This is a genomic window from Salinicola socius (genome assembly GCF_001937195.1).
Lineage (GTDB): Bacteria > Pseudomonadota > Gammaproteobacteria > Pseudomonadales > Halomonadaceae > Salinicola > Salinicola socius.
Genome location: NZ_MSDO01000005.1, coordinates 1 through 112,421 on the forward strand (window position 1 = coordinate 1; position 112,421 = coordinate 112,421).

Genomic DNA, 112,421 nt, shown 5'->3' on the forward strand with positions numbered 1-112,421 from the left:
TAATGCCCCGTGAGGCTTGACCATATAACCCCAAGGGGTTTACGAGAGACGGAAAGAAAGATCCCTTCTCCGTTCGGTGATCATCACCGACATTGCCGGATACGCGCTGCCCTCAAGAGCGGGCAGCCAATAGACGTCGCTCAGCAGCATGATCCGAATCAGTGGGAATGAGGGCCGGGTAGGCAGTGAAGGCTCATTATTTCTGCGTCAGTTTTGCCTGACGACCATAGCGAGCGGGAACCACCTGATCCATGCCGAACTCAGTAGTGAAACCGCTTAGCGCCGATGGTAGTGTGGGGTCTCCCCATGTGAGAGTAGGTCATCGTCAGGCACTTATTTAACGAAGCCCCGGCCATTTGGTCGGGGCTTTGTTTTTAGGGGTCTGCCCATGGAGAGTAGCGGAGAGCCGCCCTGGTCATCGTCAGGCACCTATACCGTACCCCAGCTTCGAAAGAAGCTGGGGTATTTTTATGGTGCGACAGAAAACCAACGCAGTCATCGTCAGGCACTCATCCAAAACCCCGGCCAACAGGCTGGGGTTTTTTATGCCCGGCATTTGGGGTAAGCCTTCCCGGTCGGGGGGTCTTTTGCCTGGAGCTTTATGTCCAGAACCTCATGTCCAGAACCTTGCGTTCAGAAGCTCATGCTCAGAACCTCATGCTCATAAGCTGGGGCAGTCGCACTTCAAGGCTCACTGCCGCCGCATGAGCTAGCCTTCTCCCTATCGATAACTATCTATCAATAACCATCTCCAGGTAGAAGAGGCCAGCATGCTGCAAACGTTACCCGATGGATTTACCGCTGTGATTACCGGTGCCGGCGGCGGAATCGGTCAGGCCATGGTGCATCGTCTGCTCGAGAGTGAACGCCCGGGACGCGTCGTCGCGGTCTCTCGCCATATTGCCGAACATGATGATCCGCGCTTCGAGCATCTGGCGGCCGATGTTACGACCCAGCAGGGGCGGCATGCGCTAGGCGAGACGTTGGACGGCGCGCCTGTGCACCTGTTGTTCAATGCCATTGGCCTGCTTCATGACAAGTACCGAGCGATCTCTCCGGAGAAACGGCTCGAGGATCTCGATGCCGAAACACTCGCAACACTTTTTCAGGTCAACGCCATTACGCCGATTTTGCTGATCCAGACGCTGGCAGACTCGATCAAGGGGCGTCACCCCGTCATGATTGCCAGCCTCTCGGCCAGGGTGGGATCGATAGAAGACAACCGCTTGGGTGGATGGTACGGCTATCGGGCCAGCAAGGCAGCTCACAACATGTTTCTGCGTACCGCAGCCATCGAGCTTTTCCGCTACAACCGGCAGGCAATCGTACTCAGTCTGCATCCTGGAACGACCGACACCGGCCTTTCCCGACCTTTTCAGGACCGGGTTCCGGACGGCAAACTATTCACGCCGGCTTTCGTGGCGGAACGGTTGCTGGATGTAATGAACGACCGCCGCCCTGAAGAGAGCGGCAGTTTCTGGGACTGGGCAGGTGAGCCGATACCGTTCTAGTGCCGGAGGCGTTCCGCCACGCTTCTACTGCATGGCTTGCAGCGCTTCGATCAGGCTACTCATCTCGTCATCGGTGCCGATCGAAATACGCAGGAAGTCGCGAAGTCCATCCTTGTCGAAATGCCGTACCAGAATGCCACGCTCGCGCAAGCCGCCGAAAATCGTCGCGCCACTATGCTCTGCATGGCGCACGAACAGGAAATTGGTCTGCGATGGCAGGACGTCGAAGCCCAACGATGCGAGCTGCTGGCGTGTCCACTCCCGCGTCGCGATCACCTGGTCGCAGCAGGCCCGGAAATGGCTCTCGTCTTCCAACGAAGCGATGGCGACTTCACTGGCCAGCATGTCGATCGGGTAGGAATTGAACGAGTTTTTCACTCGCTCAAGGCCTTCGATGAGTTCGCGGGAGCCGATCGCGTAACCCACGCGCAGCCCGGCCAGGCTGCGAGATTTCGACAGGGTCCCGGTGACCAGAAGATTGGGATGATCGGCGACCAGGGGTACGGCACTCTCGCCGCCGAAATCGACGTAGGCCTCGTCGACCAGAACGACGCTCTCGGTGATACGCGCGAGCAACTGCGCAATCGCCTGGCGCGGATGACCATGGCCGGTCGGGGCATTGGGATTGGCGAACACCACGCCACCGTTATCGCTCTCGAATGCCTCGAGAGCGATCTGCCATTGATCGTCCAGTGCCACGGTGCGGTAGGCAATGTCGTACAGCTTGCAATAGACCGGATAGAAACTGTAGCTGATCGCCGGCATCAACAGTGGCTTCGGCTGACAGAAGAAAGCCTGGAAAGCCAGCGCCAACACCTCATCGGAACCATTGCCGACAAAGACCTGTTCCGGTTCCACGCCGTGCGTCTTCGCCAGTGCTTCACGTAGCGCCAACGACTCGGGGTCCGGGTAAAGACGCAGATGATCCACCGCAAACCGCTGCAGCACCTGCTCGACCGCGGGGGAGGGCGGATAAGGGTTCTCGTTGGTGTTGAGCTTGATCAGTTTTTCGCGCGGCTGTTCGCCCGGTACGTAGGGTGTCAGAGCGCGAACGGCGGGACTCCAGAATTGACTCATGATCTCTCGCGGGCACGTGTGTTGCGGGGGCCGAATCGGCGCTTTCGGGCAGCGTTTATAGTGACGTCAGGCCTGAATCGACGCAAGCCGTCTCACGGAATAAGGGCGGAACGGTTGATTAGTGCTCTAACGGCCGCATCTAGCAAGTATCCGATTCACCATCTGCATCACTGTCATTCAAGGAATTTCATGGTTTACGACAAGCTGCTTTCACCCATTACCGTCGGTGACGTCGAACTCTCCAATCGAGTCATGATGGCGCCATTGACCCGAGCCCGTACGCCGGACAGCGTGCCGGGAGTTCTGCAGGCGGAGTATTACGCCCAGCGCGCCAACTCGGGGCTGATCATCAGCGAAGCGACCAATATCTCGCCGACCGCTCGTGGCTATGTCTACACACCGGGGATCTGGACCGACGCTCAGGAAACGGGCTGGCGCCAGGTCGTCGATGCCGTGCACGACGCCGGCGGCAGAATCGCGCTCCAGCTGTGGCACGTCGGGCGTATCTCGCACGAGATGGTACAGCCGGAGGGCCAGGCCCCCGTCGCGCCCAGCGCATTGCTTGCGGAAGGGGCCAACTGCTTCGTCGAATTCGAAGACGGCAGTTCCGGCCAGCACCCCACCAGCACGCCGCGGGCGCTGGAACTCGACGAAATTCCCAGTGTCATCGACGACTACCGCCAGGCGGCCAAGCGCGCCAAGCGGGCGGGTTTCGATCTGGTCGAGGTGCACGCCGCCAACGCCTATCTGCTGCAGCAGTTCCTTGCCACCGGCAGCAACCAGCGCACCGATCGCTATGGCGGCAGCGTGGTCAACCGGGCCCGTCTGCTGCTGGAAGTCGTCGATGCGGTGACCGAAGTCATGGGCGCGGGTCGCGTCGGCGTGCGGTTGTCGCCGTTCATCGAAATCTTCGGGTTATCGGATGACGAGCCCGAAGCGATGATGGACTATCTGGCCGGTGAATTGAGCCGTCGCCAGATCGCCTACCTGCACATCAATGAGCCCGACTGGACCGGCGAGGGCCCGCAGCTGAGCGATGACTTCCGTCGCAATCTGCGCGAGAGCTTCACCGGTACGCTGATCTACTGCGGGCACTACACGGCCGAGCGCGCTGAGGCGCTGATCGAGCACGGTCTGGGTGATGCCGCTGCCTTTGGGCGAGCGTATATCGCCAATCCGGATCTGGTCGAGCGCTTTCGCCGCGACGCGGCCCTCAACGAACCGGATCCGGAGACTTTCTACGGCGGTGGTGCAAAAGGCTATACTGACTATCCGACGCTGGATTGAGCCGTTTCTGCGTGGCGGCCTGAGCCCTGACGGACGAATGGGATGTCACGCGCGAGACTTACCGCTATCCTGTCATGATGTGGCCGCTCAGGCGGCCTGTATGGCCCAGAAGTGCAAGGAGAACCAATATGCAGATCAGGACGTTGCTGGCCAGCGCCGCCACGGTAGCCGTATTGGCCGGTTGTGCCAGCGGTGGCACCCAAACGCAGACCGGCACCGCCGATTCATCTGCGGGTATGTCGTCAAGTGCCGTTACCTATGAAGGCACGTTGCCCTGCCGTAGCTGTGACGGTATCGATTTGACCGTCAATCTGAAGGGCACCGAGTCGTCGCCCGCTGCCGATCGTACCTTCACCCTCGAGGCCGATTATCAGAATCATCCGCAGAATCCGGACCCCGAGCAGTATGAAGGTCAGTGGGAAACGATGACCGGCACCGCGGTCGATCCGCAGGCGACGGTCTACGAACTGACGCCGAATGGCGAAGGTCAGATCTACTACTTCCAGAAGATCGACGACCGCACGCTGGAGCTGATCGATCCTCAGCGTCGTCGTTTCGAGAATGGGGAAACGCTACGTCTGACTCGCCAGTAAGCGTTGCGCTGGTGACTCGAGAGGCGGCCACTGGCCGCCTCTCGTCGTTTATGGATGCTGTTCACGGATGTCGTTGAGGGACGTCGTTGAACAGATGCCGCTCGGGTCGAGTCGTTCTGACAAAGCCATCTATGGCACCATACGCGTTTCGCAACCCCTCCCGGCCTGATGGAGATCCACGCGCGTGGCAAAAGCGAAGAGCGCCTTTGTCTGCACTGAATGCGGTGCGGATTACAGTAAATGGCAGGGCCAGTGCAGCAACTGTCGTGAATGGAACACGTTGAGCGAGGTTCGGCTCGGCGGTGCCCGCCCCGGCGCGTCGACCAGCGGCGGTGGCGCTCGCGGCGGCTATACCGGTGCGCTGTCACGGGAAGTCGTCGATCTCTCCGGCGTCGACCTCACCGAGGTGCCGCGCTTCAGTTCGACGTTCGAGGAGTTCGATCGCGTACTCGGCGGCGGCCTGGTACCCGGCTCGGCGGTATTGCTGGGCGGGCATCCCGGCGCCGGCAAGTCGACCTTGCTGCTGCAGACGGCGTGTCGACTGGCGCAGAGCAAGCGCGTGCTTTACGTCACCGGCGAGGAGTCGCTGTCGCAGGTCGCCATGCGCGCTCATCGTCTGCAGTTGCCGACCCGTGGGCTCAAGATGCTCGCCGAGACCAGCATCGAAATACTGCTGGCCGTGGCCGAGCGGGAGCGCCCGGAGGTGCTGATCATCGACTCCATCCAGACCATGCATCTGGAAGATATCGGCTCGGCGCCCGGCGGCGTTGCCCAGGTCCGGGAATCGGCGGCGGCGCTGACGCGATTCGCCAAACAGAGCAATACCGTGCTGATGCTGGTCGGTCACGTCACCAAGGACGGTTCGCTGGCCGGGCCCAAGGTTCTGGAACACATGATCGACGCCTCGCTACTGCTCGAAGGCGGCAGCGATTCTCGCTTCCGGACCCTGCGCGGTCAGAAGAATCGCTTCGGTGCGATCAACGAGCTCGGGGTATTCGCGATGGTCGAGCTTGGCCTCAAGGAGGTCAAGAACCCCAGCGCGATCTTCCTGTCGCGCAGCGAGGAGCTGGCATCCGGCAGCCTGGTGATGGTGGTGTGGGAAGGCACGCGCCCGATCCTGGTCGAGGTACAGGCCCTGCTCGACGAGTCCGCACTGGGCAACCCGCGGCGGGTCGCGGTAGGGCTCGATCACAATCGTCTGGCGATGCTGCTGGCCGTGCTGCACAAGCACGGCGGCCTGTTCACCGGCGATCAGGACGTCTTTCTCAACGTCGTCGGCGGGGTCAAGGTACTCGAGACCAGCGCCGATCTGGCGGTGTTGCTCGCCGTGGTTTCCAGCCTCCAGAATCGACCGTTGCCGAGAGAGCTGGTGGTATTCGGCGAAGTGGGGCTTTCCGGCGAAATCCGCCCGGTACCGAGTGGCCAGGAGCGCATCATCGAAGCTGCCAAGCATGGCTTCACGCGTGCCATCGTGCCGCGTGGCAACGCGCCCAAGAAAGCGCCGCCCGGCATGCAGGTGGTGGCCGTCGACAAGCTGGCCGAGGCGCTGGAAGCGCTGTGAACGCCCCGCACCGGCTGAGCCCGACGATTGGCGGCCGGGACGACGACATGCGGTGGCGCTGAGACGCGTCGCCGCGTCGGTTAAACTGCAGCCAGCAACGATATCTCCTGCAACGACATCGCCTATAACGGTATCCCCGTAACGATATTTCGAAAAAAGGGACGAGGAGTCAGATCATGAGTGCCATCCGCCTGACGCAATACAGCCATGGGGCCGGCTGCGGCTGCAAGATCGCCCCCGACGTGCTCGACCGCATCCTCGCCAAGGCGGGCCCGGGAGCCAACAGCAAACATCTGATCGTCGGCAACCAGGGGCGGGAAGATGCCGCCGTCTACGATCTGGGCGACGGCCGCGGGCTGATTTCCACGACCGATTTCTTCATGCCGATCGTCGACGATCCGTTCGATTTCGGCCGCATCGCTGCCACCAACGCCATCAGCGACGTCTACGCCATGGGCGGCACGCCGATCATGGCGCTGGGCATTCTCGGCTGGCCACTCGACAAGCTGTCGGCGGAAATCGCCGGCGATGTCATGTCCGGTGCCCAGGCCGTCTGTCGCGAGCTGGGCGTCGCTCTGGCGGGAGGCCACTCCATCGATGCGCCGGAGCCGATCTTCGGGCTCTCGGTCAACGGCCTGGTCGATCTCGACAATCTCAAGCTCAACAGCGGTGCCAGGCCCGGCGATCTGCTCTATCTGACCAAGCCGCTGGGCGTCGGTCTGCTGACGACGGCGGAAAAGCAGGGCCTGCTGCAGGCCGGGCATCACGGACTTGCTCGCGAAACCATGCTGATCGCCAACGATATCGGCAGGGAGCTGGCGAGAGTTGCCGGCGTGCATGCCATGACCGACGTCACTGGCTTCGGGCTGGCCGGACATCTAAGCGAGGTGTGTGCGGCCAGCGGGGTCGAGGCGCGAATCGATTTCGCCAAGTTGCCGCGGCTCGCCGAAGCCGAAGCGTATCGTCGTCAAGGCGCGGTGCCGGGCGGCACCGGACGCAATCGTGAGGCGATCGGGGCCGCGCTGCCGGATATGGACGCTGCCCACTGGCAGTGGCTGTGCGACCCGCAGACCTCCGGTGGCCTGTTGCTCGCCGTGGATCCGGCCTGGGCGGACGATGTCGAACGGATCGGACGCGACCACCAGATCAAGCTCGAAGCCTTCGGAGAGTGCGTCAGCCCGCGTGGCGGCCCTGGCCTGATCGAGGTGCGCGGTTGAAGGGTAATGACAAGGGCACTCGCCAGGGAATGCGTCAGGGCGAGCGCCAGGAAAAGTTTCAGGCCAATGAATTCGTCGATGCGGATCTCGCGCTGCTCGATCGGCCGCTGCTGGACGTGCGGGCGCCGATCGAGTTCGCGGCCGGCGCCTTGCCGGGCGCGATCAACCTGCCACTGATGAACGACGACGAGCGTCGCGAGGTCGGTATTCGCTACAAGCACGCGGGGCAGGCTTCCGCGGTCGAGCTGGGTAATCGCCTGGTTTCCGGGGAGAGTCGCGACGCGCGCCTGAGCGCCTGGGAGCGGGCCATCGAGGCGGCGCCGGATAGCGTGATCTACTGTTTTCGTGGCGGGATGCGCTCGAAGATTTCGCAGCAGTGGCTCGCCGAACGCGGTTATCCGCTGCCCCGCATCCGTGGCGGCTGGAAAGCGATGCGCAGCCGACTGATCGAGACGCTAGAATCCCATAGTCAGGCACCTTTGCTGCTGGTGGCCGGGCTGACCGGCTGCGCCAAGACGGCGCTGATCAATTCGCTGGATTCGGGTGTGGACCTGGAAGGCCACGCGCGCCACAAGGGCTCCGCCTTTGGCCAGCATCCGCTGGCCGGGCCGTCGCAGATCGATTTCGAACATGGGTTGACGCTGGATCTGGTGCGCCTGCCGCATGCGCGGGTGGTCGAGGACGAGTCGCAGCGCATCGGCCGGCTGGCGGTTCCGGCCACTTTCTGGCAGTCGATGAAGATGGCCCCGTGCATTCGTGTCGAGATGCCGCTGGAGTGGCGTCTGGAACAGATACGCAAGGACTACATCGAAGATCTGAGTTCGACCTATCATCGCGATTACGGTCCGCATCTGGGCGAAGTGCTGTTTCGCAAGCAGCTCTCCGGCGCCCTCAAGCGTTTGGGTAAACGTCTGGGCGGTGAACGTCTGGCGCGGCTGATCGAGGCCCAGCAGCGGGCGTTCTCGGCCCAGCGTCACGGCAACGTTCAGGCACACGACGATTGGCTCGCGCCATTGCTGCGGGAGTACTACGACCCCATGTATCGTCATCAGATCGACCATCAGCCCCGGCCGACGCTGCATGTCGGCGACTGGGACAGCTGTCTGGCGGTGGCGCGACAATGGGAGCGAGAGCAGACCGGCTAGCCAGGGCCGTGGCTGAAATCTAGCGGTATTCGAGCCATTGCGTCATGATCCGATCCAGCAGCGCGGCCTGCCGATCGAAGCGCTTGGGGTCGCGAAGCATCTCGTCTCGGGTGTGAATGGTCGGAATATTGGCAGCCGTTGGCAGGTCGTGGTCGCAAAGGGCCGTGGTGTCCTGAGCCGTCAGCTCCAGATGCCACTGCAGCGCGATGACGCGCCCCAGGTCCCAGGCAAAGCCCTGCACCGGTCCGGCTGGCGTGCTGCCCAGCGGCAGGCAACCATCCGGCAGGCCGAAGATATCGCGGTGCCAGAGCAGCGCCTCGAAGGTCTCCGGTAGATCGAAGGGGCTTTCGTCTGCCAGCGTCAGCGGTTGCCAGCCGATTTCCGGCTGCACCGCGGGAGAGACGATGGCGCCAAGCGACTCGGCGATCAGGCCGGCGCCGTAGCCGATGCCCAGCACCGGTTTGCTGCTCTTCATGGCGCGGTCGACCAGCTTGCGTTCCCGCTTGAGCAGGGCCGCCTCGGGCGGTTCGAGCGCGTCGAGCAGCACCAACGCATCGCAGTTGGCCAACGGCGGCGGCAGTTCGCCCTCGTCCAGTCGGCAGTGGTTATGGCTATGGCCCATGCCGGTGAGCCAATCCGCCAGACGGGCGGGGCCGAACAACGGGCTATGCTGGAGGAAATAGATATGCATGATAGGCCCATCATGGGGATGACCAGGCCGCTCCACAAGCGGGTAACGGGGATTTAGCAATGGCCATTCGTGCCCAGATCCTCGAACAGATCTACACCATCGTGGCGCAGATCCCGCCGGGACGCGTCACGACCTATGGCCGGATCGCCCAAATGACGGAAGGGGCGACAGCGCGTCTGGTAGGCACGGCGATGCGCCAACTGCCCACCGGTCACGATCTGCCCTGGTACCGGGTCATTGGCGCCAGTCGGCGAATTGCCGACCATGGTGGCGCCCAACGCCAGCACGAGCAATTGCGCGCCGAGGGTGTCGTGTTCGACGCCAGCGGCCGCGTACCGATGCATTTGATGTGGCCAGAATGACGAGGAATTCATGACCAAGCCCAGCGGTAGCTTCAACGCCAGAGTGCGTCAGCTCGACGCGCGTCAACAGATCGCGTTCATGGCCGCGCTGAGCGAGCGGCTGGTGCCCAACTATGCGCTCTATGCGGGGATGAGCGGTCACGGCAACCCCGGCGTGTTGAACAACGTGCTGGATCTGGTGTGGGAGCGGCTCAAGGTCGCCTCCGCCAGGATCGATTTCGACAAGCAGGCCGAGAAGCTGGCCGAGGTCGAGCCCCCGGAGGCCGACGACAGCTTCGGGGCACGACGGGCGACGGAGAGTGTCATGGCCCTGACCACGTTGCTCGATACCCTGCGCGGAGAGGCACCGGATGCGGCGCTGGAGGTGAGTCGGGTCTCCCGCAACGGTGTACGCGCCTTTATCGAGATGACCGAGGGCAGCGAGGAGGCCGAGCGCCTCGATGCGCTGTTCCGTGAACATGAACTGATGCAGGACGAGCGCGATTTCCAGGATGCGGTACTCGAAGCGCTCGAGGCCGATCCGAAGCTAGCCGATCTTTCGGCGCTGCGCGTATTGGGGCGTAATCACGGCATCAGCAATCTTGGCCTGAGTCTCGACGAATCCGCCTGACCAGCCGGCTGTGGATAAACCGGCTACGCTAGAGGGTGTTGATAACCGTTTGCGGGGTGCCGGATGCTGACACTGAACCGGTGGACGGTGGACGGTGGACGGTGGACGGTGGACGGTGGACGGTGGACGGTGGACGAAGGTCAAGGCGTTGCGGCATCGGGATCATGCCGACTGAGACAGGGAGCGGTCCGCAGGAATCACGTTCAAGGAGGAACATCATGCAGAAAGGTTGGTGGATAGGCGGAATGGTGCTGGTCAGCGTCATGCTGGCGGGTTGCCAGAGTCTGACAGGGTGGGGCGGCGATGCGCTGCGCACCGAACCGGTCGTCAAGCACGTGCACGAGCCCGGCTGTGAAGTCGATGGCTGTGCCAGCGTCAACGCCGCGTACCTGCGCTTCCCCGAGTCGTCACTGCTCTCGGCCGAGCTCGAGCGTCGCCTGTTCGGTCTGGCGAGCGGATTGAGCGACAATCCCGATGGCAATCCCATGGGGCAGGCAACGACCTTCGAGGATTTTTCCAGCCAGCTGTTCGCGGCCGCACAGAGCGCTCGCCAGGATGTGCCGGAACTGCCCGGCTACGAAGCCGATCTCAAGGCCGACGTCGTGGCAGATCGCGATGGTCTGCTGGTGATCGAGCTCGATGGCTACCTCTACAGCGGCGGTGCGCACGGCTTGCCGTTGACTTCCTACATGGTGATCGAGCGCGATAAGCAGCAGGTCCTTGACCTTGACGACATGCTGTTGCCGGGACAGCGTCCGGCCTATGAGGCAGCTCTCGAGCGCGCCCACCGGCGCTGGCTCCAGTCCGATCAGGCATTCGGATTGTCCGAGCTGCAGTGGCCGTTCGCGACATCGGATAACGTAGCACCGCTGAAAGCGGGTCTGGCGATCAAGTATCAGGTCTATGATCTGGCGCCGTATGCAGTGGGCCAGCCGCAGCTGATGATCCCTTACCCCGAACTCGATGGCATTCTCAAACCGCGCTACCTGCCTTGATCTCCGACCCTGCAACGGCACATGCACTGAAACCATGAAAGCGCCATGCCTGAATCAGGCATGGCGCTTCGTCTTGACGCTCGTCGGTGGCTCACCGTCACCGTCTGATGACCTCGACGCCGGGATCCATTCAACGCCGGGATGACCTCAAAACCGAAAAGGCTCCAGGTCGAGATAGCCTCAGAGACGCATCTCGATCCCCTGTTCGGCCATGTAACGCTTGGCGTCGGGAATCGTGTACTCACCGAAGTGGAAGATGCTGGCGGCGAGGACCGCATCGGCACCGCCTTCCTTGACCCCAGCCACCAGGTGATCGAGATTGCCGACGCCGCCGGAAGCGATCACCGGCACCTCGACCGCATCGCTTATCGCGCGGGTCACGCCGAGATCGAAACCCACCTTGGTGCCGTCGCGGTCCATGCTGGTCAGCAGCAGCTCGCCGGCGCCGTACTCGACCATCTTGCGCGCCCAGTCCACAGCATCCAGCCCGGTCGGGCGTCGCCCGCCGTGGGTGAAAATTTCCCAGCGCGACGGCTCGCCGTCGGCGCTGACCTTCTTGGCGTCGATCGCCACCACGATGCACTGGCTGCCGAAGCGCTCGGCTGCCTCGCGGACGAAATCCGGATTGGTGACGGCCGCGGTATTGATCGAGACCTTGTCCGCCCCGGCATTGAGCATGGTACGGATATCTTCGCAGCGACGGATGCCGCCGCCCACGGTCAGCGGAATGAACACCTCGCCGGCGATGCGCTCGACCATCTCGACGGTGGTATCGCGATCTTCGTGGCTGGCGGTAATGTCGAGAAAGGTGATCTCGTCGGCGCCCTGCTGGTTGTAGCGCTTGGCGATCTCGACCGGGTCGCCGGCGTCACGAATCCCCACGAAATTGACGCCCTTGACCACTCGGCCGGCATCGACATCGAGGCAGGGAATGATGCGTTTGGCCAATGTCATGAGCGAACTCCCGCAGCGTCGATCCGGTCGCCCCGAATCGAATCACCCTGAATCGAATCACCCTGAATCGAATCACTTAGCGCCTGCGCCTCGGCCACATCGAGCGATCCTTCGTAGATGGCTCTGCCGGTGATGGCACCGATGATGCCGCTGTCGGCAACCTTGGCCAGCGCGCGGATATCCTCCAGGTCGGTCACGCCGCCCGAGGCGATCACCGGCAGACCCCCGTCCCGGGCGAGCTGCGCGGTGGCCTCGACGTTGACGCCCTGCATCATGCCGTCGCGGGCGATGTCGGTGTAGACGATCGAGGAGACGCCATCGTCGGCAAAGCGCTTGGCCAGATCCACCGCCTTGACCGTCGAGACCTCGGCCCAGCCGTCGGTAGCGACGAAGCCGTCGCGGGCGTCCAGACCGACGATCACGTGACCGGGGAACCGGCGGCACATCTCGCCGACGAAAGCCGGTTCCTTGACTGCCTTGGTGCCGATGATCACGTAGCTGACACCGGCGGCGAGGTAATGCTCGATGGTCTCCGCACTACGGATGCCGCCGCCGATCTGGATCGGCAGATCCGGGAAGGCGCGGGCGATGGCCGTGACGGCTTCGCCATTGACGGGTTGGCCCTCGAAGGCGCCGTTGAGATCGACCAGATGCAGCCGGCGCGCGCCGGCCTCGACCCAGCGTGCGGCCATCGCGACCGGATCGTCCCCGTAAGAGGTGGCGTCGTCCATGCGGCCCTGCTTGAGGCGCACGCACTGGCCGTCCTTGAGATCGATGGCGGGAATTACCAGCATGGTTTCGAGTCCTTTGAGTCAGTCAGGTGCCGTCTGAAAAGCCGGCGCGGCAGCCACTTTTCGGATGGTGCCTAGGGCGCCCAGTTGACGAAATTTTCCAGCAATTGCAGGCCGTCCCTGGCGCTCTTCTCCGGATGGAACTGGACGGCGAAGACGGTACCGCGACCGGTGACCACATGGGCGTCGATGCCGGCGTATTCGGTGGTGCCGAAGATATCGCCATCCCTTTCGGCTTCGACGTAGTAGCTGTGCACGAAGTAGAACCGTGCACCGTCCTCGATACCATTCCAGAGCGGATGTTGGTGATGCTGTGTCACCCGATTCCAGCCCATGTGCGGCACCTTCAGCCGCTCGCCGTCGGGCGTGGTCAGCTTGTGCCCGAATCGACGTACCTTGCCGGGGAGAAAGCTCAGGCAGTCGACACCGCCGTTCTCCTCGCTGCGATCGAACAGCATCTGCTGACCGACACAGATTCCCAGCAGCGGCTTGGCCTGTTCCTCGAGCAGATCCTTGACCAGGCCTTCGAGCTCGGTGCGTTGCAGTTCGCCCATGCAGTCGCGAATCGCGCCCTGACCGGGCAGCACCAGCCGGGAGGCGCCACGAATCGAACGCGGATCGCGGGTCACCATGACGTTTTCATGAGTGACGTGCTCGAGCGCCTTGGCCACGGAGTGCAGATTGCCCATTCCGTAATCGATCACGGCGATCGTCATTGCGGTTCCCTCGCTGATTCGGTGGTATCGATGGACGGTATCACAGGCTGCCTTTGGTCGACGGCATCTGGCCGGCCATGCGCGGGTCTTGTTCGACCGCCGCGCGCAGCGCCCGACCGAACGCCTTGAAGATGGTTTCCGCCTGATGGTGCGCGTTGAAGCCCTTGAGGTTATCGATATGCAGCGTGACCTGGGCATGATTGACGAAGCCCTGGAAGAACTCCCAGAACAGCTGGGTATCCAGTCGACCGATCGTCGCCCGGGTGAATTCGACATCCATGAACAGGCCGGAACGGCCGGAGAAATCGATCACCACGCGGGACAGCGCTTCGTCGAGCGGCACATAGGCATGGCCGTAACGACGGATGCCGCGCTTGTCGCCGATCGCCTTGGCGAATGCCTGGCCGAGCGTGATGCCGAGATCCTCGACGGTGTGGTGCTCGTCGATCTCGAGATCGCCCTTGGCATCGATCGTCAGATCGAGCATGCCGTGGCGAGCCACCTGGTCCAGCATATGGTCGAGGAAGGGGACCCCGGTCTGGCAATCCAGGCGGCCGCTGCCGTCCAGGTTCACCGTGACCGTGATCTGCGTCTCGTTGGTGTTGCGTGACACCGTGGCGATGCGCTCGGACATGCGTGGGGAATCTCCCGGTACGGTTGGCGAGAATCGGCCATTATAGTGAATCGGGCCCTGCATCCGCTACAATGGCAGCGTTTATCGAGCGGCTATCATCGTATCGCCATCGGGTTCGGTCACGATGGTCGCTTCAAGATGCCGGCGATGCACCGTTTGCCGTCCGCAGGTGGCTGTCGATGGCCGCGCACAGGGAGGATTCGAATGAAGGGGCTGTTCAGAGCGTTGCTGGCGGCAGTCGGGGTGCTGGGGATCGTTGTCGTGGTGGCGGTGGTCTACATCACCACGTTTTTCGACCCGAACGATCTCAAGCCGCGTCTGATCGAGGCGGTTCGCAGTCAAAGCGGCCTCGAGCTACGCCTCGATGGCCCGTTATCGTGGTCCTTCTATCCGCGCATCGGCGTCAGCGTCAAGGATGCCGAGGCCTGGCTCCCCGGGCAGCCCGAGGAAGATGCACCCTTCGTCGGTTTCGACAGCGCCGAAGTCAGCGTGGCGTTCACGCCGCTGCTGACCGGAGATGTCTCCGTCGACGGTCTGATCCTGGATGGCATGCGCCTCAACCTGGCCCGCGATGCACAGGGCCAGGGCAACTGGCAGGTGCTGCTGGATCGGCTGGCCGCCACCGACAACGTCGGCCAGTCGCCGCAGAACGCTGGCGGCTCGGCGACCCCCGCGGAGACATCATCGGAGAACCCGGTACCGCCAGAGAATCCGACGCAGCCCGAGAAGAAGGGCCCTGGTCTGAAGCAGGGCGATGACCAGCCGGTGGCGTTCGATATCGCCAGCGTCAAGGTCTCCAATAGTCAGGTGAACTACGTCGATCGGCAGAAGTCGCTGGATATCACACTGGCCAATCTGAGTCTGCAGAGCAGCAACGTCAGCCCCCAGGCGTCGTTTCCGGTCCAGCTCTCCTTCGACGTCGACGGACGCCAACCGGACGTGAACGGCAACCTGAAGCTCAAGAGCCAGATGCGCATGGATCTCGGCGCCGAGCGCTACACCTTCGAGAACGTGACGCTCAACGGCAAGGCCCAGATGCCGACGCTGGCCGAGCAGGCCCAGACGCTCAATCTGAAGGTTGCGACGCTGGTCGCCGATACGCAGGCGAAGCAGTATCGCGCCGACGGCATTCAGCTCGGCGCTTCGCTCTATCACGCCGCCATGCAGGAAGCGCCGCTGTCGCTGGATCTTCAGGCCAATGCCGTGGCCGATCTGCAGGCCCAGACCGCCACGCTCTCCGATCTCGCCTTGAGCGGAGACGATGGGCTGAATCTGAAAGGCAACCTGGACGTCACGCAACTGGACGACGCGCCTCGATACCACGGACGAATGGAACTGGCTCCGCTATCGGTTCGGGACTGGCTGACGCGCTTCGGCGTCGAGGTGAACAGTGCCGACGACAAGGCGCTCACCGCGCTCTCGCTGAGCGGGCCGTTCTCCGGCGATACCCAGCGTATCGATTTCGACGATCTGCAGATGACGCTGGATGACACTCAGCTCCGCGGTTCGCTGGGCGCCGCGTTCGACGGTCAGGCACTGAACTTCGACCTGGCCGGTGACCAGTTGGACCTGGACCGTTATCTGGCGCCGCGAGCGCAGAAGGCGGGCGGCGGCGAGTCGAGCGAGGGTGGTGAAGGTAAACAGACCGCCTGGCTGTCGGCGCTTGGCGTCGCGCCGGCCCTGGCTGCAGCGGAAGGCGCAGAGCTGCTCCCCGTCGATTGGCTGGCCGGACTCGAGCAGGAAGGGCATCTGACGCTGGACTCACTCAAGGCCAAGGGAATCAAGCTGAGCGATGTCGAGCTGTCCACCAGCGGTAGCGGCGGACGCCAGCGTATCGACTCTCTCGCCGCCAGCCTCTACGACGGTTCGCTGCAGGCTTCCAGCGCCCTGGACCTGCGTCAGCCGCCGATCAAGCTCTCCTTCACCGAGCGCATGAGCGGTGTCGATATCGCGCCGTTCTATCAGGACTTCAGCGGCAAGGCATCACCGCTGCGTGGCAAGCTAAACCTGCAGGGCGATTTCGATTCGCAGACCAATACCGCCCAGGGTCTCGAGCAGAATCTCGACGGTCAGGCGGCGCTGCGGATCGACGATGGCGCGATGCTCGACGTCAACGTGTCGCGTCAGCTGTGCACGGCCGTGGCGACCCTGGAAGGCCGTGAATCGACCCGCGAGTGGAGCGAGGACACCGCCTTCGACCGCCTGCAGGCCAGCGTAACGATCGACAACGGCGTGGTACACAACGACGATCTCGACATCGCCATCCCGGGCATCGACGTGACCGGCGAGGGCGACGTCAATCTGGTGACCAATCGCCTCGACTACCGTGCCGCGGCGCGGTTCACCGATACCGCCGACGAGGCGGCCTGCGGTGTCAACCCGCGGCTGGCCAAGGTCGACTTCCCGATCCGCTGCCAGGGCAGTCTGGACGACGCCCCGGGCCAGTGGTGCGGCTTCGACCGCGAGGCGTTCCAGAGTTCGCTGGCGAATCTCGCCAAGAGCGAGGCCAGGCGCAAGGCCGGGGAGCGGGTCGACGAAGAGCTGAACAAGCAGCTCGACGACGAGACCCGCCAGAAGATCGACGACAAGCTGGGAGACGGGGCGGCCGACAAGCTCGGCAACAAGATCCGGGACCTGTTCCAGTAAGTTCGATCCAGGGTTACCCGTTGCGCCGACATCCTGTCGGCGCAACGTCTTCGCTGACAGGGTGTCGGTCTCCCTGCCGCGATCCATGAGTTTCCCCCCCTGAATCCGTAGGTTTCACAATTCTGAAGAGGTGCCGTTTGGCAGAGATAGCCCTATCGGACGAGGCCTTTCGCCAACGCGTGTTCGACTGGTTCGATGCGCACGGCCGCAAGTCTTTGCCGTGGCAGTACGACAAGACGCCGTACCGGATCTGGGTGTCGGAGATCATGCTCCAGCAGACTCAGGTCACCACTGTCATTCCCTATTTCGAACGCTTCATGGCGCGCTTTCCCGATGTTCAGGCGTTGGCCCAAGCGCCTCAGGATGACGTGCTGCACCTTTGGACGGGGCTTGGCTACTACGCCCGCGCGCGCAACCTGCACAAGGCTGCCAAGGTCGTCGTGGCCGAGTACGCCGGAGAGTTCCCGACCCACGATCTCGCGGCGATGACCGCCTTGCCGGGAATCGGCCGCTCGACCGCCGGCGCTATCGTCAGCATCAGTACCGGCCAGCGGGCCGCGATTCTCGATGGCAACGTCAAACGCGTGCTGGCCCGCCTGCATGCGGTGGACGGCTGGCCGGGCAAGGGCGACGTTCTGGCGAGACTATGGACGCTGGCGGAACGCTATACGCCTCACCGGCGACTGCCGGACTACACCCAGGCGATGATGGATCTGGGCGCGATGATCTGCACCCGCGGCAAGCCGAGCTGCCTGCTGTGTCCGTTCGAGGATGTCTGCGTGGCACACGCCCAGGGCGATGAGCGCCGCTACCCCGGTTCCAAACCCAGGCGCGAGTTGCCGACGCGCCAGACACAGATGTTACTGTTGCAGGACGACACGGGCCGAGTCCTGCTCGAGCAGCGTCCGTCCAGCGGCCTGTGGGGCGGTCTATGGGGCTTTCCCCAGTTCGAGGGAGACAGCGAGCTGCATGAGTGGCTGGAACGCCACTGCCGGGGCGTGCATCTCGAATCCGCCTGGCGGCCGTTCACGCACACGTTCACCCATTTTCGGCTGGAGATCACCCCCCGCCCGGCAAGGCTTCCGGGCCAGCACGTCATCCCGGCGGTGGCCGAGTCCAATCGGCAGTGGGTCGATCCCGCCGAGCCCGCCAGCGTCGGTCTGGCTGCGCCGGTGAAAGCGCTGCTGGCGACGCTCGCCCAGACCCACGCACTCAACGCATGACAGGAGGTTTTCATGGCGCAGACCGTATTTTGCCGCAAGTATCAGCAAGAGCTCGACGCTCTGGCATTTCCGCCGCTGCCCGGCCCCAAGGGCCAGGAGATCCAGCAGACGGTTTCCAAACGTGCCTGGGAGGAGTGGCAGGCGTTGCAGACCCGGCTGATCAACGAAAAGCATCTCAACATGCTGGACCCGGAATCGCGGGCATATTTGATGACCCAGATGAACCGCTTCTTCGACAACCAGGAAACCGATCATGCCGAGGGGTACGTACCGACCGGCCAGTGATTTCGGGCGCCGTGAAAGGAACTCATCTTTTTGAAATAAAAAGGCTTGACCCCAAAACGGCTTGCTGGTTAAATGCGTCCCCGTTGGCGAAGGCCAGATAGCTCAGTCGGTAGAGCAGGGGATTGAAAATCCCCGTGTCGGCGGTTCGATTCCGTCTCTGGCCACCATCAATGCTGGGGTATCGCCAAGTGGTAAGGCACCGGTTTTTGGTATCGGCATGCGCAGGTTCGAATCCTGCTACCCCAGCCATCGCTGACGTCTCTATGCTCGCCGACATAGCTCAGTTGGTAGAGCAACTGACTTGTAATCAGTAGGTCCCGGGTTCGACTCCTGGTGTCGGCACCAGAGCTTAGAGATTGTTTTACAAGGCTTTTTTAGCCTTGCAAGAGACCGCCAATTTGGCGGTTTTTTTGTTTTACGTGTGCGTAGATTATAGCTACAAATGGTCGTGAGATTGTTGCCGCTAGGCTTTGACCACCTACAGTTTCAAATCGCGTGGCGCCATGGAAAATATAATTGCTTTTGTCTTCGCCGCTACGCTGCTCACCTTGACCCCAGGGCTCGATACGGCGTTGGTGCTTAGAACGGCTTCGATAGAAGGTCCCGGGCAAGCGGTGAAGGCCGCGCTGGGAATCAATGTCGGTTGTTTTCTATGGGGGGCTGCGGTTGCCTTTGGTCTGGGCGCGATAATTGCCGTCTCGGAATTCGCTTACAGCGTGCTGAAGTATTGCGGTGCTGCTTACCTATGCTGGCTGGGTTTGAACATGCTGCTTTCGCCTCGCTGCGGTATAGGGCCCGCCGGTGCGCACCCGATTAAGCGTGAAAACTGGTTCCTCAAAGGAGTCTTGGGTAACGCGCTGAATCCAAAGGTAGGTGTCTTCTATGCGTCATTTCTTCCACAGTTTATTCCCCAGGGCAGTTCGTTAATCGTTTGGACGTTTGGACTCGTTGCAATTCACGTGGTTATTGGCTCGGCATGGTCCCTGACTCTTATCGGAGCAACTCGGCCGCTTGACCGCTTTCTTCGTAATGAGCGAGTGGTTCAATGGATGAATAGAACTACTGGTCTGGTGTTTCTGCTATTCGCAGCGCGCTTGGCGTACAGTAAGCGCTGATCTCGGTTATGGTATATGGACGACAGCGCAGATGACATAGTGGCACGTCGCTTGTGTTGGCCAGCGAGATGCTCGAGTCCTCCATCTTCCGCGAAGAACGATGTCCGTTAGCTCCCGGATTGTCTTATCGATTGCTTTTCACATTGGCCATGCCACGCCGCTTCATGCTTTGCAGGGCGAACGCTCTTCTTTTGTCATCACTCCTTCCTTTAAAGCTCAGTTCGAAAAAGGGTGCCAGTTACTATCGAACGAGCTCGCCAACTCAGTAACTTTTCATCGCCCTAGTTGTGTAGTTTGAATTCACGTCATTGATTTTTTGTTTTTAATGTCGTTTGAAAGAGGTTGCCAAAGCATCTGAGCGCCTGCTTGCCACGCCATAGAGCCTGGCGACCCCCGCGAGCTTGCTCGCGGGGGCTGGAGTGGCTACACCTTGTACGAGCTGTCGAGCATGGCGAGCATTCGCCATGACTGATCGTTGTGACCGCTCGAGTGCCAGAGAGAATGACAGCGGCTGGCTGAATCAATACACAGGGGAGTGGCTTATGACATCGACACCGGGTATGGCTATCGAGACGCCCGATAGCGCGCATTTGAAAGATTGGCTACGTGAGTACCAGCGGGTTCGTGACGCCTCCGAGTCGCTTTGTGCGCCACTGGAAAAAGAAGATTACATCGTCCAGAGCATGAATGACGTGAGTCCGCCGAAGTGGCATCTGGCGCATGTCAGCTGGTTTTTCGAGGCGTTCCTGCTGACGCCGTTCCTGAAAGATTACCGAACACTCGATCCCGCCTACGACTTCCTGTTCAATTCCTATTATGAAACCTATGGCACCCCGTTCCCGCGGGCCAATCGCGGTTTGATCTCTCGTCCCACCGTGGACGACGTTTACCGTTACCGGGCGCATGTCGACGATGCCATGAGCGAGTTGCTCACGGGGCCGCCGGCCGAACATGTCGAGGAAATCGAGCGTCGACTCACGCTGGGCCTACACCATGAGCAACAGCATCAGGAGCTGTTGCTGATGGATATCAAGCACATTCTCGCTCAGAACCCGTTGTTCCCCATCTATCGCAACGACCTGGCGCCAGCCCCCGAATGTGCATTCCGCGAGCTCGGGTGGCGTGTCTATCCCGGCGGGGTACGCCAGATCGGCCATGACGAGGCTGGCCAAGGGTTTGCCTACGATCACGAGATGCCTCGGCATCGCCAGTTCGTCGAGGCTTTCGAGATCGCCGATCGGCCCATCACCAATGGCGAGTTTCTGGAATTCATGCGGGCAGGCGGTTATGAAAAGCCGGATTACTGGCTGTCCGAAGGTTGGCAAAGAGTCAAGCAGGAGGGCTGGACGTGTCCGCTCTACTGGCTCGAGCGGGAAGGCATCTGGCATTACTTTACGCTGGGCGGCCTAATGCCCGTGAATCTCGAGGCGCCTGTGTGTCATGTGAGCTATTTCGAAGCCGACGCTTATGCGCATTGGGCCGGAGCCCGGCTGCCGACGGAGGCCGAGTGGGAAGTGGTTGCAGAAGGCCTGGCGCCCCGGCAGGGCAATTTCGTCGAGCAGGATCACTTGCAGCCAACCGTGGCTGGCGCGTCGGCTGAATCGGGGCAGATGTTCGGCGACGTTTGGGAATGGACGGGCAGCGCCTATCGACCGTACCCGGGATTCAAGAAGCTGGCGGGCAGTCTGGGGGAATACAACGGCAAGTTCATGTCCGGCCAGATGGTGCTGCGTGGCGGTTGCTGCGCCACACCGCAGGATCATATTCGCACCACCTACCGTAACTTCTTTCCTCCGAGCGCTCGTTGGGCATTTTCCGGTTTCCGTCTGGCACGGGAGGCGTGAATGGGGGCGTGTCGCCGAACCGGGTGACGGCGTGAGTCTGCAGGTTCGCCTATTGGTCGGACGATCCGACCGATGGCTATCCGTGCCTCGAGATTTTGCGTGATTTCCTGTCGCACCCAATGGATGCCGTCGTCATATCACCGCTTGGCGGCGGTCACCGCTTCCAAGCCCATCAGGTCGTGCCGATATCTGGATCATCACAAATTGATTGGCCCGGCGCCGCCCTCGGCGCCACTCTTGTCCCAATGTCTCAGCAGCGTTTCGACGAAGCGTTCCGCGGCCGGGGAGAGCGCGCTGTCCCGACGTCGCACCATGCCCAGGGTCCGTTTCACCAGCGGCTCGACCAGGGGGCGCTGGACCAGCAGCGGGTGCTCCTGATCGGGCATCGATAACCTGGGGACCGCCGCGACGCCCAGTCCGGCCTCGACCATGCCGAGCGAGGTCGACAGGTGCTGGACTTCGTAGAACCAGGTCGGTCGCTGGGTCAGCGACGAGAGTTCATGGTCCAGCAGCATCCGATTGCCGCTCATCTTTCCGACACCGATCAGTTTGTGCGTGCTGAGCTCGCTCCAGGTGATGCTGTCATGCGCCGCCAGCGGGTGGTCGTGCCGGCACACCAGCACGAAGGGTTCCACCACCAACGGCGTGAAGAGGATATCGGGATGGTGCCCGCTGAGCATGTTGATGCCGAATTCCGCCTCGCCGCTGAGCACGGCACCGAGCCCGTCGTTCGCGCTCAGGTCGAGAAGGCGAATGCGGATATTGGGATAGCGGGCGTTGTACTCCCGGATGACCGCCGGCAGGAAATAGAACGCGGCGGTGGGAATGCAGGCCAGCGTGATCTGGCCGATCCGGTTCTCGGCCAGGGCGCGAATGTTGAACAGCGCATGGTCGAACTCATCCACCAGGCGTTTGGCCTGGGGGAAGAAGTCCCGCCCCACGGTGGTGAGCGACACGCTGCGAGTCGTGCGTGCCAATAGCGGCGTTCCCAGAATGGATTCCAGCTTCTTGATGCGCCGGCTCAGGGCCGGCTGGGAGAGATTGAGCGACTGCGCCGCCGCCTGGAAGCTCTCCAGTTCCGCGACCTTGAGGAACGCCTGGATCTGCTGCAGCTCATAGTTCATGGCTCAAAACTTATAGTTCATTGGTCTAATGCCACCTTGATCGGCGCCTCGGGAAAGCTCATCGCCTGACTCCGTTTTTTCATGACTATCAATGGCTTGACTCTCCTGAGCCTATTGATGTGTTTGATGCATTAATCGTCACGATAATTGCATTGGATCGCTCGATACAAGCATGCGAGTTTGCCCTCCACCAGTGGCCGCGGGTCGGCCGAAACGTGGAAGGAACGATCTATGCAAGCCATTCCCTGCGTGCTGATGCGCGGTGGTACATCGAAGGGCCCGGTATTTCTGGGTAGCGATCTGCCCCGGGATCCTGCCCGGCGCGACGAGATGCTGCTGGCGCTGATGGGGTCGGGCAACGAGCTGGAGGTGGACGGCATCGGCGGCGGTTATCCGCAGACCAGCAAGGTCGCCATCGTGTCGCCCTCGTCGGAGCCCGGCATCGACGTGGATTACCTGTTCGTCCAGGTCATGGTCGAACAGCGACGCGTGGATACCTCTCCCAACTGCGGCAACATGCTGAGCGCTGTCGGCCCCTTCGCCATAGAACAGGGACTGGTGGCGGCCCAGGGCAACGTCACGCGGGTCACGATCCGCAACGTCAACACCCAGAGCGTCATCGACGCCGATATCCAGACGCCGGACGGACGGGTCACTTACGTCGGCGAGACGCATATCGATGGTGTCCCCGGCACGGCCGCGCCGGTGTTGCTGGAGTTTCGCAACGCCGTGGGAGCGAAGACCGGCGAGCTCTATCCCACCGGCCATCCACGAGACGTCATCGACGGCGTCGAGGTGACCTGCATCGACGCCGCCATGCCCATGGTTCTGATGCGGGCGGCGGACTTCGGCAAGCGGGGTGACGAGTCGCCGGCCGAACTCGACGGGGATCGCGAGCTGATGGCGAGGCTGGAGTCGATCCGGCGACAGGCCGGGATCGCCATGGGTCTGGGCGATGTCGCCAACAAGGTGATTCCCAAACCTGTCCTGATCAGTGCACCGCAAGCGGGCGGTGTTCTGCAGGTTCGGTATTTCATGCCGCATCGTTGTCATCGCGCGCTCGCCATCACCGGTGGCGTGGGTCTCGCCGTGGCATGCGTCGACGGTCGCGGGATCACCGACGGTCTCGCCAGCGTGTCGGACGACAGCGGACTGATGGAGCTCGAGCATCCGAGCGGCCGGTTGGGCGTCGTCAGCCATTGGCCCGCGGGGCAGCAGTGGCCGCGCTGCTCGCTGGTGCGTACCGCTCGCCGGCTGTTCAGCGGCTCGGTATTCGTCCCGGAAACGCTGGAGCTGGATGCCGCCGGCTGAGGACGTCGGACACACCATTCAATACAACACCAAGAGAAGGAGAGGATATGCACGCCAAGCCGAAACTCTCGCGAATGCCTTGCCGGCGCTGGTGGATCGCCTGTGCGCTGGCGCTGTTACCGCTATTCGCCGAAGCCGACGATGCCCAGCCCACGCCCGACACGCTGACCTGGACGGTGCCGTTCGGGGTCGGCGGGGGCACCGATGTCTGGGCGCGCTTCATGTCGCACTGGATGGCGCAGTCGCTGCCCCAGCATCCTGCCATCGTTATCGACAACGTACCCGGGGGCGGTTCGATCACCGGTACCAATCTCTTCTATACCCGCGCTCAGCCCAATGGCGAGGCGATGCTGGTCACTTCGGCCTCCACCCAGTTCCCGGCCATGCTCAAGGATCCGCGGGTCCGCTTCGATTACGCCAAGTGGACCCCGATCATTGCCGCGCCCACCGGTGGCGTGGTCTACGTCCAGCCGCGTTTCGGCCAGGAGACCGGCGAGATCCTCGACAATCTGCGCGAGGAGCCGACGAAGTTCGCGATGCAGACGCCGACCGGGCTCGAGATGCCGGTGATGCTGGCATTCGACATGCTGGGCCTGGCGGTCGAGCCGGTCTTCGGCATGCGCAGTCGTGGCGAGGGGCGCCTGGCGTTCGAGCGCGGGGAAGCCGGGGTCGATTTCCAGACCACCTCGGCCTACTTCAGCAGCGTCACGCCGCTGGTCGAATCCGGACAGGCCGTGCCGCTCTTTTCGCTGGGCGTGATGAACGAAGAGGGCGTGATCGTGCGTGACCCCGCCTTCCCCGATCTGCCCACGTTCTCGGAACTCTATCTGGCCCAGCCCGGCGCCAGCCGAGACGACGTCGCCTACGAGGTCTTCCACAAGTTCTTCGCCTCCGGCTACGCCCTGCAGAAGCTGCTGCTGGTACCCAAGCAGGTCGACGCCAAGCTGTTGGCGGGCTATCGCGCCGGTGCCAAGGCCCTTACGACGAACGAGGACTTTCTGGCCGCCGCGCGTCGGCAGGTCGGGCCATACGAGCCGGTCGTGGGAGAGGTCGCCGCCAGGCAGCTGGCGTCCGCGATGGAACTCAGCGATGCCCGTCGGCAATGGGTCGTCGACTGGCTCAAGGATCGTTATGGCGTGCGGGTCGTGACGCGTTAACGGGATCGTCGTCGAGACGGTATGAGGAGACAACACAATGATGGAAGCCTTGGTCGCAAGTCTGGGCGAGGTATTCAGCGCCTCGCATCTGGTCTACATGGGCCTGGGGGTGATGATCGGTCTGCTGGTCGGCATCATCCCCGGGTTGGGGGGTATCGCCGGCATGGCGCTGCTGCTGCCGTTTCTCTACGGCATGGAGCCGGGGTTGGCGCTGGGCATGCTGATGGGCATGGTCGCGGTGATCCCCACGGGAGACACGTTCACCTCGGTGCTGATGGGAATTCCGGGTTCGAGCGCCTCCCAGGCCACCGTGATGGATGGCTTTCCGCTGGCCAAGAAGGGGCAGGCGGCGCGGGCGCTGGCCAGTGCCTTCCTGTCATCGCTGTGCGGCGGCGTCATCGGCGCCATCGTGCTGACCGGGTTCATCCTGGTCGCGCGGCCGCTGGTGCTGGCGTTCTCGTCGGCGGAGCTGTTCGTGCTGACGCTGCTGGGGCTGGCCATGGTCGCGGTGCTCTCCGGCGACAGCCTGTTCAAGGGCATGGCCGCCTGCGGTCTGGGGTTGCTGGCCGGGGCGATCGGGACGGCGCCGGCGACCGGCGAGTTTCGCCTTAACCTGGGCGTCGAGTATCTGTTCGACGGCATCCCGCTGATCGTCGTGGGGCTGGCGATCTTCGCGTTGCCGGAGATCGTCGATCTGCTCATCCGGCGCGGCAGCATCGCCCGGGAGCAGACCTCGCTGGGGCACGGATGGCGCCAGGGCATTCGGGACGTCGTCGACAATCGCGGCCTGGTCGCCAAGTGCGCCGGCATGGGGAGCCTCATCGGCACCATTCCCGGGCTTGCCGGCTCGGTCGTCGACTGGCTCACCTATGCGTTCGCATCGAAGACGGCCAAGGGCGAGAAGCATTTTGGCCAGGGCGACATTCGCGGCGTCATCGCGCCGGAATCGGCCAACAATGCCTGTGCCTGCGGAGCCATGGTGCCGACGCTGCTGTTCGGCGTGCCGGGGTCGGGCACGGCGGCGATTTTTCTGGGCGGGCTGCTGCTGCTGGGACTCGAGCCCGGGGTGAGCATGATCACCACTCATCTGGATCTGACTTACACCATCATCTGGTCGCTGGCACTGGCCAATATCCTCGGTGCCGCGCTGTGCCTGATGCTGGCGCGTCCGGTCGCCCAGCTCACGCGCATCCCCTTCGTGCTGCTGGCGCCGGTGATCACCACGCTGATTCTGTTCGCCGCCTTTCAGGCCACCCGTTCGCTGGGAGACTGGTACACGCTGATTGCCGTCGGCGCGATCGGACTGCTGTTCAAGCAGGCCGGCTGGTCTCGTCCCGCTTTCCTGATCGGCTTCGTCCTCGCACCGGGTGCCGAGACCTACTTCTACCAGAGCGTTCAGTTCCACGGCATGGCGGCGTTTCTTCGCCCCGGTGTCATCATCATCCTGACATTGATCGCGCTGGCGTTTGCCTTCCCGCTGATCAAGCGGTTGCTCCAGCGCCGGCAGCAGCCGCTGGCGGTGGGTGCCGATGTCAACCGTCAGACAGCCGATATACCGGTCCCGACCTTCGGCAAGATCGATCTGGTACTGGTCGTGGGGTTGCTCGCACTGGCGGCTGGTGCCTGGTACGACGTCAGCGGTATGTCGATGATCGGCGGCATCTTCCCGATGCTGGCCATCGCGATCATGGGCACCGGCGCGTTGCTGGCCGGTGCCCAGGCGTGGAAGGGGCAGGCGAGCTGGGTCAGCCAGCCCATCGGCCAGCCGTTGGTCTGGCTCGGCGGACTGCTTGCCCTGGTCGTCGTCGCCTCGCTACTCGGTTTCATCAGCACCGCGTTCCTCATGACACTGGGCTTCATCCGGTTCGTCGCCAGGGCACGCTGGTCGACGGCGGCGCTGATCGCCATCGGTATCGGCGCCTTCCTGCTGGGTATGCAGGCGCTACTGAACCTGCACTATCCCACGGGTTGGCTGGACGCGACGTTGTTCTAGCTTTCCGCGCGTCTGGACCTCACATGCCTCAGGAAAAGAATGCTGGAACCCGGACGGCACCGGCGACACCGGTGCCGTTTTTTGGCCTCGAGAGCGACCGTGCCCCCGAAGGTATGACCGCAGGCGCCAAACCGGCCTTGGTGTTTAAAATCGATATAACGTTATAACTGTTCAGGCGTTACTCTAGGGGGATGCTTTCCCAAGGAGCCGTCATGAATACCTTCGCTCTCTCCCGAGGTGGTGCGCACAGAGATCGACCCGATGTCGCCGGTTTTTTCGATCCCCGCACCTTCAGCATCCAGTACGTGGTGTCTGATCCTGCCACTCGCCGCTGCGTGATCATCGACCCGGTGCTCGATTTTGACGAGAAGGCCGGCGCCACCGCCACGCTGCAGGCCGACGCGCTGCTGGAATATATCGAGCGCGAAGGGCTCGTGGTCGACTGGATTCTGGATACTCATCCCCACGCGGATCACTTCTCCGCTGCGCGCTATCTGCATGACAGGACCGGCGCCCCCACCGCCATTGGCCGGCCGGTCACGCAGGTGCAGGCGCTATGGAAGGCCATCTACAACTGGCCGAAGCTGCAGGACGATGGCAGCCAGTGGGACCATCTGTTCGGCGAGGGGGACACCTTCAAGCTGGGCGAGATCGATTGCCGCGTGATGCACTCCCCGGGCCATACGCTGGCTTCGATCACCTACGTGATCGGCGATGCGGCCTTCGTTCACGACACCCTGTTCCAGCCCGATTTCGGCACCGCCCGCGCCGACTTTCCCGGCGGGAGCGCGCACCAGCTATGGCACTCGATCCAGGCGATCCTGGCGCTGCCCGATAATACGCGCCTGTTCACCGGTCACGACTACATGCCGGGCGATCGCGAACCACAGTGGGAAAGCACCGTGCGCGAGCAGCGCGAGACTAATCCGCATCGCCTGGGCGAGGGCAGCGAGGCCGAGTTTGTCGCGCTGCGCCACAAGCGTGATCGCGAACTGCCGATGCCGAAGCTGATCCTGCATGCGCTGCAGGTCAATATCCTCGGCGGACGACTGCCCGAGCCGGAGAGCAACGGCAGGCGATATCTGAAGATTCCGCTGGATGCCCTTGATGGGGCGGCGTGGGAGTGAAAAGGCGCCGTTCTGCGCATCAATCGGGCAGCGTGGCGTACCGGGACGGCCAGTGGCGCGGCCGGCGCGTTCGGTGCTAAGGTCTTGCCGTGGGAGATGGCATTCCTCCCGAGCGGCTTTCCCGATCGCTCGAACCACCGTCTATCGGTTAATGATGCCTGCGAGGCGCTTCGGTCGAGGCGTGTCAGCAGGTGTCCGTCTTTCCTTCCTGGCTGGCTCGTCTCCTCGAGCGGATCATTTCACGAAATGGATTTATCGAGGACGTTGGTATGTGGTTGTCCGTACTGTCGATCGGGGCCGGTGCCGCGATCGGCGCGAACCTGCGCTGGCTGTTGGGCGTGTGGCTCAACGCCCTGTTTCCGGCGATTCCCCCCGGTACCCTGGTGGCGAACCTGCTGGGAGCTTGGCTGATAGGCATCGGCATCGCGTTTTTCGCGCAACTGCCCTCTTTGTCGCCGGAGCTCCGGCTGTTCGTGATCACCGGTTTCCTGGGTGCGCTGACCACCTTTTCCACCTTCTCCGCCGAGATGTTCGGCAACATTCAGGCGGAACGTTACGGGATGGCGCTGCTGGGCATCGGCATTCATGTGGTGGGCTCGCTCGTCATGACGGGCCTGGGCTTTTTGACCTACGGCGTCATCCAGAACCTGCTGGGAGGATCGCAACAATGAATCGGCTCAAGAGCGGTTACGAGGTGATATTCATCGTGCCCGAATCACGCCGCCACGACGGCAAGCGTGTCTACGACTGGATCGTCGAGACGGCAAAGAGCCTGGGCATCGGCCGGATGACCCAGCGCGGCGACGTCGAGGGGACCGGGGCGGATGGCAAGCTCCATTCCGCTCATTTCTTCGACCTGGCCGACCAGCCCATCGAGCTGATGTACGCGATGGACGAGGAGACGGCGGAGCGCTTCGTGACGGCCGTCGAGGCAACGGGGGCGCCGGTCTTCTGTATCTGCCGGCCCGTTCACTTCGGTCAGTTGAACGACAATAGCGGCTGAGATCGGTGCAACCGGGGGCTCCTGAGGGAGCCAATTCCGTTGGATCTCCCTCCAATGACATTGCCAGGGTTTGATATGTCTTATATTCTGGACATATGGACATATATGCCGTTACCCAAAGCTTTGCCGCCCTGTCCCAGGAGACGCGGCTCGAGGCCTACCGGCTGCTCGTGCGCCACGAGCCCGAGGGGCTGCCCGCCGGCGAGGTGGCGCGTCAGCTCGGCGTGCCGCACAACACCATGTCGGCCCATCTCTCGGTGCTGGCGCGGGCGGGGTGGGTCGTCTCCCGGCGGCAGAGCCGGTCGATCATCTATCGCGCCGATCTTTCCCACATGAGAGAGACGATCCAGTTCCTGGTGCGTGACTGCTGCGCCGGGCATCCGGAGGTCTGTGAACCGTTCCTGTCTGCGCTGGGTGGCTGCGCCGCTGAAGACGAGCAGGGCGGCGAACGGAACCTCGAAGACAAACCGTGAGGGCGTCATGAAACCGTTGATCTATCACAACCCCGCCTGTGGCACGTCGCGCAACACGCTGGCGATGATCGAGGCCTCCGGCGAGACGCCGGACGTGATCGAATACCTGAACACGCCGCCCACCCGTGAGCGCCTGGTCGAGCTGATCTCGATGATGGGCATCACGCCGCGAGCGCTGCTGCGCCGCAAGGGCACGCCGTTCGAGGAACTCGGCCTGGACGATCCGGCCCTGAGCGATGACCGGTTGATCGACGCGATGATGGCGCATCCGATCCTGATCAACCGGCCGATCGTGGTCACCGACAAGGGGGCCCGGCTGTGCCGACCTTCGGAGCGCGTGCTGGCGCTGCTGGCCAACCCGGTGGCGACGTTCACCAAGGAAGACGGCGAGGTCGTGCGGGCCGATGAGGCCGGGCATGAGTGATAAAGACCTGAGTGCGATGAGCGATTCGGCCGATGCCGACGATCTGCCCAATATCGATCCGGAGAAACTGCAGCCGATCGATATCGAGGCGCTGGTGGGAACCGACGCGCCGCGTCATCCGCCGAAGATCCTGGTGCTCTACGGCTCCCTGCGGGAGCGCTCCTTCTCGCGGCTCGTCTCCGAGGAAGCGGGCCGACTGCTGCGCTGGTACGGCTGCGAGGTGCGCACTTTCGACCCTTCGGGCCTGCCGCTGCCGGACGACGCCGAGGCGGAACACCCCAAGGTGCAGGAGCTGCGCGACCTGGCCGAATGGTCCGACGGCATGCTATGGGTCAGCCCGGAGCGTCACGGCGCCATGACCGGGGTCATGAAGGCGCAGATCGACTGGATCCCGCTGTCGCTGGGCGGCGTTCGCCCTACCCAGGGCAAGACGCTGGCGGTGATGGAAGTCTCCGGCGGCAGCCAGAGCTTCAACGCGGTCAATCAGTTGCGGATTCTGGGGCGCTGGATGCGGATGATCACCATCCCCAACCAGTCCTCCGTACCCAGGGCATTCACCGAGTTCGACGACGCCGGACGCATGAAGCCGTCGCCGCTCTACATGCGCATCGTCGATGTCTGCGAGGAACTGGTGAAGTTCACCTGGCTGACGCGAGGACGTTCGGCCTATCTTACCGATCGCTATTCCGAGCGGGTCGAGAGCGCGGAAGCACTCTCGCGTCGCGTCAATCAAGGCACTCACTAGGCTCTGTACGAAAACTGCCTGCACTCGGCAATACGGCGTTAAAAACCGGCTCAAGATGCCCATTTACACCCCGTAAACTCCGCGCTTTCGCCGATTTTTGCCTTGTCTTGCCTTCGCTCGCCGACTTTTCGTACAAACCCTAGAACGTACTGGCTAAACGTACTCACTAAAAAGTACTCACTGAACGCAGGGGCATTCGATGCTGGCACTGGCTATTTTCGTCGTCACCCTGGTCCTGGTGATCTGGCAGCCCAAGGGCCTGGGGATCGGCTGGAGCGCGCTCGGCGGGGCGCTGGTGGCACTGCTGGCGGGCGTGGTGCAGTTGTCCGACGTCGGCGTGGTGTGGGATATCGTGTGGGATGCGACGTTCACCTTCGTGGCCTTGATCGTCATCTCGCTGATTCTCGACGAGGCGGGGTTCTTCGCCTGGGCGGCACTGCACGTCGCTCGCTGGGGCAACGGTCGCGGGCATCTACTGTTTCCGCTGATCGTGGTGCTGGGGGCGGTGATCGCGGCGTTCTTCGCCAACGACGGCGCGGCGCTGCTGCTGACGCCGATCGTGATCGCGATCCTGCTGCGGCTGGACTTCTCTCCGCCGGCGGCGCTGGCCTTTATCATCGCCACCGGATTCGTTGCCGACACCACCAGCCTGCCGTTGATCATCTCCAACCTGGTCAATATCGTCAGCGCCAACTATTTCAATATCGGCTTCGATCGCTATGCGGCGGTCATGGTGCCGGTCAACCTGGTCTCGCTGGTGGCGACGCTGGCCGTGCTGTGGATCGCCTTCGGCCGTCGGATTCCCAGACGCTACTCGGTCGAGGAACTCGATGCCCCGCGCTCGGCGATTGTCGACCCGCTGGTCTTCCGCGCCGCTTTCCCGCTGCTGGCGGTGCTGCTCGTCGCCTATTTCGTCACCGCGCCGCTGGGCATTCCCATCGCTTTCGTGACCGGGGCCGCGGCGATCCTGCTGATGGCGATCGCCGGTCGCTGGTGGCGGGGCGGCAAGGGCGCCGCCGTGTCGGTCACCGCGGCGCTCAAGGGCGCGCCGTGGCAGATCGTGCTGTTCTCCATCGGCATGTACCTGGTGGTCTACGGGCTGGGTAACGCCGGCCTGACCGACTACGGCGCCCGGGCACTGCAGTGGCTGGCAGGGCAGGGCGACTTCGTTGCCACCATCGGCACCGGATTTCTTTCCGCCATCGTTGCCTCGGTGATGAACAACCTGCCCTCGACGCTGGTCGGCGCGCTGGCCATCGACCGGGCCCAGGTGCCGGCGGTGACTCAGGAGCTGATGGTCTACGCCAACGTGATCGGCAACGATCTGGGGCCGAAATTCACCCCCATCGGCAGCCTCGCAACGCTGCTGTGGCTGCACGTACTGGCCGGCAAGGGCTACAGGATTGGCTGGGGGCAGTACATGAAGATCGGACTTTTGATCACGCCGCCGGTGCTGCTGGCGACGCTCGTCGCGCTGGCGGTGTGGCTGCCAATGCTAGCTGCAGGTTGAAGAATATCGTTTCCCGACCTGGCTTTACATAAAGAAACATATTCGTCGCGCTCGCTTAACCCACATGAACTTCATCGATGACGTTAAGGCGTACGGTGAACGTGCAGCGTCAGGAAGACGTTATGCCAAGGATGGAAATCGCAGGACGCGATGTTCACAGGGATGCATGGCAGGATGCCATGGCGAGTTAGCAAGGAACCGCTACGATCTAACCCCGGCCCCCAGCGGTCGGGGTTTTTTGTGCGATGTCGTTGGGTTCGTTCGCTGACCTCGGGTTGCTCGCCCCGAGAGACGCGAAGCGACGCGAGGGGAATCGAGATGAACGAGATGAACGAGATAGTAAGGCAACGCATCGGCGCGACGCTGCTGGCGGCGATTCTGCTGGGTATTGGCGTGATGGCAGCGCTCGACGAGATCGTCTTTCACCAGCTACTGGCCTGGCACCATTTCGTCGAGATCGACAACTCGGCATTGGCGCTGGCCTCGGATGGGGTGCTGCACACGCTGGAACTGGTGATGCTGGTCGTCGGTGGCGCGCTGATGCTGCGTCTTCATGAAACCGGGCAGCACGCGGGCGGCTTTCGAGGCGCGGGCTTTCTGCTGGGAATGGGCGGCTTTCAGCTGTTCGACGGCATCGTCGACCACAAGATTCTGGGGCTGCACCAGGTTCGATACGTCGACAATCTGTTGATCTACGACCTCGGCTGGAACGCGGCCGGCCTGCTGCTGCTGGCCATCGGTTACTGGCTGCTGCGCCGGGCCCGGCGGGGCGCGGCGTCGAGCCAGCGGTGAACGGATTCACGCTGGTTTTCGCCACGCTGGCCATCGCTTACGGCTGGGGTTGGTGGCGATTGAAGCGGGGTAGTCGAGAGTGGCCGCTGTGGCGTCTGGTGGTCTTCTGGCTGAGTGCATTGGCGATCATTGCGGTGATGTCGCCACCATCGATGCATTGGGCGCACAGGGATTTTCGCGGCCATATGGTGGTGCATCTCGTCGCGGGGATGATCGCGCCGCTGGGGCTGGTGATGGCGGCACCGGTGAGTCTGGCGCTGAAGAACGTGCCCGTGCATTGGGGCAGGCGCTGGGTCGGGTTTGTCTCCCTGCCTCCCATCCGCGTGCTGAGCCACCCGGTCACGGCGGCGTTGCTCAATATCGGCGGCATGATGGTGCTGTACCTGACCGACCTCTACGCGACGATGCTTCACTCGCCCGGATTCGCGCTGTGGTTGCACTGGCATTTCATTATCGCCGGCTGTCTTTTCAGCTGGGCCATCGCCGGGCCGGACCCGGCGCCGAAACGCCCCGCCCTGGAATGGCGCTTCGGCGTGCTGGTGGCATCGATGGCCGTGCATGCGATGTTGTCCAAGTGGATGTATCGTTTCCACTTTCCCGCATCGATGCCGATCGATCAGGTCCGGCAGGGCGCGGAGCTGATGTTCTACGCCGGAGAGCTGCCGGAAGCGTTGCTGGTCTATCTGTTGGCGCGCCAGTGGATGCGATCCCGCTATCGGGAAACACCGGCATCGATGGCTTCCTGACACGCTCGATGGCTTTTAACTAACACGCTCGATGGCTTTTTAACTAACACGCGCGATGGCTCTTCATCGCTCCCGGTCGCTCTGGTCCAGAGGAAGTTCGATCTTGCCGCCCGACCAGACCCACTGGGTAATCTCCGGGATATCGTCGAGATGCTCACGAATATAGCGGTGATGTTTCTGCAGTAACGCCTGCAGATCCTCGATGAGTTCGGCGGCGTTCTCCCACTGCTCCGGCAGATAGCGCAGGGCATCCAGCGCCAGATGCATGCGGCTCATGTGATTGAGTACCGTCATGTCGAACGGCGTGGTGGTGGTTCCCTCTTCCTGGTAGCCGCGGACGTGGAAACGTTCGGTATCGGGGCGATTGTGAATCAGTTGATGGACCACGCCACGGAAGCCGTGGAAGGCGAAGACCACCGGGCGCTCGGCCGTGAACAGCTCGACGAAATGTTCCTGGCTGATCCCGTGCGGATGGTCCAGGCGTAGCGTCATGATATCGACCACATTGACCACGCGGACTTTCAGCGCCGGCAGATAGGAGAGCAGGATATCCACCGCCGCCAGGGTTTCCTGGGTGGCGGTATCGCCGGCACATGCCATCACGATATCCGGCTCCGCTTCGCCGCTATTGCTGGCCCACTCCCAGATGCCGAGACCTACGCGACAGTGCTCGCGGGCCTCGTCCATCGTCAAATACTGCAGTTGAGGGTGCTTGTCGATCACGATCGCGTTGAGGTGATCGACGCTGCCGAAGCAGTGCCGGGCGGTCGCCAGCAGCGTGTTGGCATCCGGCGGCAGGTAGATCCGTACCACCTGCGGCTGTTTGCTCAGCAAGGTGTCGATGAAGCCCGGCCCCTGGTGGCTGAAGCCGTTGTGATCGTTGCGCCAGCAGGTCGAGGTGAGCAGGTAGTTCATCGAGGGTATCGAGGCGCGCCAGGAGACCTCGCAGGCATGCTCCAGCCACTTGGCATGCTGGATCGCCATGGAATCGATGATCGAGACGAAGGCTTCGTAGCTGGCGAACAGACCGTGACGGCCGGTCAGCACGTAGCCCTCGAGCCAGCCGTTGCAGTTATGCTCGCTCAGCACCTCGAGCATGCGGCCATCCATGGACAGCTTCTCGTCGTTGTCGTCGAATGGCCCCATGAAGCAGCGATCGGTGACTTCCAGCACTGCACCGAGTCGATTGGAGTTGACCTCGTCGGGGCAGAACAGCCGGAAGTTGTGCGGATTGTCGACGTAGATATCACGCATGAACTGGCCAAGGCGTTCGGTGGAGCCGTGAAGCTCGCGACCCCGCTGCGCCTCGTCGAACTCGACGGCGTAGGTCTCGAGTGGCCGATATTGGAGCGGCTGGCGCAGCTTGCCGCCGTTGGCATGCGGGTTGGACCCCATGCGCCGTTCACCGACGGGGCAGAGGGCGAGGATGGATTCCCGCGGCGCACCCTGCCCGTCGAAGAGTTCCTCTGGCTGATAGGACTGCATCCAGCTTTCGAGCTGTTGCAGACGCTCGGGATGCGCCCTCAGGCCGCTCATTGGCACCTGATGCGCACGAAACGTGCCTTCCACGGCCACACCGTCGACGAACTTCGGCCCGGTCCAGCCCTTGGGCGTGCGCAGCACGATCATCGGCCACACCGGACGAGTTTCGATGCCTTCGTGGCGCGCCCGCCGCTGAATCTCGCGAATCTGATCGAGCACCCTGGAGAGCGCCGCCGCGAAGTCGCGGTGAACGGCATCCGGGTGGTCGCCAGCGACGAACACCGGGGCATAGCCGTGGCCGCGGAAATAGTGATCCAGCTCATGATCGCTCTTGCGCGCCAGCACCGTTGCCGAGCCGATCTTGTAGCCGTTGAGGTGCAGGATCGGCAGAACCGCGCCGTCCCGGGTCGGATTGAGATAGTTGACGCCTTTCCACGACCCTTCCAGCGGGCCGGTTTCCGCTTCGCCATCTCCCACGACCGCGGCCGCGATCAGATCGGGGTTGTCGAACACGGCACCGAAGGCGTGAGTCAACACGTAACCCAGCTCGCCGCCTTCGTGGATCGAGCCCGGCGTCGGCACGCTGACATGGCTGGGCACGCCGCCGGGCGTCGAGAACTGGCGGAACAGGCGCTGCATCCCTTGGGCGTCGCGCGTTACGTGGCTGAAGTGCTCGCTGTAACTGTTCTCCAGCCATAGATTGGCGAGCAGTGCCGGACCGCCATGACCGGGACCGGCCAGATAGATTACGTCGATATCGCGGCGCTGGATCTGGGCGTTGAGGTGGGCGTAGATCAGATTGAGCCCGGGGACCGTGCCCCAGTGTCCGAGCAGGCGCGGCTTGATGTGTTCGAGCGTCAGCGGCGTCTCGAGCAGCGCGTTATCGGTGAGATAGATCTGGCCGACGGCGAGGTAGTTGGCTGCCCGCCACCAGTGGTCGATTCGCTTCAGAAGCTCCTCGTCCTTGTCGACCGGCAGGCGGGGCAGGGTCGTGGATTGGCTCACGGTGGGAGGCATGGAGCAGACTCCTGGGAAAGGGGTGGCGTGAATGGCTTTCGTAACAAGCCGAGGCTGGCGGCGTCTCCTGTTTCGACGCCACGAGTGTCTTGAGTGCCCTGAACGGCGCGGTACGCTCACCGCCCCCGGGTCCGCGTTCGAGCTTCAGTTCTGGTCAGAGGCAGAGTCCGGGACATGGGCGCCGTCACCGGCGTTCGACCGAGAAAGCTGCCAGGTGTGACGGGCGATCATGACCTCCTCGTCGGTGGGGATGACGTGAACGGCGACCGCACTGTCCCGGGTCGAGATGCACCCCGGCTCCGCGGAGCGGTTCGCGGCGTCCTCCAGCGCCACCGACCACAGCGGTGCCAGGCGCTCGATGATCGCTTGACGGACTGGCGCGGCGTGCTCGCCGATACCGGCGGTGAAGACAATGCCGTCGACGCCGCCCAGGCTGACAGCCATGCGCCCCATCTCCTGGGCGACGCGATAGACGAAGAAGTCCACCGCCAGCTGCGCGCGGGGGGAGTCGCTCTCCAGCAGCGTCTGCATGTCGCTGTCGAGGCCGGAAAGACCGAGCAGTCCCGAATCGTGATAGAGCAGCGACTGCAGCTGCTCGCTCGAATAACCGAGCTCATGTTCGAGATAGAGCATCAGCCCCGGATCGAGGGCGCCCGAGCGAGTGCCCATCGGCAGCCCGTCCAGCGCGGTGAAGCTCATCGTGGTATCGATGCTGCTGCCGGCTTTTAGTGCGCAGAGGCTGGCGCCGTTGCCCAGATGGGCGACGATGGTCCGACCCTCGGCCAACCGTTCATCGACCTCGTGCAGTCGCCCGGCGATGTATTCGTAGGATAGCCCATGAAAGCCGAAGCGGCGGATGCCCTGCGCGAAGAAGGCGTAGGGAAGGCCGGTCAACTGGGCCACGATCGGCATCTCGAGATGAAAGCTGGTATCGAAACAGGCGACCTGCAGCGTGTCGGGCGCGAACCGGCTGACGGCGTCGATGCCTTCCAGATGATGCGGTTGATGCAAGGGGGCCATCGGGGTCAGGGCCGCGATACCTTCGCGGGTCGCCTCGTCGATGACGACCGGCTCGGCAAAACGATCGCCACCGTGAACGATGCGATGGCCGACGGCTGCCAGGGCCAGTTCGCCGAATTGTTGCTCGAGGGCCTCATGGAGCCGGGCGAAGGCGCTGTCGTGGTCCGCAAGTTCATGATTTCCCGGTGTCTCATCGAGGAATCCGGTTCCATCGGCGAGCTCGCCGGAGAGATGCGGCGAGTCACCGATTTTCTCGACCTTCGCCTTGGCGACGAATTCAGGTGGCGCCATGTCGCCGAGGCGATAGAGCGAGAGCTTGATGCTGGAGGAACCGGCATTGAGCGCAATGATATGAGGATGCGGCGCTGCCATGAGCTCGCCCTTATTCCTTGCTGATAATCAGCAACTGGAAATCAGCCGATGCCTTAAGCTCTGTCTGAAAAATCGGCGAGCGCAGGCCTTTGTCAGACAGAGCGTAGCGTCGGTCGCGGTTGTTCAAAGCGTGGTTCATCTTGACCAACCCTTCAAATGACGAACGGGTCTCGAAATCTCGAGACCCGTCGTGATTTTCCGCCAGCGCCGGGTTACAGCTGCTCTTTCTGGGCACCGGAGCCTTCACGAGCCTTGCCCAATGACGGTTCCTGGCCCTCGGGTTCCGGCTTCTGACGCGTCGAGTATTCGCCTCTTCCGTCCAGCGACGGCCCCTGATTCCAGCGGCCCATCGGCGCTTTTTTGTCGGTCAGGGTGTTGAGGTAATAGTAGGAATGCTCCATCGCCTCGTGCGCTTCCGGCGTCGAATTGGGGATCGGCAGGTTCTTCTCGAATCCGCCCAGCTCCTCGATCACCGCGAGCCACTGCTGCTGATGATAGGTATCGCGCGCGATCAGGAACGACAGGAAATCTTTCATGCCCTTGTCGCTGGTCCAGTTGTACAGCCGCGAGGCCAGCACGCGGCCGCCGGACTCCGCGGCGACATTGGCCATCATGTCCGCGGCGATGTTGCCGGTGGCATAGACGTGGCTCATGTCGAACGGTACGCCATTGGCATTGACCGGCATCGCGGAGAGGCCGGAAGAGAGCAGGTGGCGTGGGTTGGCCCCGCCCAGAATCGCGTTGATGATCGGATCCTTGGCGGATTCCTCCTGATAGGAGACCGGCGCGCCCTCCAGGTTCAGGGCGACGGCATGGCCAAGCATCTCGATATGAGACAGCTCTTCGGTGGCCGTGGACATCAGCAGATCCCGGATGCGGTCGTCGCCGCGGGCGCCCATGGCCTGAAAGAAGTACTGCATGGCAACACGGATTTCGCCCTCGACACCGCCGATGGCCTGCTGCAGCAGCATGGCGAACTGCGGATCGGGCTTGTCGACCTTGACCGGGTATTGAAGTTTCGATGAATGCTGGAACATGGTGTTCTCCGATGGCAAAGCAGCGTAGGAATCCGGCGTAATCATCTTGGATTCAGGGTGGTTATCCCGAATCCGATTATCCTGAATCCAAGGGAATGATCTGGCTTGCACGACCCGATAATCATTTGCGTCATTCAAAGGATCGCGGATGCTCCTAGAAGCTAGTTCGCTCTGAAAAATGCGCTACTGATCCAGGTTAATGGGGGGCCTTTAAACGTCTTTTATTGACATCCATTAACAAGCATTAATTTCCGATCATGTTTCGAGTGGCAGTAAGCCCATGAGCCGTATTGGACGTGCTAAATCCTCTCGCCTATCCCACCTGCGTTAATGACCTGGCGCGCCAGGTGGCGTTGACTAAGCTGAAGTGTCCACTGGCCGGATGATCGCTGACATTTTTCCGGCATCGTGAGGGAGCAATGGATGGCTGACCTCGAGACCTATCGTCAAAAACGTGATTTTTCGCGTTCGCCGGAGCCGCGCGGCAAGCGGGGCAGGAAGCGTTCGCAGTCCAGCTTCGTGATCCACAAGCACGATGCCAGCCAGCTGCATTATGACCTGCGGCTGGAAGAGGGCGGTGTGCTGCGCAGTTGGGCGTTGCCCAAGGGCCCCAGCCTCGAACCGGGGGAGAAGCACCTGGCGGTTCAGGTCGAGGATCATCCGCTCGACTATGGCGATTTCGAAGGCGTGATTCCCGAGGGTTACGGCGCCGGCACCGTGATGATATGGGATCGCGGCGTGTGGCGAATCACCGGCAAGCATGATGACGACCAGATCGATTTCGCGCTCGACGGCGACAAGCTCAAGGGGGCGTGGACGCTCAAGCGGATGGGTGCGCGTGGCGGTAACGGAAAGCCGCGGGACGGCAAGCAGTGGCTGATGATCAAGCGTCACGACGATGCCGGCGCCCAGGTGCCCGACAGTCTCGACGACATCAGCGTCGTTTCGGATCGAGACATGGCGGCGATCGCCGAGGCGAAACCCGCAACGTCTTCGGCATCTTCATCGTCGAAAAAGGACGCCGCCTCGGGAACCTCTTGCGCGAAAAAAGCCTCGTCCGTCAAGGTGCGAGGCACGCGTTCGAGCGGTGGCCGCAAAGCGAAGTCGGGTCCACTTATCGAAGCCGACAAGATCGATGGCGCGCGCAAGGCGAGCTTGCCCGCCCACCCCTCGGCCCAGCTGGCGACCCTGGTCGAAAAGGCGCCGCGGGATGACGACTGGTTTCACGAGATCAAGTTCGATGGCTACCGGATCCTGGCTCGTCTCGATCACGGCAAGGTGAGCCTGCTGACCCGTAACGGCCACGACTGGCGGGATCGCTTCCCGGAAATTGCCGAGGCGATCGAAGGGCTGCCGCTGGAAAAGGCGCTGTTCGACGGCGAGATCGTGGCGCTGCGTCGTGATGGCGTCAGCGATTTCCGGCGCCTCCAGCAAGCGCTTGGCGAAGAGAAGAGTGCCGGACTGACCTACCAGATCTTCGATCTTCGCTATCTTGAGGAGCCGGGGTTGGACGGTGTCGTTCTCGACGATGTGAAACTGCGCGATCGCAAGGCGCTATTGGCGCAGCTCTGCGAAGCCGTGAGGATCGGCAACCGTGGCATGCTGCGCTATACCGACCATATCGAGGGGCAGGGCGAGGCGTTCTACGAGCAGGCGAGTCGGCAGGGTCTGGAAGGGATCGTCTCCAAGCGCGCCGACGCGCTGTATCGCGGACGGCGCAATCGGGACTGGCTGAAGACCAAGACCGAGCATCAGGCCGAGTTCGTGGTCGGCGGATACACCGATCCCCAGGGGAGCCGCAGCGGCTTCGGTTCGTTGCTTATCGGCGCCTACGACGATGACGGCAAGCTGCGCTACTGCGGTCGGGTCGGGGCAGGATTCTCCCATGATCAGCTGACGACATGGCAATGGGAGCTGTCCCGCTCGCCGCGCAAGACCTCGCCCTTCGTCGAGCGCGATATTCCCGATCTGGCCAACAGCCACTGGGTCACGCCAAAGCGCGTGATCGACGTCACGTTCGGCGAATGGACCCGCGATGGACGCCTGCGCCATCCGCGCTTTCGCGGCGTGCGCGAGGATCGCGATCCTGCGGACATCCGGCTGAGTCAGCAGCAAACGGCGGAGAGGCCCATGAACGATGGTTCAAGCGAGACGGCCGGCGGGAAGCGTCGATCCCCCGCGGTAGCCGATAACGGTGAGATCGAGATCGAAGGCGTTCGGCTGACGCATCCCGACCGGGTGCTGTTCGAGGACGCAGGCATCACCAAGCGCGCGCTTGCCGAATTCTACGCCGAACATGCCGAGTGGATACTACCCGGTCTCGCCGAGCGACCATTGACGCTGTTGCGGTGCCCCGGTGGCGTCGGCAAGGAGTGCTTCGTCCAGAAGCACCCCGGCGAGACCATGCCGGACGACCTTCCGAGCGTGGCCATTGCCGAGAAGTCCGGCACGCATGACTATCTCTACGCGCGCAGTGCCGCCGACCTGGTGGCGCTGGTGCAGATGGGCACCCTCGAGTTTCATCTCTGGAACAGCCGTATCGATGACCTCGAGCGCCCCGATCAGCTGGTATTCGATCTCGACCCGGCACCGGACTGCGAATGGCAGGCAGTGATCGACGTCGCCCGCGAGCTGCGTCAGGCGCTGGCCGAGCTCGAGCTCACGGCGTTCCTGCGCACCACCGGCGGCAAGGGGCTGCACCTGGTGGTCCCGCTCAAGCCTCACGCCGACTGGGAGACGGCCAAGGCCTTTGCCGAAGCCGTCTGCGAGCGGTGCGCCGAGCGGCATCCCGATCAGCTGACGCTCAACATGTCCAAGCAGGCCCGTCACGGCAAGGTGCTTCTCGATTACCTGCGCAACGGGCGCGGCGCCACGGCGGTGGCTTCCTACTCGGTTCGTGCCAGACCGGGTGCGCCGGTGGCAACGCCGATTCGCTGGGCCGATTTGGGGCCGAAGCTGAGCGCCGATCGATATACGCTGGCCAATCTGCCGCGCCGGCTTGCCTCACTCAAGCGCGATCCCTGGGCCGGGTTCGACGACGCTCGCCAGCGACTGACCAAGAAACGCTGTCGCGACGTCGGCATGGAAATCTGAATGGCCGACGGGTGGCAACCGATTGTCCGACAGGAGAGAAGAACGATGAGTGCTCGCGCGGTCTGGAAAGGGGTCATCGGGTTCGGCTCGGAGCGAGTCCCGGTCAAACTCTACACGGCGGTCACCGACCGCAACGTGCACTTTCGTCTGCTCGATCGGCGCCGGCATCGTCCCGTTCATCAAATGATGATCGAACCGCAGAGCGGCAAGACGGTATCGAGCGACGATCGGCACAAGGCCGTCGTCGGCAAGCGGGATCGGATTCTGTTCGACGACGAGGAGCTGGACGCGCTGACGCCGGCGCCCTCGCGCGACATCGAGGTGATGCACTTTCTGCCCCCGGGAACGATCGATCACCAATGGTATCAGCGACCCTATTTTCTCGGTCCCGACGGCGATGTCGAGACGTTCGATGCCTTTGCGGCCGCGCTCGCCGGCAGCGGGCGGGAAGGTCTGGTCCACTGGGTGATGCGCCACAAGGCCTACGTCGGCGCGCTGCGCGATCACGACGGTCACCCGCTGCTGATCACCTTGCGCCATCTCGACGAAGTCGTCGACGCCGACGCTCTGGAGCCGCCCGGCGGTGATGAACTCAGTGACAGCGAAGTGAGGATGGCGACCGATCTGATCGAGATGTATGCCGCCGACTTCGAGCCGGAACGCTATCAGGACGAGTATCGCCAGCGGCTGGAAGCCCTGGTGGAGACCAAACGCAGTGGCAAGCGGGTCAAGGTCAAGCCTCGTCGACGTCAGCAGCCTGACGACGATATCGCCTCGTCACTCAAGGCCAGCCTTGCCCGGGAGCGAAAACGTGCCTAAGTCGAACAGGACCCGGCCGAAGGCGCCCAGGCCGGAGAAGAACCGGCACCCGGATCGCGGCTTTCACGGACCACGGCCGTTCTGGTCCGGCACCATCGCCTTCGGGCTGGTCAATCTGCCGGTGGGGCTGTACGCCGCCTATCATTCGCGGGATGTCACGCTGAAAGAGGTCGATGACCAGGGCCGGCCACTCTCCCGGCGCTTCTTCAGCGAAACCGGGCGCCAACCGCTCAAGTCGAACGAGCTGGCACGAGGCATCGAGGTCAGCGAGGATCACTACGCGATCGTCGAGGATCAGGAGATCGAGGATGCCACGCTCGAGCACCGGCGCGAGATCGAATTGAGTCGATTCGTCTCGCTGGACGAGCTCGATCCGCTCTACTTCCGACGCGCCTACTTCCTGGTACCGGACTCTCGTTCAGCTGGCCGCGGGGGAGCATTGAAGCCCTACCGGCTGCTCGCGGCGGCGATGGCAAGCGCCGGCCGGGCAGGCATCGCCACGCTGGTGATGCGGGGTCGGGAAGTGCTGGTGGCGATTCTTGCCGAAGACGGCATTCTGCGCGCTGAAGCGCTGCGTTTTCATGACGAGTTGCGTTCCCCCCGGAGCATCGGCCTGGCGGCGCCGGGTGAGCCGGATGCAAAACGCGAGCGCCAGATTCATCGGGCGATGGACCGGCTCAACGCGAAGCAGTTCGATCCCGACGAGTTGATCGATCCGCACATCGAGGCGCTCAAGAAGCGGGTGCGCCAGAAACGCCGGCGCCATCAGGATATCGCGCCGATCGAACCCGTCCGATCCGGCACCGAGGATGACAGCAGCGAAAACGAGGAAGGCGCCGAGGTCATCGACCTGATGCAGGTGCTCAAGCGCAGCCTCAAGCGGGGTCGGATCGAACCGACGGGGAAGAAGGCCGACGAGGGGAAAGACGGTAAAGCCGCTGCCACTCCTGCCGGAGCTCAAACGTCCGGGCTCGGAACGACCGCCAAGTCCAAAACGACCGCTAGGTCCAGGAAGGGGACGAAGTCCTCCAAGGCCGACCCATCCGATCTTTCCCGGCTTTCCCGCGAGATGCTTTATGAGATGGCGCAGCAGCGCAGGATTCGCGGGCGCAGCGACATGAACAAGATGCAGCTGATCGAAGCGCTACGGCGCGGTGACTGAACCAATCGAGAAAGCCGCGCGCGCTCGGTGAACTCGGGCAAACGGCGCCGATGCCAACGCCGGTTGGCAGTCGCCCGCTCCCCTCTACCTGGCTTTCTTGCCTTCCTTCTTCCCTTCCTTCTTCCCTTCCTTCTTTTCCGCTTGCGCCTTGTCATCTCCGCCAGCCCGTTCGTCCTGTCCGGCCGCCGTGGATGAGGGGTGCTTTTCACCAAAAGTTGTACAAGAAATAATGTTGTGACAGAAATGTAATAAAAAATTCATGCAGGCCTCACTCCGGGAACTGCCATTTTCGAAGATGTCTCTACGAAGAACTAACAATTTGAATTCACTCAATTTGCTGATAGCAAAGAAATTTTAGGTATATCGCGCAGCGGTGGGCGCCGCTGGTTCACGTCGTCGGGAAGGGTGGGGAAAGGCTACAGAACCTTAAATAAAATTAAGTTTATCTATACATCGGCCGATAGAGCGTCTCGCGGCATGAAGTGAATTCCCCCTGAGAGAATTTTCGCCTGCCGAGACCAGTTCCACTCGCCCTGAGGCTCAAGCCAAGGGCACCTATCGGGGCTTTGCCATGCTGCTACTCAATCGAAGCGTGAAATTCCGCCTGGCTGCGAGCCTGGGCGCCTGTATCGCCATGCTGTTCATCGTCGGGGTCGTCGGGCTGTACTGTCTGAGTCATATCAACGATGCGCTCGAGCGGACCTATGAAGGGAACGTGCTGACCCTGAAGGATCTCAGTCGCGTCGACCGGGCTCTGCTCAGCAATCGGGTCAAGATCACCGCCGAACAGCGTGACCGAAATCCGGCGTCCGCACGGACGACACAGCAGGAGATCGCCGACAACGATGCGATCATCGATGCCGCCTGGAGCGACTACTATCCGCAACGCATCAGCGGCCCGCGGGAGCGCGAGATGGCGGATGCCTTCATCACGGCGCTGGCCGGCTTGCGGGTCACCATTGCCGAGCTCAACACGGCGATGATCGGCAATGATTTCGAACGAGCTCGGGTCATCGCGACGACCACGTTGCGCGACCAGTATCCCGAGGCGCTCGACGCCATTCAAACGCTGATCGAGCGCAACAGCGCGCAGGCCGCCGAGGCGTTCGAAGGCGCAGCCACCGAATACCGATGGGCGCGCACACTCGTCATCGCCATCATGATCGGTTCACTGATCCTGGGCATAGGGGTGGCGCTGTGGCTGATCCGCGGGATCATGACGCCGCTGGGCAAGGCGCAGGTACTTGCCAATGCCATGGCGGAAGGGAAGCTCGACAACACGATCGATATCACCTGCAAGGACGAGTTCGGCGTGATGCTACGCTCGCTCAAGGCCATGGAGAGCCAGTTCTCCCGAGTCGTCATGAGCGTGCGGGATAACGCCGAATCGGTCAGCACGGCGGCGGATGAGATTGCCCAGGGGACCGACGATCTCAGCCGGCGCACCCAGGCGCAGGCGGCCAGTCTGGAGCAGACGGCAGCATCGATGGATGAGATCACTTCCACCGTGCGCCAGAACGCGGAAAACGCCGCCGAAGCCGACAAGCTCGTCCATGACGTCAGTCAGCGCGCCAACGCGGGAGGCGAGGTTGCCGGGCAGGCGGTCAAGGCGATGGAAGGCATCAACGCGTCGAGCCGCAAGATTGCCGGCATCGTCGGCTTGATCGATCAGATCGCCTTCCAGACCAACCTGCTGGCGCTGAACGCCTCGGTGGAAGCGGCCCGCGCCGGCGAGCAGGGCCGCGGATTTGCCGTGGTGGCCAATGAAGTGCGCAATCTCGCCGGGCGAAGCGCCGATGCCGCCAAGGAGATCAAGAAACTGGTGGAGGAGAGCATCGGTCAGGTGGATACCGGTACCGTGCTGGTCAATCGTGCAGGCCACGCGCTGGAAGAGATCGTCGACGGTGTCGCCCGCGTGACCACGCTGGTGGGGGAAATCGCGGTCGCCAGCCGCGAGCAGTCCCAGGGAATCGACCAGGTCAACACCGCGGTGTCGCAGATGGACGGGGTGACCCAGCAGAATGCGAGCCTGGTGGAAGAGTCCAGCGCCGCCGGTCGGTCGCTGCAGGGCCAGGCTGCCAACCTGCTGAAAGAGGTCTCGTTCTTCCAGGGGGCTGCGCGCGGCACGACGCAGGCGTTGCCGTCAGGCTCGGCCACGGCGTCATCGAATGCCTCGGCCATGACGCCGGTGCGGCCTCAGACGCTGGCGCGCCCGCGGACCAGTACCGCACCGCAGAAAGCCGAAACCGGAGAGTGGACCTCTTTCTGAAATCCACATTCTGAGCGCGATATCCTTGCCAAGCGCCCCCGTCGGGGCGCTTCGGGGTTCGCGGATCGTTCGTTCAGCCCATCGGCGTCATCGCTTCATTCCCGTTCCCGCCTCCCTGTCCGCTCACGCCTCTCCGTTCGTTTGTATCCCTCTCCATTCACGCCTTGGGCGCCAGCTCATAGATCCATACGCTGAAGCCGCTCAGCGTGTTGGGGCCGAAGGTATGAGTCAGCGGAACATCGGTGGCATCGCGGCCCTGGGCGATCAGCACGCGGCCGATGCAGGGCGCGTTGTTGCGGGGATCGAAGGTCCACCAGCGCCCGCCGAGGTAGACCTCCATCCAGGCCGCGAAATCCATGTCGGCATAGGGCGGCGGCTTGCCGATGTCGCTGATGTAGCCGGTGCAGTAGCGCGCAGGCAGATTCATGCAGCGGCAGAGCGTGATCGCCAGATGGGTATAGTCGCGGCACACGCCTACCCCTTCGTGATAGGCCTCGGCAGCCGTGCGTGTCGGTCGCGAGTGCTCGTAGCCGAAGGTGATGTGCTGATTGACGAAATCGCAGATGGCCTGAATGCGGGCCCAGCCGGGCGGCGTGCCCTGAAACCGCTTCCAGGCGATCTCGCTGAGCAGGTCGGTCTCGCAGTAACGGCTGCCCAGCAGGTACTGCAGCACCTCCGAGGGAAGCTCTTCCACCGGATGCTGGCGGGCATCGAGACCGATGGGATCGTAGCCGCCGTCGTCATGCAGGATCGCATTGGTACCGAGCGTGAAAGTGCCGGCCGGCGCGACCATGCGGTTGCACCAGTTGCCGAAGCTGTCGCGGTAGCTCGACAGGTTGACCCTCGGCGAGGTGATCAGATGATCCGGGCCTTCCAGGCTGGAGAAGCGGGAATGGTGCACGTTGAGCATGGCGATCATCGGTGTGGGCGCGGCGAACTGATAGATCATTTCGCAACCGAGTTGAATTCTCATGAGCGGAATCTCCAAAGCGTTACGGATGACGGAGAGGGCAAGGGCGCGAGAGACATGCCGAGGACGTGTCTCTCGCGGTATCGAGATCGACCCGTCGTCATGGGCAGTCGCCGACGGGATCAGGCTGTGGCGTTCGTGGTGACGAGGTGCGAGACGCAGGATCGGGCGATGCCGGATCGGATGACATCGGATCGGATCCGCGCTCGGCAAGACGAAGGATCAACCGATGGGGTTTGCCATCCAGCGTCAGCCGCGCCTCGGTGGCGCTGTCGGCCAGCGGTTCGTCATCCAGCGTGGCACCGGCGGGGTGGCCCGCCGTGGGCCGTTCGACGCGAATCATGCAGGCGCTTCCCTCGAGATTGACGGTGGCGGAGAATCCCGGCCAGGCATCGGGGATGCAGGGCGATACGATCAACTGAAGTCCTTCCCGGCGAATGCCGAGAATACCGCCCGCACCGGCCTGATACATCCAGCCGGCGGAGCCGGTGTACCAGGTCCAGCCGCCGCGTCCGACGTGAGGCGCCTCGGAATAGACGTCGGCGGCGATCACGTAGGGCTCGACGCGATAACGCGCCACCGCTTCCGGCGTCAGCGCATGGTTGATCGGATTGAGCAGCGAGAACAGGCGATGGGCCCGCTCGGCCTGGCCCAGTTTGACGAAGGCGAGGATCGACCACATCGCGGCGTGGGTGTACTGCCCGCCGTTCTCTCGCAGCCCCGGCGGATATCCCTTGATGTAACCGGGCTCCAGCGCGGTGTCGTCGAACGCCGGCGTAAACAGCAGCGCCAGTCGTTGCTCCGGGTGAATCAGATGGCGTTCCACCGAGGCCATGGCCTGGGCGGCGCGCTCGGGATCGGCGCCTTCCGAGAGCACGGCCCAGGATTGGGCGATGGCGTCGATGCGGCAGGCGTCGTTGTCGCGGGTTCCCAACCACTGGCCGTCGTCGAAGGTGGCGCGACGATACCACTCGCCATCCCAGGCCTCGCTTTCCAATGCCTGGCGCAGCGTCTCGGCGCGTTCCCGCCAGCGGCCGGCGCAGGCCCGATCTTGCGGTGCGTCGCGGGCCTCGGCCAGCGGCGCGAACAGCGCAAGCGTGCGCAGCAGCAGCCAGCCCAGCCACACGCTCTCGCCGCGACCGGCCTCGCCGATACGATTGAAGCCGTCGTTCCAGTCACCGGTGCCGATCAATGGCAGACCGTGCTCGCCGAACTGCTCGAGGGCCTGATTCAGGGCGCGGGCACAGTGCTCGAACAGCGACGCCGCCTCGTCGGCCACCAGCGGCTGCGCGAAGTCGTCGTGAGCCTCGGGGGCGAGCGGGGCGCCCTCCAGGAAGCCGACGCGTTCGTCCAGCACGGTGGTATCGTCCGTCGCCCGAATGTAAGTCGCGGCGGCAAACGCGAGCCACACCCGGTCATCGGAGATCCGGGTACGAACGCCCTGGCCGGAATGCGGCAGCCACCAGTGCTGGACATCGCCTTCGACGAACTGGCGGCCGGCGGCACGTAGCAGATGGTGGCGGGCCAGCGCCGGCATGGCGAAGGTGAGCGCCATGCCATCCTGCAGCTGATCGCGAAAACCGTAGGCGCCGCTGGCCTGATAGAACGCCGAGCGGGCCACGACCCGACAGGCCAACGTCTGGTACATCAACCAGCCATTGAGCATCAGGTCCATGGCCGGGTCCGGCGTATTGACCTGCAGCGAACTCTGCAGCGTTTGCCAGTAAGCCTCGACCTCGCCCAGCTTGGCATCGAGATCGGTGCCTCGGTAGCGCTCGATCAGCTCCCGCGCGGCTTCGTCGCTGCCGGTCTGCCCCATGAACGTGACGATCTCGACCGCTTCACCGGGGGCGAGGGTCAACGTGCGCTGCTGCACCGTGCAGGGGTCGTACCCGGCGCCGACGCTGGCCGACAGCGGGCGCTGCTCGGTCAATGCGTCGGGCGCTGCCAGCGAACCCTCACCCAGGAACTCGCGGCGATCGGCGGTCCAGCCACTCTGGTGCCCATCCAGGTCGACGAATCCGACCCTCCCGGGGAACGCCTGATTCCAGGGGTTGCGCATCAACAGGGCGCCGGTGGCCGTATCGTGTTCCGATACCAGGAAGGGCGCGGTTGTGGCCCGCGAGGTCCCCATGACCCAGGCGGTATAAGCGGTCACGACCAGTCGCCGCGGCCTGGCGGTACGGTTTTCCAGCGTCAGCCGCGAGATCTTGATCGGATCGTTCAGCGGGACATACTGCAACAACGCCATGGAGAGCTCGGCGGTATCGTGCTCGAAGCGGGTATAGCCGAAACCGTGGCGAGCGACATGACGAATCGGATGATCGGTTGCGCGACGATGGGAACCCGTGCGGCCGGGACTGGCGGTGACGGTGGTCAGCTCGCCGCTGTCGGCATCCTGCACATAGATCACTTCGCCGGGCAGATCGCTGACCGGATCGTTGGACCATGGCGTCAACTGGTTCTCGCGGCTGTTGTCGGCCCAGGTGTAGCCACCGCCCTCCGCCGAGACCTGAAACCCGAATCCGGCGTTGGCGATCACGTTGATCCACGGCTGTGGCGTGGTAGCGCCATCGTCCAGCACGCAGACATACTCGCGGCCGCCACGGTCGAAACCGCCAGTGCCATTGAAGAACATCAGGTCCCCCAGTGGCGGGCGCGAAGAGGGAGCCACCGCCGGGCGGTGGTGAGGCGCCTGCGTATCGGTCTTGCCATTGTGGCTGACGCGATCCTGTGGGGTGGACCCCGATCGAGTCCCGGGACCGACACTGGCATCGTGGCGGATTGTCGGTGCCGCCAGCAGCGCATCGAGCTGGGCGGGAAGCGCTCCCTTGCGGGCCGTCAACACGACCCGGGCCACGGCCAGCAGCAGCTCGTGGCTGGCCAGGCTCAACTGGTTGGCGCGCAAGGTATAGACCGAGCCCAGCGCCAGATGGCCATCGACGTGCGTCGGCGGGCGGTTGGAGCGAACGGCCGTTTCGATCGCATCCTGCAGCTCCTGCAGATAGGAGTGGGCGCGGTCGTTGATGATCACCAGATCGACCCCCAGCCCTTTGGCGCGCCAGTATTCGTGGGCGCGCAGCAGCGTCTTGAGCCACGCGATCTCCTCGAGATCGCCGAGGCGCAGCAGCACGATCGGCAGATCCCCGGAAATGCCCATCGGCCACAGGTTGGACTGTACCGACAGCCCGCGCTTCAGGGCCTGGGAAGATGGGCGGAAGCGGGCATCGCTGTACAGGATCGGCGCTGCCAGACGCTGAAAATCGGCGGCCTCTTCCAGATCGATGTCGAGATGACGCAGCTGCACCTGGGCCTGAGTCCAGGCCAGGGTGCGGGCGCGTTCGAAGGCGCTGATGTCGTGGTGCTTGTCGATCAGGGCCAGCAGCGTGTCGCGGCTCTCGGCGACCACGGTCCAGAAATCGATATGGCCGACGTGTCCCGGTGCGATACGAAGGGTGTAGCGCAGCGAGAATATCGGATCCAGCACCACGCCAGTCGTATTCGACAGCGGCTGGTGATCGAGCGCCCTGGCATTGCCGAGTTGACGCCCCCGGCCCAGAAAGCGGGCCCGATCCGTCTCGTACTGCGGCTCACCCTCGCATTCGCCCTTGGTCACCGCGAAATGTGCCGCCCAGATCGGCGTTTCCTGGGCAGCGCGTCGACGCCGCGTCGCAGTCAGTGCGGTGTATTCGGGAACGAAATCCGTCTCGACGAACAGTTTGGCGAATGCCGGGTGGGCGTCATCGGTGGGCGGCTGGGTGAGCACCATCTCGGCGTAGGAGGTCACGTCGATCGTGACCTCATGGCGACCGCCGTTGGTCACCGAGAGACGGCGCACTTCGCCGTCGTCCTCGCCGGAGACCAGCACCTCGAGCATGGTGGTGAGATCGCCGTCGCGCCGGGTGAAGCGTGCATGGTCCTCGGCGAATACCACCTCCCGGTGATCGGCCGGGCCCTTGATCGGATGCGCGCCGGCGGACCAGCGGGCATCGCTGTCATGATCGCGCAGCAGGATGAAGCTTCCCCATTCATCGCAGGTGGCGTCTTCCCGCCAGCGCGTGATCGCCTGCTGCTGCCAGCGGCTGTAACCGGCACCGGCGGCGGTCAGCATCACGCTGTAGCGGCCGTTGGAAAGCAGATGCGTGACCGGCGGCGTGGCCGGTTCCCCTTCGAGTCGTCGCACCGCCGCTGCCGGCGCGATGGTGCTCGAAGGCGCGGCATGGTCGGCATCGTTGGGCGAGGGCAGCGTAGCCACTTCTCGCGGCAGGCGTTCCTGCAGCAGGAGCTCGCTGGCCTGGATCATCGGTTCACTGTGGAAGTGGCTGCGCAGGCGTCCTTCCAGCAGAGCATTGGCGATGGCCGCGATCGTCATCCCCTGATGGTGCGCCATGACGTTGCGCACGATGACGAAGGTCTGATCGACGGGGAGGCGCGTGGGGGTGAAATCGATCGCCTCGAAGAAGCCGAAGTGGCTCTCGGCCTCCATCGCTCTGAGGCGAGCGAAGTTCTCCAGCGCCGCCTGGGGCGCGACCATCGTGGCCAGCGCGGTGGCGTAGGGCGCGATGACGAGATTGTCGCCCAGGCCACGCTTGAGGCCCAGTTCCGGCACGCCGAAGTTGGAATACTGATAGGTGAAGTCGATATCCCGAGCGTTGTAGGCGGATTCCGAAATCCCCCAGGGAATGTCCTGGCGCTTGGCGTAGTGGCGCTGGCTGGCCACGACCAGACGGTTGGTCTGTTCGAGCAGGCTGCCGAGCGGGGCCCGCATGATCAGGGAGGGCATCAGATATTCGAACATCGAGCCCGACCAGGAGATCAGCGCGACGCCGTCTTTCAACGGTGTCACCGCCCGGCCCAGCCGGAACCAGTGGCGGGTGGGCAGATCACCCTTGGCGATCGCCAGCAGACTCGCCAGGCGCGCCTCGGAGGCGAGCAGGTCATAGCAGCCTTCGTCGACGCGATCCTCCCGCGGGGCGTAGCCGATCGACATCAGCTTGCGCTCCGGCACCAGCAGGAAGTGGAAATCCATCTCCAGCGCCAGCCGGCGCGCTTCGCCGGCCAGGGCGCCGAGCCGCTGGGTCAGGGTGTCCTGGTGAGCGTCGGGAGCGCGCGTCGCCGTGTGGATTTCCGACACACTGGTGTCCGACCGGCGAGAACCGCCGTTGTGGCGCTCCGGTGACAGCGGGGCGGTATCCTCGGCGTCGCGGCGATGCTCGTCGAGACACTGCTGAAGTATCAGCAGCCAGCGCTGCGGCGAGACTTCCCCGGTCGCGGCATCGACATCCAGCGTACCGACATTCGCCGTGGCGGGGGTCGGCGTCGCGAGCAGGCGCTGGCAGGCGTCGATCGACTGACGCAGGAAATCGCAATATTCGATGCCGTAGGCGGTCGCTTCGAGGTGAGTCGAAAGCGTGTCCAGTTCGCCCAGCAGTGCCTTTCGCGTCTCCTCGCTCACCCATTCGGTGGCGGCGATATCCTCGCGACACAGCAATAGCGTATCGCTGAGCCCCTCGCGGGGATCGAGAACGTGAGGGTGAGTGGCCCAGGCGTCGCAGGCGCTGGCCAGGGTAATCAGGTGTCCGGCCAGGTTGCCGCTGTCGACCGTGGAAACGTAGAGCGGCTCCAGCGGGGCGAGAGTCCGGGTGTCGTACCAGTTGTAGAAATGGCCCTTGCAGCGCTCCATCTCGCGCAGGGTGGCCAGTGTCTCTTCCAGACGTTCGACCGCTCGATGGGTGCCGATCCAGGCGAAATCCCGTGCCGCAATGCACGCCAGCAGATACAGGCCGATATTGGTGGGCGAGGTGCGCTGGGCGATGACCGGTTTGGGATCCAGCTGGAAATTGTCCGGTGGCAGCGCGTGGGAGTCCGGGGTGACGAAGGTATCGAAAAACTGCCAGGTGCGCCGGGCGATGCGCCGCAGCGCCTGAGCCTGCGGTGGCGACAGACGCAGGTTGTCGGTGGTGTCGGCGGGTGCGCGACTGGTCCAGAGCGCGATCAACGGCGCCAACAGCCAGAGCAGCAGCAATGGCAGCGCGAGCGGCCAGGCCGGCGGTTCGACGACCGCCAGAACCAGCGCCAGCGACAGGCTCAGCAGGGTGCCGCCGGCCATCTCGCGTCCGAACCCCGCGACGCCCAGACGTTCGCCTCCGGCCAACTGGGAGGCCGTGGTCCACTCCAGCAGATGACGGTGGGAGACGTAGACGCGATAGAGCGTGCGCACGATGGCATCGCTCATCTGCCAGGCCTGATCCGCCAGCAGTGTCAGGCTCAGCAGGCAGCGTCCCGTCTCGGTGCGCAGGTCCCGCCCAATCGTTCGCCAGTGGTGACGCCAGTTGCCATCACGACGATGCGGTTTCAGCGCAAAAAACACCGGGATCAGCGCGGGAATCAGCATGCATGCCAGGGTCAGGGCCATGGCGGTCAGCGCCGCCGGTATCGGCAGCCACGCGCTGAACATGAGGGCAGCGAACAGGGTCGGCGCCAGCAGCGAGCGGCGCAGGTTGTCGGCGATTTTCCAGCAGCCGACCGCGGTCAGCGCCTGGCGATCGGCGCGCTGGCCCCAGAACCAGGGCAGCAACTGCCAGTCCCCGCGCGTCCAGCGGTGCTGGCGTCGGGCCGCGACGTCGTAGCGTTCCGGATAGGCCTCGACGACTTCGACATCGGAAGCCAGCCCGGCGCGGGCGAAGATGCCCTCAAGCAGGTCGTGACTGAGCAGGCTGTTTTCGGGAATTCGACCGGTCAGCGAGTGCTCGTAGGCGTCCACGGCATAAATGCCCTTGCCCGCGAACGACCCCTCGCCGAACAGATCCTGATAGAGATCGGAAACCGCGGCGGTGTAGACATCCATGCCGCCGGGCGCCGAGAACAGCCGCTGGTAGCGCGAACCCTGGCGACCGATAGGCAACGAAGGCGTCACGCGAGGTTGAAGAATGGCATGGCCGCGCACCACCCGGTCGTTGCCACCGAATACCGGCTGGTTGAGCGGATGCGCCATCTTGCCGACCAGCCGGGCGATCGTGTCGCGCGGCAGCCGCGTGTCGCTGTCCAGCGTGACCACATAGCGAACGTCGGACGGCACCCAGGGCGTATGGCCATCGACGGCCACGAACGAGGTGTCGTCGGCACCGCGCAGCAGGCGATTGAGCTCGGTCAGCTTGCCCCGCTTGCGTTCCCACCCCATCCAGCAGCCTTCGCTGGCGTTGAAGATGCGATGGCGATAGAGCAGCAGAAAGCGCGGCCCGGCAGGGCCGGAGCCATGGCGCAGGTTGAGGCGCGCCATGGCATCGATGGCGATGGCCAGCAGGATGTCGTCACTGGGTATCTCGGCGGTATCGGCGTCACGGCCATCCAGCAGCAGGGCGAATGTCAGATCGCCGCCGCTGCCGGAGAGGTAGTGTACTTCCAGGCGCTCGATCAGTTCGCGCAGGGCGGCCGCCTCGGTCAGCATGGCGGGGACCGCGACCAGCGTTCTCAGCCCGGTGGGGACGCCGTCCTCCAGCGCCAGCCCGGGCAGCGCTTCGCCGCCGACGCCCATGCCCATTGCGCGATTGACCAGTGCCGTCGCGACCTCGTACGCCGGCAGAAAGATCAGCAACAGCCAGGGCAGTTGCCACAACCACGCCAGGCCGGTGGCGCTCAACGCCCAGATCGCCAGTCCCAGCAGCGCTATCGTGATCAGGCTCGTGGCACAGGCATAGCCGGCCAGCCCCGCCGCCAGCACGATACGCCGGACGCGAAGCCCCAATGGCGGGTGGAAACCGAGCGTTCGCTCCAGCTCACGGCGACCGTCGGCGACCAGGTAATACCCTGGATCGGAGCGTCGCTGCACTTCGGCTGGCGGGCAATCCGTCGGCGGCGCTTTCCGCGCGGCTTCGAGGGCCGCTTCGGTGACCGATAGTTCATCGCGTTGCGAACCGCGAGCCAGTTGTTCGATGGCGTTGCGGTAACGATCCCGGGTGACGAAATCCATCTCGGCGAAACGGCTACCTGCGCGCAGTCGCTGATCGACCAGACTGACCTGCTCGACCTGGGTCGCCCAGTCGAAGTCGGCGATCAGGCGCAAGCTGGTGATGGTGTTGCGAACGCTGACGTTGGAGGCGCCCTGACGTTGGTGGGCGTTCTGCACCACGGCGGTGGTCGTGGTGTCGAGGCGAATGAACTCCTGTTCCAGCCAGGCCAGCGCCGGCGTCTTGCCGGGATCCTGATCGCGCAACCGCTTGGCCAGCTGGGCCAGGAACTGGGAGGCAAAAGGATCGGCGATATCGAGATTGGCATAGGCCTGCAGCGGTTCGCTGCCGGCGCCCGGGCGAAGCAGGTGTTCGCACAGCGCGTCGGCCTCGGCACGGGCTTCCAGGCCACGCACGATCTGGGCGGAAAGACGGCGCAGATTTTCTACCAGCACCAGCCGCAGACTGATCGCCACCGCCCACAGCTCGCCGATGGTCAGCGGTTCGACGCGCTGATAGGCATTGATGAAACGACTCAACGTCAATGGATCGAAGTGGCTGTCGGTATGAGCGACGTAGCCCCAGGTCAGACCGAAAACGCGGGGATAGCCGGCAAAGGGGCCATCGGCGAGTTTCGGCAGCTGGCGGTAATAACCGGGGGGGAGATCCTCGACGATATCGCTGACGTGCTTTTCGACATGATGATAGTGATCGAGCAGCCACTCCGCCGCCGGCACGATGCTACGGCGGTGGCTCACTTCATTGGTGATGGCCCGATAGGCGACTTCCAGCGCCACGGTGTTGTCTCGCAGTCGGCGGTACAAGGGCAATACATCGGGTGGATCCGAGGTGATGGGCTGTGCCACTGCGAGGCTCTGGGCGTGTTGCTCGAGCCGTTCGGGGCCAAACAGCTCTTCGCGCACCGGCGCCTTGGCGTCCCATGGAGACGAGAGTTCGGTGATGGCACTACCCCGTCGCCACCAGGCGTTCATTGTCCACCTCCGCAGGAAGGGGGGCGGGATCGAACGAGGGATAACCTGTCGCGTGGATGCATTGGTGATCTCCTGCCTTCGACCGAGCGGGATCAGGGCTCGCGTCGAGACGATAACTCCATGCCATGGTGCAAAACGAATCACGCCCGCTGGCGTTAGGCGGTGTCACTCGAAGGTTCGTCGAGTGTCGAGGTGGAGTGAGCCATGAACGACCGTCACGGCGTTCTACGAGGTGGGGGGAGTCGCAGGAAGTGATAACCGACCTTTGATGATCGGCACGCGTCTAGCGAGAATCCGAGCAGATCGTGATCTTGAGTATGGGCGCTGGTTGGCGAATTAGCGAATACTCACTTTTCGGATGTCCCGAGATTTTCCTGCCGACAAAGGAGAAATCGCGCTTACCGTGGCGAGGTCACCGGCGCTGTCTCGATCCGATAGAATCGAATGGATGATCGGGAATCGAATTCTGCCGATAAAAGTATTGGTCGGCGCCGATAAAAAGAACTAGTTTCCTGATTCCGAGTCCGCCTGCAAGGTCTCGGCTTCCCCGTTAGTGTCGTTTTCTCTCGCTTGAACACAGGAGCTCATGTCTCCAAGGAAGTCCTCGGTGAAGATCACGTCTCACGAGCAGCGGCTGCTCGTCCCTAGAAGAACGAATGTTCCCGTGGCAGGAAGCCTTAACGCCAAGGCGATAATAAATAACGTCCCCCTCGGCACGCTAAAGACAAGAATCAGGAAACTGATCGACAGTGGCATCGAGCGCGAGCGGGCAATCGAGATCGCGTTGAACCGGCCCATTGGCCCTCAGGGCAGACCACGCAAGCAGGACTAAAAACCCGGCTAGCCGTATCAAAGCGCTACTGATATCGAATTGAGTGCGAAATGACGCGCTTGTCGGCGTTTTATTAAGCAGCGCTTAAGCTAAGCTGCGCTCGGTTTCGATTCCCGCGAAACACATTTGGCCCCGACTCGGTTCGGGGCTTTTTTTATCAACCGAGCCGACGGCAGACGCGTCGGTTCAGGCTCTGAGCCAGGCGTAAAGCAGCTTGTAGAAGGTTTCCTCATTCAGAGGCACGTACTTGGACAGGTCACGCTTCTGGCCGAACTGCAGGTCGGTGAAGTAATACTCCCCCTCGGACTCGATGATCTCCTTGATGTCGTCTTCGTCCGATGAGGCAAACAGCAGTACGCGATTGCCGTGAAGGTACTGTTCTTCCGGTTCGACGTGCAGCTTGCAGCTACCCAGCGAGATGGTCAGTTCGCGCAGGGTCAGCTCGAAGGTCTCGTCGAATTTCTCGAGCGTGTGAGAAGTATCTTCGTAGCGAACGTCGATGCCCTCCATTTCCAGCGCCGCGATCCACCCCTCGATGTTGCTCTGCAAGACGCGCAACTGCTCCTTGCAGGTATTCAGTTCCTGTTTGAAATCCGTCAGCTGCTGCTGGCAGTTGAGAATCTCGTCCTTGATATAGCTTTGGAGTTGCGCGATATCGACCATGATGATCCCCTTGCATCGATCCCTTGCGGGCCCGATGTCTATAGTAGTCTGCTGACGACAAAAAACCGCCTGTCGCAGGCGGTTTCGAAGCTGTGGCTTTGACGACGACGGTTCGAAAGACGTCGATGTCGATCAGGCGGCCGCCGGATGATGGCCGAGGCGGGAGCGCTGTATTGCGCTCAGCGCTTTCTCCAGATCCAGCGTCTTGCACTTGAAGGCGCTGCAGTTGGCACAGCGGACATTGGCGCCTTCGCTGGCGTTCACCGGCAGATAAAACTGCTGGTGCGAACAGACCGAACAGCTAAGTTCCAATGTCACCCGGATCATGCCGTGGCCCTCAGGGTGGGGTAGTGATCGTTCAGGGGACGATTTTCTCGTGCCATTTTCAGTGTCAGACTGCGGCACTGATTGAGAATCTGCATCGAGTAGTTGGGAGCGTGCGAGTCCGTCCAGTGACCCACGGTGTCGAGAAAATCTCCGCATTCGGAACAACTGATTTCGTCCCAGTCCTCCAGTGCTTCGACTGAAACCGATTGAGCGTTACCGCAGCGGGTGCATGAGATAGTGTCTTTCATGATCAGCCCTCCCTGGCTTGGGTTGGTCGATCGACCAACCAGAATGGTGGCAATCCTTGCCGCTTGATGCTGGGCGTCCTTGCCCGGTGCTGCCCGGCTTTCCGTGCCGGCTGACGATTTCATGCTGGCACACCCCGCTAGTGCTGTACAAGCCTTGTACGAGACGCCGTGTCAGGCTAAGTTATCCTGCGTTAAATTTTGTTCACTAAGCCGCTGAATCCATTGGGACGGCAGCACTCGCGAATTTTGAAAACTTTTGTAATTCCGCCATGTCGTGTCCGCGGTGTCGTCAGTTCTTCAATGAAATCCGAGGACTACGACGAATGGATGGGGTGGGGCGTCACCGTTCTGTCATCGAGATCAGTCACGTTGGGACGGCAAGAGCCAGGAAGGCGACGATATCATCGGCAGGGAGGCAGAGAGCAGGAAGCTCGTTCGAGTGGACAAGGAAAGGTTTCAGGACCAGCGCTCAGCCGTGAGGCTTGGCGCTTTCCTGTCCATGTCCCCCTACTGTCCGTGTGATCGTTCCCGTGCCCTTGTTTTCGAGCCTCGCTAACGCTGACTTTTACCGGATTCGTCACCAATACGTGGGGGAATGCGGTTACCTGCATTCTTCACTAAACGTTTGCACGCTGTGACCGCTATGCTTGGTGAACAAGTCCCTTCGATTCGGAATCCTCATGAGTTCTCTGAGCCAGCACAAAGCGTTCATCCTATTGCTGACGCTAGTGTCCATCGCCTTCGTCTGGTTGTTGTTGCCGTATTACGGTGCCGTGCTGTGGGCCGTGATTCTGGCAATCCTGTTTCAGCCCATGCATCGTCGACTGGAAGCTCGCCTCGAAGGCCGACATAACATCGCGGCGCTCATCAGCGTGCTGGCCTGTCTGTTCATCGTCATCATTCCGATGTCACTGATCTTCGGTGCCCTGGTGCGGGAAGGCGCCAGCGTCTACCAGCGCGTGGGCAGCGGGGACATCGACTTCAACGCCTATATTCAGCAGTTCCAGAGTTCGCTGCCGACATCGGCGCAGACCTGGCTCGGTGACGCCGGCTTCGGGAGCCTGTCCGATATCAGCAATCGCCTGGCATCCGCACTCGAACAGGGCAGTCGACTGATCGCCACACACATGTTGAGCATCGGCCAGAACACGCTTCAGTTCCTGGTCAGCTCCGGCATCATGCTCTATCTGCTGTTCTTCATGTTCCGGGACGGCCGCTCGCTCGGTCAGCATATTCGTATCACGATCCCGCTGAGCGACGAGTACACCTACAAGCTGATCGACAAGTTCACCGCCGTGGTGCGCTCCACCGTCAAGGGCAATGTCATCATCGCCATCGTGCAGGGCGCGATCGGCGGCGTGGCGTTCTGGGCATTGGGCATCGAAGCCGCGCTGCTGTGGGGCGTGATGATGGCGTTCCTCTCGCTGCTGCCGGCGATCGGCTCGGCCATCGTATGGGTGCCGGTGGCCACCTATCTGTTGATCACCGGCGCCTACGTCAAGGGCGCGATCCTGATCTTCGTCGGCGTGGTGGTCATCGGCCTCGTCGACAACTTCCTGCGTCCGCCGCTGGTCGGCAAGGAGACCAAGCTGCCGGACTACGTGGTGCTGATCTCGACGGTCGGCGGGATGACCCTGATGGGCATCAACGGCTTCGTACTCGGCCCGTTGATCGCGGCGCTGTTCATCGTTGCCTGGTCGCTCTATCGCCAGGAGCAGGAGGAAGCCGCCAAACTGCCACCGGGCGAGACGGCATCCGCGGACTCGTCTGCTGAAGCCGGGACAGAGAACGGCTCCAGGACCACGCCGGAAATCCGGGAGTATTGATGCGATAGCTGTCTGGGTGGATTGATTGTTAATATGCTAACTAAATCGCTGCGCCTGGCTGCGCTCTCTTCGGGCCACATCCCAGGCAGCATCATTACCAGACAGCTTTATTACCCAATAGCATCAGTACCAGGAAACGGATGTCCGACTCGATTCGACTCATGTGTGGCACCGCCCGGTGGATTGGCGGCGCCACGATCGCGGTAACCACACTTGCAGGTTGCGCCAACTACGCCGGTATCGAACCGCAACAGACGCTGACCCCCATCAGCCGCCTCAGTGCACAGCAGATCCTCGGCCATGCGCCGGTATCGCCGGCGGCGTGGCCCGAGGCCGATTGGTGGAAGCAGCTCGGCGACTCCGAACTCGACGACCTGATTCAGGAAGCGCTGGGCGACTCACCGGATATTGCAATCGCCCAGGCGCGGCTGCGTTCGGCCAACGCCGCCATCGCCTCGGCGAAAGCCAGCCGGCTGCCGAGCCTGGATGCTTCCGCCGACATCTCGCGATCTCGGGTGTCGAAAGTCGAGGATCCGCAAGGGCAGGGCAACTTCTACTCCACGTCTCGCTCGCTGTTGGTGTCGTTCGACTATGACCTGGATCTCTGGGGTGGCACCCGTGCCGCGTGGGAAGCCGCGCTCGGCGAAGCGCGAGCGCAGGAGATCGAGTTTCGCGCCGCCGGGCTGACGCTATCGGTCAACGTGGCGCGAGCCTACGTCAGTCTGGCCGATGCCTACGCCACCCGAGACGTGGCCCAGCGCCAGCTGGATCGGGCGCAGCGGATCAACGACATCAACGACGAACTGCTTCAGGCCGGCTTGAACAACCAGTCGCAAAGCCTGCAGTCCAGAGTGACCGCCGCCAGTGCGCGCCAGGCCGTGGAATCCGCCGAACAGTCGATCCGCAGCGAACGCATTTCGCTGGCGATTCTGCTGGGCAAGGGGCCCGATCGCGGGGAGGCGATCCCCCGGCCCACCGCGCTCTCGCCCGCCATCGCCGCGCTGCCCAGCGTGATTCCCGCCGAGCTGATCGGCCATCGGCCGGATGTCGTCGCCGCGCGCTGGCGGGTCGAAGCCGCTTCCAAGAGCATCGAGGCAGCCAAGGCCCGGTTCTATCCCAACATCAATCTGTCGGCGATGGCCGGGTTTCGCTCGGTGCTGGGCGACTACTTCTTCAGCGAAGCGGCGAAGTCCGGCAGCGTCACGCCGGCGATCTCGCTGCCGATCTTCGACGGCGGCCAACTGCGCGCCAATCTGGAAAGCACCGACGCCGACTACGATTTGGCGGTGGCGCGATACAACCAGACCATCGTCTCCGCGCTGGGGGAAGTCGCGGACGATATCACCACGCTGCAGTCGCTCGACCGCCAACGGGCGAGCCAGCAGAACGCGCTGGAGAGTGCCCGTTCCGCCTACAGTCTGGCCGAAGAGCGCTACCGCGCCGGCATGGCCGATTATCTCGACGTGCTCAGCAGCGAGCAGCAGCTGCTCTCCGCCGAGCAGAAGCTGAGCCAGCTCGACACCCAGCGCCTCGACCGCTCGGTTCAGCTCGTCCAGGCATTGGGCGGCGGCCTGTCGCTGGATACCGGCGCAGCGCAAGGTGACGGCGGAATCGCCCCCGCGCCCGGCCCCGACGCAACCCCCTTGGATTGACTGCGGGTGACACCCAAAGCCTCAACGCCAACCGTCTGTTTCACGACGATTTGCGGATGACGTTTCCAGTTGTCCGTCATGGCGTTGATGATTATCATAGGCGCCGCCTGGCCGGTATAGCTCAGCTGGCAGAGCAACGCATTCGTAATGCGTAGGTCGGTGGTTCGAGTCCACTTACCGGCACCAGGTATATCAAGGGTTTGCGCCCGATCCTGCCTTGCACCACTTCCTTTTTATCCAGTATTTGGCACACTTGCGGTACATCTCCGCAGGTAACGCTATGGCTACGTTCCAAAAACGCTCCGGCTCTTGGCGAGCGATCATTCGCAAGAAAGGCTATCCGCAACTCAGCGCGACGTTCGACACGAAGGCGCATGCCGAGCGTTGGGCGAAGCAGATCGAAACCGAGATGAGCCAGTCCCGGTTCGTCGACACTCGCGAGGCCGACGCGCTGACAATCGCGGCAGCGCTCGAGCGTTACGAGCGGGAGATATCGGTCCATAAGAAGAGCTATCGGAACGAGCGATCGCGGCTCGCGATCCTCGCACGAGATCTCGGACGATTCACACTCTCGACCCTCCGGTCATCCGACGTCGCACTGTATCGCGATCAACGGCTCGAGATCGCGTCGGGTTCGACGGTTCGCCGCGACCTGGCGTTGCTGTCGCACCTTTACACCATCGCGATCAAAGAATGGGGGATGCCAGTCGACAATCCGTGCGCGAAGATTCGAAAGCCGAAGCTGAACAAGGATCGAGAGCGCCGCGTAACGGATGATGAGCTTGCCGGGCTGATGGAGGCAGCAGGCGCGCTTCACGTTGAGATGCCGCGATTGATCACGCTGGCCGTCGAGAGCGGCATGCGGCGGGGCGAGTTGATAGGGCTGAAACGGTCGGATGTGAGGGGGAGTGTGGCCTACCTGGCCGAGACGAAGAATGGCACCAGTCGAGCGGTGCCTCTTTCGCGAGCGGCCCGCGCGGCGGTTGAGGAGCTACCGGCGAGGCTGGATGGTCAGCTCTTCTCGCTGCGGCCCGATACGGTCACGCACTATTTCGAGAAGAGCTGTAAAGCGGCGGAGGTTGAGGGGCTGCGGTTTCACGATCTGCGCCACGAGGCGACGTCGCGATTTTTCGAGAAAGGGCTCAACATCATGGAGGTCGCCGCGATCACTGGTCACAAGGATTTGCGGATGCTGCGGCGATATACCCACCTCAACCCCTCAGCGCTTGCGGAGAAGCTGGGGTAGAGCGTGGTCGCCCCGGTCGGCGGCGCGGTTCTTGCTGCGCTGTCGCCTCTTCGGCATCCAAGTTCTCGAGCCATTCCATCACTCGCGTCCGCTTCCATGCCCAAAGGCGACCGACCTTAAACCTGCCTGGCGGCAGTGCGTCGCTCTCCCGCTTGATGAGGTTGGTCACCGCCTGCTGCGACTTGCCCATCAGCTGTGCCACGTCCGATGCGTAGAGAATCTCTGCCTGGTGATGTCTCATCATGAGGAGGCTCCTTGTTCTTTGGGGCGGCGAGCTCGCCATCGGTTGAATCGGTTTTGAATCAGTCGGAACGTGGCCGCCGCTTGCTGGTTAGTGTCGATCTCCGCTCGGCTCGTCACTCGGCAAGCCTTCCGGATCCACTCGCTGGCGTCCTGATCGGTGTGTGTGCCGTCCGGCACATCCGCGCCGAATTTGGCCCGGGCGCGGCGATCGAGGTAGAGCCGGAACACGGGGTCGCGGCAGAGGATGCCCGCCGCGCGGGCGTGGTGGTTGCCAGCCATCGTCCGGCCTCTCAGTACTGATACCGGCCCGGCATCGCCGGGCGCGGATCGTTGATGGTCATGTCCGCCGTCTCGGCGCGATCGGTCGCACGGATCTCGATCACCTCGATACGTGGCATTACGCGGGACGCCAGCGCGATTTCGGCCTGAAGAGCAATGCCGATTGCGAGCGCGAAGATAAGCAGGGCTGCGGTATTCGACAGCCGCTTGATACGTTCACCGGACATGACGGCCCCTTGCTTCTCGGATCGACTGGCAGTCGATGCAGGTAGTTGCCCAGGGCGCGGCCTGACGGCGGGCCTCGGGGATCTCGGTGCCGCATTCCTCGCAGTCGATATCCATCGCGCTGGCGAAGGTCACCGGCAGTTGGTGCTGGGCGAGTGCGTTGGAAAGATGGCGCTCGATGACGACACCGGCGTTGTCTGCTGCATCAGCCATGGGGGCGCTCCTTCATTCGCTTTTGCACGCTCGGCAACTCGCTGTAGCAGCCTTTACAGGTGCTTCTCAGGCCATCCGGCTGGCGACGGTCGCCGTAGAAGAACTCACGGTCTGCGGGGAAGTCCTCTCCACAGCTCACGCAGATCTTGGTTTTTTCCGCGACTGGGGTGCTCTCGATATCAGCCATGTCAGTCATTCCAGTGGGTGAGTTCGTCGTCGGCTGCCGTTTCCGGTTCCGGCTGCCCGCCGGCTGGGTGAGCGCGACGTTCGTTCTCGGCGTCATTCCAGGCTGCATCGGCCGCCTGGCTGGCGATGTCGTTGGTAACTCCGGTCTGGCGGTGGATGCGCAGGGCGAACCGACGGCACCATTCGTCGTGGCCCAGCAGGCGCTGGCGTTCGGCGTCACGGGCGCCGCGGTCGATCATTCGTTGGGTCTGCATTGTTCGATCTCCTGTCAGATTCCCTCGGGGAAATACTCGGGGACGCCCTGCCTCTCCGGCGGGGCGGGTTTCGGGTGCCGCCGGACGGCGGCCTGGATCATTCGGTGCTCGAGATCGACGTCGTCCATCTCTTGGCGGACGTGTTCGCTGGCGCGCCACTCTCGATAGCGTTGGAGTTGGGCCTCCAACTCCTCCGGGGTGAGTTCTTTCGGCGTCAGCAGGCTCCGAGGGATGAGGCTTTGGCCGGCCCCCGTGCCGGGATCCGTACAGTTAGTGACACAAGTCCAAGGGTCGGCGGCTTCGCCGCCTCCCGAAAAACTCCCGCCCGCGGCGTTGCGCTTGGGCCGGACGCTCCAGCGATACAAACGGGTGAGGTACTCCGCCGTGCGGCCCTTGTGATCCTTCACGACTAGGCCCTTGGGCACTTTGATCTCGTCGCCGTAACGGCCGCGCTCGACGAACCCACTTTTCACCTCGCCGGTGCCGTGGCTGAAATCGTCCTCTTCCTCACCAGTGCGGAAAGCGGGAATGCTCCAAGGCTTGATCGGTTGATCCTTGCGAGGCGTGTTCGGACCGCCCATCAGGCGGAGAAACTGATCCCAGTGGCCGCCAAGGGCAGCTTCACGAATCTGATGCAGCACGCGGGCAATGGAGGCTCGGGGCTTGGTGGCTTCCTCCCACGCCTTCAGCTCGTCCTGCTGCTTCTCGGTGAGGCGGCGCACCTCGCGCCAGACCGTGACGCTCGGCAGGCCGACGAACTGAAACTGTCGGATGCCCCAACAAGCGGCCCATGACTCAATTCGAGGCGCCACATCGGCGAGATCGTGGCCGTAGTTGTCGAGATGGTCGCCATCGACGCCATCGCGGGCGAACTGCTCGCCGTTGATGTTTTTCGAGATGTATTTGGCGACGTAGCCGGCGGCGGTGCCTTTCTCCCGATCCATGATCTCCAGCTTGAATCGAGCTGTGTTTTTCTGACCGAAGCGGTCCGACAGCTCTTCCGGCGACTCTGCCTCGGCGTAACTGCGCAGCGTCTCCGTCACGGCCTCAACATGATCTGGCTTCGCCCAGACAAGCAGATGCCAGTGCGGGGTACCGTCGTGGTGCGGTTCGACCACGCGGATGCCGTAGATCGACAGTCCATCGCGAGCCAGAGAGGCGCGGGCCTGGGCCCACAGCTTTTGCAGATGCTGCTGTGCCTCGCGAGGTGTGCTGCCGTCGTACTTAGGATTGCGCCGCGAGCTGTGTTCCTGAACTGGGTGAAACCGCGACGGCGTGGTGATGGTGTAGAACAGCCCAACATGCCCAAGGCGATTGGCCTCGGCCTCGGTATCGCTGATTCTCAGCATCAGCTCGGCACGTCGATGATCCGGGTTCGCCAGGCCTAGCTCTGCCAGCTCGGCGAGGGTGTAGGTCTGGCCGTCCTGATTGGTCGCCTCGAACATCTCCAACAGAGAGCGGGTGCGGATCTTCTGAGAGCGACGGCGTGCAATGGTCAGGTTGCTGCAGTAGATACCGGCGCGTTTATGCACGCGGCGAGCCTCACGCATTACCTGCTCGATTCGGCGACCGGCAAGTCGGCGCAGTTGCCGACGCCACCAGTTCGGGCAGGCCAGACGGGAGATCTGCGCACCGCGCTTCATCTTCGGGCTGGGCGGTGTGATGCCATGCAGGCGAGCACGTTCACGCGCCTGCTTCAGCGCCATCTCATCGGCAACCGCGATGCTCATGATCGGCGCACGTTCCCATCGGAAAACGGCCAGCAGGGGAATGCTGGGCGGTGGTGGGGTTAGTGCATTGCGAGATTGGGCGATCATGTCCGCCACGTAGCGCACGCGTGCCGAGGTCGTTTCACCCTCAATACGAGACAGTCGGCGGGGCGGTGTCAGCAGGCCCAGACGCAGCCGGCGATTATGGCTGGCGATGTTGCCGATGAACTTGTTGCGCGCATCCTCGACGCCCATGGCCTGCGCCTTCGCGTAGTCGCATAGCGCGTCGTCGTCATGCGTCGCGTTGAGCGTGTTGATCACCAGACATTTCTCGACATCGGCCAGCCAGTCGCACGCGGCCAGCAGGCCACTTGTGCGGGAGCCTTGGCGGCGGATCTCGGCAAACGTCCGACGCAGGTCCATGGCGAGCGTCTCGAAACGGTCGAACACGCGGTCCGGATCGATGAAGCGAGATTTATGGCGGCGCAACCACGTGTTACCGGCGGCGTTACCGTGTTTTTGGGCTATCTCTACGAACGTCTCTGCAAGGCTCTCCGCGAGCGACGGCAGACGGTCAAAGATGGCCTTACGCCATTTGTGGCAATCGGTTGTTCCGAACAGAAGGGACTGTTCAACGGCACTCATCGGCGCTCACCTACTTGTGGGGAAAGCGCAGCGAGAATGCGACCCTCCATCTGGTGGATGAAAGACGCCAAGCGGCGTTGCTCGTCTCTCAGGACGTCGGCTGCTGCTGAATCGCCGTCTTCATCGACCTGCTTCGCGAGCTGAATGATTTGCAAGCGAGCGTCGGTCAGCGAGTAAGCGACATCGCGATACGTGAGGTTGCTCACTGCGCCCCCTGCTCAATCAGATTGAGCCAGTGAAGCGCGGCCTGACGGTCATCCTCGAGCAGTGCCTGGCGCGCATTGCGTGCCATCTGGCATGACGGCTGGGCCGAGGTTTCCAGCTGCTGGCGTAGGCGCTGGGCGTAGCGGCTCATGCGGCCAATCGCAGCGCGGATAGCGTCGCGATCGTGCTTGCCCAGGCTCTCGATGCTGCGCAGTGCATCCTTCGCTTCCATACCGGCGCTTCCGGCAACTGCCTTACGCTCGGCCAGTTTCAGATCGGCCCACAGCTCGGCCAGATCCTTGTCCTCGGTGCGGGCGTGCAGCTCGGCGCGCAGGGCGCCAAAGCCCGCGCGGCCGTCCGGCTGGACGACCGACAGGTGACGTTGTTTCTCGGCGGTTACGGCGTGGGTCGCGGCTGCCATGGTGAGACCTCGCGTTCGGCGTGTGGGCGGTGCGTTACTGCTGGGGGCGCGGGCGAACGATGCGCAGCGCGCCCCGGTCCCGGGCCTGTTCACGGGTGGCGAGTAGATCGCCAACGGTGAACGAGATCGGCGTGCCGCCGGCGGTGCGCAGCACGACGACATGCTCGGTGCTGGATTCGAGATCGATCCACGCGACTTGATTGAGTGACTCGAGTTCAGCGCTGGCGTGAATCGCGGAAAGCTCGGCTTTCGCTTCCGGCATGGCGAGCTCGCTCATCAAAAAGAGCGTGCAGTTCTCGAGCGCTGCGCGACGGTCCAGCCCCCGGCAGTAGCGCAGGAGATAGCCCGTCGCGGCGTTTTTCGGGTCGAGTTTTGGGAGCCGCCGAGCCTGACGGCCGGCGGGGAGCGTTGCGATAGTCATGGTGTCTTTCCTGAGATGTGCCCGGCGGGGCGTTGTGTTGACGGTCAGCCGTTGAGCGCGGCGAGCTGGTCCAGCGTTTGGCGGCGCACTGCCAGCGGCATGGGAATCGAGACGCCCGCGTCCGGCGCGCGGCTCAACTGGAATGTCTTCGCGAACTCGATATAGAGCTTGCCGCCCCAGCCGCACGCCTCGTTGGCGCACTGGGCGTAAACCTCGTACAGCACGGGCGACGGGCGCCGGCTGGTGCGAGTCATCAATCGTTCGCCGCAGTGGGGGCAACAGATCCTCAATGTCGTTCTCCTGTTACTTGGTAGAGGGCTCGCCCCCGGCCGGTGAGTCTGGCGTTGCTCTCGCGAATGCTGGTGCGCAGCAGGAACTCGGCCGCTTGTTGTCTGGATTCCAAGCCTTCGCGCTCGCGCACGGCATCCAGTACCGCCGCGGTCTGCTCATCGAATTCGATGGTCTGTTCCGGCATGGAAGCTCCGTTTTGCACGGTGGAAAGACGGTTGATGTACGGCTTCTTTCAACCGGCGCTCACTGGCACCGTGGTATTCAGCGACGCCGGGTCGATACCGAGTGCCGTGCGGGCCTGCTGCAACATGAGCTGGCGCATCATTTCGGCCCGAGAAATGCCGTTGTAGTTGGCGTGGGCCTGGATGATCGCGGCCTCGTACTCGTCGAGGTAAACGGTGCACTTGTTGCTGCGAACGCGCTTTGGGTCCTGGTACATGGCGACGATTCCTTGTGCGAATCAGGAGACGGCTTCGGAACGGCTTTTCTGGTACTGCTCCAAACCGCGCAGTGTCATCAGTCGCACGGTCGCGGATAGTGAACGGCTTTCACCCGCTGCCACCTTTTTGAGCTGATCACGCTCCTCTGGGGTGATTTGAGTCATGACCTGGCAACTGCAGCCGTTTGGTGATCGCGTTACCGGGGAATGCACGTTCATGTGTTAGTCTCCCTTGTGGAGTTGTGTGTACCCGTTGGAGCACGCCCTAAGGGTGCATTTCCGTTCTTTTGTGCACGTTTGTGCATTGGTGAGAAAACTAAAGCCCAAACGAGCATTTGTCAAAGGGAAGTTGAACAATGGTGCACATCCATGAGCGCCTCAAGCACGAAAGGCTGCGCATTTCGCTTTCTCAGGATGAGTTTGCGCGCGCTTGTGGAGTGTCCAAACGTGCACAGGCGAGCTATGAAAGTGGCGAGAGAAGCCCGCGAGCCGAGTATTTGGAAGCTGCTTCAATAGCGGGAGTCGATGTCCAATATGTGTTGACGGGAGTGCGTGGAGAAAGCCGAAACGATTCGTCTCTTCTCGAAGTAGAGCGAACACCCCCTGGCACGGCTGTCCCACTTTATGATGTTGAGGGCGCTGCTGGTGCCGGCCGCTCGCTCGATACCGAGAACGTCGTAGGCACGTTCACAATCGACGCCGAGACGCTGTCGCAACTCGATCTTGTCGGTGCTCGTCTGGCTGGCGTGCGGGTGCGGGGCGACTCGATGGAGCCAACGCTATTCGATGGCGACTGGACGTTCGTCAATCTGGACGACACGAACTTTGCCCAAGCCGGTGTGTTTCTGGTGTGGGTCAGCGGGGAACTGCGCATCAAGCGGGTGCAGCGGTTGGCCGGTGGCGCGATGTACCTGATCAGCGATAACACGCACTACCAACCAGAAATGATCGCGCGCGATCGGATGCAAGAGGTTGCGGTGCTTGGTCGCGTGAGAACGCGGCTGGGTGAGATCAGTTGAAAAGTGGGGGCTAAATTCGTATGAGCAAATTTTCTCAGCGGGTATTAGGAATTAACGCTGAATGTCCTGTCCAAGTTGACGATATGGATATGGCGCTCAGGAACTCATTGTGGAATGCTTTTGATCAGGGCTTCTTATCGTACCTACGCGCCGGTCATGCCATCGAAGAATCTTACTATCTACGACGCTTTTATCTCGCCTTATACGAGTCGCACCTGAAACTTCCCACGCATTATATTGACTTATTTCACGACAGCGAGGCTAAAAAATTATTTAGGACATTTTCGGAATCACCTTGGTATGAAGTCTACGACATTCTTGAGTTTGTGGTTAATTGGGTCGAATCAAACATTGGGAATGGAAGAAGGTCGCTGACAATTGGTGAGTTTAAGAGCAAAAATATCGAGAAGTATGCTGTAGCCTTAAAAGATATTTTTAACAATAAGCTCGAGCGCGAAAATTCAGGTTTTCGGTTCGTAGGCACTGTATTGGTTCAGGTCACTTCTGATACTGAAATTAAAGCGATTGAACAGGGCGTCGCTCAAACAGACAGGTTCTCTCCAGTTGGTCAGCACCTTGCGTCTGCCTTGCATTACTTGACGAGTAAGACTGATCGCGACTATCGCAACTCTGTGAAAGAGTCCGTTCTCTCATTGGAGAGCCTTTGTAAGATTGTCACCGGAGATAAAGCTGGCACGCTGGGCCAATTGTTGAAAGAGCTCGAGAAACAGAAAACGATCCCACCAACGATGAGTGCGGCTTACAGCAAGATATATGGATTTTCGTCTCAGCCTAATGGCATTCGCCACGGCATGCTCGACGAGGATGAGATCGGTTACGATGAAGCTCTGTACATGCTCGTGGTGTGTAGTGCTTTTGTTAACTACGTGACTAAGGTTGTCGGCCAATAATATATAGCTGGCAGCGGACAAAGAGCCGCGCCACTACGCAAGGGGATACTATGCGTCTATTGAAATTCGCGGGACTAATCTGCGCATTTTTCGCGCTTTCACTCGGCCAAACAGTCTATGTAGAGCCCGCCGCAGCTGAATCGCAGTTCGCCCAAGTTGACAGCTTCCGCGCTGGCGTCCAACGGATTTTTTCGCCCTCGATTCTCGAAGACGTGGATTTCAAGAATGGACATGGTGAGATCGTTTTTCATGCACCAAAGGTGCTCCCCGACTACTTCGAGGCGGGAGACAAGGTCAACAAGATTTTCGCTCTTGAGTCCGCACGACTTTTCCGCGACATGCCCACGCTCAAGAGCCTTGATATGGCGATCCTGGTTGAGGGAGAAGCCCGGGCGATTTCGCTCGAGCGCGGCGCGGTCGAGGACTACTACAGCGTCGACTTTACGCAGCTCAGCGACAAACGCCGTTGGCAATCGTTTGTCGCTGACAATGATAGCAACGAAATGCGTCAGGCTTTCGTCGATAACTTCCGCTGAAAAGAGCCCACCTACGAATCATGAAAGTGACTTATCTCGGGCCGGTGGCGGAGTGTGCCGACCACCCAGCGATTCAGGAAATGCCGGTGAGCGATCTACCGGCCTCGAGCTTTCTGGTGGAAGTCGCGCCGGATGCGGGTGTCGATGGCGAGCTGATCGAGGGCGATGTGCTGGTCGGTGACGAGAACCGCATCGCTGAATATGGCGACGTGGTTCTCGCCTGCGATGAGTGCGACGAGATGCGCGCTTACCACTCACACCGGATCGGCGGATATCTGCGGCTCGTACCTATGGGCGGCGGGCAGGCGGTGCCGGCGACTTCGCTTGATTGCGTGGGCGTCGTGGTGCGGCGGGCGCGCAATCCGGCAAACGACATCCAACAAGAGACACCAACGATGGCTATCACACTGGCTGAAGCGTTCGAACCTTGGTATCGCATGAGTACTTGGCACACTCGTGGCCCTAACAATGACAAAACGTTTTACCGATGCTGCTATGAGTTCTTTCAGGTTCATGGTGGTCGAGCGGGTGCAGAAGAGTTCCGAGAGCATCTACGGGATGTGATACCGCGCCGGGGCGATGGTAATTGGTTAGAGCTACATGAAGAAAAGCTGGGAGAGTATGCGAGTGATTTCGAGGTGATCTTCTTGTATCTGTCGGACACAGGGCAGATATCTAGCCGCAATTCATAATTTCAACAGAGAGAGTTGGTTATGCCACTTTTCTGCTTAACGTACGACCTAGTGAAAAGGCGTGATTACCAGAAGCTATATGATGAACTAGATAACTTTGGTGCCATCGAGACGACCGAGTCTCAGTGGTTTTTTAAAGCCACTGGAACAAATGCGAAGAAGTTGAGGGAGCACTTCCAGCATTTTATCGATAACGACGATAGGCTAATGGTTTTGCGCGTTGCGAATGTCGCTGATGAGCCTGCGTGGTCTGGTATTAGGTTGTTGGCTAGTCCTAATGACCTGTAAATACCAAGTAACTTTAAAGCACTGATTCACACCAGCCTGCTCGATGGCCGCCCTGATAGGGGCGGCCCAATCCCGCCGCGACTAACTCGGTCGCCAGATCCTCGCCGGCGATCATGACTCGCGCGGCGATCCGGAAGTATTTGCCCCGCTCCAACTCTTCCAGCTCGATATGATCCGCGCCGCGTAGTGCCGCCACGGTGAACTGTTTTGCCTGGCGCGCGAGACGCTTCTCGCTATCGCAGTGAGCGCGGATTTCTGGCGCATCGACGCCCTTCACGCGGATCGGTACCCGCTCGCCAATGATCGCCGGCCAACCGGCAATGTCTGCGCGGAAAGTATCGCCGTCGTAGATGCTAGTGACTTGGCTGACCGTGGCGCTGCCGTAATCGGCGACGGCGGCCGGGGCGTGGAGTAGCGCCGCCAGTAGAGCTGCGATGATGCGTGTTGTCATTCGATCCTCAGTCAGAGCCCGGCGCCATGCGCCATAGCCGTACTGTGACGCCATTGGGGAATGCGTTTCCAATCAGGTAGCGGTGTGTTCCCGGAATGCCGGCATCCGACCACAAATGATGGCTCAGCATGCAACGACCCGACCAAATCTCACCATTCCACACGACGTGGTATTCGATCCAGTCATGCGTCGGGGGAGAGTGCCCTGGCCAATCCATCCAGCCACGCTCCAGCAGGCGTTCGCGCCAGCGCGCGATGTGTTCGGATATTTCCGACATTATGTGATACCGGATGCTGGTTAAAAATACAGTATCCGGTAGATCGTATCAGGCTTGCAACAGACTCAGATAGACGGCTTCGTCTCTAACTGGAGGCTGTTGGTGTAGCCGCCATCGTTGATCTCGTGCCTCACCTCAACGAGTAGCCACTCGGTTTCCTCGATCTCTCGCTTCCAGCCGACGCAGCGCGCCGGCGTTTCCGGATAGATGTCGGCGCGACCTTCGGCCAGGTTGAGCGTGAATTCGGCTGTGCCCCGTTTAAGGCGCTGCCACTCCGACTTTGCGGCGGCGAGGGCGTCTTCTGAACTGGCGTAGATGGGACGGAGGCGCTTGGGGTTATCGTCGGACCCGGCGATGACATCGCGCCTCTCGGCGCCTTCGGTATCGTACCAGCTGGCGATGACGCCCGAGTAGCTGTCTCGATCGCTCACGCTGTAGCGGTGCTGGTCGCCATCTTGCCGGCGAATGATGATCGGTGGGATCTCAAGGCCCGTTGCGGTGGTGGACTGGCCGGCGGGAATGAACAGCAGGTTTCCCGCCTTCACCGTTGTCATGGCGTCGTAACGTTCGGCCAGGCGGGTCAGGAAGTTGATATCGCTCTCGTCGGTCTGATCGATATGCGCGATGCCGACGATGCGCAGCGCCTGGCCGATGCTGGGATTCAGATCGTGGCGCTTGGAGATGGTGGTGACGATGTCGCCGAGCGTGGTGCGATGCCAGCTCTGCGTTCGCTTCACCGGGAACTGGCCGCGCAGGTTCGCGCTCGAGGCGCGGATCGAGAGCATGTCAGGCGCGCCCGAGTGTTCGACTTCATCGACGATGAAGGTGCCACGCTGGGTCAGCGGCTCGCCGCTCCAGCCGATGGCGACGTGAATCTCGACGCCGCGGCGGGGCAGGGCGAGCTGTCCATCATCGTCGGTAAGCACCAAATCCAGCTGGTCAGCCTCGAGGCCGCGGCGATCCGTCAGCGTGAGACGCTGGAGCCGGCCGCGAACGCGCGGGGTGATCTGCTGGCCGTTGATCGCAAGGCGGTAATCCGGCGAGCGAGCCGGTCTGCCGACGCTGCTCATGCCAGTGCCTGCGTGACGGCGCGGAATGTGGTCTCGCTGATGGTTCCGAGCAGTTCGCGGCGATCATCGTCGATGCGGGAGAGCGATAGCGAAAACGTGATGTGCTGCGCGGCACCGTCGCGGAAGTGGCGGTCGCTGCCTTCGTCCATCGAGTCGATGATGTAGAGCCCATACATGCGGCCGGTTCCCTCGATCAGCGGCCACGCCGCGCCCTGGTCGCCCATCGCGCGCAGTTGGTCGAGATTCGACTGACCACCAGTGAACTCGGGGTAGAGCTCGCCGGTCAGCGTGATGGTGTCGCTGCCCGGGCCGAGGAACTGCATCGCTGGCCGCTTGCCGATTCGCGAGAGGCTGGACTGGCGCCATTGGGTTTGGCGCTTGAAGTCTTGGTAGGCAGCGGTCGATAAGGAGAAAACGAACATTCCATAAACCATCATCATGGAGTTTTACCTTGAAAAAAACGGAAGTTGTGGCGAAAGAGTTGAATGATAACTTCACCTTTTTCTTGACGATAATTATTGCTTTAGTGGTTGCTGCTGGAGCTATGAAGTGGCTGGATGCTATTGATTCCGTGGACTCTTTTCTTGAGAGTCTCCGCGAATTCGACATCAGCGGAATTCTAATGTTATTAGCTGCGGCTTTGGCATCCACCTTTCGAAGTTCTGCTGGCCGGCTGAGCTTTATATGGACGTTGTCGGGGGCCGCAGTCTTTATTTTCAGTAAACTTCTCCTGGGTGGCCTGCCGAACTTGAATGGCGACTTTGGTCTTCGCCTTTCCTATGCCGTGTTGGGCTGCGCCTTCTATCTTGGGTTTGTCATATCCATGGTGAGCGCAGTAGTAGGGATTCTTGATAGCCGTAAGCCCTCTCCCTCTCAGTCGTTGTCATAGAGATTGCGGCGGGTGCGCGCGGCGGCGTCGCGTTGCGCAGCGGCCAACGCGCGCTGCACCTCGGCGGCGACGTAGCGGGCAAGCGCCTGCTCGTCCATGCCTGGCGCGGGGTGCACGTTGATGTCGCCGATGGTGATCTGAACGCCACCGCTCGCCGGTGCGGCGATGGGCGGGCGAGTATCCAGCGCGACATCGTGATTCGCGTTGAAGCCGGGCATGGCCGCAACCGGGAGTGACGCGGCGCCGATGGCGATGCCGGCGCCTGCCTGGGTCATGCGCTTGGCGATCTCGGCAACGCGGCGCACCGGCTCTTCGCGCTTCTGATCGAGCCCCTGATTGAATCCCTCCACGGTGTAACCGCCGATCTCCCGAAACGCTCGCGAGGGCGAGTTGATCCGGAGCAGCTCGCGCGCTTTCTTGATCGCGCCATCGGCCATGTCGCCAGCGCGATCCGCGACGGCTGACGCGCCGCTCTTGATCCCTTCGCCGAGGCCGACCGCAACGTCTTTGCCGGCGCTCCACATGCGCGAGGGGAGCGACTTGAGGTAGGCGATGGCCTCGTCCCACTTCTGCTCAAGCTGGCCCATCAGATCCCAGTCGCTGACGAGGCTCACCACGTAGTCGATGGCTTTGCCCGGGGCATCCTTGAACCAGTCCCAGAGGCTGGTTATGCCTTCCCACGCCGCGCCGAGGCCGTTGACGATGGCGTCGCCCAGGGTGGCGATGCTTTCCGGCACTTCTACGCCCATCTTGCGCAAGATGCCGATCACGCCCTTGTAGACGAGACCGAGCGGATTCCAGTTGATCAGTAGGCGCATGACGCCACCTACGCCGTCATCGAACGCGGCTTTGACGTCGCGCCAGCGATCGGCGAAGAACGCGGCGATGCCGTCCCAATTTCGATAGATCAGGTACGCGGCGCCGGCGATGGCTGTGACGGCGAGACCGATCGGGTTGAGCAGGAAGGCGCGGCCGACCACGGCGACGATACGGCCGAGCCATTTGAACGCGCCGCCGAGCAGCTTGATGCCGCCCTTGGCGAGTTTGCCTAACAGCGAATCGGCACCCTTGGCGCGCAGGCCGACCATCTCAAGCAGCCAGCGTGTGGCGGCGAACGGACCCAGCAGTGAGGCGAGCGCCAGCGTCAGCGCGCCGGATACGGCAACCACAGCAGCGATGGCGGCGGTGATCTTGATCAGCCACGAGACCAACTCGGGATTGGCCTTGATCCACGTCACCACGGCGTCACTGACGGCGATGATGTCGTCGCGGACATCGCGCAGCACGCGCATCAGCTCACCGGATAGCGCGCGTTGGACGCGCTTCAACGCCGACATTGCGTTATCGCCGAGCGTCTTCGCCATCTCGTCGATCGTGCCGGTGACATCGCCCAGCCCCTCGCCGGCGCCAGTGAGTCCCTCGAGGAACTTGGGAATCTGGTCGACGGAGAGATCTTCGATGGGCGTGCCGAATAGCGCGATGGCGGTGTTGGCGCGCTTAGCGGGATCCTCGATGGCGAAAATCGCCTTGGCGGTTTGCTGCAGGGCTTCCCGCGCGGTCGGCCCGCCGCTGGCGATGGCGTCCGACATGGCCTGGGCGTTCAGGCCCACCGATTCATAGGCCGAGACGCTGGCCTTGCTCATGTCGGAGCCACGAATCGTGAACTCCTTGAGCGCGTCACCGGTCTTGTCGAGCGCGAACTTGCCCTGACCGGCGGCGTCGACGAGCAGACCCATTGCCTGCTTACCGTCGAAGCCGAGCGAGCGGAAGTTGGTCGAGTACTCGTGCAGGATCTCTGGCAGCTCGTCGCGCATCTCGACGGAGACACGCTGGAAGCCGGCGCCGATCAGATCCATGGCGGCATTGGCATCTTTCGCTAGCCCGTTCTTCACCATGATCTGGGCGGTCTGCACCGATTCGGCGACGTCGGTACCGAACACGTCGGAGAGCGTCAACGCGCGCTTGGTGAGATCGGTCAGGTTTTCCTGGCTGATGTCATCCAGCGAGCCGAAGGCAGCACCGACGGCGGCGACCGCGTCGGTGATCTGTTGCATGTCGGCACCGCGTCCGGTGCCGTAGACGTCGGCGATGACGTCCTGATAGACCACGCCCCGATCCGTGTCTTCGCCAAATTGCGAGGCCAGTCGGGCGCCGGACATCTCGGCGGAAAACGCTTGGTTAGTCAGCGCGAAGACGCCACCACCACCGGCGGCGACGCCGGTCATGCCCGCGCCGGTCATGTTGTTGGCGCGGCCGATGGTGCGGTGATACTTCTTCGCCGCATCGGCGGCCGCCTTCTGCCGGCGCGCGACTTCGCGCAGCCCGTGCTGCTGCTTCTCGATTTCTTCGTTGGTGCTGCGAATCCGCCGCTGTAGCTCACGCTGCTGGTCGGCGTAGCTGCCGGTCACACCTTCAACGCGGGTCATGCTCGAGCGCAGGTCACGCAGCTTGCGCTGCTCGTCTTCGTATCGTTCGGAGAGCTTGCGTGCCTGCTGGATCGCGGCCTTGCGTTCGCGGCCGAGCGCGGCGGTATCCGCGCCGGCTTCGTTCATGCGACGCGATAGGTCTCGGATCTCGTCCTGTTGCTGCTGCAGCGCGCGGGCGCTCTCGCGGGATTGCTCCTTGAGCTGACGGAATCCGCGCATGTCTTTCTGCGCGCGCTCCAGCGTCTTCAGCTGCTCACGGCTGGCCTTCAGTGCCTCGGCAGTTTCGCCGCTGCCCTGGGTAATCTTCTTGAGTGGGCCGGTCGCCTTGTCGATGGCGCGGAGGAGGACGTCGAGCTTCAGGTTTCCGGCCATCGGGGCGTCCTATCGGGTCGGGGCTTTCTTCGGGGGGTCGTGACGGAGGCGGGCGCGCTCTCGCCACTCGGTCAGTTCTTCGAGCGACATGGCGTCCATGTCGCTCGGGGTCCAGTGGAACACCATGGCGAGATCGGCCATGGCATCCTCGACGTGATTGGGTAGCGTCAGTCGTTCGTTTCGCGGAACTTCCGAGGCAGCAAAAAACCGGTGACGGCACCGCCCAACTGGAAGAGGTCAGCGGGATCTATATCGCGCAGTTCTGCTTCGGAAAGCGATGGTTCGGTGATGCGCGGCAGCACCTTGGTCAGCGCCGTCACTTCCATCTGCAGCACTTCGGTCAGCGAGACACCACGCAGGGCGCCGGACTTCGGCTTGCGCACGGTGATCTCGCTGACACTCTTGCTGCCGCGCTTGATTGGGTAGTCCAGCGTGATGACGGTTTCGCTGTCGGACTTTGTCGAGTTGACGGCGGTGGCTTCAGTGCTTTCAACGGCTGCGGTTTGTTCGGTCATGGTCTTCTCTCTACTGGCGATGTCGTACCACCCCGGCGGGGGTGGCGGTATTCGATCCGGATGGACGTAGTGCATGAATTACAGGCCGAGCGCCTTTCGCCGCTTCTCGAGACGATCCTCGCCGCGCACCTTGAAGATGAAGCCAGGCACGTCGCGCTCGATGATGTCTTCCCCGTCGACGGTCAGCTTGTAGTAACTGATGGTCGTGGTGATCGACATGGTGTTGTTATCGCCTTTGCTGCCTTCGCCCATGCCGATGGTCTTGTGGCGGCCGCGCACGATGACTTCGACCGGGACGACTTGGCCGGTTTCATCGCTTTCGTAGCTCCCGTTCATGCGCAGCATGGCGGCGTCGTGAACCGGGGAGCCGAAAGAGTCGAACAGGCCATCGACGATCAGGCCGCCGGCGGTCCACTCCATCGTCATGAGCTGCATGCCCTGATCGACTTCGATGGGGCCATCCATGCCGCCGCCTTCGTACTCGACCATGCGGCGGGCGAGTTCGGGCAGCGTCAGCGAGGGAATCTTGCCCTGCCAGTTGTTGCCGTCGCCGAACAGGTTGAAGTCCTTGAGGATGTTGGGGAGTGACATGTTTTCGGGCTCCTACTCTCTAGTCAGTTCAGGCGGCGACGCGCGCGGCGAAGTCGACCAGGTACTGGTCGCTGATTCGCTGCTGCAGCATGAGGTTTTCGAGCGGCGGAACTGGCGTGTAGTCGTAGTCGATGTACAACTTGCCGCTCTTGAGGACGTCGGTGGTGTTGATCTCGCTGTCGAACCAGGCGCTACCGCCGAGCAGATAGCCTTGACGAGTCAGCTCGCGCATCTTGGCGTTGATGCCTTCGATGATGTCGCGCGCCAGAGTCGGGTGCATGGGCTTGTCGATCGCCCAGAGGTGGGCCTCGGCCATGGTGTCCGCGAGTACCTGAGCGGTGCGGGTGTAGTTCTCGAACGCGAACAGCGGATCGTCTGAGCAGGTACGCGAGCCCCAGAAACGGAAACCGTCGCGGTTGATCAGCGTGGTGACATCGGCGGCGTTCAGCACGCCGGCATCGGTCGCCGGATCCTGCAGATCCCAGTAGATGTCGTGCGACAGCCCGGTGACGCCGTTGACGGCGACGTTGCTCAACGTCTTGTGCCACCCGGTTTGTTCGTCGATCTTGGCGCGCAGGCCCATTGCCCGGGCGACGGCGGAGAGGTTGCGAGTTTGGGCAGCGTTGACATCGAAGCCGGTGAAGTCCGGCCAGATCACCATCGCCTCGCGAGCGCCGTAGGTCTGGCGGTACATCGTCGCTTCTTCGACTGAGGTGCAGCCGTAGGCGGAGAGATAGGCGAAGGCGCGCAGCTTCTGGGCGAGACTGATCAGCGCGGCGCCGACATCCTCGTCGTCGAGTTCCGGCACGCCCAGGATGCGCGGCTTGATGCCGAACTTCGCCTGCGCTGCCAGCAGCGCCTGGATGCCGGTCTTCTGGCCGGTGCCCTCGACGTTGCCGATGATGTTGGCTTTGGTCTCGTCGGCTGTCTCGCCCTCGGCGACGCGAACTATGACGGATACCGGTTTAGCTTGATCGACGATGGCATCCAGCGAGCGAGCCAGAGTGCCGGTGTCGCCAGCCTTGCCCATGGCGGTATAGGGATCGGTGACGAGCACCGGGGTATTCAGCGGGAATTGATCGGGATCGGCGTCGTCCGCTGTGGCGACCATGCCGATCACCGCCGTGGAAACGGTGCGTATCGGGCGGGTGCCTTCGTTGATCTCGACGACGCGAACGCCGTGATGGTAATCGGTCGCCATGGGCGAGCTCCTGCGCAGGTGGTGGTTCGATGCATGCGTGCGGCCATGCTTGCGCGGCCGGCGACGGAGCTCTAGCGGTGGGCGTTGTAGATCGGTGATCTACAACGCGGGGTAGGTGGCGGCAACTTTTTACGATTGGTGTGAATTTGCTCCCAAAATGGGCGGCAAGCGTCGCAGCGGGGCGCGGCGGCGGGGGTACGGTGGTGGGGCAACCCCACTACCGAGGAACATCCGATGAAAAATTTGCAACGAATCCGTACTCGTCTCGTCCGCATTGTCCCGCCGATTGAACGTTGGCCGACGTGGTTGGTGTCCGTGATGGGCCTGATGACGTGGCTCGTTTATGAGCATCAACAGCTGATGCAGGCCGCATTATTGGGACTACTGGTGCCCGCAACGCTGGCTGCCGGCTTTACTACAGAGGCCATGCCGCTATGGGCATTCGTTTCGGTGGTCGCGGTGTTCATCGCTCAGATGAGGAGATTGCTGGCCGATTGCTATCGTGTCCTGGCTGCTCGCGGCTACTGAGAAAAAAGCCCGCACGCGGCGGGCTTATCTGGATGACTTGGGCTCAGATGGACTATGTCAGAAAGACATCGACTCCGATCTGTATGGCGTAGAGCAGCAGCAGGCAAACGAGCGCGGGAGTCATCCAGTCGAGCATCGAATCACGCGTCCAGCTCCGTGCCATTCCCTCCCACCACCGGACGGGCAGCTTCTTTCCCCAACGCCAGCCACGCGCGACGCCGAGCCGGTACTCGTGAGAGGTGCACTCGCGGGCGAGAAACCAGACAACGGGAATCGCGAAGGCTATCAGCGCGGCGCCGGGGATATCGAATAGGGCGAGGATCGCCCAGGCGACCAGCATCATGACTGCGCCGATCAGTGCGTGCTGCCAGTTGGTTCGGTTCATGCGAGTTCCTCGATGGTGGTGTCGGTGTTCCAGGTGATCGCTTCGAGAGCGGTGCGATCACCTGCCGCCTCGGCTGCGGTGACCGCGTCCTTGAGCTGCCAGCTCTTTGCCAGCAGCGCTTGCTTGAACTCTTTCGCAGCGTCGGTGAGTGCGATCATCTGCTCCGGCGTGAGCGCGTAGACGGTGTTCGATTTCGCGCGCAGCGACATCACCGCGCCGGTCTCACCGGCGGTGCGCAGATCCCGCGCTTCGATTGCCAGGCCGAGCAGGTTCGCTTCGTCCTGATCGGGGCGGGTCTGGATCACGTCATCCGTGTCGCCAGGCAGGGGGTAGGGCATGCCCGCGGCGAGTGCGGCTGAAAGTGCGGCTTCGATCTCGGATCGCTTACGCCTTGCCATAACCGCGAGCGGTATTACTCGCGGTGGGATCTCCTGACCCGAGGCAATGATCGCGGCATGGATCTGCTGACCGAGTGCTTCGGCGTCTTCTGCCGAGGCTGTAAACGGTATCCAGCCGTGCGAAGGGTGCTCGATCTCGCAGTCGATAGTGCTATCGACATTGCGCACCGGGTTGCGCCATGCCGGTGTAGTTACGACTGGCACGACCGCGTCGATAACTGCGTCGCTCATTAGGAGATCCTCAGAAACAGGGAAATCGAGTTGTTGCCGTCATTATCGGCGTCGTGGATATACCCCATTAAACGCCACGTACCGCTAGGGCGTTGATTTGTAGCCGCATCAGCGCCGGCGTAACGCAGATTACTACCGGAAAATGTGTCCCCCGGTGATACCGAACCATCGCCGGGCGAGCCGTCGGCCATGAAAAAAGCGTATGTGCCAACTCCGCCAAGCGATTGATTTAGCAAGCCGGCGTCGATACCACCATCAGCGCGATCAATACGGCCGTCCGGCCGGATACGGAACCGATAGTCGCTGCCGTCGTGATAATCGACGTTGCCACTACTCGAGACGGAAAGTCGCGCTCCACCATTGGTTATTTTTGTAGCGTCGTAGTCCCTCTCTTTGAGTAGACGATCGCCGCCGGCTTCGACCCAGCCAGGGCCGAGCAGTACGCGCGGCGTGTCCTTGCCGGGTTCCTGGTCGGCGTAGAACGCCAGTGTGTTGGCACCCTCGTCGTAAACGATGCCGTCCCAGTTAGTACTACCGCCGGAGCCAAGACGCAGTCGGCCGCTGGCAACGACCAGCTCGGGATAAATCACCGCTAGATCTGATGTGAAATAAGCCTGGCGATCATTGTTTGCCCATATCTCTATTTGGCCGTCACCGCTTCCTCGAATGCCTGAGTCGGTGTCGCCCAGCGCGATTCCCGTGCCATTCCAAAACGACTTACTGGTGTCGACGCCAGTGCCAACTGCCAAGCCATCGACGATACGAACGTGATTAGGCGCAAACTCCATCACGATGTGACTGTTTTTACTGTCTCTAACCCATGCTGAACCGCCGCTTTCTGAAAACTCCCAGTTGGGCAGCATGAATCCCTCGCCGAAGCCATCGTCGTTGATGACGATCTTATTGACGCCCGTTATATCGTGGTTTGTCATTTCCAGGCCGCTAACCAATCTCACCCCACCGGCGGCATCTGCTGTTAATACATTTGAAACAGCTAACTGATTATCGATCCGTATAGTCGACTTCGTCGCGACCAATTGTCGCTCGTTGTTTGCCCAAATCTCGACTTGGCCGTCACCGACACCACGGATGCCAGAATCGTTGTCGACTAGTGCGATAGCGCCGCCGTTCTCGAAATCATTACCAGGAATTGCGCCCCCGACACCCAATGATTTAAAGGCGCGGCAATACGTTTCTTTGAATTCGAACGCGGTTACGCATCCGCTGACATCGTCGGCATTTCCGCCATCGGCGTCGATTTTAATGGCCATGCCGCCGCCGTTGTAGAACAGCGCGCCCATGCCGGAGTTCGTCGATTTATCGAATAGCAACAGCGACGGTTCGAACGCCATCACCCTGATGCCGTAATCGTTGCCGTCATCGAAGTGGCCGCCGGTGCTGACCGTCAGCGGACCACCTAGGGACTGCATAGCGTCGACGTTATTGCGAACCAGTGCCGACAGCGGCTGGCCACCGACCTTGGAGGCGTCGCCAGCGCTTCCCGAGACGTTGATGTCGTAGCTGCCTGAAAGCCTCGCTTTTGGCACGGTGCCAGCATTGAGATTGCTGGCGCTCCGAAAATAGGCTTCATCCTTGAGCGCGGCCGAGCCCAGCGCCGCAAACGCGGCCTGCACGGTCTTCGGGTCGCCGAGCGTGGCGAGCGCACCGAGCGAGATCCGGTCCGCCGCGTGCGCGCCGGTTTCCGTTCGGTGGGCATCGAGCGCGACTTTGTTGCCTGCAGGCGTGACGGCTCGAGTGTTGTCAGCGCCGTCCCTGGTTTCGGCGGAGGTGGCCAGCTCGACCATGCCCTGATTGTTAGTGTTGGCCGCCGGATGATCGCGGCTGGCTGCATGGTCGGTGAGCTGTTTCACCGTGGCGTAGGCGGCCAACACTTTATCGATGAACACTTTCAAAGTGCGTGGGACGATGGCGCGATGGCGGTCAGTACCGGCGTCCACTTCATCCTGGGTGGCTATCTCGATCACGCCTTGAACGGTTTCGGACGCGGGTGGGTTGAGGAAGGCAGCGTCGCCGAACGTGAGCGACGAGACGTCGATATCCGCAATCTCGATATCCGTGGCGAGCAGCAGCGTCGCGGGTGCGGCCTTCTCGATGATCCAGTCGTCGGGCTGGCTGAAATAGGCGAAGAACACGCCGTTATCGAGGAATAGGCCGATCTCGCCGACGCTGTAGGTGTCGCTGGTCTCATCCTGCAGGGTGACGTGAATGATATCGGGCGCGACGGTTTCACCGGCGATGGTGTCGACGCGCTTGATCGGATCGACGAGGTCGGTGCGGGTTCGGTCGCTGGCTTGATACTGGCCGCGACCGAGGCCGATCTCGGCGATCTGGCGCGCGCCGGTGCCGGTGTTGTCGTCGTTGGTCAGCGCCGCGCGGCCGGCGTCGGTGACGATGAATCGAATCGCCATGGGCTCTCCGTCAGTCTGCTGTGGCCGTCAGGCGGCGGTAGATGTAGGGGCGGGCGACGGCGACGATGCCGACGCCGGCGGTGGCATTCAGCCCGGCGGTGAAGGTGAAGTGGCTGCGGACCGGCTTCGTCCGGCTTATTTCGTCGACGATGTCCTGCTGGTATTCGGCTGTGTTCGGGACGTCGGCACCGAGCGAGAGGGTGACGTCGAAGGTGTGCGGTTCGCCGGGCGTGGCGCGCTGCCACCATTCGCGGATCGTCAGGCTCGAGCCAAACGAGCGGACGACGTCCCGGACGCTCTTGGCCGTCCCCTTCCGGCGCTGGATCTCGATCGCATCGCGGATCCGTTGACGCTTGATGCGTTCCGGCCAGTACGGTTGCCAGGAATCCAGCGACATTGCCCAGGCGAGCCAAGGCAGCAGATCGGCGGGGCAGGTATCCGGGTTCCAGAGCGAGCGCAGCGGCACCGGCAGATCAGCCGCCGTTGCCGTGGTCGCTTCGAGGGCGCGCTCGGCGGTGGTGGCGTTGGGTGGCAGCAGGCTGACAGCGCGGCCTCGGGCGTCTGAATCACTCATCGAGGCCCCCATCGGTCAGGTCTATGGCCGTGCAGTAGGTCGCCTGGGTGCGGTCGACGACGATACTGGCCGCCGGCTCGGCGAGCTCAACGCTTTGGACGCCGGGCTGATGGAGCGCGGCGTAGAGGCCGGACAGCGTGACGTCGAGCCCTAGGCGGTGCTGTTGCTCGGCGTACGTTGCGGCCTGTTCCTGGGCCTGGCGCATGACGACTTCGCGATCCGGCCCGGCGTAGAAATAGAGCGTTGCATCGATGGCGTATTCGATGATCTCGGCCGACTGGACGGTGACGTGGTCGGTGAGCGGGCGGACGTCCTCGGCGGATAGTGTCGCGTCGACGACATCGAGCAGTGACGCTGGCGCGTTGCCGTTGTCGTTGCGGGAAAGCACGGTGACGACCACCTCGCCGGGCGATGGGCTTGTCGCGCTGGCATCGAGCACCGCACCATCGGCCGACAGCGCGTGAAACACGTAGGCGCCCTCGGGGCCTGCCGTACTGAACCCTTCGAGCGAGAGCTGAATACGGCGGCGAAAGTCGGCGTCGGTCTCGAACGTCGGTTCGACCGGCGGTATGGCATTGGGATTGCCTTCGCTCAGTGTCTGACGCTCGACACCGTAGAGCGCGCCAAGTTGGTCGAGATCCGCGCCGATGGCGTAGGCGAGCATGACACCCTTGGCCGCTTCGTTGATGCGCTGGCGAAGCAGCATTTCCCGGTAGGCCGCGACCTGCAGGACTTTGTAAGCGGGGTCGGATTCGACGGTAACGTCAAAGCTCGGATCGCGTTCGCGCAGGTCGGCGAGCATGGCGTCGAATATAGTCTCGAACTCGATTGCCTCGACGACATCCGGTGCCGGCAGGCGAGAGAGATCGACCGCTGTAAAACCGCCACTCATGAGGCGCGCTCCGATAGGGGAATACTCAGGGCGACGACGTTGTCATCGTCGGTGACGCCGTCGATCTCGAAGGTAACTCGGCCCGGCTCGGTGGTGCTGACGCTCTTGCGAATCGCGGTGACGCGGACGCGCGGCTCCCAGCGCAGAATCGCCATCACCGAGGCGCTGTAGGCTTGCAGTAGCGTGGCGTCATTCAGTGGCTGGTCGATCATGCTGGGCAGGAGCGAGCCGTAGTCACGGCGCATGACGCGGGAGCCGATGGGCGTCGTCAGGATGTCGGCGATGGACTGACGGATGTGATCGATGCCATTCAGGGCGGTACCGTTGCCGCGACTCATGCCGCCCATCAGCTGACACCCTCGGTTTTGTCGCCGCCGCGCTGTACGCCGTCATGCGTGTGGCTCGAGCTGATGTCTTTGCCGTTGCTGGTCACGGCTCCCTTGAACGCGACATCGCCGGCCATCGTGGCCGTTTTGCCGCTGGGCTGGCTGAAGTTGCCGTTCAGCGTGAGGTTGCCATTGATGACGGTATTGGCATTGATCGTTGCGCCGGCACTGGCCGTGGCGGTTAGAGCGGCGGCGGTGTTCACGGTGACGTCGGCCTTGGCGTCGATCGAGGCGGATCCGGGAAGCGTGGCACGCAGGTGGCTTGCTTTGTGGTCGTACTCGAGCACGGCGCCATCCGGACACACTCGGCGCCAGAGATTGGCGGCATCGGCCGGTGCGGGGTGAGCGGTGCTGAATAGGCCGGTGAGTACGACGCCCGAGGCAGGATCCCCACCGGGAGAAAACAGGATGACCTGCTCGCCGACGGTCGGCGGATCCCAGTCGAGGGTGGTACCGGCGCGCAGCGTCAGCCACTGCAGCCATGTGGTCAGCATGTCGCCCGACCGGACTCTGACACGCGCAGCCGCGTGATCGACCTCGGCGATGGTACCGAGGCGGATCAGGTTGTGAATCAGGCGGAGTAGTTCGGCGGCGTTGTTCATGCCGCGATGGTTGCGCGCTGTTGGGATCGGCGGAAGCGAGCGGCGTTGTAGATCCCGAATCTACAACGGCCTAGCCATACATATCGGATCCGAGGTGTCGTACCAGCATGTCGTGGATCATCTCGATGTCGTCCGGTGTGGCGCCGAGTAGCTTGCGCTCGGGGTAGTCGTACTCAAGGTGGGCGTTCACCGGTGCCCGCTTGCCCTCCTGATGGATGCGGGCGATATGAGCGATTCGGCCCTCGTAGCCTAGCGAGACTTGATCCGCTGACGCCTTCATCTTGAGATAGCGCGCGTTGCGCAGCTTCTCGAACATCGCTTCGTTCGAGCTGCCGCGTTTCTTGCGTGGATCGGCGACGGGGGTTAGATCGATCTCGATCACGCGCACGACGCGGCGTTTCTTGAATGTGCGCAGGGCGCCGGCGTGGCGCTGGTCGAACCCAAAATACGTCTCGGGCGTGGAAAACCAGTTCACGATCTCGCGCTCTTCCGCCTCGTGTCCGGGTTTCTCGTAGATGAAGCGCAGACGCTTACGCGCGCGCCGGCGTTTCTTCTTGCCGACACGTGCGGGGTAGGGGGTGCCGTCGGGGTTCTTCTGTTTGCGGATGCGCTGTTGCTGGCGCTTGCGCAGGGCGGTCCCGATCTCGCGGGCGAGCTTCTTTCGCTCGGCCGGCTCGAGCTTGTCGAGCAGGGGCTCGACCCATTCGTCGAGCTGGGTCACCGCGTCATCGCTCATGCGCTGCCCCACTCGGCGGCGAGCCGGTAGTCCGCCGCCGGATCCTCACGAACAAACAGTTGCCAGCGCTCGGCGGGGCAGTCATCCGCTGCATACTCGGGCATTCGGTGCTCGCTGCGGATCGCGCCGGCGGCGCAGTCGACCTGGGCAACGACGCGCTCGGTCAGCTCGACGCTGAAAATGGCGTCGATGTCGGTATTCGAGTGTATCTCGAGCGTGAATCGTAGCGCCTGCTCGGGATCGGTATCCGGCTGATAGCGGGCGAGCCACTGGAGAAGTGGCAGCACGACGGGATCGAGGTCGCCGCCGATACCAATGACGATCACCTCGGCGGTGACGCGGTATTCATGAGAGAGGTTCGCCCCGCGGTGGAATTTGATGTTGCCGTCGGGAACGTAGGTGCGCAGCCGATCCGGGTCGTGGGCGAGTCCCGGCACGCTGGTCAGCAGATGTTGGCGAAGGCTAGTCAGTTTGCGCATCGAGGGCGTCCACCAGACCGTTATGACGCGTGGCGCAGTCGTGGTACTGCCACGCCCAGGCGTTCATCGTGAGTGTGATTTCCCCGCCGGTGCCGTCATTCAGCGGCGGCAGTGTCGGCGGGCATTTGCGCTTGAGGTTCTGTTGTGTCGGGGGCTCTGCCGGCTGCGGCGTCGTTGAGCAAGCGCACAGCGTTATCGCCAAGGCACACGTTGCGGTAAATCGGCTGCTGAATTTCACGGATGATCCCTCTGTCGATGATGCGCTCGTTCGCGTCGAGTTCTGCCAGGCGGTCCTCGACCACGCCGGCGATATCCGCTTCGCGTGCCATCGCGGCATCGACGACCAGACGCGCGGCGCGCTCTTCGGTCAGTCGCTGGGCGTCGGCGAACCAGCCCCGAGAGATCCACCCGCCACCGGCGGCGATGGCGAGCGCGATAGCGACAATCACGATGCGGAGTTTCATTCGAGACCCGCGAGGCAGAGCTCGCGCTCGGCGGCTCGACGTTTGACGAGTCCGGCGAGCTTCTTGCCCTGGGCGTAGACCCATCGGGAGAGCTGATCGCAAGCCGCCCTAGGCTGGCCGGCATTGAGCAGCTCGAGCAGGGTCGAGCGACGAAACGCGCCTTCGCCGACGTTGAAGATGAAGCTGGCTATCCCCGCGCGCCGCGTTGGCGGCATGGTGGCATTGACCGCCGGCGTCACGTTTCGATTGATGGCATCGAAGGCGGTACCGAGATCACCGGCGAGCAGCGCTTCGCACTCTTCGGGTGTCTTGGTCTGGTGGAGCTTGACCGTCGGCCCGGTGTGGCCGGTGCAGATCGTCGGAATCCCGACCGGGTCCGGGTAGCTCTCCAGCTCGGTGCCTTCGTAATGTTTGACTACGCTAACCGAGAGGGACAGCGCGAGTGTTGCGCCGCCTGCCGCGCCGCCGAGCCAACGAGTCCAGTTCTTCATGACTTCTCCCTATCCAGCCAGCCGCGCAGCTTCTCGATGTACTTGGGCACGATCAGCCCGATCTGCAGGGCGAGATACGCGAGCGTGAGCACGGTGATCCAATCGCTGGGCGTCATGCCCCCGGCATGCAGGAGCGTGACGATCGCGGGTGGCGTCGACTTGATGGCTTCGGTGGTGATGTTTAATTGCTGGGCCATGGCCGTTCCTGCGTGAGCTATCAGAAGAGTGATCAGCACGACTACCGGGTCGGGCTGTTTGCGTGGTTGGCGTAGTCTCGCGGTCATGGCATCAGTCCCAGAGCTGAACGACGGTCGAGCGCTGAGGCTGTTGGACGACATCCGGCAGCGTGATCGCGGTGCCCTGGGGAAGCATCGGCCCCAGGTCAGCCAGGCCCGGATTCTGCTCGAGCAGCTGCTCGGTTACGCCCGCCGTGCGGCCGTATACGCGCTGACAGATTGCGTCGACGGTGTCGTACTGATGGGCGTAGACGATGCGGGGCATCAGATCAGTTCCACCGTGGTGTGTGGCTCGCCGATGATCTCGGAGACCGCCCAGCGGGCGTCCCGCCGGTAATCCTCCGCCGCTTCGTCTTTGATCTCGCCGCGCTCGTCGCCTTCGCGCGTCGCGCTGTAGTTCCGGTAGCTTTCGAGAATCCGTGCATGTGCTTCGGAAAACACCGCCTGCTGGTAGAGCTCGGTCGTGTGACCGGGGATCTGCCATGGTTCGGCCGGTACCGCGTTGGCGGCGAGGATGCCCGCGTCACGTTGCCGGGCCTGGAAGTCGGCGAGCTGCCGGTTGATATCGCGCATGGAAGTGCCGAGCGCATGCTCCACGCGGCCGTTGGTTATGGTGGTGTCGATACGGTGCCGGTCGCGAAAGATGCCGGGCTCGATGTCGGGCCAGAATCCGTTGTTCGTGATCGGCGGCGATGTGGCGGGCTGGGTATTGCTGCCGCCGTGGGCGACTAGAGACATGGCGCGTTCCGTTCAAAAAAGGGAGGTGGATCGGGGATCGACGATATGGGGCACATGGCCCGGATCTCCCCCCGATGCCTCCCGGCCGTCGGCGTGCGACTCGGTTGCAGCGTCAGACGCTCGGCTGACCGCTCGCGTTCTTCTTGATCTGGCGCTCGAGGTTCTCGATGTCTCGCTTCACGCCTACACGGTCGTTCAACTCCAGCGCGCGTTTCAGCTGCTCGACGGCGGCACCAGGGCAACCGGCGTCGCGCAGTGCGTAGCCATACGCCTTGTGAAACTTGGCCGTGATCTGGTCGTGCATGTCGACGCCATCGATGAGATCGCGGGCGTCGGACATGATCGCCGCGAGGCGCGTACCGAGCTGCTGGCGTGTCTCGTCGTTGACGCTCTCGATCTGGCTCAAGACCTCTTCGGCGAGCTGCTCGGTGATTAAGCTCGGCGTGTCGCGCTCGAACCGATCCGGCGTGTCGAGATCGTGCTCGATGGCGTAGCGGGCAATCGCCAGCGCGCCTTCAAGGTCGCCGACGTCGAGTCGCCAGATCATGACGGTGGTTACGATTTCGTCGCGCGCGCCGTTGCCGGCTTCGAGAACGCCCGCGATGTAGGCTTCGAACTGCGGCAGCAGCTCGCGCTTCATCGCGACCTTGGCCTCGGTGGACTTCACCTTTTTCAGCGACAGGCGGGCGTCGTAGAGCGCGGCCATCATCAGTTCGTACTGATCGCCGCTCTGCTGTTGTCCGGCCTCCGCGCCACCGGCCGACTGAGCGGCGGTGACACGTTGGAAGTGCCGGCGGGCTGGGCTGGTCATGGCTTCCCCTTACGCCTTGGTGGTGTCGATGTTCTCGATCACGCAACCGAAGCCGTAGTCTTCGACGACGTAGGCATCGTTCGAGCTTTCGTAGTTCTCGACTCGCTTGCGCTCCGGCTTGTCGCGCAGGTAGCGGCGACGGCTCCCGTTCTGCCAGTAGAGCGACAGATTGCTCAGCGCGGTGATGAAGATCGTCCCATCGGGCACGAACGGGGCGCGCACGGCTTGCAGGCCACCCACGCGCTCCTGGCTGATGATCAGGTCCAGCGCGCGCTGTTCGCTCGGCGGCTGACTCTTGTTGACCAGCGGGAAGTACTTATCGGCGAGCAGCTTGCGGCCCATGATCACCACCAGGTCGGTGGATTCACGGAACCACGGATCGATCATCTCGTTGACTGCGTCCATGACGAGGGCGTCGAGGTTGGCGTAGTCGCCAACGATCCCGGTCACTTTGCCTTCGGCGTCTTTCGTCTCGGTGGGATCGATGACGATTTGACCTGGCGTCGCCTCGCCGGTGGTCATGACGCGCTGCGGGGCGTGATCGCGGTACTGCTGCAGCCAGCCCTTATTGACGTCCTGTAGCAGCGGGTTGGCAGTGCGATCGGTCTCGACGGCGGCTTTCGTGCCGTTGAATCCGATCATGATGCGGTCCAGCGCTTGCTGCCGCAGGATCACGTTACGAACGCGAGTCTGGAAATCCTGGAAGCGCGACCAGGCGTCGAGCTTGCCCCAGGGAATGGCCGTGTCGAACTCGGTGGACACACACTCATACGTGTTCGCGTTCAGTGCGGTGACGTCGCGCGGCGAGCGGTCCTTGGCCGAAACATCGGTACGACCGGCAATCGGGCCGGTGACGCCGAGGCCGAGCTTTTCGCCCTTGAGCTCGTCGACGCCGATCACGTTGATCAGGCTGAGGAATTCGCTCGATTCCTGGATTCGGGTTTCCAGCGTCTGCTGGACGCTGGGCTCGACCGCGAAGGATTCCGTCGCGGAGTTGACGCCGGACAGCTGGGCCAGATGGGCGGTCAGGCGGTTGAAGGCGACGCGAGTATCGTTGCGCATGGTGTGGCGGTCCTTAGCAGTCAGTCAGTTCGGTACCGCCGTTGCCGCCGAGAGCGAGCGAGCGGAGCGGTTGGTCGGGAGTGTTGTCGAGCGTGTTGAACAGCCCGTCGAGCTTAGTGCGCGTCTCTTCGTGCGCGGTTTGCAGCTCCGAAAAGGCTTCGGCCGTGGGGCGCTGGGCGATATCTGCCTCGAGTGCCGCGTGGCGCTGAACGAAGAGCCCCAGCGTCTGCTCGAGATCGGTGCGGAATGCGGAGAAGCCTTGGTTCGTCTTGGCGTCATGCTTTTTGAACAGCGCCGAGACGCGCTCCATCAGTGATGGGCCTGTGTCTGCCGGCGGCTCGACGTAGCCGTCGAGGTCGGTTTCCACGGCCGCGGAGAAGAGGTTCTCTCGGCGCGCCTTGCGGCTGGCAATCGGCGATGCATCGCCGGCGCTGGCGCTGAACTGAAGCATCTGCGTTCCCAGCGATGCCGGGTTATCGGTGACGGCCAAGCCAACCAGGTAGGGCTCGCCAGTGCCGGCAAAATCCGGATCGACTTCCATCGACGAATAGACTTTCTGGCGCAGCTTGTTCAGCGCCTTGAGTTCCTCGGTCGGGTCGATTTCGGCATGAAGTTGAATCTTGCCAGCGTCGTTTTTCTCGGCCTTGAGCGCTGTCACGTCGCCGTACGCCTTGAACGGGCTATCGGGAAGCACGCCTTTGATGTGTTCGAGATTGACGCGGCATCCGTAGGTCTTCGGGTCGAAGTTCGCGGCCATCTTCTCGAGCCAATCGGCCGGAATCTGACGGCCGTCGGTGGTGGCGCCTTCAGTTGCGATAACGTGCCAGGGCATGGGGTTTCCTCAGCGGTGAGCTTGGCGAAGTCGGTTTCGGTGCAAAGTGCGGTCAGGTTCCGCGCCGACTCTCATTCGCTCAACCAAGCCGCGTTGTAGATTCGCGATCTACAACGCGCGCGCCGATGGCGACGTCTAGCGCGCGGGTACGCTGGCCGCATGACGACGACAGCCCCCGACACTCTCGATTCCCCACGACTCACGGCCCGCCACTTGTACTGGCAGGGCTGGCGCGTCGCGCGTATTGCCGAATACATCGACGTGAAAGCGGCCACCGTTCACAGCTGGAAAGACCGCGATGGCTGGGAAGAGGCGAGCCCGACCCAGCGCGTCGAAGGCGCGCTCGAGTCGCGGCTTGTCCAACTGATCGGGAAGGAGAAGAAGTCGCCCGGCGACTTCAAGGAGATCGATCTACTCGGCCGGCAAATCGAGCGCCTGGCGCGGGTGCACCGGTATCAGGAAACGGGGAAGGAGGGCGATCTCAATCCGAATATCGCCGCGCGCAATGCCGGCGAGAAGCGCAAGCCGAAGCGAAACGCGCTGACCGAGGAACAGTTCGAAGCGCTGGAAATGGCGTTCCTCGAGTCGCTTTTCGAGTACCAGCGCCAATGGCTACGTGCCGGCGAAAAGCACCGGATCCGCAACATCCTGAAGAGCCGTCAGATCGGCGCAACGTTCTACTTCGCCCGCGAGGCCATCGTCGATGCGTTCAAAACGGGGAAGAACAAGATATTCCTCAGCGCCTCGAAGGCTCAGGCCCATATCTTCAAGCAGTACATCATTCAGTTCGTCAAAGAGACGTGCGACGTCGAGCTGAAAGGCGATCCGATCGTTCTCGACAATGGCGCGCAGTTGCACTTCCTCGGCACGAATTCGAAGACCGCCCAGGGCTATCACGGCGACGTCTATCTCGATGAATACTTCTGGATCCACGGGTTCGAGCAGTTCCGGAAAGTCGCCTCGGCGATGGCGACGCACAAGCAGTGGCGGCAGACCTATTTTTCGACGCCGTCATCGATCGCGCACGAGGCGTACACGTTCTGGACGGGCGAGCGGATCAACAAGCGGCGCAAGAAAGCCGACCGGGTCGACATCGACGTGAGCCATGCCGCGCTCGCCGACGGTGCGCTGTGCGGTGACCGGCAGTGGAAGCAGATTGTCACCGTCCATGATGCCGAAGCCGGCGGATGCAACCTGTTCGATGTCGAGGATCTGCAGTTCGAGTACAGCGCCGACGAGTTCGCGAACCTGTTCGAGTGCGAGTTCGTCGATGACAGCCAATCCGCGTTCCCGCTGGGCGTCATGCACGGCTGCATGGTCGATGCCTGGGAAGAGTGGGAGAGCGTCTATCGACCCTATGCACCGAGGCCGGTCGGTGACCGTGGTGTCTGGATCGGTTACGACCCGACCGGGCGCAACGAAGATGGCGACGGGGCGGGTTTGGTCGTGGTGTTGCCCGCGCAAGCGGCAGGGGAGAAGCATCGGATTCTCGAGCGGCACCGGCTCAAGGGGCAGGACTACGAAGAGCAGGCGGCGTTCATCCGCAAGTTCGCCGACAAGTACGACATCGACCACATCGGTATCGACACCACCGGGATCGGCGCGGCGGTGGCCGAGCATGTCGAGAAGTGGTTCCCGCTCGTCACGCGGTATCACTACACCGTCGAGCTCAAGACTCAGATGGTGCTGCAGGCCCAGCAGATCATCCGCAAGGACCGTCTCGAATTCGACGCCGGTTGGGTGGATCTCGCCCAGTCGTTCATGGCGATCAAGAAACAGCTTACGGCCAGCGGCCGTCAGTTCACCTACGTATCCGGGCGCAACGCACAGACCGGCCACGCGGATCTCGCGTGGGCGACGATGCACGCCCTGCACTTCGAACCGATCGACGGCCCGGCCGGCGAAACCAGCGAATCAATGATGGAGTTCTTCGAATGAGCGAGCCAGTCGCCGCCAAGCCACGCGTCCGCGTGCCCGCGATCATGGGGCAGTCTAGCGAGCCAGCCCGGGCCGAAGCATTCAGCTTTGGCGATCCGGAGCCTGTCACCACCATGCGCGATGTGTTCTATGAGGGCGTCTGGCTCTCGCCGAACGAGTGGTACGAGCCGCCGGTACCGTTCGACGTCCTCTCGAAGAGCTACCGCGCCACCGCTCACCATGGATCCGCGCTGCAGGTGAAACGGAACATCCTGCTTCGAACCTTCAAACCGCACCCGCTGCTGAATCGCCAGACGTTCAGCGCGCTGGCCCTCGATCATCTGGTGTTCGGCAACTGCTACCTCGAAGAGATTCGCGGCCGGCTCGGGCGGCTGCTCGAGCTGCAACGTCGTCCGGCGAAGTACATGCGTCGCGGCAACCAGAATCGCTATTTCTGGGTACCGGACTGGGTGAACAAAGCCGAACTGCCCGAGGGTCGGACGATTCATCTGATGGAGCCTGACATTGACCAGCAGGTCTACGGTCTGCCCGACTACCTGGGCTCGCTGCAGTCGGCATGGCTCAACGAGAGCGCGACACTGTTCCGGCGCCGGTACTACCTCAACGGCTCGCATGCCGGGTTCATCATGTACGTGAACGACGAGGCGCACGACAAAAAGGATATCGACGCGATGCGCACTGCGCTCAAGGAGTCGAAGGGCGTCGGCAACTTCAAGAACCTGTTCATGTACGCGCCGAAGGGCAAGAAGGACGGCGTCCAGATCATCCCGGTATCGGAGGTGGCCGCGAAGGACGAGTTCTGGCACATCAAGAACATCACCCGCGACGATCAGTTGGCCGGTCATCGGATCCCGCCGCAGCTGATGGGCATCATCCCGAGCAACACGGGCGGGTTCGGTGACGTCGAGAAGGCCGCCCGGGTATTCGTGGCCAACGAGCTCGAGCCACTGCAGCAAACCATGCTCGAGATCAACGAGCGGGTAGGGGAAGAGGTGGTGAGGTTCCGGCCGTACTCACTCGAAGAGGCCCAGGCCGACGACCCGCCGATCCGGTAGCACCAGCGTCAACACCGACCAAGACAGCCGCCCATCCGGGCGGTTATCGATTGAGCCTTGGCATTATGAACCTTGATTCATTTTTCTAGCAATCTTGTCAAGATGAAGCTTTATACTCAAATGCTCTTTCTCGATTTGCTCGAACTCTTCGTGGTCGGTTTTTTTGAGCTCATTAGCACGTTTCTTACACCACCGCTCAGCTAGCCAAACAAAATTGTTGAAAAACTTGGGGTTTTTCTTTCGTCTTTCATTTATATAAGGATGAAAATCTCTGTAAATGAAATATACAGTTGAGCCGTGGCAGTTGTATAAAAAATCTTCATCGTAAACATTCTTTTTTATTGCGTTTGCGCACCGCTCCCACTCATTACAAATTACGTTTAGTGCTTTAGCGGTCTCTTCGCCAGAACATTCATCTTTGCCTAGTCTTTTAAGTTCTTCTAGGTTGCCGCGAACTTCTCTTATCTTATGCCAGCTATCACTGACCTCTTGGTTATGCTTGTAAGTAGCCTGGAAGTCCAGCGAGTTTTTTTCCCTTGACAGCTCCCGCTGTTTCGCAATTGTTCTAGTGGTGAATATAGCTGCTAGTAAGCCCGTCAATATCGTCGAATAAAATGTAGGGTGCTCAATCGCGAGATTGTACATGATCGATTTTAAAGCTTCGTAGAAATCACCCATCAGATCCACTCACATACGTGTTGCTTATATTTAGGCATAAAAAAAGGGGCTCGAAAGCCCCTCGAACTGGATTTAGAGAATTAGGACACGCCCCAATCCTCATCGGATACGCCCCAATCTTCATCGAATGCGATCATGTAAGACATAGTCTTTTCTCCAGTTTTGAGGGCATTTCTACGACCAAAAAATCCTAGTCGTTGCGGATAGCTTAGCCGCCTACCCAGTATAGTATTTCCCGGCAAATGTAGGAACCACTGCATCGGGTCCCTAATGACGGGTCCGTCACTATAGTGCCTTTTCTTGGGGTGGATCAAGTGCCACATCGCCCGGGAACCGGGTATTCGTTGGTCGATTTTGCATAACCTATTGAATTTTTGGGTTTCGTAGACGAGGTCAACTTTCTGACGTAACCCAGTACTCGAGGCCCAGCCTCGCGACATAGTCAGCGCCGCGCCCGCGCTAGCTGTGCTCTCAATTCAGGGATTCATGGCGCGGTCGGCCCAACGACATGCTCCCGCTACTTCTGATTCAGGCCCTACCCGCTTTACGCATTGCCTATTGTGCCTCTCGAAGGCTATGCATGCACACCGATCGCCACCGTACCCCAAGGCGCGCGATCAGCACCCCGCCCCGCCCGCGCGCTAAAGGGGGCGAAAATTATGCGCTCATGCAGAAGGGTGGAAGCCGCGCCAGCACTGGGCGCGGTGGGGGTTATAAGGAGGCGATCTTTTATGCGGATTTATGCAAAATGGTGGCTTATCCACACCCGGTAAGCCATCTTGCTCCTGAGAAAACGAGGCCTAGCGCAGATCGACGTGCGACGCGGCCACTTCATTGATCTACTCATGGTGCATTGTTGGTACAGTCGGTGTGCCAAAAAGCGACCACCGGCGACTTGTCAGGTTAGCGGTCAAGGACCATGAATACTGATCCCGTCAGCTGTAGCCCGCATTTCTCGGCATAGTGCACTTGCATTCGTAATGCGTAGGTCGGTGGTTCGAGTCCACTTACCGGCACCAGGTTTTCCCTCGTTGTTAATCACTTACGTACATCCCCAATACCGCTTTCAGCGGTTTTTTCGTGTCTGGCCTCTATTTCGTCAACAAAGTGTTGGTATCGGATTTGGCCTCCTGCCAGCCTGCTCTCCTTGACCTTGCTTGCGCTCTACTTGGCACCTCGGCTTTCCAGCATTAGACCCAATGCGATGTGTAGCGGATGTCGGTGCTCTCGATATGGTACCCGGCGAACATCCGCCGGATGTCGGGGTGGTCGTTGAGGCTGATGATCGCCTTGCCCTTGAGCTTATCGATCACCTCTGCCGTCTGCTCGTACTCTTCGATGCCAAATGGAATGCCATATCCCTCGGTCTGCCAGTAGGGCGATAAACCGTAGCAGCGAGAATCAGGCTGCAGCGTCGCACGCTAAATCCATCGCCAAACGCCATTTGGTGAGATCGTCACCCGGTGGCAAGATAGCGCTCCTTTTTTACCGGCTTTGGCACCACGATGGTCAAACGATATCTCGGCAAGATGAAGGGCTCGCCACCGAGCCGACCGGCACCGGACTGGCGCGATGCGATCTGGTCCTGGCTGGGGGCGTTTCTGGGTATGGCCGGCGTGGGTTGGCTGAGCTCGCAGTCGCTCCAGGCGCACGCATTGTTGATGGTCGGCTCCTTCGGCGCGACCTCGGTGCTGCTCTACGCGGCGCCGGAAAGCCCGCTGGCCCAGCCGCGCAACGTGCTGTTCGGCAATGTGCTGTCGGCGCTGTGCGGTGTGCTGGTGTGGAAACTGCTGGGCGATAGCTGGATCGCGGCGGCGGTGGCGGTCTCCACCTCCATCCTGCTCATGCAGATGACCCATACGCTCCATCCGCCGGGCGGCGCGACGGCGTTGATCGCGGTGATCGGCTCTCAGGAGCTGCACACGCTGGGCTGGTCCTACGCGTTCTTTCCGGTGGCGACCGGCTGTGTGCTGATGGTGCTGATCGCGGTGCTGATCAACAATCTGGCGCGGCATCGGCGCTACCCGCTGCACTGGTGGTAAACCCGCTCTCTTCACGGGGGCTCACGCTTCTCGCATTCCCGGTATGACACCTTTCAGGCGGCGGCGGGGCGTGGCTCTCTCTACACTCGGGGTTTTCGTCACGATTTCCGTTCGAGCGGCGGGTCGACACTGGCGGATCGACAAGGCGGGGATGCCATGAAAACCCTCGGATACTGCATGACCGTTGTCTGCGTGATGAACGCAAGCCTGATGGGAAGCGTTGCCTGGGGCAGTGGGGCGGACGCGCAAGCGCCGATGAACTGCGCCAATTTCCGCTGCCACTTCGGGGATGTGCCCAAGGCCGCCCCGCCTCTGATCGCCGCGCCCTTCGTCTCGTTCTATCGGGACGAGGTGGTCAAGCCGATGCGGCCTTATCACGACTGGGAGCCCACGGCACGCAAGTTGCCGAATGCTCGCGCTGGCAGGCGAAACGTTGCCGGGCAAGCGGATAAAGCGCGCGGTAATGAAGAGACGTCGTTATCGAAACATTGAGGGGCACGCGAGTTGCCCGACGCTGACACTTTGCGCCACTGATGCTTTTGCAGCGCCGACGCTCAGGCGGCGTTGGCGCGATCCTGCCGCAACCGTTCCTTTCTGGAAGGGTGCCTTTCATCCCGGCTGTTGCTATCTCGACTACTGCTATCCCTGCTGTTTCTATCCCGATTCAGGGCGATCATGGTGTTTTCCAGGTCGGCCGAATAGCACTTGAACGCGGTGCAGTTGGCGCAGCGAATCTGCTGTATCTCCTCGGCGCGCACCGGGAGGAAGAACTGGTCGTGATCGCAGATCGAACAGGTGAGATCGAGCGTGACGCGAATCATGGCGCATCCCCTGAAGGTTGAGGAAGAAACGGCGAGGGCGGGAGAAGCGCATGGCCGCCGCCTGGCGGCCGTAGTGTGGCGTCGCCGTATGACCCGATGATGAAAGCGCCATTCGGGATCGGGTCGGCATGAGATTGGGTCTGACGACAATTCGGCATTAATTGATTTACGTTATCGTGGCCGTGATCGGTGACTGTCACCGTGAACACCCTCTGGAAAGGCGCCGGCGATTCAGACTGTCGGAGTATTGAAATTCCCGAACGCTTTTCTAGGATGAGTATCCCTTTGGAAGATAACTGAGGATCCTTTGACCCTTTCCTAAGCAAGTTTAGTGCGACGCACTATCGCAAAGCACTATCCCTTTAGTGCATCGCACGTAGGACTGGATCTGAACCCTGATCACAAACTTGGAGGTGATTGGATGTCAGTACAGACCGCATCCCCCAAAACTCGAGACGCCACGTGGACGAAGCAGGATCGCTATCCGACACGTTTACGCCAGCCGCAGGAAGCGCTCTGGCAGCCGCGTCAAGAGGAGGTCGTCAAGGGCCGCCATCTCGATGGCCCGTTGAGCGACGCTCAGTTGAACCGTTTCGAACGCGACGGTTTCCTTTTCGAGCCCAATTTTCTGGGCGAGTCCGAACTCGACGAGTTGCGGAAAGAGCTCGCGATCATGCTCGACCGGGACGACTTCCGTGATCGCGACTTCTCGATCACCGAGCCGCAGAGCCACGAGATCCGCTCGCTGTTCGCGATCCACCATCTGTCCCGGCGCTACGATGAACTGGCGAAAGACGAGCGCCTGATGGGCCGTGCGCGACAGATCGTCGGCGGCGACGTCTACGTGCACCAGTCGCGCATCAACTACAAGCCCGGCTTTCACGGCAAGGGCTTCAACTGGCACTCGGACTTCGAGACCTGGCACGCCGAAGACGGCATGCCGGAGATGCATGCCGTCAGCGCCTCCATCGTGTTGACGGATAACCATCATTTCAACGGCCCGCTGATGCTGATTCCCGGTTCGCACAAGGTGTTCGTGCACTGCCTGGGCGAGACGCCGGACGACAACCACAAGCAGTCGCTGAAGCAGCAGGAGCTCGGCGTGCCGAGCAACGATGCGCTGCGCGAGTTGATCAAGCAACGCGGCATCGAAGCGCCGACCGGCGCCGCCGGCGGGCTGCTGCTGTTCGATTGCAACGCGCTGCATGGTTCCAATGCCAACATGTCGCCGGACCCGCGCAGCAATGCGTTCTTCGTCTACAACCGTCGCGACAATGCCTGCGTGCAGCCTTTCGGCGCCAGAAAGCAGCGTCCGTCGTTCCTGGCGCATCAGCCGGACGAGGTGTGGACACCGCAGCAGGACACGCACTGAGCTGGCGCCTGGCGGTGGTGCCGAGAGTCATTGAACGTCAGTGACTCCCGGCTGGCCGGGCAGATGCCACAAGCCGCCGTTGGAGGTAGACTCGATGAGTTGCCGCCAGCGGCGGCTTTTTTGCGTCAAGCGGTTCGATTGTCTTGGAAGCTGGGTTTCCATTTAGAGATTCTCAACGGTCATCGCCATTGCTCTGGAGTTCGACATGCCTTTCACCACCCGATTCATCGACGGTCTCGAGACCGGTCTGCCGCTGGGCAAGATCCTCTGCGTGGGGCGCAACTACGCCGAACACGCCAAGGAGCTCAACAACCCGGTTCCTCAGTCGCCTATCCTGTTCATCAAGCCATCGACCAGCGCCGTCGAGCTGGAAGACCCGATCGAGCGCCAGTTCGCGCATGGTGAGGTTCATTTCGAGACGGAACTGGCACTGCTGATCGGCGAGCGCATGAGCGAAGTGAGCGCAGACGAGGCGATGAGCGGCGTGATCGGGGCGGGGCTGGCGCTGGATCTGACGCTGCGCGACGTGCAATCCCAGCTCAAGGAGAAAGGGCATCCGTGGGAACGGGCCAAGGCCTTCGACGGTGCCTGCCCGATCTCGCGCTTCGTACCGGTGGAGGGCGATGTCGACTGGAACGCGGTCACCTTCCATCTCGATATCAATGGCAAGCGCCAGCAGAGCGGCCAGACCAGCGATATGCTCTTCGCCATTCCGGCGCTGCTCGAGGAGATGACCCGCACCTTCACGCTCGAGCCGGGCGACGTGATCCTGACCGGCACGCCGGCGGGTGTCGGCCAGCTGCCACGCGACGCCGTGCTGGGGCTGTCGCTATCGCTGGGGCTGGATGTCGGTACGCGCACGCGCTAGGTTCGGCGAAGAGCAAAAAAACCGCGACGATGTCGCGGTTTTTTCGTTTCGGGGCAAGCCGATGATGTCGCGGCCCATCACTCCAGGTAGGTATAGCCGCTGAGGCCCTCCGACAGTTCGTTCACGAACAGCTCGCGCTCCTCGACGGACAGGGAGCTGGCGATCAGTTGCTCGGTAAGTTTCTGCTTGAGCGCTTCGGCATCGAAGTTGACGTAGCCGAGCACATCGGCGACGGCATCACCCTGCTGGACGTGAGAAAGGCGCCATTCGCCGTTCTCGTCGAGGGCCACGTCGACCGAGTCGGTGTCGCCGAACAGGTTGTGCAGGTCGCCGAGAATCTCCTGATACGCGCCGACCAGAAACAGCCCGATGAGCTTGTCGTCGTCGTCGTCCCACTCCGGCAGCGGCAGCGTGCTCTCGAGCCCCTGGCCGTCGACGTAGAGATCGATCCGGCCGTCGGAATCGCAGGTGATGTCCTGAATCACGCCACGCCGGGTCGGTTCGCGATCCAGGCCGGTCAGCGGCAGCACCGGGAAGACCTGATCGATCCCCCAGACGTCCGGCAGCGACTGGAACAGCGAGAAGTTGGCGAACAGCTTGTCGGCGAGCTTTTCGGCCAGTTCGTCGGCGATTTCCCGATGCGCGCGATTACGGTTGTCGAGACGCTTGTGCAGGCGCTGGCAGGCGGCGAAATAGACCGACTCGCCCTCGGCGCGGGCATGCATGTTGGCCAGCCCCAGCACGAAACGATCCTGCAGTTCGCCGACCGCCTGGACCACATCGTGGTAGGCCTCGACCAGATCGCGCGGTTCGCGCATGCCTTCGAGCCGGTCGTAGACGCGCCACAGCTCGGCGACGTGGGCATCGCCCTCGACCCGACGCTCCGGCTCGATATGGCCCAGGCGCTCCTCGCCGATCACGTTGGTGACCAGCACCGCGTGATGCGCGGTCAGCGCGCGGCCGGATTCCGAGATCAACTGTGGGTGCGGCAGGTTGTGGGTCTCGCAGATCTGGCGGAAGGCCCACACCACGTTGGTGGCGTACTCCTGCATCGAATAGTTGATCGAGCAGAAGCTTTGCGAGCGGGTGCCTTCGTAATCCACGCCGAGGCCACCGCCGACATCCACCGTATCGATCGGCGCGCCGAGTTCGCGCAGGCTGTGATAGAAGCGGGCGCATTCGCGCAGCCCCCGCTGGATATCGCGAATATTGGCGATTTGCGAGCCGAGGTGGAAGTGCACCAGCTGCAGGCAATCCAGCGCGTCTGCCTTGCGCAGGCGTTCGGTGATCGCCAGCAGCTGGCTGGCGGTGAGGCCGAACTTGGACTTTTCGCCGCCGGTATCCTGCCACTTGCCCTTGCCCACGGAAGAGAGCCGCGCACGCAGACCGATGCGCGGTTTGACCTTGAGGTTTTCGGCCTCTTCCAGAATCAGGCTCAGCTCCGAGTACTTCTCGACCACCAGATAGACCTTGTGGCCCAGCTTCTCGCCCATCAATGCGAGACGAATGTACTCGCGATCCTTGTAGCCGTTGCAGACGATCAGCGACGAGCCTTCGTCGCCGGAAAGGGCGAGAACCGCCATCAGTTCCGGCTTGCTGCCCGCTTCCAGCCCGACACGACCGCGACCGCGCTCCTGGGTGGCGAGAATCTCCTCGACCACGCGGCGCTGCTGGTTGACCTTGATCGGATAGACCGCCGTGTAGCTGCTCTGGTAATCCTCCTCCTTCATCGCGTGATCGAAGGCCATGCAGAGCTGTTCGACGCGATCGTGAAGAATGTCGATGAAGCGCACCAGCACCGGCAGGCGCAGCCCGGCGTCGCGCAGGCGATCGACCAGGGTGTCGAGTACCAGTGTCGGGCCGGGAACTTCACTGCCCAGCGGGCGGACCAGCGTGCGGCCCTCGTCATCGACATCGAAATAGCCGCTGCCCCACTGATCGATATTGTAGGTACGGCGAGCCCGTGCAGCGGGTGAAGGATTCGTCATGACGCTCTCCGGTCGGCCGGCAACAAAACAGAAAACAGATAGCCCCCGGCGTGAATGGTGACGAAAAGGCCGGGAACGCGAATGGCGCGCATTATGACGGCGCGGGAACGCTACGACCACTGAATGTCAGGGAAAAGCTAGTCGAAAGTCGCCATCGGTAAAGCCTTTGAGGTGAAAACCACGATCATTCGCCGGCGAGGGGCAGCGCCGGCACGCGGCCGTCGAGCCGTCTGCCCAGCAACATGCGAAAGCGCGCCGGGTCGTGGGGCGTGATGTCGTGGGCCGGCGGATCGACATGGATCACCAGCAGCCGCGACAGCCAGTAGCGCAGCGCCGTCAGCCGCAGCATGTTCGGCCACAGCTTTCGTTCCTGCTCGGTCAGCGGGCGATGCGCGAGATAGGCGCCGAGGATGGCGGCGTAGCGCGCCTCGTCGATGTCGCCGTCGGCATCGCTGGTCCAGTCGTTGATCACGATCGCCAGATCGAACAGCAGATCGCCGGTGCAGCCATTGTAGAAGTCGATGATGCCGCCGAGCCGGTCGCCGTCATAGAGCGTGTTATCCCGGAACAGGTCGCCGTGGATCGCACCCTGCGGCAACGCGATATCGGCGAACGCCTGGGCATGGCCGGCAATCTCGCGGCTCATCAGCGCTTGGTCGTCGTCCGACAGAAACGGCAGCACTTCGCGATGACGCCGCGTGAGCCAGTCGAGATCCCGCGGATTGGCACGTTCGCCGGTGAAGTGCTGCGAGGCCTGATGCATCCGACCCAGGGTATCGCCGAGTGCGGCACACTGAACCAGGTTCGGGGCGCTGGGGTGGCTGCCCGGCATGCGCGGAAACAGCAGGGCGGGGCGGCCGGCCAGGCGCTGCAGCGCGACGCCGTCGCGATCGTGAACCGGACCCGGCACCGGCAGCTGTCGCTCGGCCAGGTAATCCAGCAGTTCGACGAAGAACGGCAGATCCTCGAATCCCCCCTGTTCGAACAGCGTCAGTACCCAGTCGTTCTGGTCGGTGGTGACGAAGAAGGTGCTGTTCTCGGTGCCCTGCGGCACGCCCTTGAGCGTCTGCAGGCGGCCGACGGTGTAGCGTTCGAGAAACTCGGCGACCTGATCGTCGCTCAACGGGGTGAATACGGCCATGGGATCTCGGAGTCTGGGGCGGACATTAGTGATAAAAAACCGCTGATGAAAAACCGCAGGATGAAAAAGCAGCGCGCATTGTAGCGGCTAGCGGAGCGCGCTCCCACCGGCTATTGGCTACCGGGCAGACGCCGCGTTCGATGTCCAGGCGCCCCGCGCTCGTCGTCAATCGTTCTGAACCCAGTCGGGGACCGGCACGCTGGGCGCGTCGACGCGCTTGAAGTCGCCGTCGCCATTGTCGTCGTAGAGAAAATAGATGGCGCCCTTGTCGTTGCCACCGCCGGGGACGATACGAATCGCATAGAGCTTGCCGTTGACGCGGTACTCGTCGATCGTGCGCTGACCGTCGTGGTGGGAGGTAATGCTGGGCCGCACCGCGGACTGGGCCAGGGCAGGCAACGAGACGCCGCCGACCAGCAGCGCCGTCAGCAGGACGGGCAGCCACAGCTTCATTCGTGGCCATGAGGTCATTGGCGACCACGAGTTCGTTCGCGACCACATTCTCATCGCAGACTCCTTCGCTCGCTGTGGGTTGGGGATCCACCGGGATCTGACCGGAACCTGAATCGTCCCATTGTATCGCGTTCCCCCGGCCGGACGCATGATCCGGTTGATGGCCCGATGCCCGACCGACGCATCGACCGATGCCCTGACGCCGAGCCGTGGCTTGCGTATCATGTGGGCATCGAAAGCCAGCCACGGATCACGCAGCTCATGGCAGATGCCCCCATCGTCCTCGTCGACGGATCGTCCTATCTCTACCGCGCCTTTCACGCGCTGCCGCCGCTCTCCACCTCCGACGGGCAGCCGACCGGCGCTGTGCGCGGGGTGCTCTCGATGCTCAAGAGCCTGATCAAGCAGTACCCGCAGAGCCCCATGGCGGTGGTGTTCGACGCCAAGGGCAAGACCTTCCGCGACGAGATCTACGCCGAGTACAAGGCCCACCGCCCGCCGATGCCGGACGACCTTCGCCCGCAGGTCGAGCCGCTGCACGACTGCGTCCGCGCGCTCGGCCTGCCGCTTTTGTGCATCGAAGGCGTCGAGGCGGATGACGTGATCGGCACGCTGGCACGACTGGCCACCGAATCCGGCCGCGACGCGGTGATCTCCACCGGCGACAAGGACATGGCCCAGCTGGTCAATCAGCACATCACCCTGGTCAACACCATGAAGGGCGAGACGCTCGACGTTGCCGGCGTCGAGGCCAAGTTCGGCATTCCGCCCTCGTTGATCATCGATTATCTGGCGCTGATGGGTGACAAGGTCGACAACATTCCCGGCGTCCCCGGCGTCGGTGGCAAGACGGCGCTGGGGCTGCTGCAGGGCATCGGTGGGGGGCTGGATGCGATCTATGCCGACCTGGAAAAAGTCACGACGTTGAGTTTTCGTGGCGCCAAGACGATGCCGAAAAAGCTGGAGGAGAACCGCGAGCAGGCCTTCCTTTCCTACCAGCTGGCGACGATCAAGACCGACTGCGAGCTGCCGGTGGGGCTCGACGACCTGCATCTGGCCGAACCCGATCGCGAGGTACTGAAGTCGCTCTATCAGCGGCTCGAGTTCAAGAACTGGCTGACCGAACTGCTAGAGGGCCGGGACGAAGGCGTTGATGATGTGGGGGCCGAGAACGCCGGCACATCGGAAATCGACGAAGACGTGACGCTGGCCAAGCCGGCACGTCACGACCAGACGCTGCTGACCCAGGCGGAATTCGACGCCTGGCTCGAACGGCTGACAGCCAGCGACGCGTTCTGTTTCGATCTCGAGACCACCAGTCTCAACTACATGGAAGCCGATATCGTCGGTATCGGCCTGTCGCTGGTACCCGGCGAGGCGGCCTACATCCCGGTCGGCCACGACTATCTCGACGCGCCGGCGCAGCTCGACCGAACGGCGGTACTGGCGGCGCTCAAGCCGCTGCTGGAAGATCCGGCGATCGCCAAGATCGGCCAGAATCTCAAGTACGATATCTCGGTGCTGGCGCGCTATCAGATTCGGGTCGCCGGCGCGTTGAACGACACCATGCTCGAATCCTACGTGCTGAACTCTACCGCCACCCGGCATGACATGGATTCGCTGGCGCTCAAGTATCTCGGCGAGAAGACCATCAGCTTCGTGGATATCGCCGGCAAGGGCGTCAAGCAGCTGACCTTCAACCAGATCGCGCTCGAAGAAGCCGTGCCCTACGCCTGCGAGGACGTCGATATCACCCTGCGCCTGCACCAGGCGTTGCGGCCCAAGGTGGAGGAAGCCGGACGTCTGGCCGAGGTGCTCGATACCCTCGAGCGGCCGCTGATTCCGGTGCTCTCGCATATCGAGCGCAATGGCGTGGCGCTGGACGCCACGCGCCTGCACACCCAGAGCCAGGAGCTCGAAGGACGCATTCGCGAGCTGGAGCGTGAGGCGTTCGAGCTCGCCGGCAAGGAGTTCAACCTCGGTTCGCCCAAGCAGCTGGCGGAGATTCTGTTCGAGGAGCAGAAGATCCCGGTGATCAAGAAGACCCCCAAGGGGGCGCCGAGCACGGCGGAAGCGGTGCTCGAGGAGCTGGCGCTGGACTTCCCGCTGCCCAAGCTGATCATGTCGCATCGCGGCATGACCAAGCTCAAGTCGACCTATACCGACAAATTGCCGCGGCTGGTCAATCCGATGACCGGCCGGCTGCACACCAGCTACCACCAGGCGGTGACGGCGACCGGGCGGCTGTCGTCGTCCGACCCGAACCTGCAGAACATCCCGATCCGAACGGAAGAGGGCCGCAAGATCCGTCAGGCGTTCGTGGCCCGCGACGGCTACCGGATCGTCGCGGCGGACTACTCGCAGATCGAGCTGCGAATCATGGCGCATCTTTCCGACGACAAGGGACTGCTGGACGCCTTCGCCAACGATCGCGACATTCACGTCGCTACCGCCGCCGAGGTCTTCGGCGTCGCGCTGGACAAGGTCACCACCGATCAGCGCCGCAGCGCCAAGGCGATCAACTTCGGCCTGATCTACGGCATGAGCGCCTGGGGTCTCTCCAGGCAGCTGCATATCGAGGCCAAGCAGGCCAAGGTCTATATCGATCGCTACTTCGACCGTTATCCGGGCGTCGCCAGGTTCATGGACAACATCCGCGCCCAGGCCGGCGAAGACGGCTTCGTCGAGACCGTGTTCGGTCGGCGCCTCTATCTGCCGGAGATCAAGGCCCAGAACCACGCCCGGCGTCAGGCCGCCGAGCGCACCGCGATCAACGCGCCGATGCAGGGCACCGCCGCGGATATCATCAAGCTGGCGATGATCGACGTGCATCATTGGCTCAACCCGGCCCAGGGGCAGGCGGCGTTCGACGCCTGGATGGTGATGCAGGTTCACGATGAACTGGTGTTCGAGGTCAAGGAGAGCCAGACGCAGGACTTCCTCGGCGCCATCAGTGGGCGGATGCAGAACGCCGCCCAGCTCAACGTGCCGCTGATCGTGGAGGCCAACAGTGGGGCGAACTGGGACGAAGCGCACTGAAACCTGCGCCCGGCTGCCTTACACTGGTTCGACCTGTACGGATTCGACTTACATTGACGTATCGTTTATCGCCGCGTGACGGCTTTATTTTCGCAAGGAGCACAAGGTAATGGCCAAACAGCAAATCGGTGTCGTCGGCATGGCCGTCATGGGACGCAATCTGGCGCTCAACATCGAGAGCCGCGACTACACGGTGTCGATCTTCAACCGCTCGCGGGAGAAGACCGATGAAGTGATGCAGGAAAATCCCGACAGCAAGCTGGTGCCGTTCTACAGCGTCGAGGAGTTCGTCGCGTCGCTGGAAACGCCGCGCCGCATCCTGCTGATGGTCAAGGCGGGCGATGCCACCGACAAGACGATCGCGTCGCTGACGCCGCATCTGGACCAGGGCGATATCCTCATCGACGGCGGCAACACCCCGTTCGAGGACACCATCCGGCGCAACAAGGAGCTCTCGGAAGCGGGCTTCAACTTCATCGGCACCGGTGTCTCTGGTGGCGAGGAGGGCGCGCTGAAAGGCCCGTCGATCATGCCGGGCGGTCAGAAGGAAGCCTACGACATGGTGGCGCCGATCCTCGAGGAGATCGCGGCGCGCGCCGACGACGGCGAGCCCTGCGTGGCCTATGTCGGCCCGGATGGCGCCGGCCACTACGTCAAGATGGTCCACAACGGCATCGAATACGGCGACATGCAGCTGATCAGTGAAGCCTACGCGATCCTCAAGGGCTCGCTGGGGCTGTCGAACGCCGAGCTGGCCGATATCTTCAGCGACTGGAACGAAGGCGAACTCGACAGCTACCTGATCGATATCACCGCCAGGATCTTCACCAAGAAGGATGACCAGAGCGACCAGGACGTGGTCGACATCATCCTCGACTCCGCGGGCCAGAAGGGCACCGGCAAGTGGACCAGCAAGAGCGCGCTGGATCTCGGCGTGCCGCTGCCGCTGATCACCGAGTCGGTCTTCGCGCGCTTCATCTCGGCGCTGAAGGACGAGCGTGTCGAAGCCGCCAAGGTGCTGAAAGGGCCGGCGGAGACGCCGCTCCAGGGCGACAAGGCCGAGTTCATCGAGAAGGTGCGCAAGGCGCTGTTCTTCAGCAAGATCGCCTCCTACGCCCAGGGCTTCGCCCAGATGCGCGCGGCGTCCGAGCAGTACGACTGGAATCTCGACTACGGCGAGGTCGCCAAGCTGTTCCGCGCCGGCTGCATCATCCGCGCCCGCTTCCTGCAGAAGATCACCGACGCCTACCAGGAGAACCCCGAGCTCAAGAACCTGCTGATGGCGCCGTACTTCGGCGAGATCGCCGGCAACTATCAATCGGCGCTTCGGGACGTGATCTCTCATGCGGTCCAGAACGGCATCCCGGTACCCACGTTCTCCTCCGCGATCGCCTACTACGATAGCTATCGCAGCGAGAAACTGCCAGCCAACCTGATCCAGGCCCAGCGCGACTTCTTTGGCGCCCACACCTACAAGCGTGTCGATCGGGAAGGGACGTTCCACACCCAGTGGCTGCAGGACTGACGGAGACGAAGCGATGGCGGAGCTGGAACGGGATCGGGTTCGCGAGCACTTGGCGGGTAACACGCCGCCGACGCTCGACGATAGTGCCCGAGCGCACTATCGGGCGCGTATCGCGGCGCAGTTGAAGGCGCGTAATGCGGTACTGGTGGCGCACTACTACACCGATCCCGAGATCCAGGCGCTGGCGGAAGCCACCGGCGGCTGCGTGGCGGATTCACTCGAAATGGCGCGCTTCGGCAAGGATCACCCGGCGACGACGCTGATCGTCGCCGGCGTGCGTTTCATGGGCGAGACCGCCAAGATCCTGAGCCCGGAAAAACGGGTGCTGATGCCGACGCTGGAAGCGACCTGCTCGCTCGATATCGGCTGTCCGGCCGATGCCTTTTCCGACTTCTGCGACCAGCAGCCGGATCGCACCGTGGTGGTCTACGCCAATACGTCTGCGGCGGTGAAGGCGCGCGCCGACTGGGTCGTGACGTCTTCCATCGCGGTCGAGCTGATCGACCATCTCGACCGGCAGGGCGAAAAGATCCTGTGGGCGCCGGACCGCCATTTGGGCAACTACGTCCGCGAGCGCACCGGTGCCGACGTACTCTGCTGGGACGGCGAGTGCATCGTCCACGACGAGTTCAAGGCGCAGGGCATTCTCGATCTCAAGGCGCTGCATCCGGAGGCCGCGGTGCTCGTGCATCCGGAATCACCGGCGTCGGTGGTGGAAATCGCCGACGTAGTAGGTTCCACCTCACAATTGATTGTCGCCGCGCAGAAGCTCGACAACCCCAGTTTCATCGTCGCCACCGACCGCGGCATCTTCTACAAGATGCAGCAACTGATGCCCGGCAAGACCTTCATGGCCGCGCCCACGGCGGGCAACGGTGCGACGTGTCGCAGTTGCGCCAACTGTCCGTGGATGGCGATGAACGGGCTCGAGAACACGCTGGCGGTGCTGGAAGACGCCAACGGCTGCGGTCAGGAAATCCACGTCGATGCCGCCATCGCCGCGCGAGCCCTCGTGCCGCTCGATCGCATGCTCGAGTTCGGGGCCGAACTCAAACGCCGTTAGGCTTTTTACGCTGGAAAACGACAGCGCCCGCTCCGGCTGACACCGGGGCGGGCGCTTTTATGTCTCTACGATTTAGAAGTGGTAGTTGATGAATGCTCCCGCCCGCCACTGGGTCGAATCGCCGAGATCATCGACGATTGGGCTGTCAGCGGCGTCGCCGGTCAGGCGTGAGACGCCGACCAGACCCGTGATCGACCACTGCCGGGTGAGGTAATAGCTGAGCGAGGCGTCGCCACCGATGGCGAAATAGCCGTCATCCGGATCATAGGCATCGATACCGGAGCGCGCGCTCTCGCCGCGCGAGACGCCGAACAGGTCGTCCGTCCAGGCGGCGCTGGTGTACTCGAAGCGCGGTCCGATGGTAAAGGCCGCACGCTCACCGAGTTTGGTGACGTGAGTCGCCTTGAACTTGACGCGGTAGCCGTCGACATCGCCGGTGAACGGCGTTTCCGCAGCTGCGCTGTAGCGCCACGCGTCATCGAGATAGCTCACGCGCAGCCCGGCGGTGGCGCCGCCGTCGACCTTGTCGAGGTCATCGATGTCGCCGGTGTCGTCACGCCCGAAGGTGTAGCCGATGAACGGTGCGACCTTCCAGTTGTCCTGCTTGATCACGTTCCAGCCGATACCGTCGGTGACGCTGACGAAGAAGGTATCGCCGTAAGTGGCATCCAGTGTCGGCCAGGGGTTCCATTCGTAATCGTCGCTGCCCAGATAGTCCGGGCTGTAGATCGCCCCGGCGCCGACAGTGCCTTCCCACTCGGGCTGTGCGGCGAGGACCGCCGAGCTGATAGCGACACTGCCTGCGGCAAGCGCGAGCTGCCAGGCCAATTTCCGTGAATCGATCATGTCTTTCATCCTTGCGGCGGACTCGGGAGATGGCGAAAACATACGGCAGTGTAGGTAAAAAGGCTAGTCGTGGAAAACGCCGTTCTTCATGCCCATTTCTCCGCAATCGCGGTGGGATACTCCTGAATCCGCCGGCGGGCTTTGCACCGCCTGGTTTCCTCCCCTACGGTGAAAAAGTCTCCGTCGCCTGACACGACGGCGTCTACCGACTTCCCGGCCAGCGAATTCTCGCTGCCTTCGTCGCCTCGCGCTGCGAGGCGCACCCGATCCGAACGATACCGATAGCCATAACGAAAACGACCGGGCAGAAACTGATGAGGACGATTCCATGGACGATAACCAGCGTTCGAGTTCGAGCGTAGCCATCTACGATCCCGACGATCACGCGGCGCAACCGAGTTCGCCCGCCCGCCGTCGCTTCTTGCAGACGGCCGGTATCTCCGGCTTGGCAGTGGCGGCGGCACCGGCGCTCTCCCAGGTGAGCTACGCCGGCTCGCCGGACCAGCCGGCAACGCAGACCGATGCGCCACCTGCCGAGGGGAAAAAGCGCATCACGCTCACCGTCAACGGCCAGCGCCAGCAACTAGACGTGACGCCCAACGTGATTCTGCTCGATGCGCTGCGTCACGGGCTCGAGCTGACCGGCACCAAGAAGGGCTGCGACCACGGCCAATGCGGTGCCTGCACGATCCTGGTCAACGGCTCTGCGATCAATTCGTGTCTGAGTCTGGCGGTCACCCATGACGGTGACGAGATCACCACCGTCGAAGGGCTGGAGAAGAACGGCCAGTCGCATCCCATTCAGCAGGCGTTTCTCGAGCACGATGCCTACCAGTGTGGCTACTGCACGGCGGGTCAGATGATGAGCGCGGTGGCGATCCTCCAGGATGATGACATCGGCAAGAGTGACGCTGACGTGCGCGAGGCGATGAGCGGCAATATCTGCCGCTGCGGCGCCTACAAGAACATCGTGGCGGCGATCCAGTCAGCTCGAGGCGCCGTGAAGGGAGGCAACGCATGAGACATTTCGAATACGCCCGCGCCGACAGCGCGCAGCAGGCGGTGGCGGCTCACGGCAGCGACCGCGAGATCTCCTTTCTCGCCGGCGGTACGACGCTGCTGGATCTGGTCAAGCTCGACGTCATGCAGCCCGACAAGATCGTCGACATCAACGGTGTCGCCCTCGACGAGATCGAGCGACTCGACGATGGCCGCCTGCGTATCGGCGCGATGGTGACCAACACCGCCCTGGCGCGGGACAAGCGCGTGGTCGATGACTACGCCGTGCTGTCCCAGGCGCTACTGGCGGGTGCGTCGACGCAGCTGCGCAACAAGGCCACCACCGGCGGCAACGTCATGCAGCGGGTGCGCTGTCCCTATTTCCGCGATGGGGTTTCCGACTGCAACAAGCGCGAGCCCGGCAGCGGCTGCGCGGCGATCGGCGGCGTCAACCGCACCGTTCACGCCGTGCTGGGCACCAGCGACGCCTGCATCGCCACGCATCCCTCGGACATGTGCGTGGCGATGGCCGCGATCGGCGCCACCGTCGAGGTTCAGGGGCCGGAAGGCGCGCGCGAGATCGACTTCGCCGACTTTCATCTGCTGCCCGGCAAGACGCCGGCGCGAGAGCACGCGCTGGAACCGGGTGAGCTGATCACCCACGTCGTTCTCGACGCGCCGCTCGAGGGCAGCCGCTCGGCCTATCTCAAGCTGCGCGACCGCCAGTCCTATCAGTTCGCCCTCGCCTCCAGCGCGGTGATCGTGCGGATGGATGGCGACACCATTGCGGATGCCCGCGTGGCCATGGGCGGCGTGGGTACCAAGCCGTGGCGCGCGCCGGAGGTGGAAGCGGCGCTGAAGGGCAGGGCCGCGAGCGAGCAGCTCTTTGCCGATGCCGCCAAGCTCGCTTTCGAGA

At 62.5% G+C, this 112,421-nt stretch carries 110 protein-coding genes, 4 tRNA genes, 1 rRNA gene and 1 riboswitch (1 of these 116 running past the window's edge); of the genes, 55 read left to right on the forward strand and 60 right to left on the reverse strand.

The window, feature by feature from the left end:
- The first annotated feature begins 216 nt into the window (after positions 1-216).
- Positions 217-331: ribosomal RNA gene (gene rrf, locus BTW07_RS05285) — 5S ribosomal RNA — on the forward strand.
- 439 nt (positions 332-770) lie between these two features.
- Positions 771-1,511, forward strand: a complete 741-nt coding sequence (locus BTW07_RS05290) for an SDR family NAD(P)-dependent oxidoreductase (RefSeq protein ID WP_075569133.1) — start codon at positions 771-773, stop codon at positions 1,509-1,511.
- A 24-nt stretch (positions 1,512-1,535) separates the two neighbouring features.
- Here BTW07_RS05290 and hisC read toward each other — a convergent pair whose 3' ends face one another.
- Complete coding sequence (hisC, locus tag BTW07_RS05295) at positions 1,536-2,588, reverse strand: histidinol-phosphate transaminase (RefSeq protein ID WP_075569134.1); 1,053 nt, start codon at positions 2,586-2,588, stop codon at positions 1,536-1,538.
- A gap of 189 nt (positions 2,589-2,777) precedes the next feature.
- Here hisC and BTW07_RS05300 point away from each other — a divergent pair, with 189 nt between their 5' ends.
- From BTW07_RS05300 to mnmH, 5 genes are all read left to right on the forward strand, one after another.
- Positions 2,778-3,875 carry an alkene reductase gene (locus BTW07_RS05300; RefSeq protein ID WP_075569135.1) on the forward strand — a complete coding sequence of 366 codons (1,098 nt, stop codon included), beginning with the start codon at positions 2,778-2,780 and terminating at the stop codon, positions 3,873-3,875.
- A 128-nt stretch (positions 3,876-4,003) separates the two neighbouring features.
- Positions 4,004-4,468 carry a copper resistance protein NlpE N-terminal domain-containing protein gene (locus BTW07_RS05305; RefSeq protein ID WP_075569136.1) on the forward strand — a complete coding sequence of 155 codons (465 nt, stop codon included), beginning with the start codon at positions 4,004-4,006 and terminating at the stop codon, positions 4,466-4,468.
- A 184-nt stretch (positions 4,469-4,652) separates the two neighbouring features.
- Positions 4,653-6,029, forward strand: coding sequence for a DNA repair protein RadA (gene radA / locus BTW07_RS05310; RefSeq protein WP_075569137.1), 1,377 nt, complete (start codon positions 4,653-4,655; stop codon positions 6,027-6,029).
- Positions 6,030-6,202: 173 nt separating this feature from the next.
- The gene (gene selD, locus BTW07_RS05315) at positions 6,203-7,246 is read left to right on the forward strand and encodes a selenide, water dikinase SelD (protein WP_425272022.1); all 1,044 of its coding nucleotides are present in this window, start codon (positions 6,203-6,205) and stop codon (positions 7,244-7,246) included.
- A gap of 29 nt (positions 7,247-7,275) precedes the next feature.
- Positions 7,276-8,391 carry a tRNA 2-selenouridine(34) synthase MnmH gene (gene mnmH / locus BTW07_RS05320; RefSeq protein WP_075569295.1) on the forward strand — a complete coding sequence of 372 codons (1,116 nt, stop codon included), beginning with the start codon at positions 7,276-7,278 and terminating at the stop codon, positions 8,389-8,391.
- Positions 8,392-8,410: 19 nt separating this feature from the next.
- Here mnmH and BTW07_RS05325 read toward each other — a convergent pair whose 3' ends face one another.
- The gene (locus tag BTW07_RS05325) at positions 8,411-9,082 is read right to left on the reverse strand and encodes a type 1 glutamine amidotransferase (protein WP_075569139.1); all 672 of its coding nucleotides are present in this window, start codon (positions 9,080-9,082) and stop codon (positions 8,411-8,413) included.
- Positions 9,083-9,141: 59 nt separating this feature from the next.
- On the opposite strand from BTW07_RS05325, the gene BTW07_RS05330 reads away from it, so the two are divergent.
- The 3 genes from BTW07_RS05330 (at position 9,142) to BTW07_RS05340 (ending at position 11,049) form a co-directional block, all read left to right on the forward strand.
- A complete protein-coding gene (locus BTW07_RS05330; RefSeq protein ID WP_075569140.1) occupies positions 9,142-9,444 on the forward strand; it encodes an MGMT family protein in 303 nt (100 codons plus the stop codon).
- A 10-nt stretch (positions 9,445-9,454) separates the two neighbouring features.
- Complete coding sequence (locus BTW07_RS05335) at positions 9,455-10,054, forward strand: YjaG family protein (protein WP_075569141.1); 600 nt, start codon at positions 9,455-9,457, stop codon at positions 10,052-10,054.
- Positions 10,055-10,272: 218 nt separating this feature from the next.
- Positions 10,273-11,049 (forward strand): DUF3298 and DUF4163 domain-containing protein, encoded by a 777-nt coding sequence (locus tag BTW07_RS05340; RefSeq protein WP_075569142.1) that lies wholly within the window; start codon positions 10,273-10,275, stop codon positions 11,047-11,049.
- A gap of 180 nt (positions 11,050-11,229) precedes the next feature.
- Here the strand turns inward: BTW07_RS05340 and hisF are convergent, their stop codons facing one another.
- The 4 genes from hisF to hisB form a co-directional block, all read right to left on the reverse strand.
- Entirely contained in the window at positions 11,230-12,003 is a 774-nt protein-coding gene (gene hisF / locus BTW07_RS05345) for an imidazole glycerol phosphate synthase subunit HisF (protein WP_075569143.1), read from the reverse strand.
- Complete coding sequence (gene hisA, locus BTW07_RS05350) at positions 12,000-12,797, reverse strand: 1-(5-phosphoribosyl)-5-[(5-phosphoribosylamino)methylideneamino]imidazole-4-carboxamide isomerase (protein WP_075569144.1); 798 nt, start codon at positions 12,795-12,797, stop codon at positions 12,000-12,002. The genes hisF and hisA overlap by 4 nt, the downstream gene beginning before the upstream one ends.
- A gap of 71 nt (positions 12,798-12,868) precedes the next feature.
- Positions 12,869-13,510, reverse strand: a complete 642-nt coding sequence (gene hisH / locus BTW07_RS05355; protein ID WP_075569145.1) for an imidazole glycerol phosphate synthase subunit HisH — start codon at positions 13,508-13,510, stop codon at positions 12,869-12,871.
- A gap of 40 nt (positions 13,511-13,550) precedes the next feature.
- A complete protein-coding gene (gene hisB, locus BTW07_RS05360; protein WP_075569146.1) occupies positions 13,551-14,144 on the reverse strand; it encodes an imidazoleglycerol-phosphate dehydratase HisB in 594 nt (197 codons plus the stop codon).
- Between the two features lie 204 nt (positions 14,145-14,348).
- Between hisB and BTW07_RS05365 the strand changes: the two genes are divergently transcribed.
- From BTW07_RS05365 to egtB, 8 genes are all read left to right on the forward strand, one after another.
- Entirely contained in the window at positions 14,349-16,790 is a 2,442-nt protein-coding gene (locus tag BTW07_RS05365) for an AsmA family protein (protein ID WP_075569147.1), read from the forward strand.
- Positions 16,791-16,927: 137 nt separating this feature from the next.
- A complete protein-coding gene (gene mutY, locus BTW07_RS05370; RefSeq protein WP_075569148.1) occupies positions 16,928-18,013 on the forward strand; it encodes an A/G-specific adenine glycosylase in 1,086 nt (361 codons plus the stop codon).
- 12 nt (positions 18,014-18,025) lie between these two features.
- Positions 18,026-18,298, forward strand: a complete 273-nt coding sequence (locus BTW07_RS05375) for an oxidative damage protection protein (protein WP_075569149.1) — start codon at positions 18,026-18,028, stop codon at positions 18,296-18,298.
- Between the two features lie 91 nt (positions 18,299-18,389).
- Positions 18,390-18,465 (forward strand) — tRNA-Phe (locus tag BTW07_RS05380).
- A 7-nt stretch (positions 18,466-18,472) separates the two neighbouring features.
- Positions 18,473-18,547 (forward strand) — tRNA-Gln (locus tag BTW07_RS05385).
- A 20-nt stretch (positions 18,548-18,567) separates the two neighbouring features.
- Positions 18,568-18,643 (forward strand) — tRNA-Thr (locus tag BTW07_RS05390).
- Between the two features lie 158 nt (positions 18,644-18,801).
- The gene (locus BTW07_RS05395) at positions 18,802-19,413 is read left to right on the forward strand and encodes a LysE family translocator (RefSeq protein WP_075569150.1); all 612 of its coding nucleotides are present in this window, start codon (positions 18,802-18,804) and stop codon (positions 19,411-19,413) included.
- Between the two features lie 542 nt (positions 19,414-19,955).
- Complete coding sequence (gene egtB / locus BTW07_RS05400; RefSeq protein ID WP_083941551.1) at positions 19,956-21,257, forward strand: ergothioneine biosynthesis protein EgtB; 1,302 nt, start codon at positions 19,956-19,958, stop codon at positions 21,255-21,257.
- A gap of 197 nt (positions 21,258-21,454) precedes the next feature.
- On the opposite strand, the gene BTW07_RS05405 is transcribed toward egtB, so the two are convergent.
- Positions 21,455-22,381, reverse strand: a complete 927-nt coding sequence (locus BTW07_RS05405; protein WP_075569152.1) for a LysR family transcriptional regulator — start codon at positions 22,379-22,381, stop codon at positions 21,455-21,457.
- A 231-nt stretch (positions 22,382-22,612) separates the two neighbouring features.
- On the opposite strand from BTW07_RS05405, the gene BTW07_RS05410 reads away from it, so the two are divergent.
- From BTW07_RS05410 to BTW07_RS05465, 12 genes are all read left to right on the forward strand, one after another.
- The gene (locus BTW07_RS05410; RefSeq protein ID WP_075569153.1) at positions 22,613-23,692 is read left to right on the forward strand and encodes a 4-oxalomesaconate tautomerase; all 1,080 of its coding nucleotides are present in this window, start codon (positions 22,613-22,615) and stop codon (positions 23,690-23,692) included.
- A gap of 47 nt (positions 23,693-23,739) precedes the next feature.
- Positions 23,740-24,849 carry a Bug family tripartite tricarboxylate transporter substrate binding protein gene (locus BTW07_RS05415; protein WP_110661406.1) on the forward strand — a complete coding sequence of 370 codons (1,110 nt, stop codon included), beginning with the start codon at positions 23,740-23,742 and terminating at the stop codon, positions 24,847-24,849.
- 37 nt (positions 24,850-24,886) lie between these two features.
- A complete protein-coding gene (locus BTW07_RS05420; RefSeq protein ID WP_075569154.1) occupies positions 24,887-26,842 on the forward strand; it encodes a tripartite tricarboxylate transporter permease in 1,956 nt (651 codons plus the stop codon).
- Between the two features lie 212 nt (positions 26,843-27,054).
- A complete protein-coding gene (locus BTW07_RS05425; RefSeq protein WP_075569155.1) occupies positions 27,055-27,969 on the forward strand; it encodes an MBL fold metallo-hydrolase in 915 nt (304 codons plus the stop codon).
- Between the two features lie 83 nt (positions 27,970-28,052).
- Positions 28,053-28,137: riboswitch (Fluoride riboswitch) on the forward strand.
- Positions 28,138-28,238: 101 nt separating this feature from the next.
- Complete coding sequence (crcB, locus tag BTW07_RS05430; RefSeq protein ID WP_075569156.1) at positions 28,239-28,640, forward strand: fluoride efflux transporter CrcB; 402 nt, start codon at positions 28,239-28,241, stop codon at positions 28,638-28,640.
- Positions 28,637-28,972 (forward strand): DUF190 domain-containing protein, encoded by a 336-nt coding sequence (locus BTW07_RS05435; protein ID WP_075569157.1) that lies wholly within the window; start codon positions 28,637-28,639, stop codon positions 28,970-28,972. Before crcB ends, BTW07_RS05435 begins: the two co-directional genes overlap by 4 nt.
- Before the next feature lie 95 nt (positions 28,973-29,067).
- A complete protein-coding gene (locus tag BTW07_RS05440) occupies positions 29,068-29,445 on the forward strand; it encodes an ArsR/SmtB family transcription factor (protein WP_075569158.1) in 378 nt (125 codons plus the stop codon).
- A 7-nt stretch (positions 29,446-29,452) separates the two neighbouring features.
- A complete protein-coding gene (arsC, locus tag BTW07_RS05445; RefSeq protein ID WP_075569159.1) occupies positions 29,453-29,869 on the forward strand; it encodes an arsenate reductase (glutaredoxin) in 417 nt (138 codons plus the stop codon).
- Complete coding sequence (arsH, locus tag BTW07_RS05450; protein ID WP_075569160.1) at positions 29,862-30,614, forward strand: arsenical resistance protein ArsH; 753 nt, start codon at positions 29,862-29,864, stop codon at positions 30,612-30,614. The genes arsC and arsH overlap by 8 nt, the downstream gene beginning before the upstream one ends.
- Before the next feature lie 199 nt (positions 30,615-30,813).
- Positions 30,814-32,124 (forward strand): arsenic transporter, encoded by a 1,311-nt coding sequence (locus BTW07_RS05455; RefSeq protein WP_075569161.1) that lies wholly within the window; start codon positions 30,814-30,816, stop codon positions 32,122-32,124.
- A gap of 318 nt (positions 32,125-32,442) precedes the next feature.
- Positions 32,443-32,916: a DUF2243 domain-containing protein gene (locus BTW07_RS05460; protein ID WP_208605371.1), complete on the forward strand. Its 474-nt coding sequence runs from the start codon at positions 32,443-32,445 to the stop codon at positions 32,914-32,916.
- Positions 32,913-33,662 (forward strand): cytochrome c oxidase assembly protein, encoded by a 750-nt coding sequence (locus BTW07_RS05465; RefSeq protein WP_075569162.1) that lies wholly within the window; start codon positions 32,913-32,915, stop codon positions 33,660-33,662. Before BTW07_RS05460 ends, BTW07_RS05465 begins: the two co-directional genes overlap by 4 nt.
- A gap of 63 nt (positions 33,663-33,725) precedes the next feature.
- Here BTW07_RS05465 and BTW07_RS05470 read toward each other — a convergent pair whose 3' ends face one another.
- The 3 genes from BTW07_RS05470 to BTW07_RS05480 form a co-directional block, all read right to left on the reverse strand.
- The gene (locus BTW07_RS05470; protein WP_075569163.1) at positions 33,726-36,161 is read right to left on the reverse strand and encodes a phosphoketolase family protein; all 2,436 of its coding nucleotides are present in this window, start codon (positions 36,159-36,161) and stop codon (positions 33,726-33,728) included.
- A 144-nt stretch (positions 36,162-36,305) separates the two neighbouring features.
- On the reverse strand, positions 36,306-37,553 hold the full coding sequence (locus tag BTW07_RS05475) for an acetate/propionate family kinase (protein WP_075569164.1): 1,248 nt from the start codon (positions 37,551-37,553) through the stop codon (positions 36,306-36,308).
- 212 nt (positions 37,554-37,765) lie between these two features.
- The gene (locus tag BTW07_RS05480) at positions 37,766-38,590 is read right to left on the reverse strand and encodes a manganese catalase family protein (RefSeq protein WP_075569298.1); all 825 of its coding nucleotides are present in this window, start codon (positions 38,588-38,590) and stop codon (positions 37,766-37,768) included.
- 423 nt (positions 38,591-39,013) lie between these two features.
- On the opposite strand from BTW07_RS05480, the gene ligD reads away from it, so the two are divergent.
- From ligD to ku (BTW07_RS05495), 3 genes are read left to right on the forward strand one after another with little or no spacing between them, the layout of a single operon-like run.
- A complete protein-coding gene (gene ligD, locus BTW07_RS05485; RefSeq protein WP_075569165.1) occupies positions 39,014-41,683 on the forward strand; it encodes a DNA ligase D in 2,670 nt (889 codons plus the stop codon).
- Positions 41,684-41,728: 45 nt separating this feature from the next.
- Positions 41,729-42,502 carry a non-homologous end joining protein Ku gene (gene ku / locus BTW07_RS05490; RefSeq protein ID WP_075569166.1) on the forward strand — a complete coding sequence of 258 codons (774 nt, stop codon included), beginning with the start codon at positions 41,729-41,731 and terminating at the stop codon, positions 42,500-42,502.
- Positions 42,495-43,664 (forward strand): non-homologous end joining protein Ku, encoded by a 1,170-nt coding sequence (gene ku / locus BTW07_RS05495; protein ID WP_075569167.1) that lies wholly within the window; start codon positions 42,495-42,497, stop codon positions 43,662-43,664. Before ku (BTW07_RS05490) ends, ku (BTW07_RS05495) begins: the two co-directional genes overlap by 8 nt.
- An 84-nt stretch (positions 43,665-43,748) precedes the next feature.
- On the opposite strand, the gene BTW07_RS19805 is transcribed toward ku (BTW07_RS05495), so the two are convergent.
- Positions 43,749-43,925, reverse strand: a complete 177-nt coding sequence (locus tag BTW07_RS19805) for a hypothetical protein (protein ID WP_158025860.1) — start codon at positions 43,923-43,925, stop codon at positions 43,749-43,751.
- A 310-nt stretch (positions 43,926-44,235) separates the two neighbouring features.
- Between BTW07_RS19805 and BTW07_RS05500 the strand changes: the two genes are divergently transcribed.
- The gene (locus BTW07_RS05500) at positions 44,236-45,933 is read left to right on the forward strand and encodes a methyl-accepting chemotaxis protein (protein WP_075569168.1); all 1,698 of its coding nucleotides are present in this window, start codon (positions 44,236-44,238) and stop codon (positions 45,931-45,933) included.
- A gap of 157 nt (positions 45,934-46,090) precedes the next feature.
- Here BTW07_RS05500 and BTW07_RS05505 read toward each other — a convergent pair whose 3' ends face one another.
- The 5 genes from BTW07_RS05505 to BTW07_RS19575 all read right to left on the reverse strand — a co-directional run bounded on the left by BTW07_RS05505 (position 46,091) and on the right by BTW07_RS19575 (position 58,034).
- Positions 46,091-46,906 (reverse strand): transglutaminase-like domain-containing protein, encoded by an 816-nt coding sequence (locus BTW07_RS05505; RefSeq protein WP_075569169.1) that lies wholly within the window; start codon positions 46,904-46,906, stop codon positions 46,091-46,093.
- Positions 46,907-47,003: 97 nt separating this feature from the next.
- The gene (locus tag BTW07_RS05510) at positions 47,004-55,841 is read right to left on the reverse strand and encodes a glycoside hydrolase family 94 protein (RefSeq protein ID WP_075569170.1); all 8,838 of its coding nucleotides are present in this window, start codon (positions 55,839-55,841) and stop codon (positions 47,004-47,006) included.
- Positions 55,842-56,859: 1,018 nt separating this feature from the next.
- A complete protein-coding gene (locus BTW07_RS05520; RefSeq protein ID WP_075569172.1) occupies positions 56,860-57,336 on the reverse strand; it encodes a hypothetical protein in 477 nt (158 codons plus the stop codon).
- Positions 57,337-57,468: 132 nt separating this feature from the next.
- Positions 57,469-57,654 (reverse strand): hypothetical protein, encoded by a 186-nt coding sequence (locus BTW07_RS05525; RefSeq protein ID WP_144076834.1) that lies wholly within the window; start codon positions 57,652-57,654, stop codon positions 57,469-57,471.
- 5 nt (positions 57,655-57,659) lie between these two features.
- The gene (locus BTW07_RS19575; RefSeq protein ID WP_144076836.1) at positions 57,660-58,034 is read right to left on the reverse strand and encodes a hypothetical protein; all 375 of its coding nucleotides are present in this window, start codon (positions 58,032-58,034) and stop codon (positions 57,660-57,662) included.
- A 557-nt stretch (positions 58,035-58,591) separates the two neighbouring features.
- On the opposite strand from BTW07_RS19575, the gene BTW07_RS05530 reads away from it, so the two are divergent.
- The 4 genes from BTW07_RS05530 (at position 58,592) to BTW07_RS05545 (ending at position 62,635) form a co-directional block, all read left to right on the forward strand.
- Positions 58,592-59,737 (forward strand): AI-2E family transporter, encoded by a 1,146-nt coding sequence (locus BTW07_RS05530; RefSeq protein WP_075569174.1) that lies wholly within the window; start codon positions 58,592-58,594, stop codon positions 59,735-59,737.
- A 140-nt stretch (positions 59,738-59,877) separates the two neighbouring features.
- Complete coding sequence (locus BTW07_RS05535; protein WP_208605372.1) at positions 59,878-61,389, forward strand: efflux transporter outer membrane subunit; 1,512 nt, start codon at positions 59,878-59,880, stop codon at positions 61,387-61,389.
- A 110-nt stretch (positions 61,390-61,499) separates the two neighbouring features.
- Positions 61,500-61,575 (forward strand) — tRNA-Thr (locus BTW07_RS05540).
- Between the two features lie 94 nt (positions 61,576-61,669).
- Positions 61,670-62,635: a tyrosine-type recombinase/integrase gene (locus tag BTW07_RS05545; RefSeq protein WP_075569300.1), complete on the forward strand. Its 966-nt coding sequence runs from the start codon at positions 61,670-61,672 to the stop codon at positions 62,633-62,635.
- Positions 62,636-63,168: 533 nt separating this feature from the next.
- On the opposite strand, the gene BTW07_RS05560 is transcribed toward BTW07_RS05545, so the two are convergent.
- The 12 genes from BTW07_RS05560 to BTW07_RS19580 are packed head-to-tail and all read right to left on the reverse strand — an operon-like array spanning position 63,169 to position 68,384.
- Complete coding sequence (locus BTW07_RS05560; RefSeq protein ID WP_075569177.1) at positions 63,169-63,384, reverse strand: hypothetical protein; 216 nt, start codon at positions 63,382-63,384, stop codon at positions 63,169-63,171.
- On the reverse strand, positions 63,374-63,595 hold the full coding sequence (locus tag BTW07_RS05565) for a TraR/DksA C4-type zinc finger protein (RefSeq protein WP_075569178.1): 222 nt from the start codon (positions 63,593-63,595) through the stop codon (positions 63,374-63,376). The genes BTW07_RS05560 and BTW07_RS05565 overlap by 11 nt, the downstream gene beginning before the upstream one ends.
- Positions 63,588-63,782: a hypothetical protein gene (locus tag BTW07_RS05570; protein ID WP_075569179.1), complete on the reverse strand. Its 195-nt coding sequence runs from the start codon at positions 63,780-63,782 to the stop codon at positions 63,588-63,590. The genes BTW07_RS05565 and BTW07_RS05570 overlap by 8 nt, the downstream gene beginning before the upstream one ends.
- Before the next feature lies 1 nt (position 63,783).
- Positions 63,784-64,035 carry a hypothetical protein gene (locus BTW07_RS05575; RefSeq protein ID WP_075569180.1) on the reverse strand — a complete coding sequence of 84 codons (252 nt, stop codon included), beginning with the start codon at positions 64,033-64,035 and terminating at the stop codon, positions 63,784-63,786.
- Positions 64,036-64,049: 14 nt separating this feature from the next.
- Positions 64,050-66,389 (reverse strand): replication endonuclease, encoded by a 2,340-nt coding sequence (locus BTW07_RS05580; protein WP_083941557.1) that lies wholly within the window; start codon positions 66,387-66,389, stop codon positions 64,050-64,052.
- On the reverse strand, positions 66,386-66,595 hold the full coding sequence (locus BTW07_RS05585; protein ID WP_075569182.1) for a hypothetical protein: 210 nt from the start codon (positions 66,593-66,595) through the stop codon (positions 66,386-66,388). Before BTW07_RS05585 ends, BTW07_RS05580 begins: the two co-directional genes overlap by 4 nt.
- Positions 66,592-67,014: a hypothetical protein gene (locus BTW07_RS05590; RefSeq protein WP_075569183.1), complete on the reverse strand. Its 423-nt coding sequence runs from the start codon at positions 67,012-67,014 to the stop codon at positions 66,592-66,594. The genes BTW07_RS05585 and BTW07_RS05590 overlap by 4 nt, the downstream gene beginning before the upstream one ends.
- 34 nt (positions 67,015-67,048) lie before the next feature.
- The gene (locus tag BTW07_RS05595) at positions 67,049-67,435 is read right to left on the reverse strand and encodes a hypothetical protein (RefSeq protein WP_075569184.1); all 387 of its coding nucleotides are present in this window, start codon (positions 67,433-67,435) and stop codon (positions 67,049-67,051) included.
- 44 nt (positions 67,436-67,479) lie between these two features.
- Positions 67,480-67,725, reverse strand: coding sequence for an ogr/Delta-like zinc finger family protein (locus BTW07_RS05600; RefSeq protein WP_158025861.1), 246 nt, complete (start codon positions 67,723-67,725; stop codon positions 67,480-67,482).
- Positions 67,722-67,910, reverse strand: a complete 189-nt coding sequence (locus BTW07_RS05605; RefSeq protein WP_075569186.1) for a hypothetical protein — start codon at positions 67,908-67,910, stop codon at positions 67,722-67,724. The genes BTW07_RS05600 and BTW07_RS05605 overlap by 4 nt, the downstream gene beginning before the upstream one ends.
- A 48-nt stretch (positions 67,911-67,958) precedes the next feature.
- A complete protein-coding gene (locus tag BTW07_RS05610; protein WP_075569187.1) occupies positions 67,959-68,165 on the reverse strand; it encodes a ribbon-helix-helix protein, CopG family in 207 nt (68 codons plus the stop codon).
- Positions 68,166-68,186: 21 nt separating this feature from the next.
- Entirely contained in the window at positions 68,187-68,384 is a 198-nt protein-coding gene (locus tag BTW07_RS19580) for a hypothetical protein (protein WP_144076838.1), read from the reverse strand.
- A gap of 137 nt (positions 68,385-68,521) precedes the next feature.
- Here BTW07_RS19580 and BTW07_RS05615 point away from each other — a divergent pair, with 137 nt between their 5' ends.
- From BTW07_RS05615 to BTW07_RS05630, 4 genes are read left to right on the forward strand one after another with little or no spacing between them, the layout of a single operon-like run.
- Positions 68,522-69,184, forward strand: coding sequence for an XRE family transcriptional regulator (locus tag BTW07_RS05615; protein WP_075569188.1), 663 nt, complete (start codon positions 68,522-68,524; stop codon positions 69,182-69,184).
- Between the two features lie 20 nt (positions 69,185-69,204).
- Entirely contained in the window at positions 69,205-70,095 is an 891-nt protein-coding gene (locus BTW07_RS05620) for an AbiJ-NTD4 domain-containing protein (protein WP_144076840.1), read from the forward strand.
- 50 nt (positions 70,096-70,145) lie between these two features.
- Positions 70,146-70,631: a hypothetical protein gene (locus tag BTW07_RS05625; RefSeq protein ID WP_075569190.1), complete on the forward strand. Its 486-nt coding sequence runs from the start codon at positions 70,146-70,148 to the stop codon at positions 70,629-70,631.
- Between the two features lie 20 nt (positions 70,632-70,651).
- Positions 70,652-71,323, forward strand: a complete 672-nt coding sequence (locus tag BTW07_RS05630) for a S24/S26 family peptidase (RefSeq protein ID WP_075569191.1) — start codon at positions 70,652-70,654, stop codon at positions 71,321-71,323.
- A 301-nt stretch (positions 71,324-71,624) separates the two neighbouring features.
- Here BTW07_RS05630 and BTW07_RS05640 read toward each other — a convergent pair whose 3' ends face one another.
- From BTW07_RS05640 to BTW07_RS05650, 3 genes are all read right to left on the reverse strand, one after another.
- Positions 71,625-72,062, reverse strand: a complete 438-nt coding sequence (locus BTW07_RS05640) for a thermonuclease family protein (RefSeq protein ID WP_075569193.1) — start codon at positions 72,060-72,062, stop codon at positions 71,625-71,627.
- 342 nt (positions 72,063-72,404) lie between these two features.
- On the reverse strand, positions 72,405-73,409 hold the full coding sequence (locus BTW07_RS05645; RefSeq protein WP_075569194.1) for a phage late control D family protein: 1,005 nt from the start codon (positions 73,407-73,409) through the stop codon (positions 72,405-72,407).
- Positions 73,406-73,849, reverse strand: coding sequence for a phage tail protein (locus BTW07_RS05650; protein ID WP_075569195.1), 444 nt, complete (start codon positions 73,847-73,849; stop codon positions 73,406-73,408). Before BTW07_RS05650 ends, BTW07_RS05645 begins: the two co-directional genes overlap by 4 nt.
- An 11-nt stretch (positions 73,850-73,860) precedes the next feature.
- Between BTW07_RS05650 and BTW07_RS05655 the strand changes: the two genes are divergently transcribed.
- Positions 73,861-74,298 (forward strand): hypothetical protein, encoded by a 438-nt coding sequence (locus BTW07_RS05655; protein WP_075569196.1) that lies wholly within the window; start codon positions 73,861-73,863, stop codon positions 74,296-74,298.
- Here the strand turns inward: BTW07_RS05655 and BTW07_RS05660 are convergent.
- The 5 genes from BTW07_RS05660 to BTW07_RS05680 form a co-directional block, all read right to left on the reverse strand.
- Entirely contained in the window at positions 74,283-77,096 is a 2,814-nt protein-coding gene (locus BTW07_RS05660; protein WP_075569197.1) for a phage tail tape measure protein, read from the reverse strand. The two genes, BTW07_RS05655 and BTW07_RS05660, sit on opposite strands and share 16 nt — an antisense overlap.
- 9 nt (positions 77,097-77,105) lie before the next feature.
- A complete protein-coding gene (locus BTW07_RS05665; protein WP_075569198.1) occupies positions 77,106-77,237 on the reverse strand; it encodes a GpE family phage tail protein in 132 nt (43 codons plus the stop codon).
- 26 nt (positions 77,238-77,263) lie between these two features.
- On the reverse strand, positions 77,264-77,611 hold the full coding sequence (locus BTW07_RS05670; protein ID WP_083941559.1) for a phage tail assembly protein: 348 nt from the start codon (positions 77,609-77,611) through the stop codon (positions 77,264-77,266).
- Positions 77,612-77,689: 78 nt separating this feature from the next.
- Entirely contained in the window at positions 77,690-78,202 is a 513-nt protein-coding gene (locus tag BTW07_RS05675) for a phage major tail tube protein (RefSeq protein ID WP_075569199.1), read from the reverse strand.
- A 28-nt stretch (positions 78,203-78,230) separates the two neighbouring features.
- Complete coding sequence (locus tag BTW07_RS05680) at positions 78,231-79,403, reverse strand: phage tail sheath protein (RefSeq protein ID WP_075569200.1); 1,173 nt, start codon at positions 79,401-79,403, stop codon at positions 78,231-78,233.
- A 234-nt stretch (positions 79,404-79,637) separates the two neighbouring features.
- Here BTW07_RS05680 and BTW07_RS05685 point away from each other — a divergent pair, with 234 nt between their 5' ends.
- Positions 79,638-79,931 carry a hypothetical protein gene (locus BTW07_RS05685; RefSeq protein ID WP_075569201.1) on the forward strand — a complete coding sequence of 98 codons (294 nt, stop codon included), beginning with the start codon at positions 79,638-79,640 and terminating at the stop codon, positions 79,929-79,931.
- A gap of 52 nt (positions 79,932-79,983) precedes the next feature.
- On the opposite strand, the gene BTW07_RS05690 is transcribed toward BTW07_RS05685, so the two are convergent.
- The 17 genes from BTW07_RS05690 to BTW07_RS05770 all read right to left on the reverse strand — a co-directional run bounded on the left by BTW07_RS05690 (position 79,984) and on the right by BTW07_RS05770 (position 91,677).
- Entirely contained in the window at positions 79,984-80,316 is a 333-nt protein-coding gene (locus BTW07_RS05690; RefSeq protein WP_075569202.1) for a hypothetical protein, read from the reverse strand.
- Positions 80,313-80,945: a DUF4376 domain-containing protein gene (locus BTW07_RS05695; RefSeq protein ID WP_075569203.1), complete on the reverse strand. Its 633-nt coding sequence runs from the start codon at positions 80,943-80,945 to the stop codon at positions 80,313-80,315. Before BTW07_RS05695 ends, BTW07_RS05690 begins: the two co-directional genes overlap by 4 nt.
- Positions 80,945-83,374 carry a hypothetical protein gene (locus tag BTW07_RS05700; RefSeq protein WP_075569204.1) on the reverse strand — a complete coding sequence of 810 codons (2,430 nt, stop codon included), beginning with the start codon at positions 83,372-83,374 and terminating at the stop codon, positions 80,945-80,947. Before BTW07_RS05700 ends, BTW07_RS05695 begins: the two co-directional genes overlap by 1 nt.
- A gap of 10 nt (positions 83,375-83,384) precedes the next feature.
- On the reverse strand, positions 83,385-83,948 hold the full coding sequence (locus BTW07_RS05705; protein WP_075569205.1) for a phage tail protein I: 564 nt from the start codon (positions 83,946-83,948) through the stop codon (positions 83,385-83,387).
- Complete coding sequence (locus tag BTW07_RS05710; protein WP_075569206.1) at positions 83,941-84,840, reverse strand: baseplate assembly protein; 900 nt, start codon at positions 84,838-84,840, stop codon at positions 83,941-83,943. The genes BTW07_RS05705 and BTW07_RS05710 overlap by 8 nt, the downstream gene beginning before the upstream one ends.
- Positions 84,837-85,187 (reverse strand): GPW/gp25 family protein, encoded by a 351-nt coding sequence (locus BTW07_RS05715; RefSeq protein WP_075569207.1) that lies wholly within the window; start codon positions 85,185-85,187, stop codon positions 84,837-84,839. The genes BTW07_RS05710 and BTW07_RS05715 overlap by 4 nt, the downstream gene beginning before the upstream one ends.
- Positions 85,187-85,828 carry a phage baseplate assembly protein V gene (locus BTW07_RS05720; protein ID WP_075569208.1) on the reverse strand — a complete coding sequence of 214 codons (642 nt, stop codon included), beginning with the start codon at positions 85,826-85,828 and terminating at the stop codon, positions 85,187-85,189. The genes BTW07_RS05715 and BTW07_RS05720 overlap by 1 nt, the downstream gene beginning before the upstream one ends.
- Positions 85,829-85,898: 70 nt before the next feature.
- Positions 85,899-86,564: a phage virion morphogenesis protein gene (locus tag BTW07_RS05725; RefSeq protein WP_075569209.1), complete on the reverse strand. Its 666-nt coding sequence runs from the start codon at positions 86,562-86,564 to the stop codon at positions 85,899-85,901.
- The gene (locus BTW07_RS05730) at positions 86,561-87,043 is read right to left on the reverse strand and encodes a phage tail protein (protein WP_075569210.1); all 483 of its coding nucleotides are present in this window, start codon (positions 87,041-87,043) and stop codon (positions 86,561-86,563) included. Before BTW07_RS05730 ends, BTW07_RS05725 begins: the two co-directional genes overlap by 4 nt.
- Before the next feature lie 95 nt (positions 87,044-87,138).
- Positions 87,139-87,507 carry a hypothetical protein gene (locus BTW07_RS19385; protein ID WP_083941561.1) on the reverse strand — a complete coding sequence of 123 codons (369 nt, stop codon included), beginning with the start codon at positions 87,505-87,507 and terminating at the stop codon, positions 87,139-87,141.
- Complete coding sequence (locus tag BTW07_RS05740; RefSeq protein WP_075569211.1) at positions 87,504-87,998, reverse strand: lysozyme; 495 nt, start codon at positions 87,996-87,998, stop codon at positions 87,504-87,506. Before BTW07_RS05740 ends, BTW07_RS19385 begins: the two co-directional genes overlap by 4 nt.
- Positions 87,995-88,195: a hypothetical protein gene (locus tag BTW07_RS19810; RefSeq protein ID WP_075569212.1), complete on the reverse strand. Its 201-nt coding sequence runs from the start codon at positions 88,193-88,195 to the stop codon at positions 87,995-87,997. Before BTW07_RS19810 ends, BTW07_RS05740 begins: the two co-directional genes overlap by 4 nt.
- A gap of 91 nt (positions 88,196-88,286) precedes the next feature.
- On the reverse strand, positions 88,287-88,499 hold the full coding sequence (locus tag BTW07_RS05750) for a tail protein X (protein WP_075569213.1): 213 nt from the start codon (positions 88,497-88,499) through the stop codon (positions 88,287-88,289).
- Complete coding sequence (locus tag BTW07_RS05755) at positions 88,499-88,972, reverse strand: head completion/stabilization protein (RefSeq protein WP_075569214.1); 474 nt, start codon at positions 88,970-88,972, stop codon at positions 88,499-88,501. The genes BTW07_RS05750 and BTW07_RS05755 overlap by 1 nt, the downstream gene beginning before the upstream one ends.
- Before the next feature lie 112 nt (positions 88,973-89,084).
- Entirely contained in the window at positions 89,085-89,783 is a 699-nt protein-coding gene (gpM, locus tag BTW07_RS05760) for a phage terminase small subunit (RefSeq protein ID WP_075569215.1), read from the reverse strand.
- A gap of 9 nt (positions 89,784-89,792) precedes the next feature.
- A complete protein-coding gene (locus BTW07_RS05765) occupies positions 89,793-90,845 on the reverse strand; it encodes a phage major capsid protein, P2 family (protein WP_075569216.1) in 1,053 nt (350 codons plus the stop codon).
- 13 nt (positions 90,846-90,858) lie between these two features.
- Positions 90,859-91,677: a GPO family capsid scaffolding protein gene (locus BTW07_RS05770; RefSeq protein WP_075569217.1), complete on the reverse strand. Its 819-nt coding sequence runs from the start codon at positions 91,675-91,677 to the stop codon at positions 90,859-90,861.
- 159 nt (positions 91,678-91,836) lie between these two features.
- Here BTW07_RS05770 and BTW07_RS05775 point away from each other — a divergent pair, with 159 nt between their 5' ends.
- Entirely contained in the window at positions 91,837-93,615 is a 1,779-nt protein-coding gene (locus BTW07_RS05775) for a terminase large subunit domain-containing protein (protein WP_075569218.1), read from the forward strand.
- A complete protein-coding gene (locus BTW07_RS05780) occupies positions 93,612-94,670 on the forward strand; it encodes a phage portal protein (RefSeq protein ID WP_075569219.1) in 1,059 nt (352 codons plus the stop codon). The genes BTW07_RS05775 and BTW07_RS05780 overlap by 4 nt, the downstream gene beginning before the upstream one ends.
- A 63-nt stretch (positions 94,671-94,733) precedes the next feature.
- Here the strand turns inward: BTW07_RS05780 and BTW07_RS05785 are convergent, their stop codons facing one another.
- Entirely contained in the window at positions 94,734-95,348 is a 615-nt protein-coding gene (locus BTW07_RS05785) for a DUF4760 domain-containing protein (protein WP_075569220.1), read from the reverse strand.
- Positions 95,349-96,538: 1,190 nt separating this feature from the next.
- Positions 96,539-96,661: a hypothetical protein gene (locus tag BTW07_RS20260; RefSeq protein WP_279626529.1), complete on the reverse strand. Its 123-nt coding sequence runs from the start codon at positions 96,659-96,661 to the stop codon at positions 96,539-96,541.
- Positions 96,662-96,853: 192 nt separating this feature from the next.
- Here BTW07_RS20260 and BTW07_RS05795 point away from each other — a divergent pair, with 192 nt between their 5' ends.
- Together BTW07_RS05795 and BTW07_RS05800 are read left to right on the forward strand one after the other, a co-directional pair.
- On the forward strand, positions 96,854-97,390 hold the full coding sequence (locus BTW07_RS05795; protein ID WP_075569221.1) for an HPP family protein: 537 nt from the start codon (positions 96,854-96,856) through the stop codon (positions 97,388-97,390).
- 156 nt (positions 97,391-97,546) lie between these two features.
- The gene (locus tag BTW07_RS05800) at positions 97,547-97,882 is read left to right on the forward strand and encodes a hypothetical protein (RefSeq protein WP_075569222.1); all 336 of its coding nucleotides are present in this window, start codon (positions 97,547-97,549) and stop codon (positions 97,880-97,882) included.
- Positions 97,883-97,944: 62 nt separating this feature from the next.
- On the opposite strand, the gene BTW07_RS05805 is transcribed toward BTW07_RS05800, so the two are convergent.
- A complete protein-coding gene (locus tag BTW07_RS05805) occupies positions 97,945-98,211 on the reverse strand; it encodes a hypothetical protein (RefSeq protein WP_075569223.1) in 267 nt (88 codons plus the stop codon).
- 421 nt (positions 98,212-98,632) lie between these two features.
- On the opposite strand from BTW07_RS05805, the gene thpD reads away from it, so the two are divergent.
- Both thpD and BTW07_RS05815 read left to right on the forward strand, forming a co-directional pair.
- Positions 98,633-99,583 (forward strand): ectoine hydroxylase, encoded by a 951-nt coding sequence (gene thpD / locus BTW07_RS05810; RefSeq protein WP_075569224.1) that lies wholly within the window; start codon positions 98,633-98,635, stop codon positions 99,581-99,583.
- 205 nt (positions 99,584-99,788) lie between these two features.
- Positions 99,789-100,451: a fumarylacetoacetate hydrolase family protein gene (locus BTW07_RS05815; protein WP_075569225.1), complete on the forward strand. Its 663-nt coding sequence runs from the start codon at positions 99,789-99,791 to the stop codon at positions 100,449-100,451.
- Between the two features lie 77 nt (positions 100,452-100,528).
- Here the strand turns inward: BTW07_RS05815 and speA are convergent, their stop codons facing one another.
- From speA to BTW07_RS05830, 3 genes are all read right to left on the reverse strand, one after another.
- The gene (gene speA / locus BTW07_RS05820; protein WP_075569226.1) at positions 100,529-102,439 is read right to left on the reverse strand and encodes a biosynthetic arginine decarboxylase; all 1,911 of its coding nucleotides are present in this window, start codon (positions 102,437-102,439) and stop codon (positions 100,529-100,531) included.
- A 184-nt stretch (positions 102,440-102,623) separates the two neighbouring features.
- Entirely contained in the window at positions 102,624-103,580 is a 957-nt protein-coding gene (locus tag BTW07_RS05825; RefSeq protein ID WP_075569227.1) for a homoserine kinase, read from the reverse strand.
- A 165-nt stretch (positions 103,581-103,745) separates the two neighbouring features.
- Positions 103,746-104,051 carry a DUF2782 domain-containing protein gene (locus BTW07_RS05830; RefSeq protein WP_244158313.1) on the reverse strand — a complete coding sequence of 102 codons (306 nt, stop codon included), beginning with the start codon at positions 104,049-104,051 and terminating at the stop codon, positions 103,746-103,748.
- A gap of 243 nt (positions 104,052-104,294) precedes the next feature.
- On the opposite strand from BTW07_RS05830, the gene polA reads away from it, so the two are divergent.
- From polA to nadA, 3 genes are all read left to right on the forward strand, one after another.
- Positions 104,295-107,072 (forward strand): DNA polymerase I, encoded by a 2,778-nt coding sequence (gene polA / locus BTW07_RS05835; protein ID WP_075569303.1) that lies wholly within the window; start codon positions 104,295-104,297, stop codon positions 107,070-107,072.
- Between the two features lie 109 nt (positions 107,073-107,181).
- The gene (gene gndA / locus BTW07_RS05840; protein ID WP_075569229.1) at positions 107,182-108,597 is read left to right on the forward strand and encodes an NADP-dependent phosphogluconate dehydrogenase; all 1,416 of its coding nucleotides are present in this window, start codon (positions 107,182-107,184) and stop codon (positions 108,595-108,597) included.
- Between the two features lie 13 nt (positions 108,598-108,610).
- Entirely contained in the window at positions 108,611-109,660 is a 1,050-nt protein-coding gene (gene nadA, locus BTW07_RS05845) for a quinolinate synthase NadA (protein ID WP_075569230.1), read from the forward strand.
- Between the two features lie 72 nt (positions 109,661-109,732).
- On the opposite strand, the gene BTW07_RS05850 is transcribed toward nadA, so the two are convergent.
- Positions 109,733-110,506: a MipA/OmpV family protein gene (locus BTW07_RS05850; RefSeq protein ID WP_075569231.1), complete on the reverse strand. Its 774-nt coding sequence runs from the start codon at positions 110,504-110,506 to the stop codon at positions 109,733-109,735.
- A 328-nt stretch (positions 110,507-110,834) separates the two neighbouring features.
- Here BTW07_RS05850 and BTW07_RS05855 point away from each other — a divergent pair, with 328 nt between their 5' ends.
- Positions 110,835-111,527 carry a (2Fe-2S)-binding protein gene (locus tag BTW07_RS05855; protein ID WP_075569232.1) on the forward strand — a complete coding sequence of 231 codons (693 nt, stop codon included), beginning with the start codon at positions 110,835-110,837 and terminating at the stop codon, positions 111,525-111,527.
- Positions 111,524-112,421 carry the 5' portion of an FAD binding domain-containing protein gene (locus tag BTW07_RS05860; protein ID WP_075569233.1) on the forward strand. The gene runs 89 nt beyond the window's last position, so 898 of the gene's 987 nt are visible here — the first part of the coding sequence; it begins with the start codon at positions 111,524-111,526; the stop codon falls past the right edge of the window. The genes BTW07_RS05855 and BTW07_RS05860 overlap by 4 nt, the downstream gene beginning before the upstream one ends.

Coding starts and splice junctions, on each gene's coding strand:
- BTW07_RS05290 (WP_075569133.1), top strand. CDS start 771: ATGCTGCAAACGTTACCCGATGGATTTACCGCTGTGATTACCGGTGCC.
- hisC (WP_075569134.1), bottom strand. CDS start 2,588: ATGAGTCAATTCTGGAGTCCCGCCGTTCGCGCTCTGACACCCTACGTA.
- BTW07_RS05300 (WP_075569135.1), top strand. CDS start 2,778: ATGGTTTACGACAAGCTGCTTTCACCCATTACCGTCGGTGACGTCGAA.
- BTW07_RS05305 (WP_075569136.1), top strand. CDS start 4,004: ATGCAGATCAGGACGTTGCTGGCCAGCGCCGCCACGGTAGCCGTATTG.
- mnmH (WP_075569295.1), top strand. CDS start 7,276: ATGCGTCAGGGCGAGCGCCAGGAAAAGTTTCAGGCCAATGAATTCGTC.
- BTW07_RS05325 (WP_075569139.1), bottom strand. CDS start 9,082: ATGCATATCTATTTCCTCCAGCATAGCCCGTTGTTCGGCCCCGCCCGT.
- BTW07_RS05330 (WP_075569140.1), top strand. CDS start 9,142: ATGGCCATTCGTGCCCAGATCCTCGAACAGATCTACACCATCGTGGCG.
- BTW07_RS05335 (WP_075569141.1), top strand. CDS start 9,455: ATGACCAAGCCCAGCGGTAGCTTCAACGCCAGAGTGCGTCAGCTCGAC.
- BTW07_RS05340 (WP_075569142.1), top strand. CDS start 10,273: ATGCAGAAAGGTTGGTGGATAGGCGGAATGGTGCTGGTCAGCGTCATG.
- hisF (WP_075569143.1), bottom strand. CDS start 12,003: ATGACATTGGCCAAACGCATCATTCCCTGCCTCGATGTCGATGCCGGC.
- hisA (WP_075569144.1), bottom strand. CDS start 12,797: ATGCTGGTAATTCCCGCCATCGATCTCAAGGACGGCCAGTGCGTGCGC.
- hisH (WP_075569145.1), bottom strand. CDS start 13,510: ATGACGATCGCCGTGATCGATTACGGAATGGGCAATCTGCACTCCGTG.
- hisB (WP_075569146.1), bottom strand. CDS start 14,144: ATGTCCGAGCGCATCGCCACGGTGTCACGCAACACCAACGAGACGCAG.
- BTW07_RS05365 (WP_075569147.1), top strand. CDS start 14,349: ATGAAGGGGCTGTTCAGAGCGTTGCTGGCGGCAGTCGGGGTGCTGGGG.
- BTW07_RS05375 (WP_075569149.1), top strand. CDS start 18,026: ATGGCGCAGACCGTATTTTGCCGCAAGTATCAGCAAGAGCTCGACGCT.
- BTW07_RS05395 (WP_075569150.1), top strand. CDS start 18,802: ATGGAAAATATAATTGCTTTTGTCTTCGCCGCTACGCTGCTCACCTTG.
- egtB (WP_083941551.1), top strand. CDS start 19,956: ATGACATCGACACCGGGTATGGCTATCGAGACGCCCGATAGCGCGCAT.
- BTW07_RS05405 (WP_075569152.1), bottom strand. CDS start 22,381: ATGAACTATGAGCTGCAGCAGATCCAGGCGTTCCTCAAGGTCGCGGAA.
- BTW07_RS05410 (WP_075569153.1), top strand. CDS start 22,613: ATGCAAGCCATTCCCTGCGTGCTGATGCGCGGTGGTACATCGAAGGGC.
- BTW07_RS05415 (WP_110661406.1), top strand. CDS start 23,740: ATGCACGCCAAGCCGAAACTCTCGCGAATGCCTTGCCGGCGCTGGTGG.
- BTW07_RS05420 (WP_075569154.1), top strand. CDS start 24,887: ATGATGGAAGCCTTGGTCGCAAGTCTGGGCGAGGTATTCAGCGCCTCG.
- BTW07_RS05425 (WP_075569155.1), top strand. CDS start 27,055: ATGAATACCTTCGCTCTCTCCCGAGGTGGTGCGCACAGAGATCGACCC.
- crcB (WP_075569156.1), top strand. CDS start 28,239: ATGTGGTTGTCCGTACTGTCGATCGGGGCCGGTGCCGCGATCGGCGCG.
- BTW07_RS05435 (WP_075569157.1), top strand. CDS start 28,637: ATGAATCGGCTCAAGAGCGGTTACGAGGTGATATTCATCGTGCCCGAA.
- BTW07_RS05440 (WP_075569158.1), top strand. CDS start 29,068: ATGGACATATATGCCGTTACCCAAAGCTTTGCCGCCCTGTCCCAGGAG.
- arsC (WP_075569159.1), top strand. CDS start 29,453: ATGAAACCGTTGATCTATCACAACCCCGCCTGTGGCACGTCGCGCAAC.
- arsH (WP_075569160.1), top strand. CDS start 29,862: ATGAGTGATAAAGACCTGAGTGCGATGAGCGATTCGGCCGATGCCGAC.
- BTW07_RS05455 (WP_075569161.1), top strand. CDS start 30,814: ATGCTGGCACTGGCTATTTTCGTCGTCACCCTGGTCCTGGTGATCTGG.
- BTW07_RS05460 (WP_208605371.1), top strand. CDS start 32,443: ATGAACGAGATGAACGAGATAGTAAGGCAACGCATCGGCGCGACGCTG.
- BTW07_RS05470 (WP_075569163.1), bottom strand. CDS start 36,161: ATGCCTCCCACCGTGAGCCAATCCACGACCCTGCCCCGCCTGCCGGTC.
- BTW07_RS05475 (WP_075569164.1), bottom strand. CDS start 37,553: ATGGCAGCGCCGCATCCTCATATCATTGCGCTCAATGCCGGTTCCTCC.
- BTW07_RS05480 (WP_075569298.1), bottom strand. CDS start 38,590: ATGTTCCAGCATTCATCGAAACTTCAATACCCGGTCAAGGTCGACAAG.
- ligD (WP_075569165.1), top strand. CDS start 39,014: ATGGCTGACCTCGAGACCTATCGTCAAAAACGTGATTTTTCGCGTTCG.
- ku (WP_075569166.1), top strand. CDS start 41,729: ATGAGTGCTCGCGCGGTCTGGAAAGGGGTCATCGGGTTCGGCTCGGAG.
- BTW07_RS19805 (WP_158025860.1), bottom strand. CDS start 43,925: ATGAATTTTTTATTACATTTCTGTCACAACATTATTTCTTGTACAACT.
- BTW07_RS05500 (WP_075569168.1), top strand. CDS start 44,236: ATGCTGCTACTCAATCGAAGCGTGAAATTCCGCCTGGCTGCGAGCCTG.
- BTW07_RS05505 (WP_075569169.1), bottom strand. CDS start 46,906: ATGAGAATTCAACTCGGTTGCGAAATGATCTATCAGTTCGCCGCGCCC.
- BTW07_RS05510 (WP_075569170.1), bottom strand. CDS start 55,841: ATGAACGCCTGGTGGCGACGGGGTAGTGCCATCACCGAACTCTCGTCT.
- BTW07_RS05520 (WP_075569172.1), bottom strand. CDS start 57,336: ATGGTCGATATCGCGCAACTCCAAAGCTATATCAAGGACGAGATTCTC.
- BTW07_RS19575 (WP_144076836.1), bottom strand. CDS start 58,034: ATGAAATCGTCAGCCGGCACGGAAAGCCGGGCAGCACCGGGCAAGGAC.
- BTW07_RS05530 (WP_075569174.1), top strand. CDS start 58,592: ATGAGTTCTCTGAGCCAGCACAAAGCGTTCATCCTATTGCTGACGCTA.
- BTW07_RS05535 (WP_208605372.1), top strand. CDS start 59,878: ATGTCCGACTCGATTCGACTCATGTGTGGCACCGCCCGGTGGATTGGC.
- BTW07_RS05545 (WP_075569300.1), top strand. CDS start 61,670: ATGGCTACGTTCCAAAAACGCTCCGGCTCTTGGCGAGCGATCATTCGC.
- BTW07_RS05560 (WP_075569177.1), bottom strand. CDS start 63,384: ATGTCCGGTGAACGTATCAAGCGGCTGTCGAATACCGCAGCCCTGCTT.
- BTW07_RS05565 (WP_075569178.1), bottom strand. CDS start 63,595: ATGGCTGATGCAGCAGACAACGCCGGTGTCGTCATCGAGCGCCATCTT.
- BTW07_RS05570 (WP_075569179.1), bottom strand. CDS start 63,782: ATGGCTGATATCGAGAGCACCCCAGTCGCGGAAAAAACCAAGATCTGC.
- BTW07_RS05575 (WP_075569180.1), bottom strand. CDS start 64,035: ATGCAGACCCAACGAATGATCGACCGCGGCGCCCGTGACGCCGAACGC.
- BTW07_RS05580 (WP_083941557.1), bottom strand. CDS start 66,389: ATGAGTGCCGTTGAACAGTCCCTTCTGTTCGGAACAACCGATTGCCAC.
- BTW07_RS05590 (WP_075569183.1), bottom strand. CDS start 67,014: ATGGCAGCCGCGACCCACGCCGTAACCGCCGAGAAACAACGTCACCTG.
- BTW07_RS05595 (WP_075569184.1), bottom strand. CDS start 67,435: ATGACTATCGCAACGCTCCCCGCCGGCCGTCAGGCTCGGCGGCTCCCA.
- BTW07_RS05605 (WP_075569186.1), bottom strand. CDS start 67,910: ATGCCGGAACAGACCATCGAATTCGATGAGCAGACCGCGGCGGTACTG.
- BTW07_RS05610 (WP_075569187.1), bottom strand. CDS start 68,165: ATGTACCAGGACCCAAAGCGCGTTCGCAGCAACAAGTGCACCGTTTAC.
- BTW07_RS19580 (WP_144076838.1), bottom strand. CDS start 68,384: ATGAACGTGCATTCCCCGGTAACGCGATCACCAAACGGCTGCAGTTGC.
- BTW07_RS05615 (WP_075569188.1), top strand. CDS start 68,522: ATGGTGCACATCCATGAGCGCCTCAAGCACGAAAGGCTGCGCATTTCG.
- BTW07_RS05620 (WP_144076840.1), top strand. CDS start 69,205: ATGAGCAAATTTTCTCAGCGGGTATTAGGAATTAACGCTGAATGTCCT.
- BTW07_RS05625 (WP_075569190.1), top strand. CDS start 70,146: ATGCGTCTATTGAAATTCGCGGGACTAATCTGCGCATTTTTCGCGCTT.
- BTW07_RS05630 (WP_075569191.1), top strand. CDS start 70,652: ATGAAAGTGACTTATCTCGGGCCGGTGGCGGAGTGTGCCGACCACCCA.
- BTW07_RS05640 (WP_075569193.1), bottom strand. CDS start 72,062: ATGACAACACGCATCATCGCAGCTCTACTGGCGGCGCTACTCCACGCC.
- BTW07_RS05645 (WP_075569194.1), bottom strand. CDS start 73,409: ATGAGCAGCGTCGGCAGACCGGCTCGCTCGCCGGATTACCGCCTTGCG.
- BTW07_RS05650 (WP_075569195.1), bottom strand. CDS start 73,849: ATGATGATGGTTTATGGAATGTTCGTTTTCTCCTTATCGACCGCTGCC.
- BTW07_RS05660 (WP_075569197.1), bottom strand. CDS start 77,096: ATGGCCGGAAACCTGAAGCTCGACGTCCTCCTCCGCGCCATCGACAAG.
- BTW07_RS05665 (WP_075569198.1), bottom strand. CDS start 77,237: ATGGCCGATCTCGCCATGGTGTTCCACTGGACCCCGAGCGACATGGAC.
- BTW07_RS05670 (WP_083941559.1), bottom strand. CDS start 77,611: ATGACCGAACAAACCGCAGCCGTTGAAAGCACTGAAGCCACCGCCGTC.
- BTW07_RS05675 (WP_075569199.1), bottom strand. CDS start 78,202: ATGTCACTCCCCAACATCCTCAAGGACTTCAACCTGTTCGGCGACGGC.
- BTW07_RS05680 (WP_075569200.1), bottom strand. CDS start 79,403: ATGGCGACCGATTACCATCACGGCGTTCGCGTCGTCGAGATCAACGAA.
- BTW07_RS05685 (WP_075569201.1), top strand. CDS start 79,638: ATGAAAAATTTGCAACGAATCCGTACTCGTCTCGTCCGCATTGTCCCG.
- BTW07_RS05690 (WP_075569202.1), bottom strand. CDS start 80,316: ATGAACCGAACCAACTGGCAGCACGCACTGATCGGCGCAGTCATGATG.
- BTW07_RS05695 (WP_075569203.1), bottom strand. CDS start 80,945: ATGAGCGACGCAGTTATCGACGCGGTCGTGCCAGTCGTAACTACACCG.
- BTW07_RS05700 (WP_075569204.1), bottom strand. CDS start 83,374: ATGGCGATTCGATTCATCGTCACCGACGCCGGCCGCGCGGCGCTGACC.
- BTW07_RS05705 (WP_075569205.1), bottom strand. CDS start 83,948: ATGAGTGATTCAGACGCCCGAGGCCGCGCTGTCAGCCTGCTGCCACCC.
- BTW07_RS05710 (WP_075569206.1), bottom strand. CDS start 84,840: ATGAGTGGCGGTTTTACAGCGGTCGATCTCTCTCGCCTGCCGGCACCG.
- BTW07_RS05715 (WP_075569207.1), bottom strand. CDS start 85,187: ATGGGCGGCATGAGTCGCGGCAACGGTACCGCCCTGAATGGCATCGAT.
- BTW07_RS05720 (WP_075569208.1), bottom strand. CDS start 85,828: ATGAACAACGCCGCCGAACTACTCCGCCTGATTCACAACCTGATCCGC.
- BTW07_RS05725 (WP_075569209.1), bottom strand. CDS start 86,564: ATGAGCGATGACGCGGTGACCCAGCTCGACGAATGGGTCGAGCCCCTG.
- BTW07_RS05730 (WP_075569210.1), bottom strand. CDS start 87,043: ATGCGCAAACTGACTAGCCTTCGCCAACATCTGCTGACCAGCGTGCCG.
- BTW07_RS19385 (WP_083941561.1), bottom strand. CDS start 87,507: ATGAAACTCCGCATCGTGATTGTCGCTATCGCGCTCGCCATCGCCGCC.
- BTW07_RS05740 (WP_075569211.1), bottom strand. CDS start 87,998: ATGAAGAACTGGACTCGTTGGCTCGGCGGCGCGGCAGGCGGCGCAACA.
- BTW07_RS19810 (WP_075569212.1), bottom strand. CDS start 88,195: ATGGCCCAGCAATTAAACATCACCACCGAAGCCATCAAGTCGACGCCA.
- BTW07_RS05750 (WP_075569213.1), bottom strand. CDS start 88,499: ATGCCCCGCATCGTCTACGCCCATCAGTACGACACCGTCGACGCAATC.
- BTW07_RS05755 (WP_075569214.1), bottom strand. CDS start 88,972: ATGTCTCTAGTCGCCCACGGCGGCAGCAATACCCAGCCCGCCACATCG.
- gpM (WP_075569215.1), bottom strand. CDS start 89,783: ATGACCAGCCCAGCCCGCCGGCACTTCCAACGTGTCACCGCCGCTCAG.
- BTW07_RS05765 (WP_075569216.1), bottom strand. CDS start 90,845: ATGCGCAACGATACTCGCGTCGCCTTCAACCGCCTGACCGCCCATCTG.
- BTW07_RS05770 (WP_075569217.1), bottom strand. CDS start 91,677: ATGCCCTGGCACGTTATCGCAACTGAAGGCGCCACCACCGACGGCCGT.
- BTW07_RS05775 (WP_075569218.1), top strand. CDS start 91,837: ATGACGACGACAGCCCCCGACACTCTCGATTCCCCACGACTCACGGCC.
- BTW07_RS05780 (WP_075569219.1), top strand. CDS start 93,612: ATGAGCGAGCCAGTCGCCGCCAAGCCACGCGTCCGCGTGCCCGCGATC.
- BTW07_RS05785 (WP_075569220.1), bottom strand. CDS start 95,348: ATGGGTGATTTCTACGAAGCTTTAAAATCGATCATGTACAATCTCGCG.
- BTW07_RS05795 (WP_075569221.1), top strand. CDS start 96,854: ATGGTCAAACGATATCTCGGCAAGATGAAGGGCTCGCCACCGAGCCGA.
- BTW07_RS05800 (WP_075569222.1), top strand. CDS start 97,547: ATGAAAACCCTCGGATACTGCATGACCGTTGTCTGCGTGATGAACGCA.
- BTW07_RS05805 (WP_075569223.1), bottom strand. CDS start 98,211: ATGATTCGCGTCACGCTCGATCTCACCTGTTCGATCTGCGATCACGAC.
- thpD (WP_075569224.1), top strand. CDS start 98,633: ATGTCAGTACAGACCGCATCCCCCAAAACTCGAGACGCCACGTGGACG.
- BTW07_RS05815 (WP_075569225.1), top strand. CDS start 99,789: ATGCCTTTCACCACCCGATTCATCGACGGTCTCGAGACCGGTCTGCCG.
- speA (WP_075569226.1), bottom strand. CDS start 102,439: ATGACGAATCCTTCACCCGCTGCACGGGCTCGCCGTACCTACAATATC.
- BTW07_RS05825 (WP_075569227.1), bottom strand. CDS start 103,580: ATGGCCGTATTCACCCCGTTGAGCGACGATCAGGTCGCCGAGTTTCTC.
- BTW07_RS05830 (WP_244158313.1), bottom strand. CDS start 104,051: ATGACCTCATGGCCACGAATGAAGCTGTGGCTGCCCGTCCTGCTGACG.
- polA (WP_075569303.1), top strand. CDS start 104,295: ATGGCAGATGCCCCCATCGTCCTCGTCGACGGATCGTCCTATCTCTAC.
- gndA (WP_075569229.1), top strand. CDS start 107,182: ATGGCCAAACAGCAAATCGGTGTCGTCGGCATGGCCGTCATGGGACGC.
- nadA (WP_075569230.1), top strand. CDS start 108,611: ATGGCGGAGCTGGAACGGGATCGGGTTCGCGAGCACTTGGCGGGTAAC.
- BTW07_RS05850 (WP_075569231.1), bottom strand. CDS start 110,506: ATGATCGATTCACGGAAATTGGCCTGGCAGCTCGCGCTTGCCGCAGGC.
- BTW07_RS05855 (WP_075569232.1), top strand. CDS start 110,835: ATGGACGATAACCAGCGTTCGAGTTCGAGCGTAGCCATCTACGATCCC.